This is a genomic window from Thalassospira australica (assembly GCF_044790785.1).
Lineage (GTDB): Bacteria > Pseudomonadota > Alphaproteobacteria > Rhodospirillales > Thalassospiraceae > Thalassospira > Thalassospira australica_A.
In genome coordinates, this window is record NZ_CP085258.1 from 3,135,001 (window position 1) to 3,250,343 (window position 115,343).

The following is a 115,343-nucleotide window of genomic DNA, read 5'->3' on the forward strand; positions in this document are numbered from 1 at the left end:
CCGCATCTTCACTTCGAAATCCTGAAAAACAACGCCCAGGTCAACCCGATCAAGGTCAAGATGCCAAGCGGCAAGACCCTGAAGGGTGACGAACTCAAGACCTTCCTGGCGAAGGCAGAGGGGCTCCGCGGGCAATATGCCGAACTTTCGATGCATAACCGCAAGGTCGCCAGCGCCGAATAAACAGCACATCCTGAAAACCTAGCAAGCCCGCCATTTGGCGGGCTTTATGCTTTTGGTGCCTGCTCTCCCCTCAGCATTTTACCCAGTTCAAGAATAAGACCGTCATAGAAATCACGAGCAACCCCGGATAGCGGCCGCACATTGGAGGTAATGATTTCCAGCGGTTCCATAATGCGGGGACGAAACGGCAGCAACCGGATATTGGGAAAATTGAAGGCATCGCTGAAATAGCGGCAATTCAGGGCATCGACCAAGGTTAACCCCATACCGAGATTTACAAACGACATGGCATGAACCGTCGTATGGACCTCGATGATACGGTTAAACGCGATCCCGGCATCGTCATAAGCCCTGCGCAATTCCCGTGTGGTGGCATTTTCTGAATCAAGCGTGATCCAGGTGGATGTTCCGGCATCTGCCAATGTCACTTCATCAAGCTGTGCGGCTGGGTGATCAAGTGGGACAGCACAGAAGCAGGGCAAATCCATTGAGAACGACTCATGGCTAAGCGAGCTTTCCGATTTATCCACCAGCCCGATCTGATACTGCCCGGACGCCACCCCCTGTCTGATCACGGAACAACCGGCATGATGGAGACTGACCTGAACACCGGGATTCTTTTTCATGTAATCGGCAATCAGTTCCGGCAGGAAGCGATAGGCAGGACCAAAGATTGAACAGATCCGCAGGCGCCCGCCCTTATTATTGCGCGCCGCTTTCAGACTGTCTTCAAGATGACTGAGCCCCTGCAGGATTGAATAAACTTCATCATGCAGAAAGTGCGCTTCATCGGTAGGCAGGAGTTTACCGTTATGCCGGACGAACAACTTGTATCCGATTTCTGCCTCGAAATTCGCCAGCATCTTGCTGGCGGCGGGCTGGCTGACGAAGCTGCGTTCGGCCGCGCGGGTGATGCTGCCGGTGACAAAAACCTCGTGAAATATCCGTAACCGCTTGATATTCATCATTCATAACTCAAAGTTATGTAACCATTAAAAACATTCAATACCATTATTATTATTCTTATCCTAGGATCACGATGATTTTTGCGCGGGGGGCCGGAAATCGCGTCTGATGCAGCGGCATCACAGACTGCGATACGGAAAACCGGTTTGCAGAAACAGCATCAACGAGAACCTTAATCAGGGAAGCATAATGAATAAATTTGCCTCGGCTCTGGCTGTCAGTGCAGCCATGATTTTCGTCCAGACCTCGGCCGCCCAGGCTGAAGAAGGCACCTCGACACTTCAGGCCGTCAAGGATCGCGGCAGTGTCAGCTGTGTGATCGGGAACTCCTTCCCCGGCTTTTACAGCCTGAACAAGGAAGGCGAATGGCAGGGCATGGATATCGATATGTGCCGTGGCGTTGCCGCTGCCGTTTTCGGGGATGCAGGCAAGGTCAACTTCCTGCCGGTTCAGTGGGCACAAAGCTTTACCACCATCAAAAGCGGCAAGGGCGACATCCTTTCCAAAGGCATGACCTGGACGCTGTCACGCGATTCAAGTCAGGGGCTCGACTTCCTTGACACCTATTTCTATGACGGTCAGGGTTTCATGGTGCGCAAGGATCTGGGAGTTACGTCGGTCAAACAGCTTAAAGGGGCGACGGTCTGCGTTCTGACCGGCACCTCAAGCGAATTGAACCTTGCCGATTACAGCCGGACACATGGTCTGGACCTGAAAACGGTTGTTTTCGATGATTCGTCCGTGCGCAACACCGCGTTCTTTAACGATAACTGCGATGCGCTGACCAATGACAAGTCCGGCCTTGCCGCACAACGGTCGGCGGCACCGAACCCGGCCGATTATGTTGTTCTGCCCGAAACCATTTCCAAGGAAGCCCTTTCATTTGCCGTCAAACAGAATGACAGCGAATGGGCCAATGTCGTGAAATGGACCTTCCAGGCGATGGTTGCCGCCGAGGAATACGGCATCACCTCGGAAAATGTTGACGACATGCGCGCCAATTCGGAAAGCCCGATCATCCGTCGTATTCTGGGCGTTGAGGGCGATCTGAATGCCGGTCTTGGCTTGCCGCAGGACTGGGCCTATCAGGTCATCAAGAATGTCGGCAATTACGGCGAAATCTATGAACGCAATGTCGGCCCCGACAGCATTCTTGGTCTGGACCGCGAAGGCACGCTCAATGCACTTTGGCAGGATGGCGGCCTGATGTATGCCAAGTCATTCCGTTAATTCCGTACGTTCAGGCAGGCTGGTAATCCAGCCTGCCCGAGTGCCCCACATTACCACGGTTACCCCGGTATGAACTTTATTTCGCCATCGCGTCCAAAACCCGGCATTGCGAACAGTATTTTCTCCTGCCTGAACAAGGATTCAACACGTGGCGTGGTCATTCAGGCCGCAACGCTCGGCCTTGTGCTGGCAACTCTTTTGTATTTGTTTTCAAATTCTGCACAGAACCTTGATCAGCTGGGTCTGAGTTTCGGGTTTGACTTTCTGCAAACGACCGCTGGCTTTGACATTAGCTGGAGCCTGATCGCCTATGACCCGGGCATGAGCTATTGGCGGGTCTTTCTGGTCGGGATCGTCAACACCCTGTTCCTGTCATTCTGCGTCATTGTCTTTGGCACCCTTATCGGCACCATTGTTGGCATTCTGCGCCTGTCCCCTAACCCGCTGGTGTCGCAACTGGCGCGATGCTATGTCGAGGTGGTTCGCAATGTCCCGCTGCTGATCCAGATCATTTTCTGGTTTACCACCGTCTTTTCCGCCCTGCCCCCACCGCGCAGCGGCTACGGATTTGCCGGGCTGGTCTTTTTGAACAATCGCGGCTTTTACATGCCGTCCGCCGTCACCGATATGTCCGGCTGGCTGATTGCCGCAGGAAGCCTGCTCTTGCTTGGCACTCTCTGCTTCCTGCTGCGTGGCATCCGTCGCCAGCAACGCCATTCCGGATCGGTCAGTCGTGGCTACCGGATTGCCTTTGCCCTCTGGGGGCTTGTGCTCTGCGCCCTGGCCCTGCTGGTTGGCAGTTCGTTGCACTGGTCCGTTCCCACCTTGCAGGGCTTCAATATCGAGGGCGGCATGTTTTTGCCCTCGGCATTTGGCGCGGCCTTTATCGCGATGTCTGTTTACCGGTCCGCCGCCATTGCCGAAACCGTGCGTGCGGGCATGGAATCCATCAGCAAGGGACAACATGAAGCCGCCGCAACCATCGGCTTTTCACGGTTTCAGACGCTTCGCCTGATCCTGATTCCACAGGCCGTTCGCGCCATTATTCCGCCGCTTGCCAATTCCTGGCTGGTCGCGACCAAGGATTCGTCGCTTGCCGTTGCCATCGGCTTTCCCGAACTGGTGTCGGTCTTTATGCAAACATCGGTCAACCAGACCGGGCGCGCGATCGAAATCATTGCGATGGTGATGGGCTTTTACGTCGTGGTCAGTCTGATCATTTCGTATCTGCTCAACAAATATAACGCCCATGTGCAATTAAAGGCGAGGTAAGCAATGTCTGAACAGAACCTCAAACATTTCGTTCCCGCCCCGCCCCGCCTTCCGGCCACGAACGAACAAAGCCTGCTACGCCGCATTCAAAAGCAATGCTTTGGCAGCATCGGCAACAGCCTGCTGACCATTTCTGTTCTGGTGCTGATCTATTACGTCGCAAAGGCGTTTCTTGACTGGGCCGTTTTCAATGCGGTCTGGAATGCGGCCACCCGGCGCGAATGCATGGATATCAGCCCGGACGGTGCCTGCTGGGCCGGGGTGATCGACTGGTTTAACGGCCTGATTTACGGGCGGTATCCAAACGAAGAACAATGGCGCGTCAATAGCGGTGTCGTCATGGCGCTGTTATGGCTTCTGCCCCTGATGACCCGGCGCATCGCCTATCGCAATGCCATCCTGATCAGCTGGATCACCCTGTATCCGTTTCTCGGGGCCTATATGTTTCTTGGCGGCACCTTCGGACAGGATGTCGGCATCATCCACATGGTCTTTACCTCGCTGGCGGCGGGCTATTTCGTCCTGCTTTATCTGAACTGGATGCTGTGTGCAGCAGCAAAGCCCGCCCTGCCGGAAATGGTTGCGCCTCTGGCATCCCGGCTGTTTCGGCGCGGGCAACATATGGCCGCCTTCCTGCTGGTCTGGGCCGTTCTGTCGATCCTGTGCGGCATCGCCCTGGCACAGTTGCACCTTGAACCGGTTCCGGTGGATCGTTGGGGGGGATTGTTCCTCACACTGATCATTGCGTCCTTTGCAATTACCATGTCCATTCCGGTCGGCATTCTGCTGGCACTTGGACGGCGTTCGAAACTGCCGGTCATTCACTGGCTGTCGATGATGCTGATCGAACTGGTGCGCGCGGTGCCGCTGATTACCGTTCTGTTCATGGCCGTCACCCTGTTGCCGATCTTTTTGCCAAGCGGTGCCGAGCCCGACAAACTCTCGCAGGTGCTGTTTGCGGTCTGCCTGTTTGCCGGGGCCTATATGGCCGAAAATATCCGCGGCGGCCTGCAAGCCATTCCCGACGGCCAATATGAAGCCGCCCAGACACTGGGGCTTGGCTATTGGCTGACGATGGGTCTGATCATTCTGCCACAGGCCATGCGACTGATGATCCCCAACATCATGACATCCTTTATCAGCATGCTCAAAGACACCACCCTGGTGTCAATTATCGGCCTGTTCGACATCATGCTGATGGCGCGCAATATCGCCAACGACAAGAACTGGATCGGCCTTCATACAGAGCCGCTCGCCCTGATTTCGATCCTGTTCTTTGTGATGTGCTACGGCATGTCGCAATACAGCCTGAACCTTGAAAAACGACTGAAAGCGCATCGCTCATGACTCTGTCTGATCCGCAGGCACCGGCAGGAAAATTGTCCCGCCCGGCCATTGAAATCGATAAGCTGAACAAATGGTTCGGGTCCTATCACGCATTGCGTGATGTTTCCTTGACCATTGGCGAACAGGAAATCATGGTGGTGTGCGGCCCCTCCGGCTCTGGCAAGTCCACTTTGATCCGCTGCCTCAATCATCTTGAGGAATATCAGGAAGGCCGGATTTGCGTCTTTGGGCAGGAACTTGCCCGTGACCAGAAAAGCGACCGGTTCATTCATCAGACGATGGGCATGGTCTTCCAGAACTTTAACCTGTTTCCCCATCTGACGGTTTTGCAGAACTGCACGCTTGGTCTGACATGGTTGCGCAAGAAAACCGAAAGTGAAGCCCGCGATATCGCCATGGGATTGCTTGAACGTGTGGGGATTGCCCAACTTGCGGATCGTTTCCCCGGTCAGCTTTCCGGTGGCCAGCAACAGCGCGTGGCAATTTCGCGCTCCCTCGCGATGGACCCCAAAATCATGCTGTTTGATGAACCGACATCCGCCCTGGACCCGGAAATGGTCAAGGAGGTGCTTGATGTGATGGTCAAACTGGCGGAAACCGGCATGACGATGGTGTGTGTCACCCACGAAATGCAATTCGCCCGTCAGGTCGCCGATCGCGTGGTGTTCATGCAGGACGGCGAAATTGTCGAAGTTGGCCCTCCTGAACAGGTCCTCTTGCATCCGCAATGGGATCGCACGCGGGAGTTCCTCGATCACATTCTTTAGGTCCTGATCCCCTAATCCCCGATACACGCCCTGAAACGGAACGCATCGAGATGTTGGCAAAACATTCATCGAACTATATCCACGCGCCTTATTGGCACGCGACCATCACGCCCGAAAGATCTGAAACATCGCTCAACCGTCGCGATCTTCCCGACCGTGCCGATACTGTCATTGTCGGCGGGGGCTATACCGGCATCTCGGCGGCCATCACCCTGGCCCGCGCAGGGCAGAAGGTGATGGTTCTCGAAGCTGGCGCGTTCGGCAACGGTGCCAGCAGCCGCAATGGCGGGATGCTGGGACCAAGCTTCAGCAAACTGGGCCAAAACGGCCTTGAACGCCAATACGGCCGCGAACAGGTTCACACAACAATCCGCGAAAGCCTGGCCGCCTTCAACTGGCTGGTCGATTTCATCCGCACCGAACAGATCGACTGCGACCTTCAGATATGCGGGCGTTTTCGCGGGGCCAGTCACCCCGGTCACTATGCCGGTCTGATTGAACAGGCCAGCGAAATCGCCAAGATTGTCGACTTCCCCGCCATCGAAATCAGCCGCGCCCGACAGGACGAGGAAGTCGGATCGAACGCCTATTACGGCGGCGTGGTTTATCCGACCGATGGCGCGGTCCATCCGGCCAAGCTTTTTCACGGTCTCTGCGCCATTGCAAAACGCGACGGGGCACTGCTGCGCGATCACAGTCCCGTACGTCAGGTGACCAAAAACAACAGCCAGTTCATCGTCAGCATCGATGACAAAAAAATCACCGCCGATCATGTCATTATCGCAACCAACGGCTATACCGGCGGGCCGTTTGGTAAATTCAAACGCCGCCTGATTCCGATCCGATCCGCGATGATCGCAACCGAAGAATTGCCGGAATCCGTCATCCGGTCGGTATCCCCCAAACTACGCTGTCACGGCAGCACCGAACGCCTGTCGGTCTATTACCGCCCCTCTCCCGATGGCAAACGCATCCTGTTTGGCGGGCGGTCGCTTGGTTATGGTGATTGCCCGCAGATATATCACAAATACCTGCAAAACTTCATGACGCGCCTGTTCCCGCAGCTCTCAAATGCAAAGCTTGATTACGTCTGGTCGGGCAAAATCGCCTACACCTTCGATCATGTTCCCCATATCGGGGTAATGGATGGCATGCATTATGCCATGGGCTATTGCGGATCAGGTGTGGGACGGGCGAATTACTTTGGACGCAAGATTGCGCAAAAAGTGCTTGATCAGGCCGAAGGCTACACAATCTTTGAAGAATTCCCCTTCAAAACCCGCCCGTTTTATACCGGCCATCCGTGGTTTCTGCCCGCGATCATGAAATGGCACAGTCTGGCGGACCGACTGGGACTTTGATCCATCCCTTCGGCTCTTTCCCTCACGCTGCGTCGCGTTCAAACTGCAATTTGGCAAGACGGCTGTATAGCGGGCTCGATTCCAGAAGTTCCTGATGGGTGCCAATCGCAATCAGCCTGCCGTCATCAATCACCGCAATCCGGTCCGCATGCAGAACCGTCGCCAGTCGATGGGCAATCACAAGGGTGGTACGGCTTGCCATAATGGTTTCAAGCGCCTTTTGCACCACCTGTTCGCTTTCGGCATCCAGCGCACTGGTCGCCTCGTCCAGCAGCAGGACCGACGGATTGCGCAGGATCGCACGTGCAATCGCAATGCGCTGGCGCTGCCCGCCCGAAAGGCGAACACCCTTTTCGCCAAGGAAACTGTCAAAACCGTCCGGCAACCGGTCAAGGAATTCGGTGGCATGGGCCGCATCGGCAGCCGCACGGACATCCTCATCGGACGCATCCGGGCGGCCATAGCGGATGTTTTCCCACGCATTGGCGGCAAAAATCACCGGGTCCTGCGCCACAAGGCCAATCCGTTCGCGCACCGCAACCGGGTCTGCAGTGCGGATATCGACGTCATCGACCTTGATCACGCCGCTTGCCGGGTCATAGAATCGCAGCAAAAGCTGAAATACCGTTGTTTTGCCCGCACCCGACGGGCCGACAAGCGCCACGGTTTCCCCCGGTTTGACCTGCAACGAAAACCCGGTCAGTGCCGAGCGGTCCGGTCGGGCCGGGTAATGGAATGTCACATCCTCGAAACTGACATGGCCCAGATGCTTTTGCGGCATCTGCACCGGGTTTGCCGGGGCGGCAATCGCCGGTTCGGTTTCAAGCAGCCCCATCAGGCGTTCGGCCGCACCCGCCGCACGTTGCAAATCGCCGATCACCTCGCTGATCGCCCCGACCGAACCGGCAACCACAATCGCATAGAACACAAACGCCGAAAGGTCCCCGGCCGAAATCGTACCATCCAGCACGTCATGCCCGCCGATCCAAAGGATCGTGCCCACCGCGCCAAACACCATGACGATGACAACCGCAGTCAGAAGCGCACGCGCCGCAATGCGCGAAATCGCGGTTTTGAAGGCCCCCTCGACAAAGCCGTCAAACTTGTCGCTTTCGATCTTTTCGTGGGTATAGGCCTGCACGGTGCGAAGCGCATTGAGCGATTCCTCGGAAAAGGCGCTGACATCGGCGATGCGGTCCTGTGCCTCCCGCGACAGGCGGCGCACCCGACGCCCATATCCGATGATCGGCACAACCACCAACGGCACGACCAGCAAAACAAGCGCCGTCAGCTTCGGGCTGGTAATCGCCAGCATGGTCAGGCCACCGACAAACATCAGGATATTGCGCAGCGCAATCGAAACACTTGATCCGATCACCACCTGCAAAAGCGTCGTATCCGTCGTCAGCCGCGAAAGAACTTCACCGGTACGGGTCACTTCAAAGAAACCGGGATCAAGCCGGATGATGTGGGCATAAACCGCCGAGCGGATATCGGCCACCACACGTTCGCCGATCCACGATACCAGAAAGAACCGGGCATAACTTGCCCCGGCCATCAGAAGCGTCACCGCAAACAGGACGAAAAGCGCCTGATCAAGCAAATCCGCATTGCCATCGGCAAACCCCTGATCGACAAGCATGCGAAGTCCGCTGCCAAGCGCCAGCACCGTGCCCGACGCAATGACCAGCGCCACCATCGCACCGGCAACCTGCAACCGATAAGGCAGGACAAAGGGGATAATGGCACGAAGAGCGGAGAAATTACGGCTGGAGTCCCTGTCCGCAAGACGGGGTGAAGTACGAGGATTTAATGCCACAGCAGCCTTCCGGTTTACGCTTTTCCCGCCATTCCCGTGATCGTATCAGTCCAGATCAAGACGCCGCCCGGTCTTGACCGCAAGATCGGCCGCAAGCTGATCGGTCAGCGTGGTCGAGCCGCGGGTCGACGTCCAGCTTTCATTGTCTTCGTCAAAGTCGTAATGGCTCGCCCCGCTGACCGGCGAAGACATCCATATCTGGCGGTTCGGGCCATGCTTGTTGATGATGAACTGCTCGCCCGAGTCGAGTTCAATCGTCAGAATTCCCGACTGCAGATCGACATCGATATCATCGCCCATCTCGTCATCAATGTGATCCGAAAGGGTTTCGATGGTGCCATCAGCAAGCTGATGGAAGCGGGTTTCATCAAGGGCCACGATCAACACTCCGTCTGTCAAAAGGGGCAAAACGCCCCCTGGCAAGGCGACAATTCCATATGCTGGCGCACCATACTATATAAAGAGTCTGGTGCAAGCCTGCATCATGCAGCAATGATTGATTAATGCCCGATATGGTGTGCGATTTCACTGTGAAACAGCAGCGAAAATACCCGTCACAACCGTTAATCCGGATTTATCCGATAATTCCCGGTTACAGGGGTTGCGTCGGTCGATTTTTTACCTTATACACCGCGCTTCAAATTCCGGAGTGATAGGCGATGAAAAAAGACATCCATCCCGATTACCATGAAATCACCGTTCAGATGACGGACGGCAGCAGCTTCACCACCAAATCGACCTGGGGCAATCCGGGCGACGTTCTGAAGCTTGACATCGATCCGAAAAGCCATCCGGCTTGGACCGGTGTTCATCGTCTGCTCGACAGCGGCGGTCAGCTCGCGAAGTTCAAAAAACGCTTCGCCGGTTTCAATATCGGTAATAACTAAGCAAATTTCGCCTTTTTGGCGATCTGTGGGATCAGCGCCCGTTAGCATCATTAAGATGCTGCGGGCGTTTTTCTTTTGTGGCGTGGTACGGCCAAATGCCCCCGTCCGGAATGCACTGTCTCCTCTCTGCAACCCAGCTATACGAGGGGATTAGCCATATTTAATGGTCATTCGGACATTTTCTTGCCATAATCTTCAACTGGCGCTATATCGCGCTGCGGAAACGGGGATGGGGTCCCCTATTGTCAGGAAGACTGGGCTTATTTGAATGAACCAGGTGATCGCGCGCACCCAGGTCAGTTATGAGGTCTATGTAAAAGACCGTTCAGGGCGTTGGCAAATCCACGCCCATTATACCGGTGCGCAAAAAAAGCAGGCCGAAGAAGAAGCGCGTTCGCTTGAAAAAATGTCGCATGTTTCTGCCGCCAAGGTCATTCGCGAAGTCTATAATCACGAAAGCAATTCCGCAGACGAATATGTCGTCTATGAAACGCGGCAAAGCGGCCCGAAGGAAAAACCCCAGACAGCCCCCGCCAAACCATCCGCCAGAGCCGCCGCCCCGGCCCGCACACCAGCAGCCACGACCAGCGGACCGGAACCGGTTCCGGCCACGGATCCCAAACCGGTCGCGGCAAAGTCAAAACCGGTCGCCCGTGAAGAAGACCCCGGTCTGGTTGCCGTTGCCCTGAAACTCATGATCGCCTTTTGCATTGCGATTGCAATTGGCCTTGCCGCAATGCTTGCCGCATCGCACGGGCTGGAATATCTGCCCGGAATGGGGATGTCGATCAGCCAGGGCTTTTATGACAAGGCCAATTTCATATCCTTTATCGTCGGTTTTCTTGCCAGTGCGACACCGATGCTGATGAGCATCACCCGCAAATTCAAAGGCAAGGCGCGATCGGCCCCCGCACAACGATCCTACCCCCGGCAGGCCGCCGCACCCGCCCGCAGGTCCGCTGCGGCCAACGGGCATACCCCGTCGTCTGACAGTCTGGCCCGGATGGCCGCCGAGGCCGCAAATTCATCAGACGATGATAAAACCCCCGACAGCACGGCAGAAGATGCCCGCGAGACAGACGCGGCAAGCACCGACACCGGCAATAAAGACGACGGAATTCCGGATCGCCCGCTGCCGGAGACTCCGGCACTTCAGGCCACACGACAGGTTATGAAATCCTTCATCGCCGGCTCGATGGAAGCGATCAAGCGCACCGTGCCGAACATGGATGCCTATCACAAATTTGGCGTCAATCTGTATGTGGCGGGCGCGTGCGACGCCTGCAGCGAGAAAAATGCCCTTGATGACCATCAGGGACGCAGCATTTTAAAAGATTGCATTTCCGCCCTGGGCGCGACCGGCACCATGGCCGACACATTCTGCAAGAATGTCGGCAATTATATTCTGGAGCCGAAATACAAGGATATGTATGGCGCGGGCTGGAATTCGATGGACGCCTACATGAAGGACGAGCGCAGCATCACCACATCGGTGTCCCGGGCGATTGCTGCCTGGACCGAAAAACCAAGCGGTGCGTCCCCCGCAGGTGCTGGTAAAAAGCTGCATGCCCTTATGTTTACCGATATCGTCAATTCGACCCAGATGACACAACAAATGGGCGATGTCGGCGCACAGCAGATGGTGCATATCCATAACCAGATCGTGCGCACCGCCCTGATCAATAATTACGGCAAGGAAGTAAAGCATATGGGGGACGGCATCATGGCCGTGTTCCCGTCTTCTGCAAGCGCTGTCGAAGCTGCCATCGAGATACAGCGCAACATGGCCCAGCATAACGGCCGCGACGAAATGAAGTTCCAGATTCGCATCGGCATCAATGCGGGCGAAGCAATTACCGAGGAAAACGACCTGTTTGGCAGCGTCGTGCAACTTGCGGCACGGGTCTGTGCGCAGGCTGGCGGGGACGAGATTCTGGTATCGCAGAATGTCAGGGATACCTATGCCGGCAGCCGGGCCGCGTTCACATCCAAAGGCACACGCCAGATGAAAGGCTTTGCCGAACCGATCGAGGTCTTCGCCGCAACCTCGCGCGCCTGACCACCCCCTGAACGGCTGAATTTATTTCCCAGGCAACATTCCGGGTAATCCGCGCAAGCATCGCGACGCCCCTCAGGCAGAGCAACTGGCCGCGACCTGAAGCTCCATACGCGCGGTCCGCATATAAAGCGAATAGGCTCTTTCCATAAGATCGCGCAGCGCCGGTGGAAAGCCGGTATCCTCGTCGCAGTCATCCCGGGCGCAAATCTGCAAATCGACCATCAGATCATCGATATCAACCGCGTCTTCCCAGCCGATCTCACCTTCCTCCACCGCACGCACCGCCAGCAACCATGCCATCGCACGGATCAGGCGGCTGGTCATGCGCATTTCCTCCACAAACTGGTTCATTTTGACACTGCTGTGGATATTGCGGCGTGTTGCAATACGATTTGCCGAAAGGTAATTTCGCGCCTCCACCAACAGGGTGAAAGCCTCATCATAGGTTCGCGAAAACGGAACGATCGCGAAGTTGCCTTGATAGGGTTGCCCGATCGCGGTCGGGTGATCCTTGTCTGCCATCCGGATTATATTGGGAAACCGGACCGCAGCTTCAAGCATCGGGGAAAATTTGGGCAAAATTTGACCCGAAATAGAAAGACCGCCCCAAAGGGCGGCCTTGCCTCAACCTGCTAAACTTGCCGGACTTTTATTATTTTTGATCTTGTTTGTGGCCGAACTCTAGCCAGCGGTTGGCAAGGGGTCAAGGTATTAAATGGCAGAAATGTGACAGTACGTATTAATACGTACCGGAATACGTATAAACAATACGTAGAACGCCAAATCCGTCTGACAACCAGGCCTTGCAATCGGGGATACATAAAAAGAACCGCCCTGAAACGGGGCGGTTCAGTTTAACAGGGAGGCATCGAAACATCACGTTCGACAAGGGGTCAACAAGTGACCCACTCATCCACATATAAGACGGGAAGTTTAATTTTCAATTAACCCAGAGTTTAAAAACCCATCCTTACGTTTAGCATTCCCGCATATAAGTCACGACTTGAAAAGGGCCTCTGCCCCGGCACGAACACCATTGCGATGTTCCATTGCCGCCTCGACACGCGCTATTTCCTGCATCAGCGCCGTTCGATAATCGACAAGGCTTTCAACAGACATCCCGTCAAGGCTGCGCGGCAGGCCGAACATGGCGGCTACGGCTTTCTGCAGGTCTTCCTCTTCCACGGTTATCCTCCTTTGACATTTTGCCCCTGGCGTTTTTGCCGTTATTACATAGGGATCGAATTTATCATTCGCTATGGAGTTTTGTCATGACCTTGCCAGACCTTGCCCCAAGCCTTGCCAAAGACATGCAGGCAATCGAAATCCGCATCGACGGCGATAACCGGTATCTTGCCGCTGGCAAAGTCGCGATGCCGGAAATCGCAAAGGGCGAGGTGCTGGTCCGCATTCATGCCGCCGGGGTCAACCGCCCCGACCTGATGCAGGTGGCCGGCATGTATCCCCCGCCCCCCGGCGCGTCGGAAATTCCCGGGCTGGAGCTTTCAGGTGAAATTGTTGCCACCGCCCCCGATGTAACGGCATGGAAAACTGGCGACCGGGTTTGCGCACTGGTAACCGGGGGCGGCTATGCCCAATATGCATCTGTGCCCGCCGCGCAATGCCTGCCGGTCCCGGCTGGCCTTTCCATGACAGAAGCCGCAAGCCTGCCCGAAACCTTTTTCACCGTCTGGCACAATGTTTTCGACAAGGCCGGGCTGAAATCCGGCGAAACCTTCCTTGTCCATGGCGGCACATCGGGGATCGGCACCACCGCGATCCAGCTTGCCAGGGCTTTTGGTGCCCGCGTGATCGCCACCGCAGGCACCGATGAAAAATGCCAGGCCTGCCGCGATCTTGGCGCCGACATCGCCATTAATTACAAAACGCAGGATTTCGTCGAACAGGTAAAATCCGCAACCGATGGCAAGGGGGCGGACGTCATCCTCGATATGGTGGCGGGCGATTATGTCACCCGCAATTTCAGGGCGGCTACGATGGAAGGCCGTATCCTGATCATTGCCTTCCTGAACGGACCAAAGGCCGAAACCAACTTTACCCCGCTTTTGTTAAAGCGCCTGACCCTGATGGGATCGACATTGCGTGCCCAGCCGGTCACCAGCAAGGGCGCGATTGCAAAAAAGCTGCATCAACAGGTCTGGCCCCTGATTGAAACCGGCAAAATCAAACCGGTGATATTCAAAACCCTGCCGCTCAAAGATGCCCAGGCAGCACACGACATTTTGCGGGGTGGCGCACATGTTGGAAAAGTGGTACTGGAAGTGCCTTGATCGTTTACGGATCCGGGTTGAAGGCATATCGATCACCATCGGCTTCACCCTTTCCCGGCAACAGGCCTTCGATTGCGGGTCGAAAAGAAATATTCTTTTCGATAACCTGCAACAGATTGTTGCTTTTAACCGCACATTGATCGAAAAGAGCGCTGTGGCGGTTCCAGTGACGCGCGGCACCCACTTTGGGTTGCCTTTGCTGCGTTGCCGGAACACCAAAACAGATTATATTCTGGGGCAGATATTCCCGCGTATTTGGGGTTCATCCCATCGCCGGTCTCCAGAAAGAAAGAGTAAACAGGAGGAATTATGGCTCAGCCCCTCATGCCCAAAGCAACGGCCGTATGGCTTATCGACAATACCGGCTTGTCGTTCCGGCAGATTGCTGCCTTTACCGAACTGCACGAACTGGAAATCCAGGCTATCGCCGATGGCGATGTCAATCAGGGGATTGTCGGCCTTGATCCGGTTGCCAACGGGCAGTTGACTAAAGACGAAATCGCGCGCTGCGAAGCCGATCCGCGTGCCTTGCTGAAGATGGCGAAATCAGACCTGCCGCGTCCGCGCGCGCAGTCCAAGGGTGCCCGTTATACCCCGGTTTCCAAACGTCAGGATCGCCCGAACGCGATTGCATGGCTTCTGAAACACCACCCGGAACTTTCCGATGCGCAGGTGTGCAAACTGATCGGCACCACCAAGGACACGATTGGCAAAATCCGTGATCGCACGCACTGGAACTCGGCCAATCTGACGCCGCGCAACCCGGTGACGATGGGTCTTTGCACCGAACTTGACCTTGAAAAACAGGTTGTCGTCGCGCGCAGCAAAAACCCGGAAAAGGTCGTCAGGAATGTCGAGCCCGATCCGCTGCCCGAAGAATTGCAGATCAATCCGGAACCGGATTATCCCGGCAAAAAGGATGATCGCAAGAAAGACGAACCCAAAACATCCGATTACATGGAAGCAGCAGAAAACCTGTTCCGCTCCTGATCGATGCAAAGGCCGCCCACCGGGGCGGCCTTTTCTCTTTGGTGAGCATCCCAAAAGCGAATATGTTTTGTTTCATATGAATGCCGTGAAACGGTAATATTCCTGAAATGAGCGCGGCATAACATTCATTCAAACAAAAATCGCAAACCAACCGCCAAAGAAACACGTCCCATGCAAAAACGCCCGACTGAACGCCAGGCCAGTATCGTCGAACTTGTCCGTGCCGACGGCTTCAAGACCATTGAACAGCTTGCCGAACGTTTTCAGGTCACCCCGCAAACCATCCGCCGCGATGTAAACGCCCTTTGCGACGAAGGATTGCTGCGCCGTCGTCATGGCGGGGTTGAACCGGCACTGGAACATGAAAACATTGCCTATCGGGCGCGCAAGGTTCTGCATGTGAATGAAAAACGCAAAATCGCGGCCCTTGTCGCGCGCGCCATTCCCGACGGGGCCTCGCTGTTCTTTTCAATCGGCACGACACCGGAACTGGTCGCAAGTGCGCTTTTGCAGCATCGCGGTTTGCGGATTTTCACCAACAACCTCAATGTCGCCTATGTCGCCGCCACCAATGACAGCTTTGACGTCACCCTGATTGGCGGGCGGTTGCGCAATCGGGATCGCGATGTTCTGGGGCCGGAGGTCGAGGCCTTCTTTAACAGCTACAAGGTCGATTACGGCATTTTCGGCGTTGGCGGCATTGATGCCGATGGCAGTTTGCTGGACTTTGACGAACAGGAAGTCCGTGCGCGTTCCGCCATTCTGACCAATTCGCGCCAGACCTATCTGGTGGCCGATCATACCAAGTTTGGTCGTAACGCCGTGGTACGTGGCGGCTCCGTCACACAGGTCACCGCCTTCTTCACCGATTGCGCACCGCCCGATGCCATCGTCCAGATGATCGAAAAAAACGGGGTTGCCCTGCATATCCCCGAACCGAATGCCGAATTCCCGACCTTCTACGTCCCCGAAGAAGACTAAGCTCCGGTCCAGTCGCGGGCCGCCGCAATCAATCCGTTGCGGACTTCGCGCAATCCGCTGCCCATCACCTTGTCGCGCCGGACAACAAGGGCAAGGCTCCGCGCAAGGTCCGGGGCAAGCTTGCGGGTTTTGATCGGGAACTGTGTCCGGCCCAGTCGCGCACCCATGGCAGGCAAAATCGTTGCCCCCAACCCGGCACCGACCAGTTCCTTGATCGCCTCGACACTGCCCAGTTCCATGATGGAATGCCCGGTGACACCTGCGGCACGCAGCCAGTCATCGACAATGGTGCGCGTCTGGCCACCGCGTTCATACAGAACCAATGGAATATCTGCCAGATCAGCCGGCCGGACCAGATCGGGCACATCCATCCCGTCGGGAAAGATCGCGACAAACGGATCGGTCAGAACCGGCACGATATCAAGACTGCGCCCGCTGGCGGGTAATGTCACCAGCCCGATATCAAGGCTGTTTTCCTCAATCGATTTCAAAACATCACTGGTATTGCCGGTCCGAACGATGATCTCCAGCTTCGGAAAACGCCGCTGCAACTGTTCCAGAACCTTTGGCAGGAAATAGATACACGCCGTCGCACCGGTCCCGATGCGCACCTGCCCGACCGTGCCACTGGCAAATCCCGCCACCGCATCCAGGGCGTTTTGAACCGAGGCATCGATCTCCCCCACCCGGTCCAGCAATGCCTGCCCGGCCGGTGTTGGCATCGCACGTTTGCCGACCCGTTCAATCAGACGCACGCCAAGCCTGTCTTCCAACTGGCGGATCTGCTGGCTGATCGCAGGCTGGCTTAAATTCTGGCGCGCGGCGGCGGCTGAAAAACTGCCAAGTTCGATCACATCGGCAAAGGCATGCATCTGATCAAGGTTAAGGCCACGCATATAAAACTATTCCTTATGATCTGCATAAGAATACAAATCTTATCTTATTTCATACGACCGGCTAATGTCACGCCATACCGTCAATTTCTGATATGGAATCCCGATCAATGTCGACCGATACACTGCCCGCCACCGCAAAAACGTCCGATCTCGTCATACGCGATGCCGATCATTCCGACATTGCCGCGATCACCGCGATTTACCGCCACCATGTCCTGACCGGCACCGCCTCGTTCGAAGAAATCCCGCCGTCCGAGACCGAAATCACCAATCGCTTTGATGCCATTCGTGGCAATGGCCTGCCCTATCTGGTCGCCCTGCAAGGGAATGGGGTTGTCGGCTATTGCTATGCCAGTCTCTATCGTCCGCGTTCGGCCTATCGCCACACCGTCGAAAATTCGATCTATGTCGCGCCGGACTGTGCCGGGCGCGGGATCGGTGCAGCCCTGATGGCAACCCTTCTGGAACGCTGCGAAGCTGGCCCGTGGCGACAGATGGTTGCGGTCATCGGCGATAGCGATAACCGTGCATCGATTGCCCTGCATCGCAAATTCGGGTTCGAAGCAACCGGCACCTTCCGCGATGTCGGCTACAAGTTTGGCAAATGGCTGGACTCGGTCCTGATGCAACGCCCGCTTGGCTCTGACAAACCGGTCATCCCCGGCCCGATGGATAAATGATCTCCCGCGCACTTGTCATAAAGCTGGGGCTGGGGCAGTTGATCAGTTGGGGGACGGCCTATTATCTGATTGGCAATTTCGGAACCCTGATCGCCCGGCATCACGGCTGGTCCGACAGCGTGGTTTATGCGGGCTTCTCGCTAAGCCTTCTGACCATGGCGGTCATATCCCCCTTTTGCGGCAGGATGATCGACCGTCACGGCGGGCGGATCATCATGACACTGGGGTCATGCCTGAACGCCCTTGGCTGTCTGATCCTTGCATTCGCCGATCATCAAATCCTGCATTTCATCGGCTGGGTCGTTCTTGGACTTGCCATGCGTGCCACCCTTTATGATGCGGCCTTTGCAACCCTCGCCCGGATTGGCGGGCGCGATGCCAGACGGGCGATGGGGCAGATCACGCTTTTTGGCGGCTTGGCATCAACCGTCTTCTGGCCGCTCGGGCATTTGATCCAGTCTGAATTCGGCATTTCAATCGCCCTTGTCGCCTATGCCGGTTTTGCCTTGCTGACCGTCCCGATGTATGCCGCCATTCCCGATGCCCGACATGGCGAAGCTTTGCGAAACAGCACCAGACCAACCGATGATGCCGATAAGGAAAATGATCAGGGACTGCCTACGCATCAACGCCTGTGCGGGTTTCTTTATGCCGTGATCGTCACCCTGCTCAATGTCGTGAATGCCGCGATGTCGGCCCACATGATCGCCATCCTGATCGGACTTGGCTTAACCACCGCCGCCGCGATCCATGCCGCATCCCTGCGCGGTATCGGCCAATCCGCGGCCCGCGCCGCCGAAATCCTGTTTGGCAAACGCATCCCCCCGGCAAGTCTGACATTGTTTGCCACGGCCGTTTTGCCGCTCTGCTTCGTCCTTGCCTTCTGGGGAGATCAGTTTGCGATTGCCGCCATGACCTTCACCCTGCTTTACGGGGCGGCAAACGGCGTCCTGACAATCACACGCGGAACCCTTCCCCTGATGATCTTTGGCAATGCCCGATACGGTCATCAGGTCGGACGATTGCTGGTGCCGGGTTTCATCCTTTCGGCCCTTGCGCCCAGCCTTTACGAACGCGCCATCACACACTGGGGCCCTACCGGCGCACTCTGGCTTTCCATCGGCCTTCTGGCCTGTGCCTTTGCTGCGGCCATGTGGCTTTACCTGCTCTTGCGACCGCAAAGCTCCGAAACACACCCGGCCCCCATCGCCTGATCCCGGCATTCCTCATCAAAGCCACCCCTGCTACACGGACCGGGCTTGACGGACGTGATGCAGGCCGGGCAACGGACAAAACCCCTGCCCGGCCTTCGCATGGTCTGACGGTCTGGCAGTCTTGCGGCCTGACGGTTTCGCGGCTTGGGCATCTGGCATCGGACGGAGCTGTCGCCCCTGGCAATCTGATCCAGTCGCAATTCGGCCGTGCCACAACCATCGCCATTGCCATCGCCCCCCTGCCGGATTTGCCTCTTTCGCCTTCCCGACACTTCGGGCACCTCCCCATGCCCGAAGGACACACTTCTCCCGTCATGATTAACAACCGTTTTTCGCAAATGCCCCTCTCAGGGCTTATCTGGCGTCACCGCCCGGACGCACGTCCCCCGTCATGATTTTTCCACCCGCCATCGATGTCCCTTTGGCGACGTCGCCATCGCCCTTTCGGCCTGTCATATCGCTGCCCTGTTGTCGCTGCTGGCATCATCCTTCTCCTCTCTTTCCGGCCCGAAACGCAAAAAACCCGCAAAAGCGAATCACGCTTTGCGGGTTTTCGATCCGGGCCCATTTATCCCGTTGATTTTGTCTTTATGACACAAATAAAAGAACAAATCAAGAACATTTTTCCGAAAAATCAAAAAAACTTCCGGGGAAAATTCACTTTCCAGAAAATGATATATTTTTCAATATTTTAGGAAGACCGCCCTTACACCGCTGCCACTGGCAAGACTGCGCAGTCAATCCTGTCCCCGGCCCGAATAAAAGCCGCCCGCAGGATAAATCCGGCTGGCGGTCAAGTTGTCCCGTGCTTGTCCGGGCATTGGGAGTTTTCATCCCGTCAGATCACGCCGATTTGGCGTAACCGATATCTTTCAGGGCTTCGGCAATTTCCGGCAAAATGCCCGGATCATCAATGGTTGCCGGGGTGTTGTAGGTCTCGCCATCCGCGATGGAGCGCATGGTCTTGCGAAGGATCTTGCCCGACCGGGTTTTGGGCAGACGATCCACAATGGTTGCCTGTTTAAAGGCCGCAACCGGCCCGATCTGATCGCGGACCATGGCAACCACTTCCTTGATGATCGCCTCGTGCGGGCGGTCCACCCCGGATTTCAGAACCACAAAGCCCAGCGGCAACTGCCCCTTAAGGTCATCATGCACCCCGATCACCGCACATTCGGCAACATCGGGATGCCCCGAAAGGACTTCTTCCATCGCCCCGGTCGACAGCCGATGCCCCGCGACATTGATGATGTCATCCGTCCGCGACATGACATAGACATAGCCATCTTCATCAATGAAACCGGCATCCCCCGTCGCGTAATAGCCCGGAAATTCTTCAAGATAGGCCGACTTGAACCGGTCATCATTCTGCCAAAGGGTCGGCAACGTCCCCGGCGGCAACGGCAGCTTTGCCACCAGCGCGCCGATCTTGCCGCGTTCCAGTGGCTTGCCGCCCTCATCCACCACCTGCACGTCCCAGCCACAGGCCGCGACCGTCGGCGATCCATATTTGATCGGCAGCATTTCAATGCCGCGCGGATTGGCACAGATCGGCCAGCCGGTTTCGGTCTGCCACCAATGGTCAATCACCGGCACGCCAAGGCTGTCTTCGGCCCAGTGCAATGTATCGGGGTCTGACCGCTCCCCGGCAAGATAAAGCGCCTTCAGGCATGAAAGATCATAATTGGCCATCAACGCGGCCTTGGGATCATCACGCTTGATCGCACGGAATGCGGTGGGCGCGGTAAACAGGACCTTGACGCGATGTTGCGATATCACCCGCCAGAATGCCCCGGCATCGGGCGTGCCCACCGGCTTGCCTTCATACATCACCGTCGTGCATCCGGCCAGAAGCGGCGCATAAACGATATAGGAATGCCCGACGACCCAGCCAACATCGGATGCCGCCCAATACACATCACCGGCCTCGACATCATAGATGTTTTTCATCGACCAGTGCAGGGCGACCATATGCCCGCCATTGTCGCGCACGACTCCTTTGGGCTGGCCGGTAGTGCCCGATGTGTAAAGCACATAAAGCGGATCAGTCGCCGCCACCGGCACGCAATCGGCAGGGGCGGCCTTGGCACTTTCCGCCATCCAGTCAAAATCACGCCCCTCGATCAGGGGGGCTGAACATTGCGCCCGCTGGAACACCAAAACGCTTTCGACCTTGTGCTTCGCCTGATCAATCGCCCGATCCAGAAGCGGCTTGTATTCGATCACCCGCGATCCTTCAATGCCGCAACTGGCACTCAGGATCAGTTTCGGTTTTGCATCATTGATCCGGGTCGCAAGCTCGTTGGATGCAAACCCGCCAAACACGACGGAATGGATCGCGCCAATGCGCGCACAGGCCAGCATCGCCATCGCCGCCTGCGGGATCATCGGCATATAGATGATCACCCGGTCGCCCTTGGTGACACCCTTGGCATGCAGGGCCCCGGCAAGGCGGGCAACGTCATCACGCAGCCGGTTATAGGTGAATGTTTCGACCGTATCTGTGACCGGGCTGTCATAGATCAGGGCTGCCTGCGCGCCCCGGCCATTTTCGATATGACGGTCCAAAGCATTAAAGCAGGTATTGGTCTGCCCGCCGGTGAACCAGCGGTAAAATGGCGGGTTGCTGTCATCAAGCACCCGGTCCCATTTTTTAAACCAGGTCAGATTTTCCGCAGCCTCCGCCCAGAAACCTTCCCTGTCTGTGATCGACCGATCATAGATTTCCCGATAGCGACCCGTCATGTGTGAAACTTCCTCCCGCGTGTCCGGATCTTTGCCCGGATATTCGCTTTGGCTTGTGTACTGCGTTATCGCGACATCATCATCCGCAACCGTTGTGACATCGCCTGTCCGATCTGTATCAAGGGCCGGACCAAAGGCCGGACCTTAATTCGGCATCATAATACCGATTTAAATTTCCAATGCCCCTTAGACATTGGTAGAGGGCGGAAAACCGGGATTTTTGCGGATTGAAATCAATCCAGAAAACATCTTCCCGCGTATGCTGTCTTATACAGATCGGGACGCAGATGCATGCTTACAAGAATGCCGCCTCTCGTTGTGGGCGACAATCGGAGGCGGCAAAAAATGAAGGGACTGATCCTGTCGTCAGGAGATGCATTTTTCAGGAAATCGGCACAGCCTTACCATCACGCTGTACGGATTTTGCCAGCATCCTCTTGACGGCTAATGGGTTATTCGACTTATCTCGTCCTTGATTTCGAGCTTGCGGCGTTTAATGTCTGCGACACGGGAATTGTCTGGCGCCGGGCGGCGCTGCTCGTAGTGGAGTTCCTGCTCAAGTGCAGCATGTTTGGCAGTGAGAGCTTCGACATGGGATTGAACACTCATTCGCCTACTCCTCAATTCTGACATTGCCCACACATTGATGGTAGTAATTCTGTAATATGATTTCCAGTCTTTCGAAGACGCAATCGTTCAAATAGTGACCCGGATAACACATAAAATGTCTCAAAAGGATCGACTTATCATTGGCATAACCGGCGCGTCCGGGGTGATTTACGGCATCCGTTTTTTACAGCTGCTGAAAAACTCGCCAATCGAGACTCACCTGATCCTTTCGAGGGCGGCAGAGCGCACAATCGCCTATGAAACCGATTTTAAAATCCGCGATATCAAGGAGATGGCGGACGTCATCCATGACAATGCGGATATCGGCGCATCGATTGCGTCAGGATCCTTTCGCACCCGCGGCATGATCATCGCCCCTTGCTCCATGAAGTCCCTGGCCGAGGTCGCAAGCGGAGTCGCAGACAATCTGATCGCGCGTGCCGCCGATGTGATGTTAAAGGAACGCCGTCGGCTGGTTCTGATGGCGCGTGAAACGCCCCTGCATGCCGGCCACATCCGCAATATGGCACTGGCCACCGAAAACGGCGCCATCGTCGCCCCGCCGGTCCCGGCCTTCTATGCGCGCCCGCAATCGCTTGATGAAATGGTCACCCAAAGCTGCGGCCGCATCCTTGATCTGTTTGATATCGACCTGCCGGAAACCGCACGCTGGGGCGATACGGATGCCGAAAACCACATTCCGGTCACCGGCAAACCGCGCAAGACGGATTAAGCTATCAAGCCGCCCTATTGCGCCTTCGGGCTTAACATCATGCAGGCGCAAATCTGTTCCAGCGCAGCATCGCATTCAGGCTGGCTCATCTTAAAGCGGGTCGGCGACAGATAGGCCCGCGCAGGTGCCATCGGATCACCCGCCGGGACGGTTTCAACCGCTTCGCATAATATTTCCTGTTCAATGCGTTCAGCGGTCAGCTCGTCATTCTTGACCTTGCCACGCAGCTTTTGCGCACTGTTCCAATCGGCATTGCGCAAAAAGCGGCGGGTATTGCGCAACGGCACGATCACCTGCTCGCGCCAGTCCCGCACGGCATTTTCAAGCGCGGATATGCTGTGCGGTGCCAGCCCCTTCTGGCCAAGATAGAACATGAACAAAAGCATGTTCACATCCAGATCGCAGCGTTCCTGTAATTCAAGACAAAGCGGCGCAACGCCGTCCCGTCCATACATCTCGACCGTAAAGGTCCAGACTTCCTCTGCGTTCATATCCAACCTGTCAGTTTTTATCTAATTGCGGCCTGTTGATCAGACCGTTTTTGCCGTGCGAGCCGTTTTGGGCGGGTGCCCGATATAGGCACCAAGTCCCTTTGCGGTCGATACCATGGTTCCCTTGGTATCGACAAGCCGCGGGCCGACAATCACATCGGCCATGGCGACATCGATCACTTTACGCTTTGACCAGGCCACAACCCGGTCAAAACTTTTCTGTGCAATCAGATCGACCGCATGAACCCCGAATGCCGATGCAATCACCCGGTCACGCGGCGACGGTATCCCGCCGCGCTGCACATGGCCCAGCACGGTCACACGGGTTTCCCAGCCGGTCCGCGTGCCCAGTTCATCGGCCAGCCAGTGACCGATCCCGCCATAGCGTATTTTCTGGCCGTCATCACCCTGTGTCACGGCGGCCCCGTCATCACGTTTGACCGCCTCGGCAACGATCACCAGCGCATGATTGCGTCCGCGCTTGCGAATGTTCAGACAGTGCTCGGTCAGGGCATCAAGATCGTAATCCATTTCCGGGATCAGGATCGCATCCGCCCCGCCCGCAACCCCTGCAAACAGCGCGATATGCCCGGCATCACGCCCCATGACTTCAAGGATCATGATCCGGTCATGCGATGCGGCCGTCGGCTGCAACCGGTCAAGTGCCTCGACCGCAACATTGACCGCCGTGGTAAAGCCCACGGAATATTCCGTCAGGGCCAGATCGTTATCGATGGTTTTGGGAATCCCCACCAGATTGATGCCCCCCAATTCGGCCAACCGGTGCAGTATCGCCATACTGCCATCCCCGCCAACCCCGATCAGCGCATCCAGGCCAAGCTTGTGATATCCGGCAATCACCTCGGCCGAACGGTCGGCAAAACTGCCATCGGGCATCGGATAATGGAACGGATCGCCCTTGTTGACGGTGCCGAGAATCGTGCCGCCCAAACGCAGCATCCCGTCATTATTGACATGGTCATTCAGGTCAATCGCCTGCGGCGGGTCCTGCATCAGGCCATGCGTCCCCTGCCGGATGCCAACCACGTCCCAGCCATACCCAAGCACAGCCCGGCGCACAACCGCCAGAATAACCGCATTCAGGCCCGCACAATCGCCACCACTGGTCAGAATTCCGATCCGCATCCGTATCCTCCGTCCTGTCCTACAAATCATATGGGTTGCCAACCCGAATTCTGATAGTATTACAGGCTCTTCGCGTCGCTAACCAAGCTGGATCAAAAATGGACGAAATCAATCAGATCGCGATTGAAAAAAGACTGCTGTTTCTGCGCGAGGAACATCGTGATCTCGATATCGCAATCGAACAACTGGCCCACGGGGTCCATCACGATCAATTGCGTCTGGGGCGCATGAAAAAGCGCAAGCTGGCTCTCAAGGACGAGATTCTCTATCTCGAGTCGCAGCTCGTCCCCGATATTATTGCCTGAAAAACAATCTGCTGGTTTGTGACGGACACCCGTTGCGGGCAGAATGTTGCGCGGCGCTATCAAAGACCGGTCGGAATACGTTGCAACTGTGCCGATTTCATTTCTTTTTCGGCGCGCAGGGCATAATCGACAGACACCAGCGCATCCTCCGCGGTATCGCCGGATTTGGCAATATAGATGCCAAACACCGGGATAATCGTGATGTATTTCCCGTTCCAGAAATAGGGATGCTTCTTCATGCGTCGGCTGATCGCATCCGCACGCTGCCACGCATCCTGTTCATCCATATTGTAAAGCAGAGCGATAAAATCGTTGCAGCCAAGATAGCCGACCTGATGCGGCGGCATGATGAATTCGGTGATGGTCCGATAGAGGAAGGTAAATATCCCCTCCTTGCAGCCATGACCGTAGCGTTGCAGCACATCGTCAAGATTGGAAAGCTCACATAACAAAAGTGTCCGCGTTGTCCGGTCCGAGCCAACCAGCGCCATCTCGTTTTCGACAATCTGCATGAAACTGGTCCGGCTCAGCGCACCGGTAAACGGATCGCGCCCTTCGAACCGAGCCAGTTCAATCTGGTGACGCCGCAGTTCGGCAAGGTTTTCAGTCAGACCGTTAACACGCAGCATCAGCCGCGCAATCGCCTGCTCGACGGCTGGTGTTATCTGCGCGTCGGGAATGCCAAGAACATCGGCGATGTCGTGAATATTGGCCGGAACAGGGGGTTCCGCGCTCAGGATATCGCGATTGACGATATCAACCTGATGCTGGTCGGGATCAGACGCACCTTTTTTGCGCACCGGCCTGCCATAGGTGTACGCGGCATAAGGATTGGATGGATACCGTCCATCGCCCGCCCCCATCGATGATGGTGTCGCGGAACCGGGTCTCGTGACTTTCATGTCTGCCCTCTCTTGCGCTACCTGCACAGAGATAAAATTGATGTGATCAACTATAAACCCAAAATACTTATACTTCACTTAAATTATCAACTGTAAACAAGGATAATATACCTACCCTTATGGCTACCCATCTGCGGTAGCCAAAGCCTTGCAAAATTATCCCTGAAACTGTGCCATATCCGGCAACCGGCAGGCTTGCATGATCCCCCTTCCTGCCTATAATGCGGGCCTTCTGATAACGCCCGAAAACGGAGCCGCCAGCATGAGCGATCAACGCCCGGTCATCGGCATTATCATGGGAAGCCAGTCCGACTGGGAAACCATGAAAAATGCGGCAGATGTCCTCGATGCGCTGCAAGTCCCCTATGAGACCAAAATCGTCTCGGCCCATCGCACGCCGGATCGCCTGTATGACTATGCCAAATCCGCAAAGTCACGTGGCCTCAAAGTCATTATTGCCGGTGCCGGTGGGGCGGCCCACCTTCCGGGTATGGCTGCGGCCATGACACCGCTTCCGGTTCTGGGTGTTCCGGTACAAAGCCGCACGCTTAAGGGGCTTGATAGCCTTCTGTCGATTGTACAAATGCCGGGCGGCGTTCCGGTCGGCACACTTGCCATCGGTTCCGCCGGAGCAAAGAATGCCGGCCTGATGGCCGCCGGAATCATGGCACTGATGGATGACGCGCTGGCCGGTCGTCTTGATGACTGGCGCGCACAGCAGACCGACGCGGTTGCCGATGAACCGGTAGATCCCGCACCGTAAGCTTTCAACGCGCCCGAACGGGCGCGTTTTTCTTTGGCATCATCTTGATCACGATGCCTGCCCCGACCGGGGAATGTGAAGGAATTCGAGGAATAAATGACGCAGGATTTCGCGACACGCATCATCGCACCGGGCAGCACAATCGGCATCATGGGCAATGGCCAGCTTGGCCGGATGGCCGCCCTTTGTGCGGCTGAACTTGGCTATAAGGTCCATGTTTTCGGCCCCGGCACTGACAGCCCGACCGAACAGGTCTGTGCCAAGGCAACCGTTGCCGATTACACCGATCTGGATGCGCTTCGTACCTTTGCCGCCGATGTCGATGTCGTGACGTTTGAATTTGAAAATGTGCCCCATGACAGCGTGAAACTGCTATCCGAACTGGTGCCGGTCCGTCCGGGCTGGAAATGCCTGCATCTGTCGCAGAACCGCCTGCGTGAAAAGACCTTCTGCAACGAAAACGGTATCGGCACGGCACCTTTTGCCGCCGTCCGTTCACTTGCCGATCTTGAGGCCGCCGTTGCCAAGCTTGGCCGCCCCGCCGTGCTTAAAACCACCGAAATGGGGTATGATGGCAAGGGTCAGGTCAAAATCACGGACGAAACCGGCCTTGCCGATGCATGGGCGGAAATGAATGATGCCGAGGCCATCCTTGAAGGCTTCATCTCGTTCCAGCGCGAAATCTCCGTCATTGTCGCGCGCGGGGTCAAGGGCGACACCGCCTGCTTCTGCCCGGTCGAAAATGTCCATACCAATCACATTCTGGATGTCACCATCGCCCCGGCGAAGATTCCCGCCGATCTTGCCAAAAAGGCCGAAGACATTGCCACCCGCCTGGTCACCGCGATGGAATTTGTCGGCTTGCTGGCGGTCGAGATGTTTGTGACCACCGATGGCGACATTCTGGTCAATGAAGTCGCCCCGCGGCCGCATAATTCCGGCCACTGGACGATTGATGCCTGCATCACCAGTCAGTTCGAGCAGTTCATCCGTGCCGTGTGCGGCCTGCCTTTGGGCAATCCGGCGCATCATTCAAATGCCCGGATGAAGAACCTTCTGGGCCACGATATCGATAGCTGGCAGGCAATTTTGGCCGAGCCCGATGCAAAACTACATCTTTATGGCAAGGCCGAAGCCAAACCGGGCCGCAAGATGGGCCATATCACCTGGGTCTTGCCCAAAGAAGACTGATTTCATCCCGCATACGATTTGCATTAATGCCCCGAACCATAACGGTTTCGGGGTATTCTTTGTTAGATCACAGGCACATCGCCCAGCAGGCAGTTTCTTCCTGCCAAACTGGCATTGCGCTTGCTCTTATCCCGGCAGGAAATTCTTTTCGGGTAATAAGCGTGATGAAAAAACTTCTTCTCATCCTTGCCATCGCCACCGGCCTTGCATCGGCGCAAGCGTCCAACAATGCCGCCAGCGCCGCACCGGGGGCTGCGGGTTTCCCGGACGTGTTGCAGGGCGATCAGCTTCGGTTTGGCAATATGGTCGTCGAACTGTTTGGCATTCGCGCACCGCGACCGGGCATGATCTGCCGGGCGGGCAGCGTTGAATTCCAATGCGGTGCGGCTGCCGCACAGGCACTTGACCGTATCATTGAAAATTATGCCGTCGCCTGCCAGCAGGTTTCGGTTTCCCAGCTATTCCCGATGCTGACCGAATGCCGCATGGGCCAGACCGACATCAACCGTCTGCTGCTGCGCGCGGGCTGGGCGATTGTCGATATGAATAGCTGCGATGGTAATCCAAACTGCCTGACCTATCTGGCCGATCAGGCCCAAGCCAGGGAAAACCGCAAAGGCATGTGGATGGGCGATCTGCCACATGAACTTGTGGCTCTTGCGGCCAAGCCCGAACCGATCGATACCGACCTGCCCGGCGAAGAAACCGATATTGCCAGTAATGATGGCGCACCGTTCAACATCAACCTTGCCGCAGAACTGGAACAGGCCAACAAGCCCGACAAGACGCTGCTGAGTTTCCTGATGCGCTGATCCGCGCCCACACGAATTTCCCCGAACGCAAAACGCCGCCCAGCATCGGGCGGCGTTTTGTCTGAGGAATAGAAACCCATTTTATTCTATGCGCTGAACTGACGGCGGACCCGACCGGGGGTCGGCATGCATTTGGCCAGTTTCGCGCCCATCCTGAAGGGAGTCGCGGCAAATTTTCCGGCCTTTTTGACCGCGCCCGTAATCTTCGGGATCTGCATGACATTGCCGATCCGGCGATCCAGAAAGGCCCAGCTGTCGGCATGGCCTTCGGATGTATCATCAAGCCAGTAGGCAAGGGTTGAACCATAGACCCCCGCAAGCAACATCCGCTTGGTATACCAATTGTGATCAGTCGATGTATCACCGGCCGCGATCCACATCTTGTCCACCGTGCCATGCGTCAGCTTAAGGCTAAGCGGTACGTTTTGCGGCAATGTCAGATAGGAAAGGGCGGCCCGCACCGTATCCTTCTCATGCTCCACCAGCGACAGTCGGGTTTTGACCGCGGTGGCAATCCGTTCGCGGATTTTCATCGATGGCAGATCAAGCTTGTCGAGTTCCTCGACCATTTTGCGATCCGTCATCTCGACATAGGTAATGATGGCCTGACGAATGCCCCCGGGCAAAAGACGGTCCACCTCGCCCGGTGCAAGTTCAAGATCCTCGGCACCCGCGCGAAGGGCGGCCATGCTCCAGCCGTCAAACGGGATATGTTCAAGTGCCGCCGCAACCAGCGCCTCGCGCTGCGTACGCAGGCGGTTCATGCTTTCGGAAACGGTCATTTCAGGCCTCCTTGCTTTCGTCATTGGCAGCATCATCGGAACTGTCCTCAGATGATGCCCCCTGTCTGAGGGGCGTCTCGGGCGGGTTGTCGCGCAATTCCTCGACAAAACCCAGCAACGTCATATCTTCCATACGTTCGGGATACATTACCCCGATCAGATGGTCATATTCATGCTGAACCACGCGGGCATGGAAACCGCCGGCAATGCGTTCGACTTCTTCGCCATATTCATTTAACCCGCGATAACGGATTTTGTTCCAGCGCGGCACGACGCCCTGCAACCCCGGAATCGAAAGGCATCCTTCCCAGCCATCGACGATTTCATCGCCAATCGCCTCGATTTCCGGGTTGATCAGGACATTAAGCGGAATTTCCACATCGTCGGGATCATCGCTTTTACGAAAGGCCGGGACATAAAAAACCATGATCGCCTTTGACTGAAACACCTGCGGCGCCGCAAGGCCAACGCCTCCGGCATCCTTCATGGTTTCCTTCATATCCGCGATCAAACGCTGGATTTCGGGATCAAGCGGGTTTTCGACCCGTTCCGCGACCTTGCGCAGAACCGGGTGGCCCATCCGGGCAATTTTCAGGATCGACATGGCTCTATATCCAACCAAAACGCCCCGGCTGTAAAGCCCCCACGCGTGACCTGTCGCCTAATGGGCCGACAAAACCAGCGTCTGGACCGGCCAGATCAGCGCCTGAATACGCAGCAACAATGCATGCACAATCCCGACCGTCTGCACCATATGCAGGAACAACCATTCGCCCGCGCCGATTTCCGGGTTTTCGAGTTGATCATGGGTATTGGTATAGGCGTTGGCGACACACTGGCTACCCCGTGGCACATCCTTGATCTGCTCGGGATAAAGCGGGATCATTTTGGCAAGGAATGTGCCCGGTGTGGCCCGTTCAGAGATATCAAGCAACCTGTCTGTCGGGCGGAACTGACCCGCGGCGATCACCGGTTGCACGCTGGTCACCACCATCGGGATGACTTCAAACGGCAGCGACGCACAAGACATTTCCGCAAGAACTCCGGCTTTGACAACCTGGGCGGAAACCTGCTGGAAACCGGCCTGGAAAACGACCTCGTCGGGCTGGTCAGGTATAAGGATACCGGCCGGACGCAGCAACGGATTGACGATATCACCGATCTGCAATGCAAATTGCTGTATCACGCCATCAACACCCGCCCGGACAACGGTTTTGCCAAGGGCAATCTCGGCCGAACGCAGGGATGCTTCCGCACTGGCAAGCTGGGCTGGCAAAAGGGTTTCCATTCTGGTTTCGACGGCATTGACATTGGCCTTGGCCGCATTGACCGATCCCTGACGCGTCGTCAGTGCAACTTCAAGCCGTTCGACCTCTCGCCGGGAAACCGCATTGGTACCGCGTGACAAAAGATCAGCCTTGACCGCCAATTCCTCGCGCACCTGTTCATAGGCACCTTGCGCTTCTTCAAGATTACCGTTCGCCACCGCAAGATCAGCCTGTGTCACCGCCATCTGCGCGCGGATTTCCTGCACCTGCTGCTGGGCGATTTCAACCGCTTCGGTTTCCGTGCGATCATCAAGGCGGAATAACGGCTCACCCGATTTTACCTGATCATCGTTATCGACATAAATCTCGACCACCCGGCCATTCTTCTCCGGCAAGATGGTCAGGGTACGATAAAACGACGCAACGTTATGACTTGACGGGTGGTAATAAAAAATCAGCGTGATCAATGAAATCGTCAGGATCGCACACCCGACAATCCCGTATCGCAGCTCATACCAGACAGAAAACAGGGTGATTTCCTTGCCGATACGCTTGCCCTGCGCATATCGGCGTACAAGGTAATCCGGCAGGATGGTAAAAATGGAACATAGCATAAGTTCAAACATCTTTACGGTCCTCCTGCTCTGTCACGCTGGGGATACCGGTCGCGACATCGCCATCAGCAACATGTTCTGATTTGACCGAGTCGCTCATTGCCCCCTTCTGCCTTGCCATTGCCTTCACAGCATCGGCAATCGCATTGATCGGGGTATAAAAATCAGGAACCTGAACCACGGCAATCACCAAGGCAGCCAGCCAGAACAGGTTGTTATGGGTAAACAGTGCCAGAAGGGTCAGGATACTGATAAGTTGTATCTGGGTGTGATTGGCGTGATGGGCCAACCTTTCGGGCAGGGCGTGCAGGCTCAGATAAAGGGCACCAAGACCAAACACAGCCAGAACCACAGACCAGACAACAATCGTGAACAATATATCTGACTGTCCGGGTCCGGTAATGAAGAACGGCGCATGCAAAATTGCCGCCTCCCGCAAACTGCTTTCCATTGCTCTACCCCGCCCTGCCTTGAAGGCTTTGAATTGTTCGTGTCCGGTCACTATACCCGCACAACAACCACCAGGGGTATATTTTTCAACAGGATGCCGTTACTTTTGGTATGCATGAATATGGTCAAATGACCCCGGCCATAACCGCCGGAATCACGTCGCGGGGGCAACTTCATCGACAAATGAACGCCATAGGCGAATTACCCCTTCCCTCTTTCCTTTTGCACTGCTTTGCACTATATAAAGCTCACGGTCATACAGGCCGTGCTACCAACCGGAGGGCATGCTGCCTTATCCGGGTGTTTTTGTTTTTTTGAAAGGAGCGTGGTTTCCGTGCAGGTAATCGTTCGCGACAACAATGTCGATCAGGCTCTGAAAGCGCTTAAGAAAAAGATGCAGCGCGAGGGCATTTTTCGTGAGATGAAACTCCGCCGCCACTTTGAAAAGCCGTCGGAGAAGAAAGCTCGCGAAGGGGCGGAAGCAGTCCGCCGTTCCCGCAAGCTGGAGCGCAAGCGCATCGAGCGCGAAGGCTTCTAGTCTTTTTCACTTTCGGGGTTCCTCGAACGTGACTGTACGATCGGTTTTAGCTTGCTAAGACCGGACCCGTGCGCCAAGCCCGCCTCGGAGCAATCCGGGCGGGTTTGGTTTTTCATGCCCCTTTTCCAAATCTCTCCCCGGATCGCATAGCTGTCATTCCCGCTAAGTTTTTTGCCTTGGCCTCAGATTGTTCTAAACCATTCCCTGACAGGTTTTGCCTGCCATGCGCGGCATATGTTTGCGCCACCACCAACCAGTCAATCGGGGAGACATGACTGTGAACACACAAACCGATACCGACAACGCCCCCGCCGGATCTGATTTCAATGGATATTATCGACTGACCCGCGTTTTGCCTGTCATCGCCGTGATGGCCGGGATCTATGGCATTGCCGCACTGGTCGATTATCATATCAATGCTGTTTTACTGACCATCGTTGTCATGATTGCGCTGTGTCTTTTGCGCGTTCCGGTGCCGATTGCGCTGATTTCCGCGGCCTTGCTGGGTGCGTTGCACGCAGGAATGGATACAACCACCGCCATCGGTGCACTTAATGACAACCTTCTGGTCGGCGCGCAGGTCGGCATGACCTATGTGATGATCGGTGCCTTTGCGGTTGCGATTGCGCGTTCGGGCATTCTTGATCTGTTTGCCCAAAAGATCGCCGCCCGCATCGGAAGCGACGCCCAAAGCACTTCAAAGGGCCTTAAATGGTTCCTGTTTGCGATCTTTATTTTCTGCTCGTTGATTTCGCAGAATCTGGTGCCGGTTCATATCGCCTTTATCCCGGTGATGATCCCGCCACTTCTGGCGGTATTCAACCGCCTGCGGATTGACCGCCGGGCCATTGCCTGCATCCTCGCCTGCTCGATCAGCTTTTCCTATCTGCTGCTGCCGACCGGCTTTGGCGCGATTTACCTCAATGAAATCCTGATGGCCAATGTCAACGAAGTTGGCGCTGCATATGACCTTTCCATGACGGCCGATATGGCGCCCAAGGCCATGTTCCTGCCGGTTATGGGGATTGTTGCCGGGATGCTGGTTGCGGTCTTCATCACCTATCGCAAACCGCGCGATTATGTGACCGATCCATCTGCCGAGCGCCATATCAACCCGGCCAAGCCCGTGTCGATCAATCCGCTTCAACTGCTGGCAACCATTGCGGCCCTTGCCGTTGCGCTGATCTGCCAGTTGCAGTTTGACAGCCTTCTGGTCGGGGCGATGATCGGCTTTGTCATTCTGGCGGCGGCGGGCATTTTCCGCTGGCGGGTACAGGATGATGTCTTCACCGAAGGCATGCGGATGATGGCCCAGATTGCCGTGATCATCACCATCGCATCGGGCTTTGCCGGGGTGCTTGATGCCACCGGCGAAATTGCCCCGCTGGTGCAGGCCAGTGCCGAACTGATCGGCGATAACAAGGCACTTGGCGCGCTGATCATGCTTCTGGTCGGCCTGTTCATCACAATCGGCTTTGGCGACAGCTTCGCCAGCGTGCCGATCCTGGCTCCGATCTATATCCCGCTGGCGCTGACCCTTGGTTTCTCACCGATGGCAACCATTGCGCTTCTGGGAGCATCGGCTGCCCTTGGCGATGCCGGATCACCGGCATCCACCATCACGCTTGGCGCGACATCGGGCCTTAATGCCGACGGGCAGCACGACCATGTAAAGGATTCCGTGATCCCGACCTTCATCCACGCCAATTTTGGCATGGTCGTGTTTGCGTGGATTGCGGCGATGGTCCTTTGATCAATCCCGCACAATAAACCACACGATCAGACAACAAACCCGTCCGATATTCGTCGGACGGGTTTTGTCTTGCCGAATAGAACCCGGGTATCATTTCGACCCGAACAGCCAATCAAACACCCCATCAACAGCCCCCTTATTGGTCGCATCCGGCGGTGTCGCATCTTCGCGCACCAAAAGCCCGAACTGGCTTCTGTAAACCGTATAGGTATTGGTGACCGCAATATCGGTAAAAGTCGAACTGCCATATTCCGCATCAATCAGGAAATTCCAGTCCGCCACCAGCTTGCCGATATCAATCCCCTTGGTCGCGCCAAGGTCATAGGCCATATGCGGGCGGGTGTTCTGATCTTCGATATCTCGGTATCGACCTTCCAGCCGCGCCAGCTTGTAACGGGAATCCACGCCAAGAATATTGGCCCACGGCTTGATCTTCACAAATTCCGCATCAATCCGCCACTGATCGCCGTAAATCACGTATTTGCCGGGGATGTCGTTGCCCGGTAATGTCAGATAAGCGTTGTATTCCTGATCCCCGACTTCCTCGAACGTAATTCGCGCCACCGGCTCCTCGGCGGTCAGCCGGAAATAGGTGATGAAAATACCCGAAACCGACGCCACCAGCGTCAGCGACAAAAGCACAATCGTAAAAAGGGATACTTTCAGAAGTCGGAACATCAATTCTCTCGATTTGAAGGCGGAGTACAATTCTCAAGCATTTTCCTGAGAAAGTCTGAACTCTTCACGTGTAATTTGATAATATCTACAACGCTCCTGACGATCTCGAGCAGAACTATATGCCATCCTTTCTCCGAAAGGCTTCATCCCCCATGAAGTCATAGCACCAAAGGATGCCTCATTGGCAAGCTGGGCACCGGCTTCAATAGAATCAAAGCCAAACAGATCAAATCCAGCCTGCAAAATGGCGAGCTTGATTTCGCTTAAATACCCGCGTCGCTGTGCCGGTATCCCTATCCAATATCCAAGCATTCCCCTATGCGGGTTATCCTGATAGCGATATAATGAGACCCAGCCAACAAAACGATCTGTCTCACGTTCGATGATCGCCAATGGCAATGCGCCTCCTGCCTCCGCCGCTCTCCTACTTCTTGTGATGCGTTCTCGTGCCATTTCAACAGTGAATGGAACCTTCCAAGAGGCCAGCCAACATGCGATTTCAGGCACCATCAAGCTCGCGATGACTTCCGCATCCCGGTCTTCAACACACCGAAGATACAGTCGTTCGGTTTGCGCACTGAAATTGATTAAGCTGCTCATAAACTTTTTACCCAAGCAAAATCGGGCGAAGCCGGACCACCAAGTGGACAAAACACCGTATCTCGAAGACACTTTAGCCGACGATGAACCTTTAGAAAAAGAAAAGGGCGACCAAATGACCGCCCCTCTCCCGTTTCAATAGTGAAACCAAATCAGCTATCCAGGTGCATCACAATCTCTTCGCACATCTTCTTGGCATCACCGAACAGCATCATCGTATTGTCCTTGAAGAACAGCTCGTTCTGGATACCGGCGTAACCTGCGGACATTGAACGCTTGATGAACAGAACGGTTTTGGCCTTTTCGACCTCAAGGATCGGCATGCCGAAGATCGGCGATGACGGGTCGGTTTTGGCCGCCGGGTTGGTGATGTCGTTGGCACCAATCACAAAGGCCACATCCGCCGTGCCGAAATCGCGGTTGATTTCTTCCATTTCAAGCACGTCGTCATAGGGGACATTCGCCTCGGCCAGAAGCACGTTCATGTGGCCAGGCATACGCCCCGCCACCGGATGGATGGCATAGCGGACATTAACGCCCTCGGCCTTGAGGATATCGCCCATTTCACGAAGGGCGTGCTGGGCCTGTGCGACCGCCATGCCGTAACCCGGCACGATGATCACGCTGGACGCGTTTTTCATGATGAAAGCCGCATCGTCGCTGGAGCCCGATTTGACCGAACGGTCGCCATCGGTTCCGACCGCCGGGCCGGCATCGCCTTCGGTCCCGAAGCCACCAAAGATGACGTTAAAGATCGACCGGTTCATGCCTTTGCACATGATATAGGACAGGATCGCCCCCGATGCGCCGACAAGTGCCCCGGTGATGATCAGGGCATTGTTCTGAAGCGTAAAGCCGATGCCGCATGCTGCCCACCCCGAATAGGAGTTCAGCATCGAAACAACAACCGGCATGTCCGCCCCGCCAATCGGAATGATCAGCGTCACGCCAAGCACCAGAGCAAGCACCACCAGAATCCAGAATGCCGTGTGGCTTTCGGTGGCCACAACAATAATACCAAACACCAGGATCGCGATGGCAATCGCAAGGTTGAGCATATGCTGCCCGGTAAAGCGTACCGGCGTACCCGATACAATCCCCTGCAACTTGCCAAAGGCAACAAGCGAGCCGGTGAAGGTAATGGCACCGATGGCAACGCCAAGGCCCATTTCAATCAGGCTGGCCGCCCCGATATTACCCGCAGTACCAAGTCCATAGGCACCCGGCGAATAAAGGGCAGCGGCGGCAACAAATACGGCTGCCAGCCCCACCAGCGAGTGGAAGGCGGCAACAAGTTGCGGCAATGCTGTCATCTTGATCTTGAGCGCGATGACCGTACCAATGGCCCCGCCGACCAGAATGCCAACAATAATGGTGGTATAAGACACGACTTCGGGTGATGCCAGCGTGGTCAGAATGGCAATCGCCATCCCCACCATGCCAAGGATATTCCCGTTACGTGCCGTTTCCGGTGAAGACAGACCGCGCAGCGACAGAATGAAGCAGACGGACGCCACCAGATACAGGAAAGCCGACAGGTTTTCCGACATTGTGTGTTCCCCCTACTTCTTTTTCTTGAACATGTGCAGCATGCGCTGTGCGACGATGAAACCGCCAAAGATGTTGACCGACGCCAGCACCACGGCAATGAAGCCCATCGCCTTGGACAGGTTCATATCAATCGGGCCGGCCGCCAGAAGCGCACCAACAATGATCACCGATGAAATGGCATTGGTCACCGCCATCAGCGGCGAATGAAGGGCCGGGGTGACTTTCCACACGACGTAATAGCCAACGAAGCAGGCCAGAACAAACACCGTCAGGCCAAGCACCGTCGGGCTGACACCGCTTGTATGGACAACCGTGGTTGCCGAACTGGCCATATCGCCCGCCTGATTTGCGAGGCTATCGGCAAGCTTTGCAGCCTTTTCGGCCAGACCAAGGGCCGCATCACGCAGCTCGTTTGCGTTCTCGGCGGCATTCTGGGCCGCATTTTGGGTTACGGATTGATCAGCCATTTGCGACCTCCTCACCACCGAATTTCGGATGAACAACCTTGCCATCGCGCGTCAGCATGGTTTCGGCAATAATCTGGTCTTCGGCATTGAAAGCCAGCGTGCCCTTTTCCTTGTCAACAGACAGCGTGATGAAATTCAACAGGTTCTTGGCATACATTGCCGTTGCATCGGTTGCGACGGAACTGGTGATGTTTTCCGGGCCAATGATTTTGACACCATTGGCGGTAATAACCATTTCACCAAGTTTCGCCCCGGCAACGTTGCCACCGCGTTCGGCAGCAAGATCAATGATGACCGATCCCGGCTTCATGCCCGCGACCATATCGGCGGTAACGATTTCCGGTGCCGGACGGCCCGGAATCAATGCCGTGGTGATGACGATATCGGTCTTTGCCAGAACTTCCTTAAGCTTGGCAGCCTGTTTGGCCTTGTATTCGTCCGACATTTCCTTGGCATAACCGCCTGCGGTTTCGCCGTCGGCATCATCGTCTTCGACCTCGATAAACGTCCCGCCAAGCGACTGAACTTGTTCCTTGACTGCCGGGCGCACATCAAACGCGGAAACCACCGCACCAAGGCGCTTGGCGGTCGCAATCGCCTGAAGCCCGGCAACACCGGCCCCGACGATAACAACACGTGCCGGCGGCAATGTCCCGGCGGCGGTCATCATCATCGGATAAATCCGGCCGAATTCATGGGCGGCATCAAGCACGGCACGATACCCGGCCAGGTTGGATTGCGACGACAGCACATCCATCGACTGGGCACGTGAAATGCGCGGCATCAGTTCCATCGCAAAGGACGAAACCCCCGCCGCCGCCATTTTTTCAACAAGATCCTTGCGATCATAAGGATCAAGCAAGGCAATGACAGCTGCACCCTTTTTATAGGCAGCCAGCTCGTCGGTTTTGCCATCAACAACCGGTGGGCGCACCTTCAGGATCACGTCCGCATCCTTGACGGTGGTTTTCATCGTTTTGACAATGGTCGCACCGGCATCGGCAAAGCGATCATCCGGTATGGCGGCGCTAATTCCGGCACCAGCTTCGATTGCAACGTCAAACCCAAGACCAATCAGTTTCTTGACGGTGTCTGGCGTAACGGCAACGCGCTTTTCCCCGGGCCATATTTCCTTTGGAACGGCCAGTTTCATCGCGTTCAACCTCCTTCCCTACAATTATGAATAAGCACGGCATTTTTTGTTTTTATAAAACGCGGTCCGCGTCCGGTGCCTGCGCATCAGACTGGCCACGATTACCCTTGCCCGGCAAGAAAAAAGGCGGTTCTTCCGCTTTAACAGAAGAAACCGCCCGCTTTCCCACCACGCATTCCGAGGCAAAAGCCTTGGTGACAAGTCAGGTCCCACCCGCCATTGGTGCTCAGGACAAACAATCAATGACGCCCTGCCTTGTCTGCGTTGGGTGCAAGATGCGATTTCTTCCGGCCTGCGACAACATCAAAACCCTATAAAAAATCAATTTAACTTAATTTTGGTTCATATTTTACTAGATCATATATGTGCGAATTTCCGCACATATTATTTCCACCCTGTAACAGGTCCTTATCCTGAACAGATAAATTAATCCGTTGAATTACAGCAGTTTCCCCTATTTTCAGCCATCGTTGAAAGTGAATATTAATTGACAAACACACCCTCAGGCTTTCACCAAACTTGCCCGGATGCAAGCAGAGAAAGGAAAAACTTTTCTGAATTCCCAGGGGTTCAAATCAGGAGATTTTGCATAAAGCCGATGAAAAATGCTCGCACAAAGGCAATTTGATCAGCCTTGATCAAACATATCAGGCGCATTCCTCGTCGATTCTGTGCGATCAGATGCGTAAAATTAAATTCGAAAACAGGGAAACCGGATCAGTTTTCGGGGCGATCCAGCCCGACCTCGTCAAGGGCGGCTTGCTGATTGCGGGTCAGGGCATCAAGATTGAAGTCGCCGACCAGATCGTTGAATATCTGATACCAGTTCAGATGCGCATCAAGACGCAGGAACACCGCGCCAAGCCCAACGGCGGCCCGATCCACCAGAACAAATTCACGCGGCGGCTTGACCCCGCCGACGCGGCGCAATTCCCGATGCACCCTTCCCGCAACTTCGGCGCCATAGGCCACCGAATTGGTTTCATCCATCCGGCGTTCACGATCATCAAGGATCGGGCCATACACAAAACCGGCCCAGATATTGAGCACATCAATCAGCTCTCGCGACGGATTCTCAAATCCCCAGCTTTGATAGGCATGAACCGCCCTTTCCTCGTCCTTGTCCCGCAGCGCCTCATAAAGCGTGATCACCGCATTGACGAACTCGGGCTGGAAAATACGGATGCAGCCGAAATCAAGCAGATTGACCGACAGATCATCGCGCAGTGAATAGTTCCCCAGATGCGGATCGCCATGGATCACGCCATAACGATAAAATGGCACATACCAGGCGCGAAACATATTCAGGGCAACCTGATTGCGCGCTTCCTGTGATGGACCGCCATCAAGGAATTTCTGGAATTTCTGCCCGGTCTGCCATGTCATGGTCAGAAGCCGCTTGGTCGTAAGGTCCAGAACCGGTTCGGGCACATGCACGCAATCCTCCGTCGTCAGCATGTGGCGATACAGCTGCATGTTGCGGGCTTCGCGCTCGTAATCAAGTTCCTCGCGCAGGCGTGCCGTCAGTTCCAGCTGGATGTTTTCGGCATCAATCGCACTGTCATACCGGCGATAAATCGCAAAAGCGGCGCGAAGCTGTTTAAGGTCGGCCTCGACCGTTGCCGACATATCGGGATATTGCAGCTTGCAGGCGACCTCGCGGCCATCGTCAAGTGTCGCACGATGAACCTGACCGAGTGACGCAGCGGCAACCGCGTCATGGCTGAAATCCCCAAACCTTTCCTGCCATCCCGCCCCCAGTTCGGTGCGCATCCGGCGTTTGACAAACAACCACCCCATACTTGGCGCATCGGCCTGAAGCGTCGCCAGCGCCTGGGTATATTCCTTGGGCAGGGCATCGGGGATGGTCGACAGGATTTGCGCGACCTTCATCAACGGGCCTTTAAGCCCGCCCAACGCAGATGTCAGTTCGGCAGCATATTTCGCATGATCAATATCGCCGCCGAACATTTTTCCCGTGGCAAGGCGCGCGGCCAGCTTCCCGGCCGACGCCCCGACCTTCGCATAACGACGAACCCGCCCGCCGAACCGATTGCTCTCGTTAGGGGCGGTAAAATCTTCGTCGTTATCGTTCATATCAGGAAAGTTCCTCCAACTCGTCGATCATGCGTTTGATCATGTTAAGGCCGCGCTGCCAGAATGCCGGATCGGAGGCATCCAGACCGAACGGTGCCAGCAATTCCTGATGGCGTTTGGTGCCACCGGCTTTCAGCATCTCGAAATATTTCTGCTGGAAGCCGTCTTCGGCATTTTCATAAACGTCATACAGCGAATTCACGAGGCAATCGCCAAACGCATAGGCGTAAACATAGAACGGCGAATGGATGAAATGCGGGATATAGGACCAGTAATATTTGTACTCGTCCTCGTACCGGATTGCGTCACCCAGGCTTTCATGTTGTACGGCAAGCCAGATCTCGCAGATCTCATCGACCGTCAACTCCCCTTCGCGGCGCTTGGTATGAACGCGTTTCTCAAATTCAAAGAACGCGATCTGGCGCACGACGGTGTTGAGCATATCCTCGACCTTGCCGGCCAGCATGATACGCTTCATCTTCGGATCTGTTTCCGCCCGCAGCATCGACTGGAAGGTCAGCATTTCACCGAAAACAGACGCGGTTTCCGCAAGTGTCAGCGGCGTATCGGACAGGAAATAGCCCTGCTCCCCGGCAAGAACCTGATGAACCCCGTGGCCAAGTTCATGCGCCAGCGTCATCACATCGCGCGTTTTGCCGTGATAGTTCAGCAGAAGGTACGGGTGGGCTGACGGTACGGTCGGATGGGCAAAGGCCCCCGATGATTTACCGGGGCGCGGCGGCACATCAATCCACGGATTATCAAAGAATTTCTGACCGACTTCGGCAAGCTCGGGTGAAAATTCGCCATATGCTTTAAGAACCGTTTTGCGTGCGGTATCCCAATCGATATGGCGATCATCATCATCGGGAAGTGGCGCGTTACGATCCCAGTAATCAAGCTGATCAACGCCAAACCATTTGGCTTTGAGCCGGTAATAACGATGCGACAGATCGGCATGGCTGCTGGCAACCGCAGAATTAAGTGCTTCGACCACATCGTCTTCAACCTGGTTGGACAGGTTGCGCGCCGATACGGGGGTTGCGAATTTACGCAACCGGTCGTCAATTTCCTTGTCCTTGGCCAGCGTATTGGTGATATGGGCCAGAAGCTTTATATTTTTGCCCAGCACATCGCCAATCGACTTTGCCGCTGCCTTGCGTTCCGCCACCTTGGTCGAGGACAGCATATTGGCGACATCCGACATGGTCAGTTCTTCGCCATTCATCGGGAAACGCAGATCAGCCATCGTCTGATCGAACAGACGCACCCATGCACTTGAACCGGCAACACGGCGTTCATGCAGAACCTGCTCGACCTCGTCCGAAAGTTGATGCGGACGGAAAGCACGGTTTTCATCAAGCCACGGGCGATAGCGGCGAAGGGCGGCACTTTCGTTATATTTTGTCGAAAGCACGTCTTCCTCGATCCGGTTGATTTCAAGCCCGAAGAACAGCGACAGGCTTGAAATGCTGGTCATTTCTTCCTGAACGGACTGATAGAACTGGCCAATCGCGGCGTCCGAGCTATCGCCCGCATAAAGCAACTGTGCAAACGATCCGATCCGGCCACAAATTTCGCTGACGGCTTCGTATTCGGCAATTGCGGCAGCAAGTTCATCGCCCGAAAGACCGGCAAGTTTGCCCTGATAGGTTTTCTGGAAGGCGTCTGAGCGGGATTTGGCATTATCAAGATCGCGCCGGATGGCCGGGTCTTTGGGATCGTTATAGAGATCGGTCAGATCCCAGGTCGGCAAATTCTTGTCGATCGCGTTCATTTGTCCTCCAGACAGTCGATTATGCAATCGGACCTTGTCAGTCCGAAACATCCATGCCCCGATATATGATGACCGGGCAGGCTGCGCCAGTGCCGATCACGGCTTTGTATTTCATCTCTCATAAATCAGGGCGAATTTCCCGATGAACATAGCGTTTTGCAACCGGCTTGTGAAATCGCTAACATCAATGGATATCAACGAATTTTTCCAATGATGTGAAGTCGGACGCATTTGAGGGAACCAAACATCATTTTCCGGCTGCGTAACGAAGCAATCCCTGCTAACAAAAGCGATCAGGTTAAAACCTGAACGGTGGCACAAAGATCAGCGTATGAAGACAAGAGAACCGATAACAGGGCAAGGAAGCGTCATGACGAATTTGCAGGATTATGCCGATTGGCAGAACTTGCCGTCGATGTTTTTCAAACAGGCTGAAAAATACGGGGATGCACCGTTCTTGTGGACCAAGGATGGTGAGACGGACGAATTTGTCCCGACCAGCTGGAATGACGCAGCCGATCAGGTGCGCGCATTGGCGCGTTCGTTATATAAAACCGGCGTTCGCCCCGGTGACAGGGTTTTGCTAGTATCGGAAAACCGCACCGAATGGGGCATTGCCGATCTGGCGATCATGTGTGTTGGCGCGCTTACCGTTCCCGCCTATACCACCAATACCGAACGCGACCATCTGCACGCGATCGAGGATAGCGGTGCGGGCATTGCCATTATCTCGACCAAAAAACTCGCCCAGCCGTTCCTGCATGCCGCCCTTGATAGCGGGCGCTGCCGCCATGCGATCATGATGGAAGACTGGGGCCAAAGCTTTGTTGGCGATATCACCATCACCCGTTGGGAAGATATGATTTCGCAGGGGCGCGGACTAACCGATGATATTGATGCATGGGTTGCCAATATTGAACGCGATCAGCTTGCCTGCCTGATATATACATCGGGCACCGGTGGCGCGCCCAAGGGCGTTATGCTTAGCCACGGGGCGATTTTGTCAAACTGCATGGGGGCGTTCGACATCATCGAAACGCTGGGCATCGAGGAAGAAGTCTTTTTGTCCTTTCTGCCCTTGTCCCATTCCTATGAACATACGGCGGGCCTTTACTTCCCGATGAGCATCGGTGCGCAGGTTTATTACGCCGAAAGCCTTGATAAACTTGCCGCAAACCTTGCCGAGGTCCGTCCGACCATCATGACGGCTGTACCGCGCCTTTACGAAATGCTCTATCAACGCATGAGCCGCATGGTCGAAAAAGAAGGCGGCTTCAAACAGAAATTGTTTAACCTGACACTCAAGCTTGGTCGCAAAACTTACGAAAAAGAACCCCTCAGCCTGATCGAAAAAATCCAGAACTTCGTCTGCGAAATTCTTCTGCGCCGCAAATTGCGTCAGCGTTTCGGCGGCCGGATCAAGGCCATGGTATCGGGTGGCGGTCCGCTTAACTACGAACTTGGCGTTCTGTTTGTTTCGTGTGGCATTCGTATCCTTCAGGGATATGGCCAAACCGAATTTGCCCCGGTCGTGTCGTGCAACCGTGCCGAAAACAACAAATTGCGTACTGTTGGCCCACCGATGGTCGGGGCCGAGGCGAAAATCGCCGATGACGGCGAAATCCTGCTGCGCGGCGAAAGCATGATGAAGGGGTACTGGAACCTGCCCGAAGTCACCGCAACCACTATCATTGATGGCTGGCTGCATACCGGTGATATCGGCAAGTTTGACGAGGAAGGCAGCCTTGTCATCACGGACCGCAAAAAGGATATCATCGTCAATTCCGGTGGCGACAATATCTCGCCCCAGCGGATCGAGGGCCTTCTGACGCTGGAAACCGAAATTTCCCAGGCTATGGTTTACGGCGACGACAAACCCTATCTGGTTGCCGTGCTGTGGCCGGACGAAGATTTCATGCGCGAATTCGCCAAGGAAAACGGGATCGAAAACAATATCGATGCCCTTGGCGAGAACGAGGAATTCCGCAAGAAAATCCGGGCTGCTGTCGATCACGTCAACGGGCGCTTGTCAACGATTGAAAAGGTCCGAAGCTTTACCTTCGCCGAAAGCCCCTTCTCGATTGACAATGAAATGCTGACTCCCTCAATGAAAATCCGCCGCCACAAGATCCGCGCAGCCTATGTCGCAGCCCTTGACGCCCTTTATCAGCGCAAACGCGGCGGACAGTAATCCGGACCGATGACAAATCATTCGGGGAACAAACCAGACCTGACCCTGATCCGGGGCCTTCCCGGATCAGGCAAATCGACCCTTGCTGGAATGATTTGCGAAAAAACCGGCGCAATCCATCTGGAAGCTGATCAGTTCATGGTCGACCGTTACGGGAATTACCGGTTTGATGGCCGCAAACTGCGTGACGTGCACGCGCGCTGCGAAGTCGAATGCAACGGGCATCTGTCGGTCGGGCAAAGTGTTGTTGTTTCCAACACATTCAGCGAAATCTGGGAAATGCAGGCCTATCTCGACATGGCGGAACGCCACCATGCCGCATTGCAGATCATTGAATGCCATGGACGATTTGGCAATGTCCACGGCGTCCCCGATGATAAAATCAATGCCATGCGCAAACGCTGGCAACAGCTTCCCGAACGTTATAGCTAAGCCGTTCAGTTCACGGTCGAAAAGACCTTTTTCAGGACATCGGTGGTCCAGCGCGCCGGATCGTTCCGAATATCGGCTTCCTGTTTTGCGATGTAATAAAACAGGCCATCCATCGCCTTGTTGGTGGCGTGATCGGAAAGCGATGCCTTGATATCGGGCACCATCGGCAATGTATCGTACTGCCCCATCATCTGATCATATAATTGCAACGCGCCGGTTTCGGCCAATGCGTCGCCAATCACCGGTCTTAATCTGTTTTCGATGTCCCCGCCCGATACACGGCGCAGATATTTTGTCGCGGCATCTTCCGGCCCGTCCAGGATGCCTTTGGCGTCTTCAAGCGTCATCCGGCTGACAGCATCAACCAGAATTTCGCCAGCATCCTGCATGGTTTGTTCCGCCGCACGGTTCATTCGCAATTCGATTTCCTCGCCATAACTGCCAAGCCCGGCGGCACTTAACAATGATTGCGCATGTTTCACACTATCGGGCAGCGGAATATGCGCCACCGGATCGGCATTGAAACCGTCGGTCACGCCAAGATCGGTGGTGACAACCTCGACACCTTTATCAAGCGCCTGACGCAGGGCATCGGAAACCGTTTCATCAGAAAGCCCGGCCATCGACGCCGAACTGCCGCCCGATCCGCTGCCTGTCGAGTTCCTTGTCACGCTGCCAAGTGCTTCCTTGGCCTTGTCAAAAAAGGATTGCGCGGATGCATCGACCGATATTCCGGCCATCAGGGCCAGAAACGACGCAGACATAATCAGGCGGGTAAAGGTTTTGGATTTGGGTGGCAGTGACGGCATCGATGTCCCCTTGGCTTTGGTATTTTCATCATCCTGCAGGCAGATCATGGCCTTGAAAAGACAAAACCCCGATCAGGGACCGGGGTTTTGCAAGATTTCAAATCTGCGATGATCAGTCGACCAGTTCGACCTTCTTTCCGTTCAGAAGTAACTGACCGCCTTCAGCAGAAACCGGGATGGTATCGCCATCCTTGATCCCGCCTTCAAGTATCTGCATCGCCAGCGGGTTTTGAAGATACCGTTGAACCACCCGTTTAAGCGGGCGCGCACCATAGACCGGGTCATACCCCTTATCGGCAAGCCAGCTTTTGGCGAACTCGTCGAGCTGCAGGGTGATCTTGCGATCAAACAGCAGCTTTTCAAGTCGACCCAACTGGATATCGACAATCGTATCCATCTGGGCACGTTTCAGACGATGGAACAGAAGAACTTCGTCCAGCCGGTTCAGGAACTCCGGACGGAACGATGCCCGCACGACTTCCATCACCTGGCTGCGCAATTCGCTGCTGTCATGACCTTCTTCCTGACTGGCCAGAATGTCGGCCCCCAGGTTCGAGGTCAGGATGATCAGCGTATTGCGGAAGTCGACTGTGCGTCCCTGCCCATCGGTCAAACGACCTTCATCCAGAACCTGCAACAGAACGTTGAACACATCGGGGTGGGCTTTTTCGACCTCGTCAAACAGCACCACCTGATACGGACGACGCCGTACTGCCTCGGTCAACGATCCGCCTTCCTCGTACCCGACATAGCCCGGAGGCGCACCGATCAAACGGGCTACCGCATGCTTTTCCATGAATTCCGACATATCGATGCGGACCATGGCCTGTTCATCGTCAAACAGGAACTGCGCAAGCGCCTTGGTCAGTTCCGTTTTACCAACCCCCGTCGGGCCAAGGAACAGGAACGATCCCATCGGCCGGTTCGGGTCCTGCAACCCGGCACGGGCACGTCGTACCGCGTTCGAGATCGACCGAACAGCTTCATCCTGACCGACAACGCGTTTGCGCAGGATATCTTCCATCCCAAGCAACTTTTCACGTTCGCCTTCCAGCATCTTGTCAACCGGGATACCCGTCCAGCGCGACACGACCGAAGCAATGTGCTTTTCAGTCACGGCTTCTTCTTTCATGCCGTCGGCCTGATCGTCTTCAGCCTTTTCAAGCAACCGTTCCAATGCCGGGATTTCTTCGTATTGAAGCTGTCCCGCACGGTCGAGCCGCCCGTCACGCATCGCGCGTTCAAGTTCGCCGCGTGCCTGATCAAGCTGTTCCTTGATATGGGTCGATGCCGCCAGTTCCTTTTTCTGGGCTTCCCATTTCGCGGTCAGTTCCGCCGATTTTCCTTCAAGTTCGGCCAGTTCCTTGTCAAGACGGCCAAGGCGATCTTTCGATGCCCGGTCTTCTTCTTTCTTCAAGGCTTCTCGCTCGATCTTCAGCTGGATGATGCGGCGATCAAGTTCGTCGATTTCCTCGGGCTTTGAGTCAAGTTCCATTCGAAGGCGCGAAGCCGACTCATCCATAAGGTCAATCGCCTTATCAGGCAGGAAACGATCCGTGATGTACCGGTTCGAAAGCGTTGCCGCCGCAACCAGCGCATTATCGGCAATTCGCACACCGTGATGGAGTTCGTATTTTTCCTTGATGCCGCGCAGAATGGAAACCGTATCGGAAACGCTGGGTTCTGAGACAAAGACCGGCTGGAAACGACGGGCAAGCGCCGCGTCTTTTTCAATATGCTGCCGGTATTCGTCCAAGGTCGTTGCCCCGACGCAGTGAAGCTCGCCGCGCGCCAGTGCCGGTTTCAGAAGGTTCGACGCATCCATCGACCCCTCGGCCTTTCCGGCCCCGACCAGCGTGTGCAATTCGTCAATGAACAGAACAATCTGTCCTGCTTCGGCCTCGATCTCGGACATCACCGCTTTCAGGCGTTCCTCAAATTCGCCGCGGAACTTGGCACCGGCAATCAGCGCCCCAAGATCAAGCGACAGAAGTTTCTTGTCCTTAAGCGTTTCGGGCACGTCACCCTTGACGATGCGCAATGCCAGACCTTCGGCAATCGCGGTTTTACCAACGCCGGGTTCGCCAATCAGAACCGGGTTGTTTTTGGTCCGGCGCGACAGGACCTGTATGGCGCGGCGAATTTCCTCGTCGCGACCAATCACCGGGTCAAGCTTGCCTTCACGTGCTGCAGCCGTCAGATCACGCGCATATTTCTTAAGCGCATCATACTGGCTTTCCGCACCGGCACTATCGGCAGTACGGCCTTTACGGACGTCATTGATAGCACCATTAAGCGCCTGCGCGGTAACGCCCGCATCGGCCAGGACCTTGCCCGCAACCGATTTTGGATCAAGTGCAATGGTCAAAAGCAGCCGTTCAGCAGTGACATAGCTGTCACCCGCCTTCTTGGCGACTTCCTGTGCCTGATCAATCAACCGGGCAAAGTCGGACGACAGATAAATCTGGCCATTGCCGCCCGATACCTTGGGCAGTTTCGCCAATTCCTGTGCACAGCGATCCTGTGCCATTTTGGGCTTTCCGCCCGCTGCCTTGATAAGATTGGCTGCCAGACCTTCTTCGTCGTCAAGCAGCACTTTCAGAAGATGGATCGGCACAAATTGCTGATGGTTTTCACGCAGCGCCAATGATTGCGCGGCCTGAAGGAACCCTTTGGACCGGTCCGTAAACTTTTCGAATTCCATGCCTGTCACTCCTTGAGCCAACAGTATCGTAACATGCGGACCTTCTTGGAAGCATCCGCGACCTTAAGTGGTTTTGTCCGCAATAGAAATTATCAATCTTTCCATTGTTGACGTCTTTGATATGTCTCAGTTCCCGGCCATCGCAAGACGATACCCCTACAAAAGTTGCAAGAATTAATTGTGCGCCGCACCACCATTTTCTGGCATCATTCAAGATTGCGACGAAAAGCATTGTCATTCCTGTCAAACCTGTTGCCCGGCGCGGTACAGGAAATCTTGCCCTTGGGAATACAAGGCATTAACGTCGCCACTTGTTTTATTTTGGCCTTCTTATCGGCCCGACCCGTTTGCCGATACGTAATTGCGCCCCACAGGATCGAATGCCATGACTGTCCAGCTTGAAGCCATCAAACGTTATCCCGTCAAAGGGCTACGCGGCATCGAAATGCCCAAGGCCGAAATCACCGCGCAGAAGATGCTGCAAGATGATCGCCGTTTCATCATCGCAACCCAGTCTTCGGTCGGACAGGACGGTGTGCATGAATGGGCGCGCAAAAGCAATTTCCTGCAACTGGTTAACACGCCCAAGCTGGCCGAACTTGGCATCGAATATGACGATGCAACCACGACGTTGGCAATCCTTCGCAATGGTCGCGTGATCTGCAAAGGCAATCTTGAAGACAAGATGGGCCGCACCGTGGTCGAGGATTTCCTGAAGGCGTTTCTCAAAAACGATATCGCCGGAACACCCAAAATCTATTCGGTGCCCGATGTCAGCTTCGGCGACATGAAGGAACCCTATATCTCGGTGCTTAACCTGGCTTCGATCCGCGATTTCGCCGACCGCGTTGTTCAGAAAGAAGTCGACCCGATGCGGTTCCGCGGCAATCTGCTGATTGACGGGCTTGAACCATGGGCTGAACTGAAATGGGAAGAAGGTCAGATCATTCAGATTAACGGTGTTGATTTCCGCGTCATTCATCCGATCACGCGCTGCAAGGCAACCAGCATCAATCCCGGCACGGCGGAGTCTGACATCAATGTGCCGCTGCTGCTGCGCAAGGGCCTGAACCATCTTTATATGGGGGTCTATGTCGAGGCAGTCGGGTCAGGCACGATCCAGCCCGGCGACGAAATCACCGTTACCCAAGGTTGATGGCTGACGTCTGAAAGACAGCAAGCATTCCCCGACCACCGCTAGCTGAAGGTCGGGGCATGGACGGCCATTCCCTGAAACATGTCATCGTGATACCAGTCGATCCGGTATGCCCGGATCGGCGGAACACCCTTGCGAAACAGGATTTGCTCCTCGTCCGGAAAACGTGCGACCTCGGTTGACCGCAAGATTGCCTGATTATCCTGCGGACGCAGATGCACCGGCCTGTCACCACTGACACCGCCGCCGGTATCGTCAAACCGCGACATCGCGGTTAAACCCGCAACCCAATCAAGATTGAATGCGCCGTCCTGGCTAAGCACGGAAATCGCATCGGCCCGCCCCACAACATTTTCCCAGTTCAGGCAAACATCCATAAGGCCGCTGACCCCGGAAAAGCACGGCCAGATAATCATACCATCGCCAAGCCCGCCGCCCAGAAGCCGTTCAAACAGGGGCATACGTCCGACGGCTTCAATCCCGTCAAGCAGCACCAGAAATTCCGCGTCCCCGCTTTTCCATTCCCGGCGCGCAATCAATTGCATCATTGCACCAATTATCACCCGGCTGAATGCTGTCTGGGGATCGGGCGTTTCGCCGCCCATCTGTCCGATTATGAAAATCGATACCGGACGACCGATCAGATCATCGACGCCAAACGTGCTGTTGTTGATCATGCGGGCAATCGAAGGATTGTCAAAATCGGCGGTCGCCATGCGGCACGCTTCGATAATTGCCATGCGCTGATTTTCTGTCATGTCAAGGATCGTCAGGGCAATATCGGAAATCCTGCCATCGGCAGACTCGACCCCCATCAGTTCCTCAAGGATTTTATAGAACCGGTGTGATGGCATAACCAGATTGCGCCGAACCTCGACAAGGCTCCTGTTTTCCTTAAGGCTTTTTTGCATCGTATAAACGATGAAGCCCTGCAAAAGGGTGCGGGCTGCGCGTGTTTCCTGTTCATCAAGCTCCTGAACAAAAGCCGGGGCAAGCAAAGTATCAGCAATCAGCCCCGCATCCGCGATCAATCCCTCGCCCTGCTGGCGCATGAAGTCACAGGGGTTGAAATGATCACTTTCCGCGCCTGCCTGGCCATGCGGATCAAGCAGAATGACCCGTTGCCCCATCTTTTTGCGGCGATCCTGAACGGCACGGTAAATGCTGCCATAACGCTCATAAACAAACAGGCCACCGGTATGCAGCAGGGCATTGGGTTCCGCCGAGGCTCGATAATATTCTTCGGGCTTGCTCGCAAATGTGATCACCCGGCGCAGCCCTGTCGCCCCGATCACACGCTTTTCCGGTCCCCAACGCCCCAAAACGATCGACGGTTTGGGATCCAGCAATTTACGCCCGTCAAGATCCTCCACCTTGGCCCACTGGCCTTCGGCCTTCATTCTTGCCGCCTGCATCGGTGAAACGGATTGTTTTTTCTTGGATGGCGCAGATTGCATGCGATTAAGCATGATTACAATCAGCGGCAAAAACATCGGGATGATGAAACAGACCGCCCCCAGCAAAGCCAGTTCATAATCACCATTGAAAACCCCAAGCGCCACGACCATCCCGCCGAGCGCCCATAACAGCACCATGATGACCCGGAACAACCCAGTTCCCATCATCTCCCCCCAAATATGTTTGCCCGTCTTGAAGCGAAGCGACCCCGTTGCATGTGAATGCCTTTCGTTCCGCCAGCAGGCCCTGCTGCCATCAAGTGATAGCAGCTAAAATCGGCAGTTGCACCATATTACCTATTTATGGATTCAGGGTTTCACATCAAGAAGTCCAATTGACAGAATGCCGAATAATCAGGCGGCAAAACAGCAATCCAGAAACAACAAACCCCGCAGGATTTCTCCGACGGGGTCTGTTGTAATCGATAGAAGGCCGGTAATCAGGCGGAAACCGGTTCCGCAGATTTATCTTCGCTTGTGCCTTCTTCACCGTCTTCATCGCGCCCGGCAGCACGGCTGCGGCCACGGCGCGCTGTCGGATGCCGGCCACGTGTGCGGCTGGTTCCCGCAGCACTTTTGCGCGGTTTCTTTTCTTCACCATCTGCCGAAGTATCGGCATCGGCATTGTCGGCTGGCGCAATATCCAAAGACGGCTGTTCACTGTCCTCGGCAGCCGCCCTGGCCGGACGACCACGCACTGGCGCGGCACGACGGGCACGCGGAGTGCGTTTTACCGGAGCAGTATCGCCATCGTTGTTATCCGGAACAGATGCAGAAGCAGCAGCTTCGTTGACATCGGCAGAATTGCTACCGGCATCATCTGCATGATTGTTCGACGAAGCAGCAACATCATCCTGATTTACAGCATTGTCGTTGCCATTGTCGCCATTCTGGTTTTCGCCGCGCTCGTCACGGTTCGGACGATTATTGCCCCGGTCATTCCGATCGTTGCGGTCATTACGCTGCGGGCGCGGGGCATTGCTGTCACCACGCTCTTCGCGACGCTGGTTTTCCCAGTCAATAGCTGCCTGAAGAATACGATGATAATGTTCCGCATGCTGGTAATAGTTTTCAGCCAGAACCGGATCGTCAGTGCAATCCTTGGCCAGCGAAACATATTTTTCGTAAACTTGCTGGGCGTTTCCACGAACGCGCCCGTCCGGACCGTTACTGTCAAAAGTCTGAAATTTTGGATTTACAGGACGTTTATTCGGCTGCGGACGTCCGCGCGGACGCTTGTTATTGCTATTGTTGTTGTTGTTATTTCTCATATCAACATGTCTTTGGTGTTGAAGGACAAATCCGGATTCATCAAGGAATCCCGGAACCACTCCGTCTGAAAAACATATTTCCCGCTAAACAGTACCGATCAAACGGCACTACGACAAACCCACCGTATACCTTAAAGGAGCGGAGATTTATTACTGTTTACAGGGGAACACGGCGCTTTCAAAGCGCGTCGGGCACCCGGCCCGTAAGAACCAACCTATATGGCTTGTCGCCTTATTCCAACTGTTTTTTTCAATGCGTGCGTTTTTTTTGCAATGGCATTGCCGATTGATCAGATCACACAACGCCCGACCGAGCAGCGGGTCTTTTTCGCGGCAACGCAACGTACAATCCCACCAAGATCCTCTCGATATTCAATACCGACAAATCCGGCCTCGACCAGAAGGCGGGAAACGTCTTTTTCCTGCCCTTGCCCGATTTCAAAAATCACAAACCCGGCCGGTTTGACGAGGGAAAATGCCACCTGTGACAAAATCCGATACGCACCCAGCCCGTCCCCCTCATCGGTCAGGGCCAGACGCGGATCATACTGTCGCACTTCGGGCGAAAGCTTTTCCATGTCGGCCTGCGTGATATAGGGCGGGTTCGACACTATCAGGTCAAACCCGGCCTTGCGCTCCGCATCCGTAATCGCGCTGTCCCAGTCCGACACACGAAATTCAACCTGATCGGCAAGACCAAGGCGATTGGCATTCTCACGCGCACAGGTCACGGCACCTTCGCTGATATCGATGCCAAGCCCGCTTGCCTTTTGCAGATCGCCAATGATCGACAGCAAAAGGCACCCGGTGCCTGTCCCGAAATCAAGAACCGTCGGTGCATTGGCATCTTCAAGCCAGTCCAGCGCCAGTTCGACAATCGTTTCGCTGTCGGGGCGGGGATCAAGCGTTTCGGGCGAAAGCCTGAAACTGTGACGCCAGAAATCCCGCTGCCCCAGAATACGCGATACCGGTTCATGTTTCAGACGGCGCGCGACCATACTGCGGAATGTTTTGGCCTTGTCCATCGTAACCGTATCTTCGGGCCATGCGGCGATACGGCTGCCATCAACACCGGCGGCATCGGACAAAAGAATACGGGCATCCATTCGCGCATTTTCAATACCGGCATCACGCAATGCGGCAACGGCCTCGGTCATCAGGGTACCAAGGGTTACCGAATTGTCTGTCGTGGTGGCATCGTCTGCCGTCATCAGATCAATTCTCGATCTCGGCCAGTTTCTGTGCCTGATCTTCGGCAATCAGGGCATCAATCATTTCATCAACAGATGGCCCGCCGGTGATGAAATCGTCCAGACGATAAAGGGTCAGGTTGATGCGGTGATCCGATACACGTCCCTGCGGGAAGTTATAGGTGCGGATACGTTCAGAACGATCCCCGGAACCGACCTGCGATTTGCGGTCGGCTGCACGCGCGCTGTCCTTGCTTTCGCGTTCCTGATCATACAGGCGCGACAGCAGCATCTTCATCGCCTTTTCCTTGTTCTTATGCTGCGATTTTGCTTCCTGGCTGGCGGCAACCACACCGGTTGGAATGTGGGTGATACGCACCGCACTGTCCGTGGTGTTAACGTGCTGGCCACCCGCCCCTTGCGAACGGTAGGTATCGATCCGTAAATCTTTCGGATCAATATGGATGTCAACTTCCTCGGCTTCGGGCAGAACGGCGACGGTTGCCGCCGAAGTATGAATACGCCCGCCGCCTTCGGTCACCGGCACACGCTGGACCCGGTGGACGCCGCTTTCGAATTTCAGGCGCGCAAACACACCGGCCCCCGAGACGTTGACGATGACTTCCTTATATCCGCCAAGATCATTTTCATTGGCGTCCATCTGTTCGAATTTCCAGCCGCGGTTTTCCGCATAACGCTGATACATGCGATACAGATCGGCGGCAAACAGGGCTGCTTCCTCGCCGCCGGTCCCGGCACGAATTTCAAGAATGGCATTCTTTTCGTCGGCATCATCCTTGGGCAGAAGCATCAGCTTCACTTCATGCTCTGCCTTGGGCAGCTCATCAAGAATTTCGTATTTCTCGGCTTCGGCCATTTCGCGCATGTCGCGATCAGACCCCGCATCGTCAAGAATTTCCTGCGCGCCTTCCAGATCGGTGCGAAGCTTTTTGACTTTCTCGACCGCGTCGACAATCGGGGACAGTTCGGCATATTCACGCGACAATTTGGCGAACGAGTCGCCATCCGTCGCCCCCCCCGACAGCAGGGATTTGAGCTCGTCGAACCGGCGTACAACGCCATCAAGTTTACCGGGGTCCAGACTCACTCTTTTTCCTCCTTCGGGGGTTCATCATTCTGTTCGGCTTTGGTGCCATGCGGTTCGGACTGCAACGCGAACAAGCGCGTCAAAAGCTTTTGCGCCTTCATCCATTCGACAGTTCCCGCACCATCCGTGGTCGCCGCAAGGTCTTTAAGCGCTTGGGTGGGCGCATGCAACAACCGATTGATCAAAAGCCGGGTTGCCTTTTCTGCATCGCCGTGGCTTTCGCGCAGCGCATCATCGCGCACCGTTTCGAAATGCGCCCTTAAATCCGCCATGGCCGGGATCGCCGCGCGTTCGGCCCGGACACGGACAAAATGTTCAACCTCTTCCTCGATCAGGGCCCAGGCTTCATCTGCTTTTTCTTCGCGCCCGCCACGTCCTTCGGCAGCAATCTTTTCAAGATCGTCCAGCCGGTAGAAAAAAACTTCGTCAATTTCATCGACCTGCGGATCAATATCGCCAGGAACGGCTGTATCGATCATCAGGACAGGACGATACCGCCTGCGCTTTACCGCCGCCAATGCACGCGCCTTGTCGATGATGTAACGCCGCGATCCACCCGCTGTCAGGACCATGTCTGCCTCGGCCAGCAGACGATCAAGATCGTCGAGTTCCGCCCAGTGGCAATCAAGCCTGCGCGCCACAAGACGCGCTCGCGCGGTCAACCGGTCGGTCACAAGCACCCGACCCATACCGCGTTCGGCAAGGGATGCAGCGATCAATTCGCCCATATCCCCGGCACCAGCCAAAAGCAATGTGCAATTGGCGATATCACCATGCAGGTCGCGCGCCACCGATTGTGCCGCCGCCGCAATTGATACCGCTCCCTGACCGATCCCGGTCCGGTTACGGACCTTTTTGGAAATCGCATAGGCAGTCTGATAAACCAGTTCCAGTTCACGCCCGACAAGCTTGTGCTTGCGTGAAATGCGATGTGCGTCCTTGACCTGACCGAATACTTCCGGCTCACCAATCACCAGACTGTCAAGCGAGGCCGCAACCGCAAAAACATGACGCAAGGCATCGCGTCCCGACCGGATATAAAGCTCGCTTGCCAGCTTGTCGCGATCAATATCCGCCCAAAGCGCCAAAAGATCGATCAACCGTTCCCTGCCGCGTTCGGCTTCGGACGCCAGCAAATGGATTTCGGTGCGATTGCAGGTCGAAACCACGATCGCCTGCCCGAGACGCGCCTGCAAAATCGCCGACAGGAACTGCGGCAGGCGGGCTTCGTCGATGAACAGACGGTCGCGCGTATCCTCGCTGGAGCGCCGATGATTGGTCCCGATCACCATCAGGCGATCCAGTGGCCAATCTCCGGCTTCTTCACGCGCGAATGCGTCTGTCACCCTGCACTTACCTTTTGCCGATTACGCCTGCAAGCTGATCAAGCGCGATTTCCTGCTGTTCGCCACTGTCAAGATCACGCAGCTGGGCGATGCCCTTGGCCAGTTCGTCATCACCAAGAATAACCGCGAGACGGGCATTTGCCTTGTCCGCGCGCTTCAGACGTTTTTTCATGTTCCCGGCATAGCCGAGCTCGACTGCAATGCCGGTTTCACGCAATGTCTGCGCCAGCGTGCGGCATCGTGCCTCGGCCGCATCTCCCATCGGGATCAATGCAACCGGACGCGGCCCGGCCGGGGCTTCACCCACCATCAAGGCCAGCCGCTCAACACCTGCGGCCCAGCCAACACCAGCCGTCTGCGGGCCACCCATGGTCGAAATCAGACCATCATAACGGCCACCGGCCATCACGGTTCCCTGGGCACCAAGGGTATTGGTCGTGAATTCGAAACAGGTATGGCAATAATAATCCAGCCCCCGCACCAGACGCGGGTTCAGCTCATAACCGATCCCGATATCGCCAAGCCCACCAGTCAGCGACTTGAAAAATTCCTGACTGTGTTCGTTCAGATATTCGGCGAATAACGGCGCATTGGCGACCAATTCCCGGTCGCCTTCGTCCTTGGAATCAAGGATACGCAGCGGATTCTTTTCAAGACGCGCCCGGCTGTCTTCCGACAACCTGTCAAAATGCCCCTTGAAATAGTCGACCAGAACGTCGCGATATACCGCCCGGCTTTCCGGGTCGCCAAGGGTGTTGAGCTCCAGCCTGATGCTGTCCCAAAGACCAAGGCTTTTAAGGATATGCGCCCCATAGGCGATCATTTCGATATCGCCCGCGACCTGCTCAACTCCCAGAAGTTCCGCACCAATCTGGTGGAACTGGCGCTGGCGGCCTTTCTGCGGACGTTCGTAACGGAACATCGGCCCATAGTAGGAAACCTTGACCGGTGACATCTGCTGCATCCCGTTCGAGATATAGGCGCGCGCAATACCGGCCGTCCCTTCGGGGCGCAGCGTAATCTGTTCGCCACCGCGATCCTCGAACGTATACATTTCCTTGGTCACGACATCGGACGTATCGCCAAGGGTCCGTGCAAAGACATCGGTAAATTCGAAGATCGGCGTGGTCATACGATGGTAACCATACAACTCGCCGATGTCGCGCGCGACCTGCGCGATATGATCCTGCAGACGGTTCTGTTCAGGCAGAAGGTCATGCGTGCCACGGACGGGTTGAAGCGATGCCACTTTGGGTCTCCGATCTAACTTGAATTCCAGATATTTGCGTCAAGGATATCGGCGCAAATTCATGTGAACATGAAAATAGCTTTCCGCCCGGACGGCGGAAAGCCAAAATTCGTCAATTCTGCTACGCTATTCTGCCGCGGCCAGCTTTGCGGCTTCTTCGGCTTCGATCTTGGCCGCACGTTCCTCGACCAGTTCGACGATATGGTCGACCATTTTTTCGGTGCTGATATTGTGATCGGGGCGACCGGAAATATACATTTTGTGATTGCCACCACCACCACCGGTCAGACCGATATCGGTTTCACGCGCTTCGCCCGGGCCATTGACGATGCAGCCAATGATCGACAGCGAAATCGGGGTCGAAATATGCGCCAGCCGCTTTTCAAGCTCCGCCACAGTATCAACCACGTTAAAGCCCTGACGTGCACAGGACGGACAGGAAATGATCTGCACACCGCGCGTCCGAAGGCCAAGCGATTTCAGAATGTCATACCCGACATGGATTTCCTCGACCGGATCGGCTGACAGCGACACGCGCAACGTATCGCCAATACCGGCCCAAAGAAGGTTGCCCATGCCAATCGCCGATTTCACCGTACCACCGCGAAGACCGCCGGCCTCGGTAATGCCCAGATGCAGCGGATAGTCGCATGCCTCGGCCAAACCGTAATAGGCCGCAACGGCAAGGAACACATCGGACGCCTTTACCGAAATCTTGAATTCATAAAAATCCTGATCTTCAAGGATTTTGGCATGGTTCAACGCGCTTTCGACCATCGCTTCCGGACAGGGTTCGCCGTAACGTTCCAGCAATTCCTTTTCGAGCGACCCGGCATTAACGCCAATACGCATCGAACATCCGTGATCTTTTGCTGCCTTGACGACTTCGCGCACACGTTCGGTTGAACCGATATTGCCCGGATTGATCCGAAGACACGCAGCACCGGCTTCGGCCGCCTCGATCGCACGTTTGTAATGGAAATGAATATCGGCAACGATCGGGACATGCACCTGCTTGATGATGTCTTTCAGGGCCGCAGTCGATTCCCGATCCGGGCAGGAAACGCGAACGATATCGGCACCCGCTTCTTCAAGGCGCAGAATCTGATCCACAGTCGCCGCCACATCGGTGGTCAGGGTGTTGGTCATCGACTGCACCGAGATCGGCGCATCTCCGCCAACTTCCACATTACCAACGCGGATCTTGCGGCTTTTGCGGCGTTCAATATCTCGATAAGGGCGGACGCTCATTTCCGGTTCCAAGCAAATCTGTGTCTCTAGGGCGACTATATAGCTTATCAGGCGCCGATTAGAAACCGTTGCCTTACGGTTTTTCTGTCAGATTTTGCAAAGCTGTCATAAAAAAAGCGGCCATATCAGGCCGCTTTTTAAAAATCCGGGGTGCTATCAACGCAAAGATGGCACCCGGCCTTACTGTGCTGTCGCCGGTGCTGCACCTTCAAGAGCCTCGACATCAAGCGAAAAGTCCGAAATCACCGCACCATAATCGCCCACCGGCAAGGCTTCCTTGCCATCGACGCTATAGGTCAGTGCGCCTGCATTGCCGACTTCAAGCATCAACCCGTCCTTGTTCGGAACACGATAGGTATCGCCCGCACTCAGCATCCGGGTCAGCAAGACATTGCCATCGCCTTCGCGAATACGCACCCAACTGGTTTCAACGGCTTCGATGGTGACACGGCTGTCAACATTGACAGCCCCGAACACACGTCCACCACCGACTTCCTCGACATTCGGCGCTGCCGGAACAGCGGCAGATTCTGCTGCCGGTTCTGCTGGCGCAGGTGTCGATGTCGGTGTCTCTGCGGTTTCAGCAACTTCAGGTGCAACAGACGGGGTTTCCGCCGGTGCTGATAGTTCTGCCGGTGTTTCGGCAACTTCTTCCGGAGCCGTGTTGTCGTTGACCGGCGCCGTTTCAGTAGTCTCGGCAGGTGTCTGATCGGCAATTACCGGCGCAGTTGTTTCTGCCGGAGTTTCTGCCACCTCCGCAGGCGCTTCGACCGGCGCAGATTCTGACTTGCCGACTTCTGCCGCACGGGCATCCGCCGCGTTTTCAAGATTGCGTTCCGGTACTGTCGGCTCACCCTCTGAAGTGTAGCTCGCCAGACGCTCGGGCAATGGATCGACCAGGTCGGCAATGGTTTTACCCTGGCTCGACAAATAGTACCATCCGCCATAGGCACCAATACCAAGCAATGCTGCAATCAGAAGAACAGCACCGCCGGGAACACGGCTTTCCTGAACGGGTTTCGGGAAACTAAGTTCGGATCGGGCTGCGGGCGCATTGTTTTCCGCACGGAAGCGCCGCACGATTTCTGCCCCGTCCAGTCCGAGATGTTCGGCATAGGCTTTGACAAAGCCCATGCCATACGGGCCACCAGGCAACAACGTATAGTCGCTGTTCTCGATCGCCTCGATGTAAATCTTGCGGATACGCAACAACCGGCAAACATCTTCCACGCTTTGACCAAGATTGTTCCTGGTATGGCGCAAAAGGCGTCCTACTTCGGTCTGTTCTGACGAATAACCGGTATCTGCTTCCATTTTAATGTCATTTGACGGCCCATTTCCAGGCAACGGCCTGAAACGCAAGCGCCCCCCGGATTGCTCGTCCAAATGATCTTCCTTTCGCTTTCCGATCGCCAACTCCGCACCCCCACGTTACGATCTAGCAATAAAAATAGCAGAATCCCCACCAAAAGCGATTGTTTTTAAAGTTTTACACCGTGATCTATTGCGAAAGCCTTAAGACGCGATCGCAATGACTTGGTTGAACTTCCCATCACCGACAGGACATACCCTTCAACGCTTCTCATATTCAGGCTCCGGACCATTTCCTTAACAGGACCAATAGAAGCCGGTGCCATCGACAAGCGGCGAATACCCAATCCGATCAGGGCCATCGCTTCAAGTGGTCGCCCGGCCATCTCGCCACAGATGGTCAGGCGGACATTCCGTTCGTCACACAATGTGACAAGCTGCCGCATAAAGGCGAACACGCTTGGCGAAAGCGTATCATAACGCCCCTCAAGCCGCGGATTTCCGCGGTCGGCAGCGAACATAAACTGCAGCAGGTCATTGGTTCCGACCGAAAGAAAGTCGACGCGATCCAAAAGTGCCGGCGCCTGCCATATCAGTGCCGGAACCTCCAACATCGCCCCAACCTCGACCCGGTTCGGTACATAGCCGCGCTGCGCCTCGCGTTTTAACTGCTGATCCAGAAGCCCCTTTGCCTGATCGAACTCTGCGACTTCGGCAATCATCGGGAACATCACAAAAAGGTCCCGTTCGTGGGCCGCCCGGATCAGTGCGCGCAATTGATGGACAAGCACCGCAGGTCGATCCAGCGTAATACGGATCGAGCGCCAGCCCATTGCCGGGTTCTCCTCTGTCATATCCTCCCAATAGGGCAACAATTTGTCACCACCAACATCAAGAGTACGAAATACGACAGGACGCCCCTCTGCCTGCTCGAATATTCTGGTGTAAAGACGGGTCTGGTCGACAATATCGGGCATGGCCGATCTGACCATGAACGGAATTTCCGTCCGATACAGGCCGATCCCGTCCGCGCCGCTTTCGATCACGTGGGGCACATCGATCAGAAGTCCCGCATTTACATTCAACGAAATATCGATCTCGTCGCATGTCCGGGCCGGCATATCGCGCATCTGCGCATAAAGCGCCTTGCGTTCCGCCCGTGCTTTCAGCGCACCGTCAATAACCGAACGGACATCTTCACTTGGCCGGACAAACAGCTGCGCATTGTCGGCATCGACAATCAGCGGGTCGCCGGTCTCGACCTTGTCAAGCACCCCCTTGACCCCGCCCAGCACCGGAATATCAAGTGCGCGGGCGACAATTGCCACATGTGATGTATGCGACCCTTCTTCAAGAGCAAGCCCACGCAGGCGCGTATGGTCGTAATCCAGAAGTTCGGCCGGGCCAATATTGCGCGCCACCAGAATGATCTCGTCGGGCAACTCTCCAAAGGCCGGGGACTGATATTGCCCCGAAAGGTGCTGCAACAGACGGTTTGCCAGATCTTCAAGATCGTGAAGACGTTCACGCAAATACGGATCGCTGACCTGCGCCATACGGGCACGGGTATCGTCATGCACCTTCTGCACCGCGGCTTCGGCTGTCAGGCCTGTATGGACCGCCTCGGTAATGCGGTTAAGCCAGCCGGTATCCTGCGCGATCATCTTATAGGCTTCGAGGATATCGCCCGGATCGTCATCGCCGCCATTGCTGTCCATTCCCGCAACAGCTTCAAGCATCTTGTCAAGATGGTCCTGAAGCCCGCGCATGGCATCGCGAAGACGGGTCAGTTCCTCGTCCGGGTCGTCCGACACCATCCGGTCAATCACGATGCGCGGTTCATGAAGAACCGCAATACCCTTGCCAATCCCCGGTGCCAGACGCGCCCCGCCAAGACGTAGCGGCAAAAGCGCGATCCCGTCGGTCGGGATCAGTTCATCGCGGCTGACCAACTCGCCACCGGCGACCATTTCGGCCAGCACCATGGCGACGTTTTCAAGCGCTTCCTGCTCGTCTTCGGAATACAGGCGTTCGGTCCGGTTCTGGACGGCAAGAACGCCGATGATACGGCCTCCGCGCAGGATCGGCACACCGATCATGGAATGATAGATTTCCTCGCCGGTTTCCGGGCGATAGGCAAAGTTCGGATGACCCTGCGCATCTTTAAGGTTAAGCGGGCGGGCATGTGCCGCCACATAACCGACAATCCCCTCGCCCACCCGAAGCCGGGTCATATGAACCGCCGCCGGGGCCAAGCCGCAGGTCGCGAAAAGTTCCAGCACCTCGCCGGCCCGCATCACATAGACCGAACACACCTCTGCCACCATATCGGCCGCGATGATGGTTACGATCTGCCCCAGGCGTTCTTCTGCCGTCCCCGGACCAGCCATGACGTCGCGGACGCGCTTTAAAAGGCGTCGCGGACCAGTGACTGCGGCGGACGGCATGCTCATCGGGTCTAATTGTCTCTTCGTACGAGGGACTGAACGGCCTGTTCGACCAGCTCTTCAAGAATTTCGGCTACCGGTTGTTCTTTCTTTACCATACCAACCGACTGTCCTGCCATAACCGATCCGCTTTCAACGTCACCATCAATAACGGCCCGGCGAAGCGCCCCCGCCCAGAAATGTTCGATCTCAAGCTGGGCTTCACCCTGATCGACTTCACCGGCACGGAATTTGGCAATTACCTTGCGCTGGGTATCAAGGAATTCGTCGGTCCCTTTGTTGGCAAGGGCACGTACCGGAATAACCGGGAACCGTTCGTCAAGCTGAACCGTGGTGACCGCATCGCGTGCGCTTGCCCGGATAAAGGCCTTCTTGAAGTCGGGATGGGCAATGCATTCGTTGGCACAAACCAGACGCGTCCCGATCTGAACTCCGGCGGCCCCCTGTTCGAGCAACCCGGTAATTGCCTCACCGCGACCGATACCACCCGCGCAGAAAATTGGCACATCCTTGATTTCCGGCAGGATTTCCTGAGCCAGAACCGTCAGGGAAACCGGGCCGATATGGCCGCCTGCTTCGCTGCCTTCAATCACCAGTGCATCCGCACCGGACCGTACCAGCTTCTTGGCCAGAACCAGCGCCGGAGCAAAACAGACTACCCTGGAAAATTCCTTGGCTTTCTTGATTGATGCCGAGGATGGCAAACCACCGGCCAGAACCACGTGGCCCACCTCGTGCTCGCGGCAAACCTCGATAAGGTCATCAAGCATCGGATGCATGGTAATCAGGTTCACGCCGAACGGCTTATTGGTCAGCGCCTTGGTCCCGGCGATTTCGGCCGACAGCAAATCCGGGGTCATTGACCCGCAGGCAATTACGCCAAAGCCACCGGCATTTGAAACCGCCGCCACAAGGTGGCGTTCGGAAACCCAGGACATTGCACCCGCCATAATGGCGTAATCCGTTCCCAGAAATTCCTTGCCCGCCGCCCACAATTTTTCAAGACGGGCGCGTGCCGCATCGAATTTCGGATCGCTCATATTATCAGTACCCCAAAGCAGAAATGCAGGGAACCGGGGTTCCCTGCCATTTCATCATAAAGGCCGAAACCGATAGTTCCAGCTAGTATGTAATAATTGACGCAATTTAACAGTGACTTAATCACACACAACGAAGTCACATTATTAAATTACTCGGCATCAAGACCGTATGCGGTATGAAGCGCACGAACTGCCAATTCAGTATATTCTTCGGCAATCAGAACGCTGACCTTGATTTCCGAGGTCGAAATGACCTGGATGTTGATACCTTTTTCCGCAAGCGTTTCGAACATCTTGCGCGCAACGCCAACGTGCGAACGCATGCCCACACCGATGATCGACACTTTGGTCACATCGGATGTGCTCAGCAGTTCCTTGTAACCGATCTTCGCCGAATTGCTTTCAATCACCGACAGCGCCCGTTTGAATTCGCCGCGCGGTACGGTAAAGGTCATGTCCGTGCTTTTGCCGTCTTCGGAAACGTTCTGCACGATCATGTCGACATTGATATTGGCCTCGGCCAGCGGGCCGAAGATAGAAGCAGCGATTCCCGGTTTGTCGGCGACTTTCACCAAGGTGATCTTGGCTTCGTCCCGGCTATAGGCAATCCCGCTGACGACTTCCTGTTCCACGATTTCGTCCTCGTCTACAACAAGTGTTCCTTCCGCATCACTAAAGGAGGAGCGGACCTGTACCCGGACGCGATGGTTCATGGCCATCTCGACAGAACGGGTCTGAAGGACCTTCGCACCAAGCGATGCCAGTTCCAGCATTTCTTCGTAGGTAATCTTTTCGATCTTGCGCGCCTTGGGCACGATCCGCGGGTCGGTCGTGTAAACCCCGTCCACATCGGTATAGATATCGCAACGATCCGCCTTCAGGGCCGCGGCAAGTGCCACCGCCGAAGTATCGGAACCGCCACGACCCAGCGTGGTAATGCGATTATCCGGGGCAATCCCCTGGAAACCGGCGACACAGACAACCTCGCCGCTATTCATGCGCTTGTCGAGCTCGGTGGTCTCGATTTCCTTGATACGTGCCTTGGCATGCGCCCCGTCGGTCTTGATCGGAATCTGCCAGCCAAGCCACGAACGCGCCGGCACATCCATGCTTTGCAGTGCCATGGCCATCAGACCCACGGTAACCTGTTCGCCTGACGATACGATCACGTCATATTCACGCGCGTCATACATCGGCGAAATTTCATCAGCCCAGCCAACCAGTTCGTTGGTCTTGCCAGACATGGCCGAAACAACAACCGCGACCTGATTTCCGGCATCGACCTCGGCTTTGACCCGACGGGCGACGTTCTTGATCTTTTCGACATCGGCGACCGATGTGCCGCCAAATTTCATGACAATACGGGCCATGAAGTATCCCCGCTAAGCTCGCCATCCATCGACGTTCCGAAAATGATGGCATGTGATCCGGCCCTCGATCCATTGGCGCAGGCCAGCGATGCGGCGCGCCGTCTGATCCGGGCGGCGTTATCAATACTGCCTTACTCTTTCGGAAACAAGCATCAACGCAGGGGAAAATTGCGTCGTTTCATTTTTCAATCCCCTAAAATGTCTCTAGCTCAAGCCTGCAGGCAAAAATCGTGAAATATCCTGCTATTCCTTACCCAAAAAACCCTGACAGCGCATGCGATTGGTGCAGGGCACATTTCGATTTCAGTCATAACCGGGGAAGTCCTCCTTTGTATACGGTTCCCCGGCAAACTATTGCCTTGCCGGGCATGCCCGCGTAAACAAGGCAAAGTAAAATCACTGTCATGCCTTCGGAGCCGTCCATGTCGCACGCATCCGCCAACAACAGCCGCACCGCAAATGCCGAGGAAATTTCACGTTTTTCCGCAATGGCAGAAAAATGGTGGGACCCGAACGGCGCGATGAAACCGCTGCATAAGTTCAATCCGATCCGCCTGCAGCTTTTGCGCGACAATATCGCCGCCCATCTGGGTCGCGATGCCAACCAGCTTGATGTGCTGAAAGATGTCGATATCATCGATATCGGCTGTGGCGCGGGCCTTCTGTCCGAACCGCTGGCGCGCATGGGTGCCAAAATGACCTCAATTGATGCCGCCGAAAACAATATCGAGGTTGCAAAAGTTCATGCTGCCCAATCAGGGCTTGCCATCGATTATCGCAATGCCACACCGGAAATGCTGGTCGACGAAGGCAAGCAGTTCGATATCGTGCTGAATATGGAAGTCATCGAGCATGTCGACGATCCGCAATTCTTCATGCAGGCCTGTGCAGCATTGCTGAAACCGGGCGGGCTGATGTTTGTCGCCACCCTGAATCGCACCCTCAAATCGCTCGCGCTGGCGAAATTTGGTGCGGAATACATTTTGCGCTGGTTGCCTGCCGGGACGCATGACTGGCGCAAATTTGTCAAACCGTCGGAAATGTCAGGTTTGCTGCGCGGTGCCGGTCTCGACCTCGTCGATATTACCGGGGTTGCATATAATCCGATCACCGACAAATGGTCGGCCGCGCCGCGCGATCTTGACATCAATTACATGGTAATCGCGCAAAAGCCTTCTGACGAGTGATCGCATATTGCCCTCAAGACGACGGCTGATGCACCACGACACGATTGCGCCCTGCGGCCTTGGCAGCATACATCGCCTTGTCGGCATCACGCATCAACCGGTCCAGCGAAACGGGTTCATTCAGGGGATGATGAACCACTCCGATACTGACTGTGGTATAAATACTGCCGGTCTCGCTTTCGGCGACGGCGGTTTTCTCTATCGCCATGCGAATGCGCTGTGCAAGCGCAAGGGCATCGGCCGGCGCAACTCCGGGCAACAATAACCCGAATTCTTCGCCGCCGATCCGCGCAATCAGATCGTTCCCCCTCAGATTCCGCCGGATGATCTTTGCAACCTCGATCAACACCTGGTCGCCTGCCGCATGACCGTAGGTATCGTTGATATGCTTAAAATGATCAACATCAAGCCCCATGATCGTCAGGCGCCCCTTCTCGCCCGACAGTCGCGACAACAACTCTCCGCCACACTTCATAAAAGCACCGCGCGACAGTAATCCGGTCAGAAAATCATGGTTCACCGCATGATCCAGGCGATCAACCAGCGCACTGCGCGCCGTATCGATACTGGCAACAGTAAGCGGCCCCAATGACAGCAACGCGATACCAAGGCGGATCGACATGACAGCATAATACGGATCATCACCGGCAGGTAAATTCGTCAGAAAATCAAGCTCCAGAACCACCATCAACCAGTGCGACACCAGCAGGATGAAAAGCGTCGTGATCTGTAACCGGTAAACCAGTGCACACCATAACAGGGCTGGCACTGGAAACACAATTGATCCCGGTCCGCCGACAAGCTTCACAAGCACCAGACTGCCCAGGACGGAGATGGCTGGCGCACACTGTTTCAGGGTTCTGGCATTCATGACAAAATGCCGGAAAAAGCCGCTGACCATCGCAGAAAAATCAGACCATCGTGCAACCGTCAGGGCGAATGGCAGAATGACGACATAGTTGGCAAATTCGGTGCTAAACCAGAACAGGAAAGCTGTTATCGGGTCGTTATTGAAGATCAGCATCGCAATAAATATCCCGACCACCGCAGCGGCAAATGCCGCCCCGGCACCAATCAGGCAAAGATATTGAACCGATTGTGTACGGCGAAGATTACGATCCTCGACAGATAGCCTGCGCAGTAAAATAACCCCGACGGCAACACCCGACAGATTGGCCCCGGTTAACCAGGTCGCAGTATAGATATCGCTTCCGGTCATAAGGTCGGCGGCCATATAGCCGCCAAAGGCCGCTACCCAGCCAAGGGGCGTATTCATTGCCTGCCCACGGACAAAAGCCGCGGTCAAAAGGGCATTGGCAGGCCACAGAACAGCAAGCATCCCGTCCGGACGCGTCAGAATTCCGAATAACGAAGCGGCAAAAACAATCCCCGCAACGCAAACGGCACCAACGCCATATGATATAATACCCGCTGATACACGAGAAGCCGCCGCCATCTCCTAAACCCCAAGAAAGTCAAAAGTCACACCCGACACCTATCCAATGATATAATCACTGACATACCCCTGATATTCCATGATCAGCTTCATTTTTTGTCAGAATTATCTCATAAAGCATTTTAGAATGCGCAAAAACACTCCCTTTGGATAGGCCTTTTAAAGGTGGCAATGTCATTCCGTATTTCAATCAGGCCATGCATCAAATTTTGTGCAGACATATCAGACTGACACAAAAACACCGGCAGAAATTCTGCCGGTGTTTTAACTGAAATCGCTTTGCACCAATCAGATCAGACTATGACGGACCTTTGCCGATACCCATTCACTGAGCATCACGGTTGCAAGGATGACGATAAAGATCGTTGTCACCTGCCCCCAGGCCAACACATTGATCGATGCCTGAAGTTTCAGACCGAGCCCGCCCGCTCCGACCAGCCCAAGAACGGTCGATTCCCGGATATTGATATCCCACCGAAACACCGAGATTCCGGCAAACGCCGGAAGGATTTGCGGTACGATGCCGTAATCAAGCCACTGCAAAGCCGATGCGCCGGTGGCGTTAATAGCCTCGACCTGTGTTTCGTCGATTTCCTCTATGGCCTCGTACAATAGTTTGGCGACAAAACCGATTGAACGTAGCGCAATCGCAATAATCCCGGCAAAAACACCCGGCCCGATTACCGCCACCAGCAACAGTCCCCAGATCAGGGCATTGATCGAACGTGACGATACGATAATAAACAGGGCAACAGGACGCACAAACCTTACGCTTGGCGTGGTATTGCGCGCGGCCAGAAACGCCACAGGCACGGCAAGGATAATAGATATCAATGTACCCAGCGTCGCAATATTGAGGGTATCCCAAAGCGGGCCCCACAATTCGTTCACATAACCCCATTTCGGCGGGAACATCCGTGATGTGATGTCGGCGGCCTGACGCGGCGCGTCATAGACAAAAAACCAGATCGTGTCCTGTGTCATGACCTGCCAGCAGAAAATGAATAACGCCACGAGAGCGAGCCACCCGACCCACATCAGCAATCGCGCCTTCGGGGTGCGGTGCGCCCAGACCGGCACACCGGTTTCGGTTTTGCTTATCGGCATGTCACTGCACCCATTTCCGCACATAGCCCGAACTGTATTCCGCCACCATCACAATCAGAATGACGATAATCAAAATCGCGCCTGCGGTATCATATTCATAACGGTCAATCGCGGTATTCAGCGTCGCCCCGATCCCGCCCGCACCGACAATGCCGATAACGGCGGATTCACGGAAATTGATATCAAGACGATACAGGCTGAGCCCGATCAGGCGCGGCATCACCTGAGGCTGGATCGCGTAATTGACGATCTGCCACCACCCCCCACCGGTTGCACGCACGGCTTCGGCCTGGGATTCATCGATATCCTCGATATCTTCGGCCAGAAGTTTCGACAAAAAGCCGATGGTCGCAAAGCTCAGCGTCAGAAACCCGGCAAATGGGCCGAAACCGAACATTGCAACAAACAGGATCGCAATGATGATTTCCTGAAAACTGCGCGACAGGGCAATAATTCCACGGCAAACGGCATAAACCGGTGCCGGGGCAATGTTGCGTGCGGCCCCGATACCGATGGGGACTGAAATCAGGATACCCACAACGGTCGATGTTACCGTCATGGTCAGGCTTTCCTGCATACCCTGAACGATATCACCCCAGCGCGAGGCAAAATCGGGTACCAGAAAACCTTCAACAAAACGCCAGCCGCGATCAAGCCCTTCCCATACACGCTCCCAGTTCACCGGAACGCTCGAAACCGCCAGCACCAGATAAACCAGTGCCCCAATATAAAGTCCCCAGCGCGTTTTCGGGTCTGTGATAAACGGCTTTTTGCGCCAGCGGCGCGATGGTCCGACAGATACGCTTTCGGCCATCACACCAGCTCCGCCTTCCGTTCAATACCGGTCACAGGCGAAGATGCATCTTCTTCCTCGTCCTGATCGCCGCGCATGGTGGTCCAGTCTTCTTCACCATAAATCCGGGTCAGGACGTCTTCGGTCAGTTGGGACGGCGTACCATCAAACACGACCTCACCCGCCTGCAGACCGATGATGCGATCAACAAACGCCTGCGCCAGCGGCACATCGTGAATATTGATGATTGCAGGCAGATTGCGCTCCGAACAGATTTCCGTAATCAGACGCATGATCTGTCGCGATGTTTTCGGATCAAGGCTTGCGGTCGGCTCGTCAATCAGCAGCAGTTCCGGGTCCTGTTCAAGCGCACGTGCAATACCCACGCGCTGTCGCTGCCCACCCGAAAGGGCGTCTGCCCGTTTGTCAGCATGGTCCGAAAGCCCTACGCGTTCAAGCAAGGCAAATGCCTTGTCCACATCTCCTTGCGGGAAACGGCGGGTAAAACTTTGCCAGAACGACACATAACCAAGCCGTCCCGACAGAACGTTTTCCATGACGCTTAGCCGTTCGACCAGTGCATATTCCTGAAAAATCATGCCGATGCGACGACGTGCCCGTTTCAAATCGCCCCGGCCAAGCTTTGTGACATTCAGATCGTTCAAAAAAACATTACCGTCGGTCGGTTCGACCAGACGGTTGATACAGCGGATCAGGGTTGATTTCCCTGCGCCGGACGGGCCAATCAGCCCGACAACTTCGCCAGCGGGCACGGAAAACGAGACGCTCTTGAGCGCCTCGTCCCCGGTCCGATAACGCTTCCGCAGATTGTCAACGCGGAGCATACGTTACCTCACAGTCTTTTAATCAAAGCGCCATTACTGGCAGTCATAGGAAACGCCGTTGGCATCGTCGATCTTGCGGATGACGTCCCAATGTTCCTTGAAGGTGATCGGGATGAATTTGGCTTCGCCGGATTTGGAAAACTCTTCCTGAAGCGCAGAACCGTCCCAATCAAAGGTAAAGAACGCTTCCTTGATTTTTTCCTGCAATTCCGGTTTCAGGTTATAGACAAGGCCATAACCTGTGGTCGGGAAAGTCTGGGATTTATAGATTGAGCTAACCTGATCGGCCTTCACAACATCGCGCTGGATCATGCGGGCCATGACCGAGTTTGCAATGGCGGCAGCCGGATAGTCCTTGTTGGCAACACCAAGGATGGAATTGTCATGCTTGCCCGAGAAAACGGCTTCGAAATCGTTGCCCGCTTTCATGTTGAACTCGCTTGCCAGCAGGGCCGAAGGCGCCTTGAAGCCGGAGTTGGAGGTTTCGGAAGTAAAGGCCATTTTTTGCCCTTTGATGTCCTCGACCTTTTCGATCCCCGAACCCGGATAGGTGATGATTTCCATCTCATACCCGAAACTGTCGTCTGCACGCGCCATCATGGCAAAAGATTTGAAACCGGCGCATGCAACCGCAATCGGATTGGAACCGGTGTTGAAACCCGCGACATGCAAACGGCCAGCCCGCATCGCTTCAAGCTGGGCGGCATTCGACTGAACCGGGAAGAACTGCACCTTTTTGCCGGTGACTTCTTCCATATGTTTCAGGAAACCATCCCAAACCTTGGCATAAACCGCCGGGTCTTCGACCGGAGTATAGGCGAAAATAAGGGTATCGGGATCGACCTGCTGGGCCGGATCGGTTGGCGTATCCGCAGTCAGGTCGCCATCAGTGTCGGTAAAACGGGAGTCAAGTTTGAAGGCCGCATGCGCACTGGTAGATGCCAGAAGCATAAGTGTCGTCACAGCCACAGCTTTGCCAAGCCATTTGATCGCCATCGGTTTTCTCCACACGAAAAAATGCACCGCAACCATTGCTTTGCGGTTTCCCCAAATTCATTGCGTGTGGACGGTAACAATCATGCGCAAGACAATCCCGTGAAGGTTTGATGAAAAACCCCTGATGTACCGACATTTGAAAGCAAAAAAAGGCGCTATGAACCCGATATTACAGAATAGATCAACACAGTGAAAAAGATCACACCTGCGAATGAATATTCAGCGCTAGTTCTTTTTACTCTCGTCAAGCCAAGGCAACGCATGAACATCGATGCCTTCATCAATCAGTTCGGCGGTTTCTTTAAGCGATGCCTCGCCATAAATGCCACGCTTTTCGGTTTCACCGTAATGGATTTTGCGGGCTTCCTCGGCGAACCTGGTGCCAACATGCTCGCAGTTTGCCTCGACCTGTTTGCGGATTTCGGCCATTGCTGTCCGGGTTGCTTCGGCCAAGGCGACCTGGCGGGTCTTTTCGGCGGCTTCCTCTTTCTGGCGCGACGTCCGAAGACGCGGTGCCATCAACGCCTTTCCGACATTGGCTGTCCCACAAAACGGGCATGACAATTCACCGCTGGCAGCCTGGGTGTCATATGTGGCACCGTCTTTGAACCAGCCTTCAAATTCGTGATCATGTTCGCATTTAAGCTGAAAGAGGATCATGGTGTTGTTTTGTTCAAGCAAACCGTAACAATTGCAAGGTGTTTTGATATCAACGATATAGCGACACCTTGCCCAAAACGCCAGTTTCGGGCGGCTCCTTCAATAACCAAGATTTATGAAAATGTCATCATTAATGCCATCCGGTTGGATCACCCGTCATTGCCCAGCCTGCCCCGCGACCGGTGGAACTGCACTTGATCTTGCCTGTGGCAAGGGTCGTCACAGCTTCTGGCTGGCGGATCGGGGATGGCAGGTCACTGCCCTTGATCGTGATCTGTCGGATACTGAAACCGAACAAAATACCGGAATTGACTGGATCGAAGCTGATCTTGAAGCCGGCCACTGGCCGCTTGGGGACCGGCAGTTTGATCTGGTGGTCGTTGTCAATTATCTGCACCGTCCGCTGTTTGAATGTCTTCGCGATGCGATCAAACCCGGCGGCACCCTGCTTTATGAAACCTTCATGGCCGGGAACGAGGCGTTTGGTCGCCCACGAAATCCGGCCTTTCTGTTGTCGCCAGATGAATTGCCGGCCATGTTTCCCGACTGGAAAATCAACGCGTTTGAACAGGGACCGCAATACAGGGTTGATGTGGATACCCCCTTTGCCGTCAAGCAGTTCATCGCAGCCTGCAAACCAGTCGCGGAGCATGATGAAATAATTATGTAACACACTGGGATATCAACAAAAATAAACACAAATGTCACAATTCAAACTACTGGCTTCTGGCATCTTCCATAACGCTATTTTTAGCATTTGGCAGAGAGAGAAAACCATGAACGAACAATTTGAAATCGTCGAGGATCGCGACGACATTCCGTCGAACCCGACAAACAATCCCCGCATTACCGACCTGATCAATGCCCGCCTTACGCGCCGCGGCTTTTTCAAGGGCCTGATGGCAACTTCCGCTGTTGCCGGTGCCGGAATTGCAACGTCGGGAATGGCACGCGCCCAGGATGCCTCCACCCTGACCTTCAAATCTATTCCGCAAAAAATCACCGAAACCCACGCAGTAGCAGAAGGATACGACGCTGATATCCTGATCCGCTGGGGTGACAAGGTCGTGGCCGATGCACCGGCTTTCGTCCCAGGTCAGGTCGATGCAACTGCCCAGAACAAACAGTTCGGCTATAACTGCGACTATGTCGGTTATATGCCGCTTCCGGTCGGATCGGATAATTCCGAACGCGGCCTTCTGTGTGTCAGCCATGAATACACCAATGCCGAAATGATGTGGCCGGGTCTTAAGGATGCCATGGGCGCATCGCAGGCACAGGCGCTGCATGAAATTGCCGCCCACGGCCATTCCATCGTCGAAATCAAAAAGACCAATGGCAAATGGCAGGTCATTGACGGGTCAAACTATGCACGCCGCATTTCCGCCCTTGATACCGAAATGGCCATCACCGGCCCGGCAGCAGGACATAATCGCCTGAAAACCAGCACCGATCAGACCGGCACCCGCGTCATCGGCACCCTGAACAACTGTGCAGGCGGCAAAACCCCGTGGGGCACCATCCTGATCGCCGAAGAAAACTTCAACGGCTATTTCGGGGGCGATATCGCCAAAACCGCCGAAGAACGCAACTACAAGCGCCTCGGTATCTCACCGGACAGCTGGTATTCGTGGGTCAAATATTTCGACCGTTTCAACGTCGAAAAAGAACCGAACGAGCCGAACAAATTCGGCTGGATGGTCGAAATTGATCCCTACGATCCGGCATCAATGCCCAAAAAGCGCACCGCCCTTGGCCGCTTCAAGCACGAAGGCGCAACCGTTATCGTCAACAAGGATAACTCGGTTGTTGCCTATTCCGGTGACGACCAGCGTTTCGACTATCTCTATAAATTTGTTGCGGCGAACAAATACAATCCGAATGATCGTGCCGCAAACATGGACCTGCTTGACGAAGGCACGCTGTACGTTGCCCGGTTCAACGATGACGGCACCCTCGACTGGATGCCGATTATCTTTGGCGAGGGCCCGCTGACCGCCGAAAACGACTTCAACAGTCAGGCGGATGTCCTGATCGAAACCCGCCGCGCGGCCGACCTTCTGGGCGCAACCCAGATGGACCGTCCGGAAGACGTCGAACCGAACCCGGTCAACGGCAAGGTTTACGTCATGCTGACCAATAACAGCAAACGCAAGGAACCCAACGCCGCCAACCCGCGCGCAGCGAACCCGCATGGTCACGTTCTTGAACTGACCCCTCCGGGTGGCATGGGCAAGGATGCGGATCACACCGCCGACCGCTTCACCTGGGATATCATGATTGCCGCCGGCAATCCTGCCAACCCGGATGACAAGGCGGTTTACCACCCGGCAGCCGAAGCCTGGGTATCCTGCCCGGACAATATGGCAATCGACCATCGTGGTCGTTTGTGGATTTCGTCTGACGGGGCGCAGGGTTCCGACATTCCCGATGGCATGTGGGCAACCGATGTTGACGGGCCGGGTCGTGCATTGACCAAGTTCTTCTTTGCCTGCCCGGTTGGCGGGGAAATGTGCGGTCCGGAATTCACCCCGGATGGGAAAACCCTGTTCCTGGCCGTGCAGCACCCGGCAGACGGATCGACCTATGACGCGCCAAGCACCCGCTGGCCGGATTTTGCCGATGGCATTCCCCCGCGCCCGTCGGTCGTTGCCGTCACCAAACAGGACGGCGGCGAAATCGCCAGCTGATCGCGACCAAGCCCAAATATCAATGCAAAACCGGCCCCTTCATCTGGGGCCGGTTTTCATTTCACGACCACGCCACCTTACCTGACCGGCGCGGTGCCCTCATAGGTGCCGTTATTATCCGCAATCGCCATCCAGCTTTTATCGGACGCCCCCTTTGCCTCAAGTGACGTCCAGTTGCCTTCGGACTTGTCGATATTGCCATCAATATCGCTGTTCCAGAAACCAACCACCGTCGGCGTGATATTCAGATAAAGCGCCCCGTCAACAATCCGCCACAGGTTCGGGTTGGCCGGAACCTTGCCGCCCTGTGCGACGCCATAGGCACAATGCCCGTCATATTTCGGCGCATATTTTTCCGGATTGGCGGTGAACATGTCGCGATGCTCCTCGGATGCAAATGCCCATGTCGCACCATTATAATCAGCCGTAATATCGGCACGGCCCGGTACTGCACGCGGCTGTGCCCCCCCCGGTTCCGACTGCTTCAGATCGAAATAGGCCACCGGATCATACCCGCTGATCGCAAAGCCCGTTTCATCGACATATTGCTCTCCGGCCAAAGCCGCCCCCGACGCCGCAATCATCAACGAAGAAACCAGTAAAATCTGCTTGAACATCACCTTATAAAACTCCGTTTGCTGTCTCGATGACCCAAGACTGCAAAAAGCGATGCCAAAGGTAAAATGACGTTGCGACACTGTTTCGTGAAACCGCGTGACCAAGAAGTTCAGAGCCAATATTGGCCGGACACTTTCCTCTTGACCTCAACTTAACTTAAGGAATTAGACAGGATGTAATTGCAGTTAAGGAAAAAAGGAGAACACCATGAGCACCGCATTTCTGGAACATGTGAATTTCACCGTCTCTGATCCGGCCAAAACCGCTGCACAATTATGTGACTGGTTTGGCTGGCATGTGCGCTGGAACGGACCATCAAAGGATAACGGCGTCACCTATCACGTCGGCAACGAGACAAGCTATGTCGCCATCTATTCCGGCGGAGCCCCAGTAAATTCCGATGAAAATTCCTATCGCACGCTTGGCGGATTGAACCATATCGGTATCGTGGTGAACGACCTTGACGTCACTGAAAAGAAAATCCTCGCGAGCGGCTATCAAACCCACAATCACGCCGATTACGAGCCCGGTCGCCGATTCTATTTCAACGATGAAAACGGCATCGAGTTCGAGGTGGTCAGCTATAGCTGACCACCTGTGAAATGCTGCTTAAATCAGCACGGCTTGTAAGCCCGGTCATTCCGAAGCGACGGCACCATCCGTCTTATGTCTTCCACCCGGTCCAGATCGATCTCGGCGGTGATAAAACCGGGATCGGTCCCCGCATCGGCAAGAACCTCTCCCCACGGATCGACAATCAGGGAATGGCCAAATGTCTGCCGGTTGCCCGGATGATCGCCACACTGTGCTGCCGCAATCACATAACAGCCGTTTTCAATCGCGCGTGACCGCAAAAGATTGTGCCAGTGCGCCTGCCCGGTTGTGCGCGTAAAAGCCGCCGGGATCGACAGGATTTTCGCCCCCGCCTTGGCATAATCGCGGAAGAGCTGCGGGAATCGCACGTCATAGCAAATCGCAATACCGATATCCCCGATATCGGTTTTGGCAAGTCGTGCCTGATCGCCGGGGCGGAATGTTTTGCTTTCGCGGTAACTTTCCCCACCCGCCAGATCAACATCAAACATATGAATCTTGTCATAGGACGTGATCACCGCCCCGTCCGGACCAATCACAAAACACCGGTTCGCCACCCGGTCTTCGCCCGGCACCTTCACATGCAATGACCCGACAATCAGGGTCGATTTCAATTCTTCTGCCAGATCGCAGAAAAAAGCCAATGCCGGGTGATCGGCCTCGTCAAATGCCGCCGTCCGGACCTTTTCCCCGCCAAATGACATCATCGAAACATTTTCCGGAAACGCAATCAGCGTCGCCCCCGCCGCATGGGCATCACGCGCATAGGTCGCCGCACGCGCAAGGTTGTCGCTCATATTGTCACGCGCATTTACCTGGACACAGGCAGCAATGAAACGGGCCATGACATCGTCTCCTTATCGTTGTTCTGCGATGATCATGGAACGCCGTCACAGCGCCGACAATACACAATTGGGCTATCGCCCCACCAAAACAGTGTTTTCCTCTGAACCCACAACCATAGAGTCATTTTTTACAGATTTGATCTTCCATTGGTTAAGATTAGTGTATACAGTATTCTGAATGTAAAGAAGGATTGAAGATGGAACCGCTTTCCGGTCGCAAAAGCCTGACTGATGAAGTGCATGATCGTTTGGTCGATGCCTTGTGTTCCGGTGCTCTCCCTCCCGGGACGCCCTTGCGTCAGGAAGCCTTGGCCGAGGAACTCAATGTCTCGCGGCAACCGGTGTTGCAAGCTCTCGGGTTGTTGCGACGTGATGGACTGGTCGTACCGATGGGGCGGCGCGGATACCGCGTTGCCCCGGTCGATGCCAAACTGGTCGTGCACGTTTACGACTTGCGCGAGGCGTTTGACGGGCTTGCTGCCCGGCTTGCGTCCACATCCCCGGAAGACGAACGGAAATCGGCCCTGCGGGCTGCCATGGAACAGGGAAACCAGGCCTTGGGCAACAACACCACCGCAGACCTTGTTGCAGCCGACGTCGCGTTTCATCAAACGATCTATCGCCTCTCAGGCAACCCCCTGTTGCCCGAGGCATCAACCGCAATCTGGTTGCAGGTCCGGCGTGTCATGCATGCCGATCTGCAAACAGGATCCGGTCCCGACCCCGTCTGGACCGAACATCAGGCCATCGCCGACGCCATCTGCGCCGGCGATGGAGCGGCCGCACAGCAATTGGCAATTGCGCACACACGCAATGCGGCAAACCGCCTGATTACGCATATGAAGGATACCGCAAAGACTGTCACATAATCCGCCTTGGAAAGGCACAGGTCGCATAACAAAAAACAAAAACATGCGACACGGAGGTAAACGTCATGAAACTCAACGAAACCGAACTTGCCAAATTTCGCGAACAGGGCTTTGTCTTTCTGCCGGAACTTTTCTCGCGCGAAGAAGCCGCCCTTCTGCTGTCCGAAGCCCGCAAGATTTATGCGTCCGACCGCGAAGAAGTCTGGCGCGAAACATCCGGTGTTGCCCGCACGGCCTTCGCCGCCCACACTTATAATGAAGCCCACCGCCGCCTTGGCGCCCATCCCCGTCTGATCGAACCTGTTGAGCAGTTCCTCGACGAACAGGTTTACATGCACCAGTACAAGATCAACGCCAAGGCCGCCTTTGATGGCGCCGTCTGGCAATGGCATCAGGATTATGGCACATGGCAGCGTGACGACGAAATGCCCGAACCGCGCGCCTTTAACATCGCCCTGTTCCTCGAAGACGTTACCCCGGCCAACGGCCCGCTATTGTTCATCCCCAAAAGCCACAAGGCAGGCGTGCTCAAGGCCGGCCACGATCTTGAAACCACCTCCTATCCGCTTTGGACGCTTGATCGTGAAACCGTGACAAAGCTTGCTGCCGAAGGCGGCTGCGAAGCCCCGATTGGGCCTGCCGGTTCGGTTGTAATGTTCCACGGCAATCTGGTCCATGCCAGCCCGCCCAATATCAGCCCGTTTGACCGCACCATTGTCTATCTTAGCCTGTGCGCGGTTTCGAACCATATCCGGGCATTTAATCGTAAACCGTGGATCGCGCATCGCGACTTTACCCCGATTAAGCCGCTGGCCGATGATTGCCTTGACGAACTGGTCGCCAAACAGTCAACCGCCAAAAGTTCCGCGGCCTGATCGCCCGGCGACGGAGAATTTCATATGAATCTTGATGCAAAGCTGCGCAAACGTGCTGCGGATGGTAATCCCGTTCGCGTCGGCATTATCGGCGCGGGCAAATTCGGCTCGATGTTTTTAAGCCAGGCCGGACATCATCCGGGCTATCACGTTCTGGGGGTGGCCGATCTCAGTGCCGCGCGGGCCAAAGAGGCCCTTGACCGTGTTGGCTGGCCAAAGGAACGCTATCAGGCAACCGATCCGGACAATGCCCTTAAAAACGGAACCACCTGGATCACCGAGGATGCCGACGCCCTGATAGAAGCCAACGGCCTCGAAGTCATCATCGATGCCACCGGCAGCCCCGCAGCCGGTATCCGTTATGGCCTGAAGGCTATCGAACAGGGTCGCCACCTTGTCATGGTCAATGTCGAGGCCGACGTTCTTGCCGGGCCATTATTGGCCCGCAAGGCCGAACAGGCAGGTCTTGTTTATTCCATGGCCTATGGGGATCAGCCGGCCCTGATTTCGGAAATGGTCGATTGGGCACGTGCGGTCGGCCTTGATGTCATCTGTGCGGGCAAGGGCACCAAATATCTGCCCGCCTATCACCATGTCACGCCTGATGATGTCTGGACCCATTATGGCCTGACACCGCAACAGGCCAAGGCAGGCGGCATGAACCCGCAGATTTTCAACAGCTTCCTTGACGGCACCAAATCCGCCATCGAAATGGCCGCTGTTGCCAATGCCTGTGATCTGGTGCCACAGGATGTAGGCCTTCGTTTCCCGGCCTGCGGGGTCGATGATCTGCCGCGTTTGCTCTCGCCAAAGGAAACCGGCGGATTGCTGGATCGCAAAGGCACGGTCGAGGTGGTTTCAAGCCTTGAACGCGACACCCGACCGGTCTTTCGCGATCTGCGCTGGGGTGTTTATGTTACCTTCGAAGCCCCCAGCGACTATGTCAAACGCTGCTTCTCGGAATATGGTCTTCTGACCGACCCGACCGGGCAATATTCCGCAATGTATAAACCCTATCACCTGATCGGTCTGGAACTGGGTATTTCCGTCGCCTCTGCCGCCCTGCGTCACGAGGCTACCGGCGCGCCGCGCGCATGGTCTGGCGATGCGGTTGCCTTTGCCAAACGCGACCTTCGCATCGGTGAAAAGCTTGACGGCGAAGGCGGTTACACGGTCTATGGCAAACTGATGCCCGCCCGCATGTCAAAAGCCAACAACGCCCTTCCCATAGGCCTCGCCCACCACCTGACACTCAAAAACAAAATCGCCGCCGATCAGGTCGTGACATGGGACGATGTCGATTTTGACCTCAGCGATCCCGCCATCCGGTTCCGCAAGGAAATGGAAGATACCTTTGGCTGATCGGCGATGCCCGTTTTCGGCAGCGGGTGTACCATGATGTTTAAAGTGGCGGCACCCGCATCCGGAACTTGCGAACATGCTCGATCAATGCGCGAAGCTTTGGCGTAACTGACCTGCGCCCCGGAAAGTAAAGATAAAACCCAGCAAAGGGCGCGAGCCAATCATCAAGAACAGTTACAAGTTCACCGCGCCGGATATAGGGCGCAAAGGTTTCCTCGATCCCGAATGTGATACCGCCATCCGCAAGGGCAGTGCGAATCATTAAAAGCATGTCATTTGTCGTAACCTGCGGCTCCACCGCCACATCGAACTCCTGCCCGTCACGTTCGAATTCCCATCGATAGGGCGCGGTTTCAGGTGATGGGCGCCAACCGATACAGCGGTGCCCTGCCAAGTCGCGCGGATGCTGCGGAATGCCATGCCGTTCAAGATAACCCGGCGTTGCTACTGCGACCTGCCGCTGCTCCCCGGTAAGCGGTACCGCGACCATATCCTGCTCAATCACCTCGCCAAGGCGCACACCCGCATCGAAACCCGCGGCAACAATATCGAACTCCTCGTCCGTTACTGTCACATCAAGCGTAATTCCCGGATAGGCAATGGCAAATTCGGCAACAAGTGGCCCTGACAGAAACCGCTCGGCAATAGATGTAACCGCAACCCGCAAAAGCCCGTGCGGCATTCCTGATGCATTCCGTGCGGTTTCCAGCGCCGCTCCAATTTCCAGAAGCGGCGAATGAACCGTTTCCAGAAACCGCTCACCCTCTTCGGTAAGTCGCACGCTACGCGTCGTTCGCTGAAACAGCGGTTGCCCGATGGTTTCTTCAAGCCGCCGGATCCCCTGACTGACAGCAGAACGTGTTACGCCCAGCCTGTCGGCTGCCGCACGAAAATTTCCGGTATCCGCAACCGCGGCAAACATCGTCAGAAGATTAAGGTCCATACTGATTGGTAAATGATACTAACCAGTTTGTCGAGTAATTGGCGGATTATTCTGAACAAAGATAGTGAGTACCGTTAGCGGGCAAAAGACGTGGTGGCACTTGATCGCAGTCCACCCGCAGCACCAATCGAAAAAAGCAGGAGCTCACTATGAACCCCCGCGTACTCGTTTTCTCACTTTTATGTTCCGTCATCAGTACCGCGGCCTTCGGTCAATCTGAAACGGCACAATCCTGCCCGGCAGACGGGCAAAACGGCCCTTCAATACTCCATGAAACATGGATTTTGGATGGTTGGGAACGTGCCCCGGGTGATCCGGCTTTTGTCTTTGCCGAAAAACTCGCCCGTTATTACGACCTCGAAGGTCCCGGCGTTTTTTATGACGACCTTGCGCCGGACGGCAAGACCGCCCGACGTGCAATCGACTACGGCGCAATGTGGGAAGGGCCATTTAACAACATGCGCTCGGCCCGCCACGCAATATCGGACGGCCCGGATGCCATCATTGGCAACAGCGTTGCTTCAACGACACTTGAATTTGTCGCCCGGCTCGAAGCACAGGATGGCACGATCACCGCGATCCGGGATCGTTCCCAACTCGGCTGGCAATGCGATGGCAATCGCTGGGTCATCCGTCATGAGCATAACTCGGCCCGGATCGTCACCGAGGCTGAAATTGCCCCCTATTTTCAACAGACAGAGGAACAATCTGGCATGAGCGAAATACAGCCCTCACCCTATGTCGGCATGTGGGTTACCTCGGACAATCATGTCCGGCAGGAACTGAAGCCTGACGGGCGGTACGCAGAAGCACGTGGCAACCGCGAAAATGCTTATACCGGTCGTTACGAGATAGACGGCAACCGTATCGAATACTGGGATGATTCCGGCTTCACAGCCGACGGCGAATTTATCGATGGCATTCTACATCACGGCGGCATGATCATGCGCCGACAGGAGGACAACCAATGAAACCTAAATCCGTTTTGACCCGATATATACCGTCCCCGGTCCGGATTGGTACTGGCATTTTCATGATCGTTTTACCGATCCTTTTCACCAGTCCGGCATCGGCATCGCAAACAGCAACACCAAACGCAGCCACCCTTGAACAGCAGGCAAACAACCGGGATATTGTTCGCCGTGCCTTCGACGCATGGGTGGCAGGTGAAAGCGTGTTCGGGCAAATTCTTGCCGATGATGTTGTCTGGACGATCCACGGCTCCGACCCTGTTGCTGGCACTTACACCAACCGCCAGGATTTTGTGGAACAAGCCGCAACGCCACTTGTCAGTCGACTTGTTACACCGATCAAGCCTGTTGTGCATGCGATCTGGGCTGACAACGATATGGTGATTATACGCTTCGACGGTAGCGCCACCACCACCACCGGAACGTCCTATGAGAACCAATTTGTTTGGATCTTCAAAATGCAGGACGGTCTGGTTATCGAGGCCGAGGCTTTTCTTGATCTCGCAGCCTATCGCGAGGTCGTCGACAACAATCCGGTGAAAACCGAATAAAACTGCCCAAAGTAGTTCAGGGCCGCAAAACGCTTGAAACGGCACCCGATATCAAAAAATAAACGGGTGGCAACGATTGCTGTCACCCGTTTTGGAAATCCCGAACTTATGCCGACAGCTTGCTGTCCAGACCGCCCTTGGCATTCAGCGCCATCAGTTCGTCGCAGCCGCCGATATGTTCGTCATTGATGAAAATCTGCGGCACGGTATGTTTGCCATTGGCGCGATCCATCATTTCCTTTTTGCGACGCGGTTCCATCATCACGTCGATCAATTCGTACTTGGCACCCTTTTCTTCCAGAAGCTTGCGGGCACGCTTGCAATAGGGGCACCATTCGGTGGCATAAACTTCGACTTTTGCCATCTGGTCATGTTCCTTTTTTATCGGGTCGCAACCGGCGCAATGGCACGTATTTTCACAGCCTTGCACCAGAATATGACCGGTCATCCGTCCTGTATGGCCGTTCTATAACAGATATTTTGCAACCCGTCATCGCACCACCCGTGCAACCGTGATCAGGCGCACTTGCATGGCTCCGGCGCGCTTTAAAATCCGCGCGCACGCATTGGCCGTCGCCCCGGTCGTCAGTACATCGTCAATCAAAACCACCCGCGCACCGGCAAGCCCGATCCGCTGTGCGATCCTGTCATCCACGCCGAACGCACCGCCAACCTCGCGCTTACGCGACGATGCTCCCAACCCGCCCAGACTGCGCGTTTTTCGCAACCGTCGAAGCACCGTGCCATGCCACGCAATACCGGTCTGCCGCGACAGGCTATCCGCCAGCAACCCCGACTGGTTATAACGCCGCATCAAAAGCCGGGACCGATGCAGCGGTACGGGAACAATAATATCCGTATCGCCCCAGAAATCACGCCCGGCCTGCAACAGCCAGCGACTTAAAAGCGGTGTCAGATCGGTGCGATCCCCGTGCTTGAACCGCAAAAGATAATCGCGGCTGCCATCGTCATAAACCAGTGCCGCCCTTGCGGCATCAAATGCCGGATTTTTGCGAAGGCATTCACCGCACAGCGTGCCATCGCCCACGTCATCATCATTGGCAAGTTCGAACGGATACCCGCAACACGCACAAAGCGGATCGGCAATAAACCGAAGCCGGGTCCAGCAATCGGCACAAACTGCATGCACCGTATCGGTAATAGTCCCGCATCCGCCACAACGCGGCGGCAAAACGGTGCGCAAACCGATCTGCATGACATTGCCGACAATACGGCCAATCCGTGCCGGTAAAATCCCCAAGCCCTGTCCTCTGCCTGACGTCATATCCCCGATAACGCGACGCCCGATCCTATCACGCGCGATGATTGAAAAGTCCATCTAATTGATGCGTTTATCCGCCCGAAGATGCTCCACCGCCAGATCGATAAAGGCCCGGACCTTGGCCGGGGCATGACGGCCCTCGGGATGGACGATATGAATGGGGATCGCTTCAGGCTCATACTCACGCAGAACCACCTCAAGCGACCTGTCCTCGATAAAGGGTGCCGCCTGATAGGACAGCATTCGAACCAGTCCCCATCCGTCAATCGCCGCATTACGCGCGGCTTCAATCGAATTGGTTTGCAGTCGCGCATTTACCGAAAGACGGACGTTCTGATCACCGCCAAACTGCCAGTCCAGTGGTGCCGATGATCCGGTTGATGCAATAACCCTGTGCATCCCGATATCTGCGGGTACCTGCGGCCTGCCATGGCGATCAAAATAGTCGGGGGATCCGCAAATGATACGCCTTACCGTCCCGACCTTGATCGCGCTCATGGATGTATCGGCCATATGCCCGATCCGAATGGCAAGATCGATGCCTTCCTCGACAATATTGACGATGCGATCAAACAACAGGACCCGACCGCGCATCTCTGGATACAGATCAAGAAACTCGGTCATTACCGGAAACACATACATCTGCCCGAACAGTACCGGGGCCGTGATGGTCAATGTGCCACTGGGTCGGGCATAGGCACCGCCTGCGGCGGCTTCGGCTTCTTCCAGGTCGCCAAGCAACCGTTTGCAATCGTCATAGTATTGTGCCCCGGGTTCTGTCAGGGTCACCGACCTTGTTGTCCGGGTCAGAAGCCGTGCGCCGGTGATATCCTCAAGGAAGGCCACCGCACGTGTAACCGCAGGCGGGCTTGATCCCAATTCCCGTGCCGCAGCGGCAAAGCCTTGCGCTTCGACAACGCGCACAAAAATCCTCATCGCCTGAAATCGGTCCATGGTGTTTTTCCCGCTCCACCAACACATAATTCCACTTTATGGAATAATGAATTCCCCGAAAACCATATTCCACAATTCGACAGAAACAATCACAGTAGGTGGCATCTCATCAACCTCGTATTCGACGAAGGAATTGGAACAATGAAGCTGCATTATTTCCCTCTTTCGGGCCATGCCCATCGCGCCCATCTGTTTCTAAGCCTTTTGGGCGTTGACCATGATGTCATCACGGTCGATCTGCCCAATGGCGCGCATAAATCGCCTGAATTCCTCAAACTGAATCCGTTTGGTCAGGTACCGGTTCTCGAAGACGGCGACGTCGTGATTGCCGATTCCATCGCCATCATGACTTATATTGCCAAGAAACGCGGCGCGACCGACTGGCTGCCCGAAGATGCCGAAAGTGCCGCCAAGGTTCAGAAATGGCTTTCGGTCGCGGCGGGGCAAATTGCCTATGGCGTCTGTGCTGCCCGTCTGCTCACGGTGTTTAACGTACCGTTCAATGCCGACGAAGTCATTGCACGCGCCCATGCCATTCTGACCCAGATTGACGACGCGCTTTCGGGCAAGGACTGGATCGAGCTGGGCCGGCCAACCATCGCCGATGTCGCGCTTTACAGCTATATCGCCAATGCGCCCGAAGGCAATGTTGACCTTGCTGCCTATGGCAATGTGCGCGCCTGGCTGAAACGGGTCGAAGCACTGCCCGGTTTCGTGCCGTTTGAACAGACTGTCGCTGGCCTGCGCAAGTCGGTCTGACAGGTCGGCCGGTCTTTCGCCTTGTCCAGACTCCCCTATCACCCCGCCCGACCGGCCCTTCCCCGACTTCCCTTGTGTCGCAAAGGAAACTGCCATGAACACGCGCACTGCATCCCCTGTTTCATCTGCTCCGGTGCAATTCACCCCGTCCGGCACGGACACCGGCAGTCCGTGGCACGAAGGTGAAATTCACATGCAGAAACTGGTCGGGGTCGATGCCCGCATGGCCGAGGTCGGCAAACGTGTCCTGCGCGACCACCTGATCGACCAGCATCGCCAGTTTTACCCCCAACTGCCCTTTGCCGTATTTGGTGCAGTTGATAACAACGGCGATGTTTGGGCAACCCTTCGCGCCAATCACCCCGGCTTCCTGCATGCCCCCGATCCCTATCAGCTTGCCGTCGACATCCCGCGCGATCCGACGGACCCGGCCGATGCCGGGATGGATGATGGCAAGGCGATTGGCATGATCGGGATCGAACTGCACACAAGACGCCGCAACCGCCTGAATGGCACCATCGCGCGCTCATCTGATGATGGTTTCGCGATACGGGTCGGGCATAGCTATGGCAACTGTCCACAATATATTCATCTGCGCGATTTCGAATTCACCCGAGATCCACTGGTCCCGGTTTCGCCAGAAATCAAATTATATGAGGATTTGGAAAACGGACTGGATGATCAGGCGCGCGCAATGATTGCCGCTGCCGATACTTTCTTTGTCGCGACCTTCGTTGATAGGCCAGGTGAGAGCCGCGAGGTCGATGTTTCGCATCGTGGCGGCAAGCCCGGATTTGTCCGTATTGATGACGATGGCAGCCTGACCATTCCCGATTTTGCCGGAAACCTGTTTTTCAATACGCTGGGAAATATCCTCGTCAATCCCAAGGCAGGCCTTGTTTTTACCGATTTTGCCACGGGCGATATCCTGCAAATCACGGGCGATGCCGACGTCATCATCGACGGGCCGGAAATTGCGGCCTTTCAGGGGGCGGAACGTTTATGGCGGGTTTTCCCGCGCAGGATCGTCTTGCGCAAAGCCACCCTTCCGATCCGCTGGCGCGATCAAACCGATGGTGCATCGCCCAACAGCCTTCTGACCGGCGACTGGGAAACGGCGGAGCGCAAGATCGCGTCGATGAAAAACGCGATTATTTGGAAAAATTTCAAAATCGCGCGGATTGTGAAAGAAAACAGAATAATCAAATCTTTCCATCTCGAACCGCTCGACGGGACTGGAACCGTGCCTTACAAGGCCGGACAGCATCTGCCGATCCGGGTTACTGTGCCCGGCCATGACAAACCGCTGATCCGCACCTACACGCTTTCAAGCGGCCCATCGGATAATCGCTATCGCATCAGTGTGAAGCGCGAAGGCGCGGTTTCAAGCCACTTGCACGACCATCTTGCCGAGGGCGATGTGATCGAGGCCCGTGCGCCTGCAGGCGATTTTTCGATTGATGCCCATGTCAAGCGCCCGGCAGTTCTGATCGCGGGTGGCATAGGCATTACACCAATGATTTCGATGTTGCGCCATATCGTCTATGAGGGACTTCGCACCCGCGGTTTCCGGCCCACATGGCTGTTTTATGCCGCACGCACCCTTGAAGACCGGGCGTTTGATGACGAGCTGGTCGAACTGGTCAAAGCAGCCCAAGGCAGCATTCGCCTTGTCCGCGTGCTTGCCGATCCGACCGACGCCGAACCGCGCAAGGATTACGAGGCATCCGGGCATATCGATATGAATTTGCTGCGTTCCCTGCTGCCGTTTGACGATTTCGATTTTTATCTGTGCGGCCCGCCACCTTTCATGCAGGCGATATATGACGGTCTGCGCGGGCTTAACATCACCGATACCCGCATCCATGCCGAGGCATTCGGCCCCGCATCCCTGCAACGAAGCCACGACAGCCAGCCCGATCTGCCGGAACTGGCACCGGCAAGCAGCAAGGACACAAAAGTTGATTTTTCAAGCTCGGGCCAAAGCACAATCTGGAAGCCGGGTGATGGCAAAACCTTGCTGGAACTGGCCGAAGATGCCGGATTGGCACCAGAGGCAAGCTGCCGGGGTGGGAATTGCGGCACCTGCCGGACCAAAATCCTGCGAGGAAACGTGACCTATAAAACCCGGCCATCGGCCAAAACCGCCCCCAACGAGGCATTGATCTGCTGTGCCGTGCCTGCGGCTGCGGACGATGCCAGCGATGATCGGCTTGTTCTGGCGCTTTGATCCGGTCTTGGATTGCATGGGCGGGCGCGACGTTCTATCTAGGTCGTAACTTTTAAAACGACTTTTGACGGAGCTTCCCGCCCCATGGCCGATCCGATCACCGTTTTTGATCGCCACATCCTGAAACTGCGTCGCGACCGCGCGGCAAAGCGCGCCAGCGAGTTCAATTTCCTGTTCGCCGAAACCGCCGAACGCCTCGCCGACCGGCTTGACGACACCACACGCAAATTCCCGCTGGCGGTTGATCTTGGCTGTCATAATGGCGAGCTTGGCCAGATCATCGGCGCGCGCGGCGGGATTGAAACCCTGCATCAATGCGACATTTCATATGGCTATGCGCAGTCGGCCAGAATGCGCAATGACCGTACAACATTCGTTGCCGACGAGGAATTCCTGCCGTTTAGCGCTGGATCGCTTGACCTGATCCTTTCGAACCTGTCGCTGCATTGGGTCAATGACCTGCCCGGCATGCTGCTACAGGCACGGCGTGCACTTAAACCCGATGGCCTGTTTCTGGCCTGTATGCTGGGCGGTGATACGCTGCGCGACCTGCGCGAGGCACTGATGACCGCCGAGGCCGAGGAAGAAGGCGGTGTATCCCCCCGCGTTTCACCCTTTGTCGATGTTCGCGATGCCGGATCGCTGTTACAGCGCAGCGGCTTTGCCCTACCGGTGGTCGATAGCGACGATATCACCATCAATTACCCCGATGCGCTGAAGCTGATGCGCGATCTTTCGGGGATGGGCGAAAGCAACCTTGTTGCCATCCGGTCCAAGAAATTTACCAAACGCAGCACTTTGGCCCGTGCGGCAGCGATTTATCACGAACGTCACGGCCGCCCTGATGGGCGTGTTCATGCCAAATTTCAGGTGATTTACCTGACCGCATGGGCCCCTGACGAAAGCCAGCCAAAGCCGCTGCGTCGCGGCACAGGGCAGGTCAGCCTTGTCGATTTTCTGGGAGACCTCCCGGACAAACCCGATCCGGCGAAAAACAATTAGTCATACTTTTTGATTTAACCGATCAAAAGCAAACAGTTACCGGAATTTGACATGCTCCTTCCCTCTCCCCTGATCCGGGGCAAGCTGATCAAACGTTACAAACGTTTTCTTGCCGATGTCGAACTTGATAACGGGGTTGTCATTACCGCCCATTGCGCCAATCCGGGCGGGATGATCGGGCTAAAGGATCCGGGGATTGATGTCTGGCTGTCGCAATCGGACAATCCGAAACGCAAACTGAAATACAGCTGGGAACTGTGCCGGGTTGGCGGTGCGATGGTTGGCATTAATACAGCCCATCCCAACGCGATTGTCGAAGAAGCGATACGGGCGGGCAAGGTGCCGGAACTGGCCGGCTATGAAACACTGAAACGCGAAGTCAAATATGGCAAAAATTCCCGCATCGATATTCTGCTATCCGATCCGGTCAAAGGGCTTTGCTATGTCGAGGTCAAGAACGTCCATCTGAAACGTGATGACACCGTGCCGGGGCTAGCCGAATTTCCCGATGCAGTGACTGCGCGCGGGGCAAAGCATCTGGACGAAATGGCAGACATGGTCGCAGACGGGCACCGTGCCGTGATGTTCTATCTGATCCAGCGCGATGACTGCGACCGGTTTGCCCTGGCATCCGATATCGATCCGTACTATGCCGCACGTTTTGCTGCTGCCACCAGCGCCGGGGTCGAAGCACTGGCCTATGACTGCGTCATTGATGTCGAAACCGTATCAGTAACAGTCAACAGAGCGCTTCCGATCCGCAATATCAGCGCAAAGTGACGGCATCCTTGCCAATTTCGCCCTGTCCGATTATGTCATTGAACTATGTTGCGACACAGCGACCATTGAATGTTACTGCCGAACCAAGGAGATTTCGGGTGGCGAACGGAAAAGTAAAACTGCACGGACCCGAAGCGTTCGAAGGGATGCGCGCCGCCGGACGTCTGGCTGCGGAAGTGCTCGATTACATTACACCTTTCGTTGTTCCGGGCGAAACGACCGGCAGGCTGGATCAATTGTGCGATGAATATATTCGCGATCATAATGCAGTTTCGGCCTGCCTTGGATATCGCGGCTTTCCGAAATCCATCTGCACCTCGATCAATCATGTTGTCTGTCACGGAATCCCCGGCGACAAGAAGCTGATGAATGGCGACATCATGAATATCGATGTTACCGTCATTCTTGATGGCTGGTATGGCGATACATCGCGCATGTATATTGCAGGCACGCCCAAGGTAATGGCGCAGCGCCTTGTCGATGTGACATACGAGGCATTATGGCGCGGGATCAATGCGGTCAAGCCGGGGGCGACCCTTGGCGATATCGGCCATGCGATCCAGAGCTATGCCGAAAGCGAACGTTTTTCGGTTGTACGCGATTTCTGCGGTCACGGCCTTGGTCAGGTGTTCCACGATGCGCCCAATATCCTGCATTACGGCAGCCCGGGCGAAGGACTGGTTCTGGAACCCGGCATGATCTTCACCATCGAGCCGATGATCAATCAGGGTACCTATACCTGCAAAATCCTGCCTGATGGCTGGACAGCGGTGACGCGGGACCGCAAACTGTCGGCACAGTTTGAACATTCACTTGGCGTCACCGATGACGGGTTTGAAATCTTTACCCGTTCGCCCGCCGGGCTGGAAAAGCCACCATACGATATCAGTGCCGCCGCCGAATAAGGCCGCAAACAGACAGGGGGAAGCGGATTTGAGCGAAACAGAAGATCGCAAGGCTGCTTCCCGTCCTGACGCGCCGATTGATACGCAAATAGATGACGGCACGCGCGTCTTTTTCGATCAGACGCGCGATGCGGTTCCGGTCGGACAAAGTGCCAGTTTCCAGCCATCGCCGAGCGACGCGAAACCGCCCAAACCCCATTATCACGGCCATCGCCAACGGCTGCGCGAACGGTTCCTGAAAGGCGGGGCCAATGCACTTGCTGATTATGAGTTGCTTGAACTTTTGCTGTGCATGGCGATGCCGCGCGGCGATGTCAAACCGCTGGCAAAATCGCTGATTGCGCAGTTTGGCAGCTTTGCCAATGTTCTTGCCGCACGGCCCGAAGATTTGCAAAAGGCCAAGGGCCTTGGCGATGCCGGAATTGCCGCGATCAAGGTGGCAGAGGCAAGTGCGCAATATCTGGCCCGTGAACGTGCGATGGAATTGCCGGTGATCGCCAGTTGGGAACAGCTGATCGATTACTGCCGGGTGCGTCTGGGCCATCGCAAGACCGAAGAACTGCATCTGCTGTTTCTGGATCGCAAGAACCGGCTGATTGCCGACGAATGCCATCAAACAGGCACGGTCGATCACACCCCGGTTTACCCGCGCGAAGTGATCAAGCGCGCCCTTGAATTGCACGCCAGCGCAATCATTCTGGTGCATAACCATCCCAGCGGCGATGCCACCCCATCACGCGGCGATATCGACATGACACGCAAAATTGCCGAAGCCGCAAAGGCGATGGAAATCACCATCCACGACCACATCATCATCAGTCAGACCGGGTATAATTCGTTTAAAACCCTTGGTCTGATCTAATCATCTGCTCCCGGATTATCGCCATGCCCCATATCGGACTGGTTTCACTTGTCGTCGCAGATTACGACGAGGCCATTGATTTCTATGTCAACAAGGTCGGGTTCGAACTAATCGAGGATACCGACATGGGCAACGGCAAACGCTGGGTCATTGTCGGTCCGAAGGGTGCGCGTGAAAGCCGTCTTTTGCTGGCAAAGGCATCGGGGGAAACACAAACCGCTGCCATCGGCAATCAGACCGGCGGGCGGGTCGGATTTTTCCTGAATACCGATGATTTTGCCCGCGACCATGCTCTGATGAAAAAGGCCGAGGTCCAGTTTCTTGAAGAACCGCGATACGAGCCATATGGCACCGTTGCCGTCTTTGCGGACCTTTATGGCAACAAGTGGGATTTGCTGGAACTCAAAGCCCCCTGACGACCACGATCAAAGGGCGGCATAGCCATAAAAGCACCGCATACCGGCAGAAACAGCCAGAAATCCGCTGCAAATACCGATGATCAGCACGGCCACAAGCGTCATGCCCAGACAAAAACGGCTAAACCAGACCATGATCCTCCATGGGGTTTCATTTCGGCAGAAAACAAAGGGCGGGTCGGCCCACTGGAAATCACCGACCCGCCAGAAACCGGCCGCCTGGGTTGAGGGTGGGCAGGAGACCGGCGCCTGAACATAAAGGTTAGAAGTTGTAGACCAGCCCGATGCCGATGCTGTAGACATAGTCATCTTCTATCAGCGGACTGTCGGTATAGCTGTCAGGCAGCAATTCCACCCCACCGTTTCCAAGCAGCACGATACTCTCGGTAATCGGATAGGTTACAGAGACATCAAGATGCGGGATGAAGGCAGCATCCGCGTCATAGGCGTTGCGGTCACTTCTGACTTCGGTGCCGCTGACACCGACATGGTAGTTTGCCAGTTTCTCGCTTTGCCAGCGTACCCCGCCCCCCCAGTCGAATGTTACATTCTGCAAATCCATCGGGATGGTATAGGTGAGGTCAAGTTCATGACCGTCATGGGCGTCATTCAGATCGGTCAGGTAATAGGCCCCGACCTCCCCCCGCCACAGGCGGCTAGTGAAACCGATCCCGGCTTCATAGGCCATGTCGCGTTCATTCATACCCCGCAGATAGTCACTATCGCCATTTTCAAACGGCTTCATGCGAAGTGCACCAAGCACGTCAAGACTGGCAAACTCGTTTTGCCATGCGGTGACAGATATCCCGTCGGTCCCGATATGCAGCCGATCCGCATCATAGGCCAGAAGCGGCAAAGGATCTAAATCGACGCTGTCCGCACCGCGATAAGGATTGCTTTCAACTTGGCCATATGCCCCGAACTGCCACACCCCGCCAAGCCAGGGATCAGCGGCTTCATCCTGTTTGGGATTGACCTCTTCGCGCAGAATGTCCCTTGTGCCCTGCTGTGCATTGGCTGAAGTACTGATGACAAGCAGAAGCGCACTTGCACATAATCCGGTCCCCAACAGGATCAAACCGTTCCCGACCAGATTTGAAACTCTATAAAAACTCATTTGTCCGATCACCCTTGTATCAGTTTTGGTGACCCGACAATGCCGATCCGCCCCCGGTCTGGCGTCCGGCTCTGTATCTTCGAACCTGATCAATGGCATCAAAAGGTACGAATGCGCATTCGCACTACTTAAGATGCTGTATTTAAAAGATTCTTATGCCGATATGCACTGGGTGTTTTACCGGTGATTTTCTTAAAGGCAAGATTGAAAGTTGATTTGGAATTGAACCCGACACTGATTGCGATATCGAGGATAGTGCGATCCGGCTCTTCGATCAGAAGGCGGGATGCCTCGTTTGTCCGAACCTGATTGACAAAATCAAAGAAGCTTTTGCCGAGATGCTGGTTCAAGACAAAGGAGAGATGATTGGGTGTCGCCCCAACCGCATTGGCAAGTTTTGGCATGGTCAGAAGCGGATCAAACATCAGTTCACGTGCGGCAACGACGCTTTCTAGTTTTGTCTGTATTCGATTGATATCATCCATATCCAGAATTTGACGCGCCATGCTGGATTGAACGGCCACGACCACACCTTCATCTCGCATTTCCGGCTCCCCCCGTCCGCCCTGTTCGGATTGAACAAACAATGCCGGGTTCACGGCTATAACGTGACAAATCCGGAAGAACACCAGAACGAAGGCTGCCTTAACGCCGAGTTGTAACCATTCACTGCGCGAAACGATGGTATCGAAAAGATTGATCAGTGTAAAAAGGGTGAAAATCACACTCAACCCGACAAGCAGTTCCAGCACCCAACGCTTGAGTCCTTTCCGATCTACTTCAAGCTGCCGACTAGCATCCTGTAGATACCGAACCGCAACATGCCAAATCCAGAACATATAACTTGCAAACTGAAGACAGAATGTCGTTATCAGTATAATCAGCAGTACATTGAAAACCTCACCCTGCCGGAAATCCAGATCGACATTGATTTCCTCGATGGTCACCCCTGACAAAGGAGTATCAGGACTGAGCAAGTACACCAAAAAGACCATCATTATCGACACAGGAAGCATAACCGTAAAATGCCATGCGGGCCTGTCAGAAGGTTTCCCCGATATTTCCAAAAAATAAAGATAGATGGCCGGGATGGAGGCAAAATAGAAAGGGGTAAAGACGGGGGCCAGATACAGATTTACAAGCGGACTGACCATCGTATCGATAATGTCATCCGCAAAGCTCATTCCCATAGCCACAGCAAATGTCATCAGCCAACGATTTGCCCGAAAGGCGCGCTTTCCCTCGCCCTGCAAAAGGACAATCAGGAAAATGGCTTGAACTGCGCCAAGTGTAGCAATCAGCAACAGCAACAAATCAATTGTTTCAAACATTCATGTATCCGTCGTTTGCAACGACAAAGGTTACAACAGAGATATCATGCCCAGACTGCCTCGCTGAAAGGCAGGAAGCGTTACTATTGTGCGGTGTTACGCTGCGACAGGGTTTCCGAACGGTAAACGCTTGGCGTTTTGCCGGTGATTTTTTTGAAGGCGAGATTGAAGGTGGATTTGGAATTAAACCCGACACTGATCGCGATATCGAGGATGGTGCGATCCGGCTCTTCGATCAGAAGGCGGGAGGCCTCGCTTGTGCGTACTTCGTTGACGAAATCAAAGAAGCTTTTGCCAAGATGCTGGTTCAGGACATAGGAAAGCTGGTTGGGTGTCACGCCGACCGCATTGGCAAGTTTCGGCATGGTCAGCAGCGGATCAAGCATCATCTCGCGATCTGCGACAATCCTCTCAAGGCGGGTGCAAATGCGTTTTATATCGGAAACGTCAACAATTGCACGCGACATCGGAGCCTCTTGGTCATCAGCCCCTTGCGCAGGAACATGACGCACGGATAGCTCGTCAAAAACGCCGCCTTCGCTTTCCGGCTGCACAAAGAGCGCAGGGTTCTGCGCAATCACCTGGCACATCCGGAAGAAGACAAGCACAAACCCCACCTTGACACCAAGCGACAACCATTCTGCCCGCGACACAAACAGATCGAACAGATTGGTCAGGGTAAAGACGGTAAACAACACGGTCATGCCGACAAGAAGCTCCGTCACCCACCGGCGCAACCGTTCGCTATCGGCCTGAAGCTGCCAGTCGGCCCGTTGCAGGTAACACCGCGCACGTCGCCAGATGCCCGTCATATAAACGGCAAACAGCACACAAAACAGGATCACGATGGCCAGCAACACCATATCCGCAAGCCCCCTTGCCGAGAAGTCGATCTGCAAACCGACATCACGAATCTTCTCCCCATCGCTAATCATGCGCGCACTTTTCAGGTAAACCATAAGCCCTATGGCAGCAGCCACCGGCAACAGCACCAGAAAATGCCGGTATGGTCGCGGAGCCGGATCGCCGGAAATCTCCCGGAAATACAGATAGATCGACGGGATCAAGGCAAAAAAGAATGGCGCAAAAACCGGTACAAGATACAGTTTCGTCAGCGAGCTGATCATCGGATCGAACGTATCATCGATAAAACTCATGCCGACAGAAAATCCGAACATCATCAGCCATCGATTGGCCGTGAATGCTCGTTTTCCCTCATCCATCAGCAGGACGATCAGGAAAATCGCCTGTACAGCTCCAAGAACTGAAACGACCAGAAAAAGAATATCGAGTGTTTCAAACATTCATGCGTCCGTGTTTCAAGACGATACAGGCTACGGGGAGGAAATAACTGACAGGGTTGCAGAATGCCTAGCCCGGCGTTGCCAATTTAACAACGGAAATTTGTGTGGCACTGAAATGGCATGTCGCCGGGAGACATCCGATACAACATGCCTGCCGCAAGCGACGAACCCCGCCAAAACAGAAAACATCTGACCGCCATTTTCGCGTCAAGATACTGTTTTTGGGCTATTTTGATGGAAAAATACGCAATCCTCGCTATCGCCCGATTCGTAATCAGTAATTTCCGCTGCCAACCCTTTGAATGTGAACTATTTCACATTTCATGCATGTAATGTTCAGCCTGTGACACGATGCATGACGTTACGTATAAAGCGGCTTTGCTGGCCCTGGCCAAAGCCTCTGACTCCCAAATAATAGATGGAAATTTTCATATTTGACGCAAAATTCCATCACATAATTACCAACTTCACGCAAATAACCACCATTTGTTACGGATTTATGGAATAGAGACTTGCAGATCACGCATGTCAGTCTCAGTATTTTTGCGTACGTACTTTCAGGGAGTACGTCGCCAACAAAGCAAAATGATGAGGGAGACATTACAGATGTCACAACACGCGACGACCGCAAATGGTCTCGTGAAGGGATTGCTGAATTCCTCGCGGGCGTTTGTGCTGGGAACGGCATTGCTTGCCGGCTCCATGACCATGCTGTCCACCGCCCACGCACAGGCCGAAAAAGTTCTGCGGGTCGGCAATGACGGCGAACCGCAATCGATGGACCCGCATTATATCTCGACCGTCCAGACCAGCCGTATTTCCGATGATATGTTCCTAGGACTTCTGACCTATGGGCCGGATGGTGAACCGGTGCCGGGCGCGGCTGAAAGCTGGACCGTTTCCGACGACGGCATGACCTATACCTTTAAAATCCGCGATCATAACTGGTCGGATGGTGTGCCGGTAACTGCCGGTGATTTTGTCGCGGGCTGGAACCGCCTGCTGGCACCAGAAACCGGGGCTGAATATGCATCCCTGCTTTACATCATCGAAGGTGCCGAAGACGTCAATACCGGCAAGGAAGGCGCGAAGCTCGCTGCCACCGCACTGGATGACAAAACCCTGCAGGTCAAACTGACCGCGCCGGCCCCCTATTTCACGGCTCAGCTGACCCACCAGACGGCTTTTCCGATCCCGCAGCATGTCGTGTCAAAATTCGACCGTGACTGGGTAAAGCCAGAAAATATCGTCGTTAACGGCCCGTACAAACTCGATGAATGGGTGCCTAACGTTCACACCAGACTGGTCAAGAACGACAGCTTCTATGACGCCGACAATGTCGCGATCGACGAAGTCGTTTATTACAATTATGAAGACCTGACAGCGATGCAGAACCGTTTCCGTGCGGGCGAGCTTGATGTCGCCCGCATGATTGCATCCGAACAAATCTCCTGGTTGCGCGACAATCTGGCCGACAGCCTGCGCATCGCCCCCTATGCCGGGATTTATTATGTTGCCGTTCGCACCGACAAGGAACCGTTTGGGGATGTGCGTATCCGCAAGGCGCTGTCTATGGCAATCAACCGCGAAGCCATCACCGATTCCGTGCTTAAAACCGGTGAAATCCCGGCCTATTCCTTTGTTCCGCCCGGAACCGGCAATTACGGCGAACCGTCCTATATCGGCTGGAGAGACACGCCATATAACGAACGCCTTGAACAGGCCAAGGCTCTTCTGGCCGAAGCCGGATACGGCCCGGACAATCCGCTGAAATTTACCCTGCGTTACAATACCCAGGAAAATAACAAGCGCTTTGCCATTGCCGCACAGAATATGTGGAAACAGATCGGGGTCGAAGCCGACCTGTTTAATGCCGAAGGCAAAATCCACTTTGCCGATCTGAAAGTTGGCAACTTCGAACTGGCACGTGCAGGCTGGATCGCCGATTACAACGATGCACAAAACTTCCTGTTCCTGCTTGAAAAACGGACCGGCCCGCTGAACTATTCCCAGTTCGACAATGCCGATTTCAATGCGCTGATGCTTGATGCGGAACAAACTTCCGATCTTGAAAAGCGCGCCACCATCATGCAGCAGGCCGAAGCGATTGCGATGGAGGAACAACCCGTCATCCCGATCTATTACTATGTGTCCAAACAGCTGGTTTCCCCCAAGATTGACGGCTGGATCGATAACGCGCCGGACCGTCACCTGACGCGCTGGCTTGATATCGAGGAATAATAAAGATCGATGCCCGCAGCAGGTCACTTGCGACCTGCTGCGGACGCATTTGGGGACAAAACAATGATTTCATACGCATTCCGGCGTTTGATGATCGCGATACCGACTTTGTTTATCGTGATCACCGTCGCTTTTTTCATGATGCGCGCCGCACCGGGCGGCCCGTTCGATCAGGAACGAACCCTGCCCCCGGAAATCGAAAAAAACATCAAGGCCGCCTATGACCTTGATAAACCGCTAATCGTTCAATACGGCCTGTATATTGCCAAAATCGTGCAAGGCGACTTTGGCCCGTCGATCAAAATTCGCGATTTTTCCGTCGCCGAGCTGATCATGGCCGGGGCCCCTGCCTCAATGCAGCTTGGCCTGTCGGCGATCTTTCTGGCGCTGATCTTCGGGGTCGGGTTGGGCACCTATGCGGCCCTTCGACAAAACAGCGCGGTTGATTTCGCCGTGATGGGCATTGCCATGGTTGGCATTGCCATTCCGAACTTCGTCATGGCCCCGCTTCTGTCGCTGGTGTTTGGCCTGTATCTGTCGATCCTGCCGACTGCGGGATGGGGCGATGGTGGACTTGAATACAAGATATTGCCAATCATCGCCCTTGCCCTGCCGCAGGTCGCCTATATCGCGCGCCTGACGCGCGGATCGATGGTCGAAGTCCTGCATTCCAATTATATCCGTACCGCGCGCGCCAAGGGATTGCGCGAAAAGCTTGTCGTGAACCGGCATGCGATCAAGGGCGCGCTTTTGCCGGTTGTGTCCTATCTGGGCCCGGCGACGGCAGCGGTGATGACCGGCTCTGTGGTCATCGAAACCATCTTTGGCGTGCCCGGTATCGGGACCTATTTCGTCAAGGCAGCGCTGAACCGCGACTACCCGCTCGTGATGGGGGTGGTGATTGTCTATGCAGTGATGATCATCCTTCTGAATTTCCTGGTCGATATGGTTTATGGCCTGCTCGATCCCAAGCTGAAGTCACGCTCATGATAAACAAGGATCAAAAAACAGCGATGCTTCAGGCGGCAGGCGCCGCCGGGGAAATCGAGGGCCGCAGCCTGTGGCGCGACGCCCGAATTCGCCTGTTTCGCAACAAGGCCGCCGTCGGGTCGATGATCATTCTGGCCATTATCACCCTGATGGCGATTTTCGCACCGCTGCTAAGCCCGTTTGCCTATGACCAGATCGACTGGGGCTATATTCAGGAAGGCCCGAACTGGGAAAACGGCCATATCCTTGGGACGGATGGTAATGGCCGCGATATTTTCATTCGTATTCTTTACGGTGCGCGCGTGTCGCTTGCGGTTGGTTTACTGGCAACGGCGGTGTCGCTTGTGATCGGGGTGACCTATGGTGCGGTTGCCGGCTATTTCGGGGGCCGGATCGACAACATCATGATGCGGTTTGTCGATGTGCTTTATTCCCTGCCCTTCATGTTCTTTGTGATCATGCTGATGGTGGTGTTTGGCCGGAATATTTTCCTGATTTTCGTGGCTCTTGGCGCGGTTGAATGGCTGACTATGGCGCGGATTGTGCGCGGACAAACGCTTTCGATCCGACGGCGCGAATTTATCGAAGCCGCCCATGCCACCGGTGTTTCGAACTTCAAGATCATTTTCCGCCATGTGATCCCCAACGTTCTGGGGCCCGTCATCGTTTACATGACCCTGACCATTCCGCAGGTGATCCTGACCGAGAGCTTCCTGTCGTTCCTGGGCCTTGGCGTTCAGGAGCCGCTGACAAGCTGGGGCGTTCTGATTTCCGAAGGGGCGAAAGTGATCGAAGCGGCGACCTGGATGCTGATTTATCCGGCGATCTTCCTGGCACTGACGCTGTTCTGTTTCAACTTCATTGGCGATGGCCTGCGCGACGCCCTTGACCCGAAAGACAGATAGGCACATGACAAATCATATTCTGACCGTTGAAAACCTGCGTGCCCGCTTCCAGACCCCGGATGGCGAGGTCGAGGCCGTCAATGACATCAACTTCCATATCAATCCGGGCGAAACGCTTGGCGTTGTAGGGGAATCCGGATCGGGCAAAACCCAGATTTTCCTTGCCGTGATGGGGCTTCTTGCCAAAAACGGCAAGGCCTCGGGTACGGTGCGCTACAAGGATAAGGATATCCTCAATATCCCGTCTCGCCAGCTTAACAAAATCCGTGGTGTGACGATGTCGATGATCTTCCAGGATCCGATGACGTCGCTTAACCCGTTCCTCAAAATCTCCCGACAGATGACCGAGGTGCTGGTAGAACATCGCGGTATGTCCGAGGGCAATGCGCTTAAACGCGCGATTAACATGCTTGACCGTGTCGGCATTCCGGGTGCGGCCCAGCGCGTGCATATGTATCCGCATGAATTTTCCGGCGGCATGCGTCAGCGCGTGATGATCGCCATGGCGTTGCTATGTGATCCCGAAGTCCTGATTGCCGATGAACCGACCACCGCCCTTGATGTAACGGTACAGGCACAGATTCTTGATCTGCTGCGCGATCTTAAAAAGGATTTCAACACCGCGATTGTCATGATCACCCATGATCTTGGCGTGGTTGCAGGCCTGTGTGACCGGGTGATGGTGATGTATGGCGGGCGGATCGTTGAAACCGGGTCGGTGCGTGACATTTTCTATGACAGCCATCATCCCTATACCGAGGGGCTTTTGAAATCGATGCCGCGCATCGATACGGCAAGCGAGGAAAACCTGTTTGCTATCCCCGGACAGCCGCCTAACCTGCAAAACCTGCCTAAGGGCTGCGCTTATCAGGAACGCTGCGCCTATGTCATGGATCGTTGCGGCGTCTCGCAACCGGGACTGTTCGGCTTTGATGATGGTCGTGCCAGTGCCTGCTTCCGGGAGGACGGCCAATGAATGCGATCCGTAAAAAGAAAAACGTGCCGATCCTGTCGGTTCGTGACCTTAAGGTCCACTTTTCCCTGCCAGGCAAGGGATTGTTTGGGGCAGAACGCCAGCTTAAGGCCGTCGACGGGATCGATTTCGATCTGTATCCCGGCGAAACGCTTGGCATTGTGGGCGAGTCCGGTTGCGGCAAATCGACCCTTGGCCGTGCGATCCTGCAACTGATCCCACCGACCGACGGACAGGTCGTGTGGCTGGGACGCGATATTGTCTGGGCACCGCACCGCGAAATGCAGCCGCTACGCCGGGACCTGCAGATCATTTTCCAGGACCCGCTGGCAAGCCTTAACCCGCGCATGACGATTGGCGAGATCATCGCCGAACCGCTTGTGACCCATAAGTCGGAACTGGGCAAAGATGAAATCAGGGCGCGCGTCAAACGCATGATGGCACGCGTCGGGCTTTTGCCACAGATGATCAACCGCTATCCGCACGAATTTTCGGGCGGTCAGTGCCAACGTATCGGCATTGCGCGCGCGATGATCCTCGAACCGAAACTGATCATCTGCGACGAACCGGTTTCGGCCCTTGATGTCTCGATCCAAGCGCAGATTGTCAACTTGTTGCAAGAATTGCAGCGCGAATTCGACCTGTCGATGATTTTCATCAGCCACGATCTTTCGATCGTGCGTCATATCTGTCACCGCATATTGGTGCTGTATCTGGGCAACCTTATGGAGCTGGCCGACCGCGACAGTATCTATGTCGCCCCCAAACACCCCTATACCAAGGCGCTGATTTCCGCGGTTCCGATCCCGGACCCCGAGATTGAACGCGCCAAGGAACGCATCGTGCTGACCGGCGATCTGCCCAGCCCGATCAACCCGCCATCGGGTTGCGTGTTCCGCACCAGATGTCCGTTTGCCAAAGATGTCTGTGCCACCGATATCCCGACCGTTGACACCGTCAACGATCACCATCAGGTAGCCTGCCATTTCCACGAACGGATGTAGGAGGGCAACCTCCCTTTGCACCACCCGACTTGACCGGGCCGTCTTGCCACGGCCCGTTTTTTCTATTTGGCATCATGGAAGATGATACCAAGCGTATGCCGCGAACCCGCACGCAAGCGCGAAACGCCGTGGCGCATATTCACCCGGTATGTACCGCGCGTTCCCGCAACTGGGCGATGATGAACCGGGAAAATCACGGCGTCACCTTGTGTCAGCGGCACGACCTCGGCACGGGACTGCATGCGCGGACGCTGTTCGGTCAGAACAAATTCGCCGCCTTCGAAATCTGTTTTCGGGTCGCTTAGAAGGATCGCGACCTGCAACGGAAATACGCAATCGCCGTAAACATCCTGATGCAGGCAATTGTAATCCCCCGCCCCATAACGCAGCAAAAGCGGCGTCGGGCGGGTCTGCCCTGCTTCATGGCATTGGACTACAAACCGAGTATGATCGCCGGGAAAATGCTGATCCAGCCCCATCGCCCGGTTCCACCGGTTGGCGATTTCAGCCAATGGCGGATAAAGCGATTGCCGAAGGCTCGCAATCATATCGGGCAAGGGATAGGCGAAATATTTGTATTCGCCGCGCCCGAAACCATGTCGGGCCATATGGATGTGGCTGCGAAATGTGTCCGGCTCGTCATAACGGTCAATCAATGCCCGGCAGGTATCCGAATCAATCAGGTTTTCAAGGATTGCACAGCCGTGCGCATCAAGCTCGCGGGCATGCTTTTCCCAATCAAGCGATGTGATCCCGTCACGGGTCATCTTGTTCATTCCCCAGCCTCCCCGCTTTCAAGGTCGAGCAGGGTTTGCTTGCGCTCCACGCCCCAACGATATCCGGAAAGATCACCATCCTTGCGCACCACCCGGTGGCAGGGAATGGCAACTGCAATGCTGTTGGCACCACAGGCCTGTGCAACAGCACGGGTTGCACGCGGCGATCCTATCTTTTCGGCGATTTCGGCATAGCTTGCCTTTGTCCCGGCCGGAATTTCCGAAAGCGCCTGCCAGACGCGTTGCTGAAAAGCCGTGCCACGGATATCAAGCGGCAGATCATGGCCAAGCTGCGGGGCTTCGACCAGACCGATGATCTGTGCCATCCAGCCCTCGAACGCCGGGTCGCCACCAATCAGGTCCGCCTTGGGAAAGGCGTCCTCTAACTGGCGCACCAGCGCATCGGGATCATCGCCCAGAAGGATCGTGCAAATTCCCTTGGCACTTGCCGCACCAAGGATCGCGCCAAGTGTACATTGCGCCACCGCAAACCGGATTTTTTCGCCCTTGCCGCCCGCACGATAGCTGCTTGGCGTCATGCCCAGCATCTTGTGCGAGCGTTCATAAAACCGGCTGTTGGAATTGTAACCCGCGTCATAGATCGCCTCGGTCACGGTGTTGCTGCTGCGCAATTCCTCACGCACGCGCCCGGCCCGGTGGGCGCTGGCATAGGCCTTTGGCGTCACCCCGGTTACCGATTTAAACACCCGATGAAAGTGAAAGCGGCTCATCCCAACCTGTGCGGCCAGATCATCAAGGCTTGGCATTTCTTCGGCATTGCGAATGGTTTCGCATGCCTTTGCCACCGCATCGGCATTGCGTTCGGCAATTGATGCCGTATTCGGGCGGCACCGTTTGCACGGGCGAAACCCGGCCTGTTCGGCATCGTCGCAACTGGCATGAAACGCGACATTTTCCCGGCGCGCCAGACGCGCACCGCAGGACGGGCGGCAATAAACCCCGGTGGTCGCCACCGAATAATAAAACTGCCCGTCTGCTTTGCCATCTCGTTTTGCCACGGCCTGCCATTTGTCTTCGTCACTGATCCAGCGGATCGCCTTGTTCAATCTCGTCTCCGTCAGCATGGGATGGCTCCTTTATCAGAATACAGGGATGCCAAATGCATCCGTTTGACCGTCATTCTGATCGTCCATTCCGTTGGCCGCACTCCGTTCCTTGCTTTCGAATTCGTGGCCGTCACATTTACAAATTCAATGCCAATAACCGGAGTGATCAGTTCCCGTTCGCGACCTAGCGTCACGGTATTCGGCCTTGCTGGCCATCCTATCATGACACAGGAGACGACAACATGTTCACACTGGACGGTAAAACCGCAATCATCACCGGGGCCAGTTCCGGCATCGGTCGCGCCGTGGCCGAACTTTTTGCCAAACAGGGCGCACAACTTGTCCTTAATGCGCGACGCGCCGATCTGCTTGACGATCTGGCGGCCGATATTCGAGATGCCGGCGGCATGGCGGTTGCGGTTCCCGGCAACCTCACGGACGAGGCAATTTCAAAACACTTGGTCGAGGCAGCCCTTGATCATTTTGGCAAACTTGATATCGCGGTCAATAATGCCGGAATGGTCGGGGAATCGGTTTCAATCCCCGATATGGCAACCGAAAACTGGCATGAAATGATCGAAACCAACCTCACATCAGCGTTTTTCGGGGCGAAATATCAATTGCCCGCGATGCTTGCCAATGGTTCGGGATCAATGATTCTGACATCCAGTTTTGTCGGTCATACAGTCGGGATGCCCGGCATGGGGGCCTATGCCGCCAGCAAGGCAGGCATGATCGGATTGATGAAATCACTGGCGGCCGAATACGGGCCAAAGGGCATTCGGGTCAATGCGCTGCTGCCCGGCGGGACCGATACCCCGGCCAGCATCACCAACAAACCCGGTGCCGGGCCGGAGGTCGAACAGTTCGTCAACAGCCTGCATGCATTAAAACGCATGGCAAAACCGTCCGAAATGGCGCAGGCCGCCCTGTTTCTGGCGTCCGACGCGGCAAGCTTTGTGACCGGGGTGCCGCTCCTTGCCGATGGCGGGGTTTCGATCAACCGAACCTGATCAAAGGCGGGCCGGGTGCAATGCGTCCGGTCCCTTAATTACTTGCTTAGAAACTGCGTAATATCGACTTCATCGCACTGGCCGGGTTGCAGATACTTGCACCCGTATTCGATATAAACACCGGAGGATAACAGCAGCTCGAACAAGTCATTATCGATCTGCCCCTTGTCGCGCATGTCGGCCAGAATGACGACGCATTCCGATAACATCTTGGGCCGTTTATAAGGACGATCCACCGCAGTAAGGGCCTCGAATATATCGGCGATCACCATCACCTTTTCGAGAATACCCATATCCTCGCCCAGCATCCCTTTGGGATAGCCCGAGCCATCCATCTTTTCGTGATGGTTGCCCGCAATTGCCGGAATGCGTTGTAATTCCTTGGGATAGGGCAATTGCGCCAGCATTTCCTGCGTCACCACCACATGATCGTTGATGATTTTGCGTTCCTCGGATGTCAGGGTCCCGCGCGATACTGAAAGGTTATAAAGCTCGCCCCGGTTAAAGCCCAGATAGATATGATCCGCCCGGTCATCGAGAAGCTTTTCAACACCGGGCTGACTGAATTTAGAACGATCATCATCGCTCAGCCGCTGATTTTCCGCCCATGAAAGCCCGATGGTGCGATCAAAATGGCGCACCCATTCCTGGGCCCCTATTTCATGCAGGGCAAAGACCGCATCGGTATCAAGTTCGTCATCACCGATATTGCTGTGCGCAACCATTGAAAACTGGCTTTCAAGTTCGGTAATCCGTGCCTTGAAATCGGCATCGCAACGTTGGGCATCCTCGCCCGCGAGCTTGCGTTTGAGCATCTCGATTTCCGCATCCCGCCTGAGGACCTCGAACCGGGTGCGGATTTCGTGAATGCGGTTATGGATGGTTTCAAGTTTGGTCGCCTTTTCGACCACATGATCCGGCGTTGTGATCTTGCCGCAATCATGAAGCCACGCCGCAAGGTCCAACTCGTACCATTCCATATCGGTCAGATAGAAGTTTGAAAACGTGCCCTGCCTTTCATCAACCGCCGCCTTGGCCAGCATGCGGGCAATGATCGGAACCTTTTCGCAATGATGGGCAGTATGGGGAGATTTGGCGTCAATCGCCTGCCCAAGCACACGCACGAAACTTTCCATCAGATCGCGCTGCGCCATCAAAAGCCGACTGTTTTCAAGTGCGACCGCCGCCTGGCTTGCCAGCGCATTGATGATCGGTTCGATCAGCGGATCAAAGGCAACCACATTGCCCGCATCGTCGCGCGCATTGATCAACTGCAGCACGCCGATCACGGTACCGCGCGTGTTTTTCAACGGCACCGTCAGGAACGATTTCGACCGGTAACCGGTTTTGGCATCAAAGGCACGCGTGCCGGAAAAATCGAACCCGTCGGCGAAATAGGCATCTTCGATATTGATCGATTCACCACTTAACGCGACATAGGTGGCGATGTTTTTGTGATTGGGGTTGCCATCCGGATCATAAAGCGGCAGGGGTGGAAACGGTTTCTCGTTTTCGCGGCCTGATATGAAGAACGTATCAAGCGTATCGTTCATCAGAATACGAAACTGAAGTTCCGTTTCATCCTTGTTAACCAGATATAACGACCCGCCATCGGCATTGGTAAACTGCCGGGCTGCCATCAGGATTTTCTGATGAAGCTCTTCGCGGCCCTGTTCAGCCGACAGGGCAATGCCAAGATCCACCAGCTGCGCAAGATAACGCGCATCGGTGTCGGCGCCTCGGGCTGTGCGGGTCGGAGGATTTTTCAAATCATCCCCGATGCGGGTCATAAATACGTGCCATTATCTGTGTCCACTCGCCATCAGAACGGTTTGCCGTCCTTGTTCTGGAATGTTCGTTTTACGGACTATATCCATTAGGAGATTGAGATAATCTTAGCAGATGGCAAGTTCCACGCAGGTAAAAAAGCGATAACAAACCTGTCATGCCCGATGCAGGGTTGCCAATCGCGGCGATTTGGACTATCCGACCCGTTGAAAGCGTGCCGGAACCAGCATCGCACTTCGCTGATCACGCAATCTGGTCATGACCCGGCACCCAACCATCCTGCCCGGAGGCGACTGCATGATCCCCCGTTATTCCCGTCCGCAGATGACATCAATCTGGGAACCGGCGAACAAATTCCGTATCTGGTTTGAAATCGAGGCACACGCTGCCGACAAACTGGCCGAGCTGGGCGTCATTCCAGCCGCCTCTGCCAAACTGGTCTGGGAAAAAGGTAACAAGCCCTATACCCAAGACCGTATTGACCGCATCGATGCTGTCGAAGCCGAAGTCAAACACGACGTCATCGCCTTCCTGACGGAACTGGCAGAACAGGTCGGCGACGAAGCCCGCTTCGTTCATCAGGGCATGACCAGCTCCGACGTTCTTGATACCTGCTTTAACGTGCAGCTCGTTCAGGCAACCGACATCCTGCTTGAGGACATGGACAAGCTGCTGGCCGCGCTTAAAAAGCGCGCCTATGAAACCAAGGACATCGCCTGCATGGGCCGTTCGCACGGCATCCATGCGGAGCCTGTGACCTTTGGACTGAAACTGGCCACCTTCTATGCCGAGTTCAAACGCAACCGCGACCGTCTGGTCGTCGCGCGCGAAGAAATCGCGACCTGCGCGATTTCCGGTGCGGTTGGCACATTTGCCAATATCGACCCGCAGGTCGAAGAACATGTTGCCGCCAAGCTTGGCCTGAAACCGGAACCGGTTTCAACCCAGGTGATCCCGCGCGACCGTCATGCCGCCTATTTCGCCGCCCTTGGCGTTATCGCCTCCTCGATCGAGCATCTGGCAACCGAAATCCGCCACCTGCAGCGCACCGAAGTTCGTGAAGTCGAGGAATTCTTCTCGAAGGGGCAGAAGGGTTCATCGGCAATGCCGCACAAACGCAACCCGGTTCTGACCGAAAACCTGACCGGCCTTGCACGTCTTGTCCGTTCGATGGCGATTCCGGCGATGGAAAACGTTGCCCTTTGGCATGAACGCGATATTTCGCATTCATCGGTCGAACGCAATATCGGCCCGGATGCGACCGTAACGCTCGATTTCGCCCTGATGCGTCTGACCAATGTGGTTGAAAACCTTGTCGTTTATCCGGAACGGATGGACGAAATACTTAACCAGATGGGTGGTCTGGTCTTCTCGCAGCGTGTGCTGCTGACCCTGACGCAGCATGGTGTTTCTCGCGAGGATTCGTACCGCATTGTTCAGCGCAACGCGATGAAGGTCTGGAACCGCGAAGGCGATCTGCTGTCGCTTCTGAAGACCGACGCAGACGTTACCGCGAAAATCCCGATGGAAACGCTCGAAAGCCTGTTTGACCTTGGGTACCACACCAAGCATGTCGACACGATTTTCGCCCGCGTGTTTGCCGACTGACGGCAACGCCACATCAAAATCAAAGCCCCGGGCAGTTCAAACTGGCCGGGGCTTTCTTCGTTTACGGGCTTTGCAACAGCGTCAATTCCCGTGCCTCGCTTAAAAGCCAATCGCGAAACAGCTTCACCTGCCCGCGCAGTTCCCGGTTTTTTGGATGCACCAGATAGTATCCTGATGGAACGACCAGAACCTGTTCGGGGAACAGATGGATGAGCTTGCCTTCCATCACGTCTTCTTCGGCAAGCAGTGGATTGGCCATCACCACCCCCTGCCCGTGGATTGCGGCTTCGATCGCCATGGATGTCTGATCGATTTCAATGCGCTTGATTGCGGCAATCTCGCTTGGGTTCATCCTGGCAAACTGGCCAAGCCATTCTTCCCACCAGTCATGCAGAATGTCGTTTAACAAAGTCGCACGCGCCAAATCGGCTGGATGCTCAAATCCCATCCGGTCGCGATAGGCAGGAGAACAGAATGCCGCCGCCTGCCCGCGATAGATCAGAACGGATTCGAGTTTGTCGTCATTCCCGTCAAAATACCGCACGGCGATGTCGACCGGATCGCGATCAAAATCCGTAAATTGCACCGACGACCCGACATGAAGTGACGTTGAAGGATAATCAATCAGGAACCGCGCCATACGTTTGGAAAACCATTTCGCGGCAAAGCTTGGCGGCATGACCACACGCACGGTATGTTCGCGCTGCCCGCGCAAATGCTGACTGGCGTCGATGATCTGCTGCAAGGCGGGCGATATGCGCGCGGCATAATCAAGCCCGTCGGCGGTTGGCTTGACCTGCCGGACCGAGCGGGTAAACAGCTCCACACCCAGCCATTCTTCAAGTTTTCTGATCTGCTGTCCGACGGCACCGGGCGTCACGTTCAGCTCTTCTGCCGCACGAGAAAAACTATTCAATCGAATGGATGCCTCGAATGCACGCAATGAATTGAGAGGCGGATATGAACTCATGATGCAGATTTTCTATTCCATGATCCAGATAACATGATTTGTACGCCATTTGGTCCGGACCTACAATCACGACATGATCCCCACGAAAGTTCCGGCCATGAAGAACAACGCCTATATCGTCTTTGGCTTTCTTGCCCTGTGCTGGGGCATGACCTTTTTGTTCAACAAAACGGCAAGCAGCCTGATCTCGCCGACGCAGGTGGTAACGGTGCGGGTCATCATGGGCTTTCTGCCGGTTCTGGCATTTGCGATGGCGCGCAAGGTGCTGCATTGGCAACATCTGCGCCATATGCATCATTTCATCGTCATGTCGCTCCTCGCGGCCACCGTCTATTACCTTGCCTTCGCCAAGGGCATTTCGCTTCTGCCATCCAGCGTTGCCGGGATGCTAAGCGGTGTGATCCCGATGTTTTCCTTTATCGCTGCGGCCATTTTCCTGCGCAGCGAACCGGTCAATATCCGATCCATCATCGGATTGCTATTTGGTTTCGCGGGTGTCCTGATCATTGCCAAACCTTGGGAATCCGGTGCGTCCGGTATTGATCTGATGGGGGTTCTTTATGTCGCCATCGGGTCGGGTTGTGTCGGACTTTCATTTGTTTATGTCCGCAAATTCCTGAGCCCGCTTGGTATTTCGCCAATTGCGCTTTGCACTTATCAGCTTGGCATTTCGGCGGTAACGCTTCTGCTGATTTGCGATTTTTCCGGTATGGATGCGATCTTCACCAACTGGAAAATCGCCACCGGGCTTTTCATCGGCCTTGGCATGTTCGGCACCGGCATTGCCTATATGTGCTATTACTTCCTGATCGGGAAACTGGGCGCGGTCAAAACCGCCGGGGTCACCTATATCCCGCCGGTCATTGGCCTTCTGACCGGAAGCCTGATTCTGGGTGAACCGGTTTCCGCAACCGATATCATGGCAACCGCCATGATCCTTTCGGGTGTTTTCATCATCCAGTCGGGACGCACCCCACCCTCAGATACGGCTCCAACGTCACCGAATGTCCGGGCACACAACCTGCCCGAACATGCCTGAGACTCTTCGTCTTGGGGACTGCACCCCCGCGTTGTTTCCGGGGGTGCTTTTTTATCGGGTTATTTTTCCGATGCAGCTTTGACAAATGCTGTGATCAGCGGGTGGTTTTCACCGCGCAGGGCGGATCGTTCGGGCTGAAAGGCTGTGCCGATAAAGAAACGATGATTGTGCAATTCCACCGCACGCGGATCGCCATCTGCATCCCAGGCACTAATCTGTAATGCCTGCCCGTCAAGCAACCCGGCATAATCGCGGTTAAAACCGTAACTGCACCGATAGGTTTCAATCAGGTGATCCGAACCGCAATAATCGCGGATCAGACTGCCCCCGGCCAAATCAATCGCGCCATCCTGATCAATCAATGCGCAGTTTAGCGGCGCGATCAGCGGCAATTCCGCATTCGGATCAATTTCGGCATTCGCGGCATTGGCAAGACCCAGAACACTGCGCGCATATTCCAGAACCGCATGCTGATATCCGCCGCACGTGCCCAGAAAGGCAATATCGTTTTCACGCGCAAAGCGGATGGCGGCAAGGGCACCTTCAAGACTTTCATACGGACTGGCCGGCACACACCACATCCCGTCATAGCCAGACAGTATCCGCCCCGCACCATCATCAAAACGCGGCGTTGCGATCCAGTCATATTCAGCGGAAATACCGATTTTGGCAGCCGCGATTTCAATGGCCTTGGGAATAGCCTGATGGGCGGTAACAGCCGGGTTGAAATCCCCGACAAGGGCAATACGCACGGTCATGATAACTTCCTCGTTTCAGGTGACATTACGAGGGGAGCAGCCAAAACCGCCAAAGAAAAACGGCCCGTGAAATCACGAGCCGGGCTTCAGGCACGAAATAGCGCTGCCTTTGACGAGCATACTACAAGGTTCCGGCGCGCGCCATATCTTCCAGTGCGATTTTGACTGCCTGTGCGCGGTTCGACACATGCAGTTTCCTGTATATGTTTTTCAGGTGATATTTCACCGTGATCTCGCGCAGATCAAGGTGACGCGCAATATCCTTGTTCGGGCGTCCTTCGGCCAGAAGGGCCAGAACTTCGCGTTCACGCGGGGTCAGGCGGGCAAAATCGCCGTCACTGCCAAAACCACCCGCCATGCGCGGTTCGCTATCGTTGCTGCCGCCAAACCCGTCACCCAGATCGCTCAGGATCGAGGATGGCAGATATTTCTCGCCCGCCAGAACAAGCTGGATAGCATTGGCAAGTGTCTGCCCGCGCAATGTTTTGGGAATAAACCCGTGCGCCCCGTTTTCAATCGCATGCCGGACATCCTCGCTGCGATAGGCCCCCGAAAGCACCACAACCGACGTTGTCTTGGCGGCTTTTTCAAGAGTCCGTTTAAGCCCCTCGAGCCCGTTCATACCGGGCATTCGCAAATCCAGAAGCACCAGATCGAAATCGTTTTGTGCGTCGATATGCTCAAGTGCCGGATCAAGTGCCCCGGCCTCGACCACTTCACAATCGTCAAAATATTGCTGGAATAGCAGTGATAACGCCTCACGAACCAGATCGTGATCGTCCGCCAACAGGATACGCAAAACCTTTGCCCTTCTCTAATTGCCCCACAACCCTGCCCTAAAATTTACAGGCAAAACAACGCGTGGCTGCATCCAGAAATCTTTCATGATCCGAAAACAGAATACGAAACCGGCTAATGGTTTGCAAATCCGAACTTTTTCTTATTTGCGTAAAGCAACTATTCCTCGAGCAACTCTGAACGTGCGATTGGTCGCAATTCTTCGAGTTTGCGATTCACCTCGGTAACGGTCATGTCGACATTATGCCGACCGAAATCCGCCAGAAGTACGGAAATAATGCCGTTTTCCTGCGGATTGGCAACAACATCACCAACAACTTTCGAAGCATAGGCACGACTTTCCGCTTCGGTCATACCCATTTTGTCGCCGGCCCAAACGGCAAGCATCTTATAAAGATGGGCCTCGATCCGGAAATTCTGTTCAAGATCAAAGCTGTATTTCGCCTCAAAACCGCGTTCGCGTTCGGTCAAGTTCGTCATGTGCGCACTCCTCCATCTAATTTGTTATTTGGCGGGACGTTTCCCCTCGTCCTTTATTTATGGACTGTATCACGCCCTGTCACCGGCTTGCTCCGATACTTTTGAATTTGACAAATGCCTATCCATGTCGCTTTGATCTGGGTCATGTGTACAGTCATAATACTTCGCCGACCCGACCATGAATGGCCGGTGATTATCGGCGCAAATCGCGACGAAATGAACAACCGCCCGTGGAAGGCCCCTGCCCGCCATTGGGAAGATCGCCCCGATGTCATCGCCGGAATCGATGAAACCGCGGGCGGCACCTGGCTTGGTATTAACGAGGACGGGGTTGTTGCCGCCGTGCTGAACCGTTTCGGAACCCTTGGCCCGGCAACGGACAAACGGTCGCGTGGTGAATTGCCGCTCGAAGCGCTTGATCATGCCGACGCCATCGATGCCGCCCAAGCACTTGCCGAGCTTGATGGCGATGCCTATCGCCCCTTTAATATGGTGATTGCCGATAATCGGGATGCCTATTGGCTGGCCAATCGCGGGGATGGCAAGATCGAAATCACCGACATTCCCGAAGGATTGTCGATGATCACCGCCCATGACCTGAATGACAAAACCAATAGAGAACGCACCAAACGCAACCTGCCGCGTTTTCTAAGCGCGCCGCCGCCCAACCCCGAAGCCGACGACTGGTTTGCCTGGCAGGCACTTCTGGCCGATACCGGCCTGATGGAACCCGACCCGGACCATCACGATATCCGGGCCGATGCGATGCTCGTGCGCAGCAATATCGGGTTCGAAACCATCTGTTCCTCCCTGATCGGGCTTCCGGCCATTCCGACTCAGAAAAACGAACTGCCGCGCCGCCCGGTCTGGCTTTTTGCCAACGGCCAGCCCGACAGCGTCCCCTTCCTCCCGGTCGAGATTTAGGCACCCCTCCGGTTTTACATCCGTAACGCCCGGTTTTCGGGCGGCTTTTATGCGGCGGCCTTCCGCAGCTCGGACGGTTGCAAATTCCTATTATCAAGTCTGCGTAAATAGACCTACACGGCAATTGAGTTTCTGCGTCAGCACTGCTATACGAAGGGCGCGTTTTTCAGGGTGCTCGGGGACATTCCCCCGCAAGCAAAGATGTGAAAGATCCCGCCAATGTCCAGAAAGCAGCCCATCTACGAGGGTAAAGCCAAGGTTTTGTACGAAGGTACCGAACCCGGAACCATCATCCAGTATTTCAAGGACGATGCCACGGCATTCAACGCACAGAAGCGCGGCACCATTGCCGGCAAGGGCGTCCTGAACAACATGATCACCGAATTCGTCATGACCCGTCTGGCGGAAATCGGCATCCCGACGCATTTCATTCGTCGCATCAACATGCGCGAACAGCTTTGCAAGAAATGCGAAATCGTTCCCATCGAAGTCGTGGTGCGCAACATCGTTGCCGGTTCGATGGCAAAACGTCTTGGCCTTGAAGAAGGCGAAAGTTTGCCGCGCCCGATTGTCGAATTTTATTACAAGGACGATGCGCTGGGCGACCCGCTGGTTTCTGACGAGCATATCCTTGCCCTTGGCTGGGCAAGTGCCGAAGAGCTCGAGGAGATCGTCGGCATGACGCTGCGCGTCAATGATTACCTGTGCGGCCTGATGCGCGGCATCGGGATCAAGCTGGTCGATTTCAAGCTTGAATTCGGCCGCGTCTGGGAAGGCGATTTCATGCATCTGGTTCTGGCCGACGAATTCAGCCCGGACAATTGCCGCCTGTGGGACGCCGTCACCAACGAAAAGATGGACAAGGACCGGTTCCGCCGCGATCTCGGCGGGGTCGAGGAAGCCTATCAGGAAGTGGCGCGCCGTCTTGGTGTCCTGCCTGAGTCCGCGGATATAGAATCGCTGAACAAAGACAAATAAAGCCAAAGGCCGCGCTTGCGCGGCCTTTTCTTATCGACTTCTCATCGATGCCGGAACCCTTGGAACCGGTACATTATTGTTTGCAAACAAGTATCGCCGTATGGCGAGTGCGCACTCAAAGGAGCTTCTCGTGAAAGCACGTGTCCATGTCACCCTGAAGAACGGTGTTCTTGACCCGCAGGGTAAAGCCGTTCACCACGCCCTGCAGGGTCTTGGTTTTGCCGGTGTCAATGATGTCCGCCAGGGCAAGTTCATCGAACTCGAACTGGATGGCAGCGACGTCGAAAAGGCACGCGCCGAGGTCAGGGAAATGTGCGAGAAGCTTCTCGCCAATACCGTGATCGAAGATTACAGCATCGAGCTGGCCTAACTGCCCGGGCGGGGCTTTGCCGTTGCAGGGCCTTTGTCTGTCGCGATCAAGTAACGGATATTAATCGAGAGACGGTATTTCATGAAATCCGCTGTCATCCTCTTTCCCGGCATCAACCGGGAGAATGACGCCATTGCAGCCCTTGAACAGGCCACTGGCACCAAACCGACCGTGGTTTGGCATGGCGAAACCGAACTGCCAAAGACCGACATCATCATGGTCCCGGGTGGTTTTTCCTATGGCGACTATCTGCGTTGTGGTGCCATGGCTGCCAAATCCCCGATCATGCGTGCTGTTGCCGAACGCGCCAAGGCCGGTGTGACCATCCTTGGCGTTTGTAACGGTTTCCAGATTCTGACAGAAGCAGGCCTGTTGCCCGGTGCGCTGATGCGCAATGCCAGCCTGAAATTCATCTGCAAGAACACGCATCTGAAAATCGAGAACACCAACACACGCTTTACCAACCAGTATAAAACCGGCGGCGTTGTCGATTATCCGGTGGCCCATCATGACGGCAACTTCTTTGCCGATCGCGAAACGCTTGACCGCCTTGAAGGCGAAGGTCGCGTTGTTCTGCGCTATTGTGATGCCAATGGCATCGTCGATCCGGCAACCAACCTGAACGGGTCGCAGCGCAATATTGCCGGTATCATCAACGAGGCGGGCAATGTCCTTGGCATGATGCCCCACCCGGAAAATGCGATTGATCCGCTCCATGGTGGCACCGATGGCCGCAATCTGTTCAAAAGCTTGGTGGAGGCAGCATCGTGAGTGCTAACGATTTCAACACCCCGATCACGCCGGAACTGGTCAAGGAACACGGGCTGAACGAGGAAGAGTACAAACTCGTCCTCGAAATCATGGGCCGCGAGCCCAACATCAACGAACTTGGCATTTTCTCGGTCATGTGGTCAGAGCATTGCTCCTACAAATCATCGAAAAAATGGCTCAAAACCCTTCCGACCAAGGCAGACTGGGTCATTCAGGGGCCGGGTGAAAATGCCGGTGTCATCGACATTGGCGATGGTCAGGCTGCCGTCTTTAAGATGGAAAGCCACAACCACCCGTCCTTTATCGAACCCTATCAGGGGGCGGCAACTGGGGTTGGCGGCATCATGCGTGACGTCTTCACCATGGGTGCCCGTCCCGTTGCAAACCTCAATGCGCTTCGCTTTGGCGAGCCCGATCACCCGAAAACCCGCCACCTGCTGAGCGGTGTGGTTGAAGGTATTGGCGGTTACGGTAACTGCATGGGTGTCCCAACCATCGGTGGGGAAACCAATTTCCACGCATCGTATAACGGCAACATTCTGGTTAATGCGATGACCGTAGGTCTGGCCGATACCGACAATATTTTCTATTCGGCGGCGGCGGGTATCGGAAACCCGGTTGTCTATGTCGGTTCGAAAACCGGTCGCGACGGTATCCATGGCGCGACCATGGCCTCGGCCGAGTTCGATGACGACAGTGATGAAAAGCGTCCTACCGTTCAGGTCGGCGATCCGTTCACCGAAAAGCTTCTGCTGGAAGCCTGCCTTGAACTGATGGCAACCGACATGATCGTCGCCATTCAGGATATGGGTGCGGCCGGTCTGACCTCGTCCTCGTTCGAAATGGCGTCCAAGGGCGGCGTTGGTGTCGAACTGTGGCTTGATAA

General features: G+C 55.2%; 110 protein-coding genes (2 of these 110 only partly in view). 52 read left to right on the forward strand and 58 right to left on the reverse strand.

What is annotated here, in order from left to right:
• Window positions 1–183: the 3' end of a peptidoglycan DD-metalloendopeptidase family protein gene (locus LG297_RS14700; RefSeq protein WP_244205030.1), read on the forward strand. It extends 1,128 nt beyond the left edge of the window; only the last 183 of its 1,311 coding nucleotides appear in the window; the start codon falls outside the window, past its left edge; its stop codon occupies window positions 181–183.
• A 44-nt stretch (window positions 184–227) separates the two neighbouring features.
• Here LG297_RS14700 and LG297_RS14705 read toward each other — a convergent pair whose 3' ends face one another.
• Window positions 228–1,151: a LysR family transcriptional regulator gene (locus LG297_RS14705; protein ID WP_404421509.1), complete on the reverse strand. Its 924-nt coding sequence runs from the start codon at window positions 1,149–1,151 to the stop codon at window positions 228–230.
• 187 nt (window positions 1,152–1,338) lie between these two features.
• Here LG297_RS14705 and LG297_RS14710 point away from each other — a divergent pair, with 187 nt between their 5' ends.
• The 5 genes from LG297_RS14710 (at window position 1,339) to LG297_RS14730 (ending at window position 7,126) form a co-directional block, all read left to right on the forward strand.
• Window positions 1,339–2,379 carry an amino acid ABC transporter substrate-binding protein gene (locus LG297_RS14710; RefSeq protein ID WP_404421511.1) on the forward strand — a complete coding sequence of 347 codons (1,041 nt, stop codon included), beginning with the start codon at window positions 1,339–1,341 and terminating at the stop codon, window positions 2,377–2,379.
• A 69-nt stretch (window positions 2,380–2,448) separates the two neighbouring features.
• Window positions 2,449–3,651: an amino acid ABC transporter permease gene (locus LG297_RS14715; protein ID WP_404421513.1), complete on the forward strand. Its 1,203-nt coding sequence runs from the start codon at window positions 2,449–2,451 to the stop codon at window positions 3,649–3,651.
• Between the two features lie 3 nt (window positions 3,652–3,654).
• Window positions 3,655–4,998, forward strand: coding sequence for an amino acid ABC transporter permease (locus tag LG297_RS14720; protein ID WP_404421515.1), 1,344 nt, complete (start codon window positions 3,655–3,657; stop codon window positions 4,996–4,998).
• Window positions 4,995–5,765: an amino acid ABC transporter ATP-binding protein gene (locus LG297_RS14725; protein WP_404421517.1), complete on the forward strand. Its 771-nt coding sequence runs from the start codon at window positions 4,995–4,997 to the stop codon at window positions 5,763–5,765. The genes LG297_RS14720 and LG297_RS14725 overlap by 4 nt, the downstream gene beginning before the upstream one ends.
• 50 nt (window positions 5,766–5,815) lie before the next feature.
• Window positions 5,816–7,126: an NAD(P)/FAD-dependent oxidoreductase gene (locus LG297_RS14730; protein ID WP_404421519.1), complete on the forward strand. Its 1,311-nt coding sequence runs from the start codon at window positions 5,816–5,818 to the stop codon at window positions 7,124–7,126.
• Between the two features lie 22 nt (window positions 7,127–7,148).
• Here the strand turns inward: LG297_RS14730 and LG297_RS14735 are convergent, their stop codons facing one another.
• Together LG297_RS14735 and cyaY are read right to left on the reverse strand one after the other, a co-directional pair.
• A complete protein-coding gene (locus LG297_RS14735; protein ID WP_404421521.1) occupies window positions 7,149–8,945 on the reverse strand; it encodes an ABC transporter transmembrane domain-containing protein in 1,797 nt (598 codons plus the stop codon).
• Window positions 8,946–8,990: 45 nt separating this feature from the next.
• Window positions 8,991–9,323 carry an iron donor protein CyaY gene (gene cyaY / locus LG297_RS14740; RefSeq protein WP_404421523.1) on the reverse strand — a complete coding sequence of 111 codons (333 nt, stop codon included), beginning with the start codon at window positions 9,321–9,323 and terminating at the stop codon, window positions 8,991–8,993.
• A 281-nt stretch (window positions 9,324–9,604) separates the two neighbouring features.
• Here cyaY and rpmE point away from each other — a divergent pair, with 281 nt between their 5' ends.
• A complete protein-coding gene (gene rpmE, locus LG297_RS14745; RefSeq protein ID WP_007092400.1) occupies window positions 9,605–9,832 on the forward strand; it encodes a 50S ribosomal protein L31 in 228 nt (75 codons plus the stop codon).
• Window positions 9,833–10,100: 268 nt separating this feature from the next.
• A complete protein-coding gene (locus LG297_RS14750; protein ID WP_404421525.1) occupies window positions 10,101–11,891 on the forward strand; it encodes an adenylate/guanylate cyclase domain-containing protein in 1,791 nt (596 codons plus the stop codon).
• A 72-nt stretch (window positions 11,892–11,963) separates the two neighbouring features.
• Here the strand turns inward: LG297_RS14750 and LG297_RS14755 are convergent, their stop codons facing one another.
• Window positions 11,964–12,470, reverse strand: a complete 507-nt coding sequence (locus LG297_RS14755) for a DUF1465 family protein (protein ID WP_404421527.1) — start codon at window positions 12,468–12,470, stop codon at window positions 11,964–11,966.
• A gap of 417 nt (window positions 12,471–12,887) precedes the next feature.
• Window positions 12,888–13,076 (reverse strand): DUF1192 family protein, encoded by a 189-nt coding sequence (locus LG297_RS14760; RefSeq protein ID WP_404421529.1) that lies wholly within the window; start codon window positions 13,074–13,076, stop codon window positions 12,888–12,890.
• An 86-nt stretch (window positions 13,077–13,162) separates the two neighbouring features.
• Here LG297_RS14760 and LG297_RS14765 point away from each other — a divergent pair, with 86 nt between their 5' ends.
• From LG297_RS14765 to LG297_RS14775, 3 genes are all read left to right on the forward strand, one after another.
• Complete coding sequence (locus LG297_RS14765) at window positions 13,163–14,182, forward strand: NAD(P)H-quinone oxidoreductase (RefSeq protein ID WP_404421531.1); 1,020 nt, start codon at window positions 13,163–13,165, stop codon at window positions 14,180–14,182.
• Window positions 14,183–14,491: 309 nt separating this feature from the next.
• Entirely contained in the window at window positions 14,492–15,172 is a 681-nt protein-coding gene (locus LG297_RS14770; RefSeq protein ID WP_404421533.1) for a DUF1013 domain-containing protein, read from the forward strand.
• Between the two features lie 171 nt (window positions 15,173–15,343).
• Complete coding sequence (locus LG297_RS14775) at window positions 15,344–16,153, forward strand: DeoR/GlpR family DNA-binding transcription regulator (protein WP_063093118.1); 810 nt, start codon at window positions 15,344–15,346, stop codon at window positions 16,151–16,153.
• Here the strand turns inward: LG297_RS14775 and LG297_RS14780 are convergent.
• On the reverse strand, window positions 16,150–17,049 hold the full coding sequence (locus LG297_RS14780) for a LysR family transcriptional regulator (protein ID WP_404421536.1): 900 nt from the start codon (window positions 17,047–17,049) through the stop codon (window positions 16,150–16,152). The two genes, LG297_RS14775 and LG297_RS14780, sit on opposite strands and share 4 nt — an antisense overlap.
• A gap of 107 nt (window positions 17,050–17,156) precedes the next feature.
• On the opposite strand from LG297_RS14780, the gene LG297_RS14785 reads away from it, so the two are divergent.
• Window positions 17,157–17,729 carry a GNAT family N-acetyltransferase gene (locus LG297_RS14785; RefSeq protein WP_404421538.1) on the forward strand — a complete coding sequence of 191 codons (573 nt, stop codon included), beginning with the start codon at window positions 17,157–17,159 and terminating at the stop codon, window positions 17,727–17,729.
• Window positions 17,726–18,943 (forward strand): MFS transporter, encoded by a 1,218-nt coding sequence (locus LG297_RS14790; RefSeq protein WP_404421540.1) that lies wholly within the window; start codon window positions 17,726–17,728, stop codon window positions 18,941–18,943. Before LG297_RS14785 ends, LG297_RS14790 begins: the two co-directional genes overlap by 4 nt.
• An 843-nt stretch (window positions 18,944–19,786) precedes the next feature.
• On the opposite strand, the gene LG297_RS14795 is transcribed toward LG297_RS14790, so the two are convergent.
• Together LG297_RS14795 and LG297_RS14800 are read right to left on the reverse strand one after the other, a co-directional pair.
• Window positions 19,787–21,757 carry a propionyl-CoA synthetase gene (locus LG297_RS14795; RefSeq protein WP_404426956.1) on the reverse strand — a complete coding sequence of 657 codons (1,971 nt, stop codon included), beginning with the start codon at window positions 21,755–21,757 and terminating at the stop codon, window positions 19,787–19,789.
• Between the two features lie 375 nt (window positions 21,758–22,132).
• Entirely contained in the window at window positions 22,133–22,297 is a 165-nt protein-coding gene (locus LG297_RS14800; protein WP_007091085.1) for a YdcH family protein, read from the reverse strand.
• Window positions 22,298–22,412: 115 nt separating this feature from the next.
• On the opposite strand from LG297_RS14800, the gene LG297_RS14805 reads away from it, so the two are divergent.
• Window positions 22,413–23,030, forward strand: a complete 618-nt coding sequence (locus LG297_RS14805; protein ID WP_404421543.1) for a UbiX family flavin prenyltransferase — start codon at window positions 22,413–22,415, stop codon at window positions 23,028–23,030.
• A 14-nt stretch (window positions 23,031–23,044) separates the two neighbouring features.
• On the opposite strand, the gene LG297_RS14810 is transcribed toward LG297_RS14805, so the two are convergent.
• Together LG297_RS14810 and LG297_RS14815 are read right to left on the reverse strand one after the other, a co-directional pair.
• Complete coding sequence (locus tag LG297_RS14810) at window positions 23,045–23,521, reverse strand: TIGR02444 family protein (protein ID WP_404421545.1); 477 nt, start codon at window positions 23,519–23,521, stop codon at window positions 23,045–23,047.
• A 39-nt stretch (window positions 23,522–23,560) separates the two neighbouring features.
• Window positions 23,561–24,667, reverse strand: a complete 1,107-nt coding sequence (locus LG297_RS14815; protein ID WP_404421547.1) for an ATP-dependent 6-phosphofructokinase — start codon at window positions 24,665–24,667, stop codon at window positions 23,561–23,563.
• A 98-nt stretch (window positions 24,668–24,765) separates the two neighbouring features.
• On the opposite strand from LG297_RS14815, the gene LG297_RS14820 reads away from it, so the two are divergent.
• A complete protein-coding gene (locus LG297_RS14820; protein ID WP_404421549.1) occupies window positions 24,766–24,972 on the forward strand; it encodes a YdcH family protein in 207 nt (68 codons plus the stop codon).
• A 59-nt stretch (window positions 24,973–25,031) separates the two neighbouring features.
• Here LG297_RS14820 and LG297_RS14825 read toward each other — a convergent pair whose 3' ends face one another.
• Window positions 25,032–25,874: a GGDEF domain-containing protein gene (locus tag LG297_RS14825; protein WP_404421551.1), complete on the reverse strand. Its 843-nt coding sequence runs from the start codon at window positions 25,872–25,874 to the stop codon at window positions 25,032–25,034.
• A gap of 262 nt (window positions 25,875–26,136) precedes the next feature.
• Here LG297_RS14825 and purE point away from each other — a divergent pair, with 262 nt between their 5' ends.
• The 3 genes from purE to LG297_RS14840 all read left to right on the forward strand — a co-directional run bounded on the left by purE (window position 26,137) and on the right by LG297_RS14840 (window position 28,640).
• On the forward strand, window positions 26,137–26,637 hold the full coding sequence (gene purE, locus LG297_RS14830) for a 5-(carboxyamino)imidazole ribonucleotide mutase (RefSeq protein ID WP_404421553.1): 501 nt from the start codon (window positions 26,137–26,139) through the stop codon (window positions 26,635–26,637).
• 96 nt (window positions 26,638–26,733) lie between these two features.
• A complete protein-coding gene (locus LG297_RS14835; protein WP_404421555.1) occupies window positions 26,734–27,828 on the forward strand; it encodes a 5-(carboxyamino)imidazole ribonucleotide synthase in 1,095 nt (364 codons plus the stop codon).
• Between the two features lie 164 nt (window positions 27,829–27,992).
• Window positions 27,993–28,640 carry a thermonuclease family protein gene (locus LG297_RS14840; RefSeq protein WP_404421557.1) on the forward strand — a complete coding sequence of 216 codons (648 nt, stop codon included), beginning with the start codon at window positions 27,993–27,995 and terminating at the stop codon, window positions 28,638–28,640.
• 86 nt (window positions 28,641–28,726) lie between these two features.
• Here LG297_RS14840 and LG297_RS14845 read toward each other — a convergent pair whose 3' ends face one another.
• The 4 genes from LG297_RS14845 to LG297_RS14860 are packed head-to-tail and all read right to left on the reverse strand — an operon-like array spanning window position 28,727 to window position 31,755.
• The gene (locus LG297_RS14845; protein WP_404421559.1) at window positions 28,727–29,422 is read right to left on the reverse strand and encodes a COQ9 family protein; all 696 of its coding nucleotides are present in this window, start codon (window positions 29,420–29,422) and stop codon (window positions 28,727–28,729) included.
• Window position 29,423: 1 nt separating this feature from the next.
• A complete protein-coding gene (gene def / locus LG297_RS14850) occupies window positions 29,424–30,026 on the reverse strand; it encodes a peptide deformylase (RefSeq protein WP_404421561.1) in 603 nt (200 codons plus the stop codon).
• Window positions 30,027–30,083: 57 nt separating this feature from the next.
• On the reverse strand, window positions 30,084–31,316 hold the full coding sequence (locus LG297_RS14855) for an HlyD family secretion protein (protein ID WP_404421563.1): 1,233 nt from the start codon (window positions 31,314–31,316) through the stop codon (window positions 30,084–30,086).
• Window positions 31,309–31,755, reverse strand: coding sequence for a hypothetical protein (locus LG297_RS14860; RefSeq protein ID WP_404421565.1), 447 nt, complete (start codon window positions 31,753–31,755; stop codon window positions 31,309–31,311). Before LG297_RS14860 ends, LG297_RS14855 begins: the two co-directional genes overlap by 8 nt.
• Window positions 31,756–32,088: 333 nt before the next feature.
• Between LG297_RS14860 and rpsU the strand changes: the two genes are divergently transcribed.
• Together rpsU and LG297_RS14870 are read left to right on the forward strand one after the other, a co-directional pair.
• Window positions 32,089–32,292: a 30S ribosomal protein S21 gene (gene rpsU / locus LG297_RS14865; RefSeq protein ID WP_007091098.1), complete on the forward strand. Its 204-nt coding sequence runs from the start codon at window positions 32,089–32,091 to the stop codon at window positions 32,290–32,292.
• Window positions 32,293–32,563: 271 nt separating this feature from the next.
• The gene (locus LG297_RS14870; protein WP_404421568.1) at window positions 32,564–34,045 is read left to right on the forward strand and encodes a Na+/H+ antiporter family protein; all 1,482 of its coding nucleotides are present in this window, start codon (window positions 32,564–32,566) and stop codon (window positions 34,043–34,045) included.
• Window positions 34,046–34,135: 90 nt separating this feature from the next.
• Here LG297_RS14870 and LG297_RS14875 read toward each other — a convergent pair whose 3' ends face one another.
• The 7 genes from LG297_RS14875 to LG297_RS14905 form a co-directional block, all read right to left on the reverse strand.
• Window positions 34,136–34,723: a hypothetical protein gene (locus tag LG297_RS14875; protein ID WP_404421570.1), complete on the reverse strand. Its 588-nt coding sequence runs from the start codon at window positions 34,721–34,723 to the stop codon at window positions 34,136–34,138.
• A gap of 33 nt (window positions 34,724–34,756) precedes the next feature.
• Window positions 34,757–35,323 (reverse strand): GNAT family N-acetyltransferase, encoded by a 567-nt coding sequence (locus LG297_RS14880; protein WP_404421572.1) that lies wholly within the window; start codon window positions 35,321–35,323, stop codon window positions 34,757–34,759.
• A gap of 152 nt (window positions 35,324–35,475) precedes the next feature.
• Entirely contained in the window at window positions 35,476–36,873 is a 1,398-nt protein-coding gene (locus LG297_RS14885) for an NAD(P)(+) transhydrogenase (Re/Si-specific) subunit beta (RefSeq protein WP_404421574.1), read from the reverse strand.
• A 12-nt stretch (window positions 36,874–36,885) separates the two neighbouring features.
• A complete protein-coding gene (locus LG297_RS14890) occupies window positions 36,886–37,341 on the reverse strand; it encodes an NAD(P) transhydrogenase subunit alpha (protein WP_114094843.1) in 456 nt (151 codons plus the stop codon).
• A complete protein-coding gene (locus tag LG297_RS14895; protein ID WP_404421576.1) occupies window positions 37,334–38,494 on the reverse strand; it encodes a Re/Si-specific NAD(P)(+) transhydrogenase subunit alpha in 1,161 nt (386 codons plus the stop codon). Before LG297_RS14895 ends, LG297_RS14890 begins: the two co-directional genes overlap by 8 nt.
• 717 nt (window positions 38,495–39,211) lie before the next feature.
• Window positions 39,212–40,591: an ABC1 kinase family protein gene (locus LG297_RS14900; RefSeq protein WP_404421578.1), complete on the reverse strand. Its 1,380-nt coding sequence runs from the start codon at window positions 40,589–40,591 to the stop codon at window positions 39,212–39,214.
• Window position 40,592: 1 nt separating this feature from the next.
• Window positions 40,593–42,368: a M3 family oligoendopeptidase gene (locus LG297_RS14905; protein WP_404421580.1), complete on the reverse strand. Its 1,776-nt coding sequence runs from the start codon at window positions 42,366–42,368 to the stop codon at window positions 40,593–40,595.
• 370 nt (window positions 42,369–42,738) lie between these two features.
• Here LG297_RS14905 and LG297_RS14910 point away from each other — a divergent pair, with 370 nt between their 5' ends.
• Both LG297_RS14910 and LG297_RS14915 read left to right on the forward strand, forming a co-directional pair.
• Window positions 42,739–44,559, forward strand: a complete 1,821-nt coding sequence (locus LG297_RS14910; protein WP_404421582.1) for an AMP-dependent synthetase/ligase — start codon at window positions 42,739–42,741, stop codon at window positions 44,557–44,559.
• A 9-nt stretch (window positions 44,560–44,568) separates the two neighbouring features.
• Window positions 44,569–44,991 carry an AAA family ATPase gene (locus LG297_RS14915; RefSeq protein WP_404421584.1) on the forward strand — a complete coding sequence of 141 codons (423 nt, stop codon included), beginning with the start codon at window positions 44,569–44,571 and terminating at the stop codon, window positions 44,989–44,991.
• A 5-nt stretch (window positions 44,992–44,996) separates the two neighbouring features.
• On the opposite strand, the gene LG297_RS14920 is transcribed toward LG297_RS14915, so the two are convergent.
• A complete protein-coding gene (locus tag LG297_RS14920; protein WP_404421586.1) occupies window positions 44,997–45,800 on the reverse strand; it encodes a DUF4197 domain-containing protein in 804 nt (267 codons plus the stop codon).
• Window positions 45,801–45,912: 112 nt separating this feature from the next.
• The gene (gene clpB, locus LG297_RS14925; RefSeq protein WP_404421588.1) at window positions 45,913–48,504 is read right to left on the reverse strand and encodes an ATP-dependent chaperone ClpB; all 2,592 of its coding nucleotides are present in this window, start codon (window positions 48,502–48,504) and stop codon (window positions 45,913–45,915) included.
• Between the two features lie 385 nt (window positions 48,505–48,889).
• Between clpB and LG297_RS14930 the strand changes: the two genes are divergently transcribed.
• A complete protein-coding gene (locus LG297_RS14930) occupies window positions 48,890–49,660 on the forward strand; it encodes an MOSC domain-containing protein (RefSeq protein ID WP_404421590.1) in 771 nt (256 codons plus the stop codon).
• A gap of 41 nt (window positions 49,661–49,701) precedes the next feature.
• Here LG297_RS14930 and LG297_RS14935 read toward each other — a convergent pair whose 3' ends face one another.
• The 11 genes from LG297_RS14935 to LG297_RS14985 all read right to left on the reverse strand — a co-directional run bounded on the left by LG297_RS14935 (window position 49,702) and on the right by LG297_RS14985 (window position 64,700).
• Entirely contained in the window at window positions 49,702–51,282 is a 1,581-nt protein-coding gene (locus LG297_RS14935; protein WP_404421592.1) for a type IV secretory system conjugative DNA transfer family protein, read from the reverse strand.
• 275 nt (window positions 51,283–51,557) lie between these two features.
• Window positions 51,558–52,388, reverse strand: a complete 831-nt coding sequence (locus LG297_RS14940; RefSeq protein WP_404421594.1) for a DUF4167 domain-containing protein — start codon at window positions 52,386–52,388, stop codon at window positions 51,558–51,560.
• A 290-nt stretch (window positions 52,389–52,678) separates the two neighbouring features.
• Window positions 52,679–53,599 (reverse strand): peptide chain release factor N(5)-glutamine methyltransferase, encoded by a 921-nt coding sequence (prmC, locus tag LG297_RS14945; RefSeq protein WP_404421596.1) that lies wholly within the window; start codon window positions 53,597–53,599, stop codon window positions 52,679–52,681.
• A gap of 4 nt (window positions 53,600–53,603) precedes the next feature.
• Window positions 53,604–54,686: a peptide chain release factor 1 gene (prfA, locus tag LG297_RS14950; protein ID WP_404421598.1), complete on the reverse strand. Its 1,083-nt coding sequence runs from the start codon at window positions 54,684–54,686 to the stop codon at window positions 53,604–53,606.
• A complete protein-coding gene (gene hemA, locus LG297_RS14955) occupies window positions 54,683–56,032 on the reverse strand; it encodes a glutamyl-tRNA reductase (protein WP_404421600.1) in 1,350 nt (449 codons plus the stop codon). Before hemA ends, prfA begins: the two co-directional genes overlap by 4 nt.
• A 7-nt stretch (window positions 56,033–56,039) precedes the next feature.
• Window positions 56,040–57,281 (reverse strand): histidine--tRNA ligase, encoded by a 1,242-nt coding sequence (gene hisS / locus LG297_RS14960; protein ID WP_404421602.1) that lies wholly within the window; start codon window positions 57,279–57,281, stop codon window positions 56,040–56,042.
• Window positions 57,282–57,407: 126 nt separating this feature from the next.
• Window positions 57,408–58,532 carry a flavodoxin-dependent (E)-4-hydroxy-3-methylbut-2-enyl-diphosphate synthase gene (gene ispG / locus LG297_RS14965; protein ID WP_062953387.1) on the reverse strand — a complete coding sequence of 375 codons (1,125 nt, stop codon included), beginning with the start codon at window positions 58,530–58,532 and terminating at the stop codon, window positions 57,408–57,410.
• 180 nt (window positions 58,533–58,712) lie between these two features.
• The gene (locus LG297_RS14970) at window positions 58,713–59,846 is read right to left on the reverse strand and encodes a RodZ domain-containing protein (RefSeq protein ID WP_404421604.1); all 1,134 of its coding nucleotides are present in this window, start codon (window positions 59,844–59,846) and stop codon (window positions 58,713–58,715) included.
• Window positions 59,847–60,013: 167 nt separating this feature from the next.
• Window positions 60,014–62,296: a phosphoenolpyruvate--protein phosphotransferase gene (ptsP, locus tag LG297_RS14975; protein ID WP_404421606.1), complete on the reverse strand. Its 2,283-nt coding sequence runs from the start codon at window positions 62,294–62,296 to the stop codon at window positions 60,014–60,016.
• A gap of 5 nt (window positions 62,297–62,301) precedes the next feature.
• Window positions 62,302–63,330, reverse strand: coding sequence for an NAD(P)H-dependent flavin oxidoreductase (locus tag LG297_RS14980; RefSeq protein WP_404421608.1), 1,029 nt, complete (start codon window positions 63,328–63,330; stop codon window positions 62,302–62,304).
• A 149-nt stretch (window positions 63,331–63,479) separates the two neighbouring features.
• On the reverse strand, window positions 63,480–64,700 hold the full coding sequence (locus LG297_RS14985; RefSeq protein WP_404421610.1) for an aspartate kinase: 1,221 nt from the start codon (window positions 64,698–64,700) through the stop codon (window positions 63,480–63,482).
• Between the two features lie 422 nt (window positions 64,701–65,122).
• On the opposite strand from LG297_RS14985, the gene ubiG reads away from it, so the two are divergent.
• Entirely contained in the window at window positions 65,123–65,887 is a 765-nt protein-coding gene (gene ubiG, locus LG297_RS14990) for a bifunctional 2-polyprenyl-6-hydroxyphenol methylase/3-demethylubiquinol 3-O-methyltransferase UbiG (RefSeq protein ID WP_404421612.1), read from the forward strand.
• A 13-nt stretch (window positions 65,888–65,900) separates the two neighbouring features.
• Here ubiG and LG297_RS14995 read toward each other — a convergent pair whose 3' ends face one another.
• The 6 genes from LG297_RS14995 to LG297_RS15020 all read right to left on the reverse strand — a co-directional run bounded on the left by LG297_RS14995 (window position 65,901) and on the right by LG297_RS15020 (window position 71,744).
• Complete coding sequence (locus LG297_RS14995) at window positions 65,901–67,343, reverse strand: diguanylate cyclase (protein WP_404421614.1); 1,443 nt, start codon at window positions 67,341–67,343, stop codon at window positions 65,901–65,903.
• 288 nt (window positions 67,344–67,631) lie between these two features.
• Window positions 67,632–68,450 (reverse strand): phosphonate ABC transporter, permease protein PhnE, encoded by an 819-nt coding sequence (gene phnE, locus LG297_RS15000; RefSeq protein ID WP_404421616.1) that lies wholly within the window; start codon window positions 68,448–68,450, stop codon window positions 67,632–67,634.
• Between the two features lies 1 nt (window position 68,451).
• Window positions 68,452–69,264: a phosphonate ABC transporter, permease protein PhnE gene (gene phnE / locus LG297_RS15005; protein ID WP_404421618.1), complete on the reverse strand. Its 813-nt coding sequence runs from the start codon at window positions 69,262–69,264 to the stop codon at window positions 68,452–68,454.
• Window positions 69,264–70,088, reverse strand: a complete 825-nt coding sequence (gene phnC / locus LG297_RS15010; protein ID WP_404421620.1) for a phosphonate ABC transporter ATP-binding protein — start codon at window positions 70,086–70,088, stop codon at window positions 69,264–69,266. Before phnC ends, phnE (LG297_RS15005) begins: the two co-directional genes overlap by 1 nt.
• A gap of 33 nt (window positions 70,089–70,121) precedes the next feature.
• Window positions 70,122–71,084 (reverse strand): phosphate/phosphite/phosphonate ABC transporter substrate-binding protein, encoded by a 963-nt coding sequence (phnD, locus tag LG297_RS15015; protein WP_404421622.1) that lies wholly within the window; start codon window positions 71,082–71,084, stop codon window positions 70,122–70,124.
• A 225-nt stretch (window positions 71,085–71,309) separates the two neighbouring features.
• On the reverse strand, window positions 71,310–71,744 hold the full coding sequence (locus tag LG297_RS15020; protein WP_404421624.1) for a DUF1178 family protein: 435 nt from the start codon (window positions 71,742–71,744) through the stop codon (window positions 71,310–71,312).
• Window positions 71,745–71,865: 121 nt separating this feature from the next.
• Here LG297_RS15020 and LG297_RS15025 point away from each other — a divergent pair, with 121 nt between their 5' ends.
• Both LG297_RS15025 and LG297_RS15030 read left to right on the forward strand, forming a co-directional pair.
• Window positions 71,866–72,414, forward strand: a complete 549-nt coding sequence (locus tag LG297_RS15025) for a class I SAM-dependent methyltransferase (RefSeq protein WP_404421626.1) — start codon at window positions 71,866–71,868, stop codon at window positions 72,412–72,414.
• Window positions 72,415–72,520: 106 nt separating this feature from the next.
• A complete protein-coding gene (locus LG297_RS15030; protein WP_404421628.1) occupies window positions 72,521–74,434 on the forward strand; it encodes a PhoX family protein in 1,914 nt (637 codons plus the stop codon).
• Window positions 74,435–74,511: 77 nt separating this feature from the next.
• On the opposite strand, the gene LG297_RS15035 is transcribed toward LG297_RS15030, so the two are convergent.
• On the reverse strand, window positions 74,512–75,051 hold the full coding sequence (locus tag LG297_RS15035) for a YHS domain-containing (seleno)protein (RefSeq protein ID WP_404421630.1): 540 nt from the start codon (window positions 75,049–75,051) through the stop codon (window positions 74,512–74,514).
• Window positions 75,052–75,259: 208 nt separating this feature from the next.
• On the opposite strand from LG297_RS15035, the gene LG297_RS15040 reads away from it, so the two are divergent.
• The gene (locus tag LG297_RS15040; protein WP_404421632.1) at window positions 75,260–75,643 is read left to right on the forward strand and encodes a VOC family protein; all 384 of its coding nucleotides are present in this window, start codon (window positions 75,260–75,262) and stop codon (window positions 75,641–75,643) included.
• Between the two features lie 23 nt (window positions 75,644–75,666).
• On the opposite strand, the gene LG297_RS15045 is transcribed toward LG297_RS15040, so the two are convergent.
• Complete coding sequence (locus LG297_RS15045; RefSeq protein ID WP_404421634.1) at window positions 75,667–76,491, reverse strand: carbon-nitrogen hydrolase family protein; 825 nt, start codon at window positions 76,489–76,491, stop codon at window positions 75,667–75,669.
• A gap of 197 nt (window positions 76,492–76,688) precedes the next feature.
• Here LG297_RS15045 and LG297_RS15050 point away from each other — a divergent pair, with 197 nt between their 5' ends.
• The 3 genes from LG297_RS15050 (at window position 76,689) to LG297_RS15060 (ending at window position 79,597) form a co-directional block, all read left to right on the forward strand.
• Window positions 76,689–77,360, forward strand: a complete 672-nt coding sequence (locus LG297_RS15050; RefSeq protein WP_404421636.1) for a GntR family transcriptional regulator — start codon at window positions 76,689–76,691, stop codon at window positions 77,358–77,360.
• A gap of 65 nt (window positions 77,361–77,425) precedes the next feature.
• On the forward strand, window positions 77,426–78,235 hold the full coding sequence (locus tag LG297_RS15055; protein ID WP_404421638.1) for a phytanoyl-CoA dioxygenase family protein: 810 nt from the start codon (window positions 77,426–77,428) through the stop codon (window positions 78,233–78,235).
• A gap of 24 nt (window positions 78,236–78,259) precedes the next feature.
• Window positions 78,260–79,597: an NAD(P)H-dependent oxidoreductase gene (locus LG297_RS15060; RefSeq protein ID WP_404421640.1), complete on the forward strand. Its 1,338-nt coding sequence runs from the start codon at window positions 78,260–78,262 to the stop codon at window positions 79,595–79,597.
• A 40-nt stretch (window positions 79,598–79,637) separates the two neighbouring features.
• Here the strand turns inward: LG297_RS15060 and LG297_RS15065 are convergent, their stop codons facing one another.
• On the reverse strand, window positions 79,638–80,540 hold the full coding sequence (locus LG297_RS15065) for a LysR family transcriptional regulator (protein ID WP_404421642.1): 903 nt from the start codon (window positions 80,538–80,540) through the stop codon (window positions 79,638–79,640).
• Window positions 80,541–80,824: 284 nt separating this feature from the next.
• On the opposite strand from LG297_RS15065, the gene LG297_RS15070 reads away from it, so the two are divergent.
• Together LG297_RS15070 and LG297_RS15075 are read left to right on the forward strand one after the other, a co-directional pair.
• Window positions 80,825–81,511 (forward strand): Atu4866 domain-containing protein, encoded by a 687-nt coding sequence (locus tag LG297_RS15070; RefSeq protein WP_404421644.1) that lies wholly within the window; start codon window positions 80,825–80,827, stop codon window positions 81,509–81,511.
• Window positions 81,508–82,062 (forward strand): nuclear transport factor 2 family protein, encoded by a 555-nt coding sequence (locus LG297_RS15075; protein ID WP_404421646.1) that lies wholly within the window; start codon window positions 81,508–81,510, stop codon window positions 82,060–82,062. Before LG297_RS15070 ends, LG297_RS15075 begins: the two co-directional genes overlap by 4 nt.
• A gap of 106 nt (window positions 82,063–82,168) precedes the next feature.
• On the opposite strand, the gene grxC is transcribed toward LG297_RS15075, so the two are convergent.
• The 3 genes from grxC to LG297_RS15090 all read right to left on the reverse strand — a co-directional run bounded on the left by grxC (window position 82,169) and on the right by LG297_RS15090 (window position 84,298).
• Window positions 82,169–82,426: a glutaredoxin 3 gene (grxC, locus tag LG297_RS15080; RefSeq protein WP_037991032.1), complete on the reverse strand. Its 258-nt coding sequence runs from the start codon at window positions 82,424–82,426 to the stop codon at window positions 82,169–82,171.
• A gap of 126 nt (window positions 82,427–82,552) precedes the next feature.
• Complete coding sequence (locus tag LG297_RS15085) at window positions 82,553–83,401, reverse strand: ComF family protein (protein WP_404421649.1); 849 nt, start codon at window positions 83,399–83,401, stop codon at window positions 82,553–82,555.
• Window positions 83,402–84,298 carry a LysR family transcriptional regulator gene (locus LG297_RS15090; protein WP_404421651.1) on the reverse strand — a complete coding sequence of 299 codons (897 nt, stop codon included), beginning with the start codon at window positions 84,296–84,298 and terminating at the stop codon, window positions 83,402–83,404.
• A 141-nt stretch (window positions 84,299–84,439) separates the two neighbouring features.
• On the opposite strand from LG297_RS15090, the gene LG297_RS15095 reads away from it, so the two are divergent.
• The 7 genes from LG297_RS15095 (at window position 84,440) to LG297_RS15125 (ending at window position 91,252) form a co-directional block, all read left to right on the forward strand.
• On the forward strand, window positions 84,440–85,057 hold the full coding sequence (locus LG297_RS15095; RefSeq protein WP_404421653.1) for a glutathione S-transferase family protein: 618 nt from the start codon (window positions 84,440–84,442) through the stop codon (window positions 85,055–85,057).
• Window positions 85,058–85,151: 94 nt separating this feature from the next.
• Complete coding sequence (locus tag LG297_RS15100; protein WP_404421655.1) at window positions 85,152–87,287, forward strand: pyridoxamine 5'-phosphate oxidase family protein; 2,136 nt, start codon at window positions 85,152–85,154, stop codon at window positions 87,285–87,287.
• 84 nt (window positions 87,288–87,371) lie between these two features.
• The gene (locus LG297_RS15105; protein WP_404421657.1) at window positions 87,372–88,289 is read left to right on the forward strand and encodes a methyltransferase domain-containing protein; all 918 of its coding nucleotides are present in this window, start codon (window positions 87,372–87,374) and stop codon (window positions 88,287–88,289) included.
• A gap of 51 nt (window positions 88,290–88,340) precedes the next feature.
• Entirely contained in the window at window positions 88,341–89,069 is a 729-nt protein-coding gene (gene sfsA, locus LG297_RS15110) for a DNA/RNA nuclease SfsA (RefSeq protein WP_404421659.1), read from the forward strand.
• 98 nt (window positions 89,070–89,167) lie between these two features.
• On the forward strand, window positions 89,168–89,974 hold the full coding sequence (gene map / locus LG297_RS15115; RefSeq protein WP_404421661.1) for a type I methionyl aminopeptidase: 807 nt from the start codon (window positions 89,168–89,170) through the stop codon (window positions 89,972–89,974).
• 28 nt (window positions 89,975–90,002) lie between these two features.
• Entirely contained in the window at window positions 90,003–90,836 is an 834-nt protein-coding gene (gene radC, locus LG297_RS15120; RefSeq protein ID WP_404421663.1) for a DNA repair protein RadC, read from the forward strand.
• Window positions 90,837–90,859: 23 nt separating this feature from the next.
• The gene (locus tag LG297_RS15125) at window positions 90,860–91,252 is read left to right on the forward strand and encodes a VOC family protein (RefSeq protein ID WP_404421665.1); all 393 of its coding nucleotides are present in this window, start codon (window positions 90,860–90,862) and stop codon (window positions 91,250–91,252) included.
• A 9-nt stretch (window positions 91,253–91,261) separates the two neighbouring features.
• Here the strand turns inward: LG297_RS15125 and LG297_RS15130 are convergent, their stop codons facing one another.
• The 4 genes from LG297_RS15130 to LG297_RS15145 form a co-directional block, all read right to left on the reverse strand.
• Window positions 91,262–91,387, reverse strand: coding sequence for a hypothetical protein (locus tag LG297_RS15130; protein WP_404421667.1), 126 nt, complete (start codon window positions 91,385–91,387; stop codon window positions 91,262–91,264).
• Between the two features lie 127 nt (window positions 91,388–91,514).
• Window positions 91,515–92,369, reverse strand: a complete 855-nt coding sequence (locus LG297_RS15135) for a MipA/OmpV family protein (RefSeq protein WP_404421669.1) — start codon at window positions 92,367–92,369, stop codon at window positions 91,515–91,517.
• A 128-nt stretch (window positions 92,370–92,497) separates the two neighbouring features.
• Window positions 92,498–93,700: a helix-turn-helix domain-containing protein gene (locus LG297_RS15140; RefSeq protein WP_404421671.1), complete on the reverse strand. Its 1,203-nt coding sequence runs from the start codon at window positions 93,698–93,700 to the stop codon at window positions 92,498–92,500.
• Window positions 93,701–93,783: 83 nt separating this feature from the next.
• Window positions 93,784–95,004 carry a helix-turn-helix domain-containing protein gene (locus tag LG297_RS15145; protein ID WP_404421673.1) on the reverse strand — a complete coding sequence of 407 codons (1,221 nt, stop codon included), beginning with the start codon at window positions 95,002–95,004 and terminating at the stop codon, window positions 93,784–93,786.
• Between the two features lie 606 nt (window positions 95,005–95,610).
• Between LG297_RS15145 and LG297_RS15150 the strand changes: the two genes are divergently transcribed.
• The 5 genes from LG297_RS15150 to LG297_RS15170 all read left to right on the forward strand — a co-directional run bounded on the left by LG297_RS15150 (window position 95,611) and on the right by LG297_RS15170 (window position 101,117).
• Window positions 95,611–97,245 (forward strand): peptide ABC transporter substrate-binding protein, encoded by a 1,635-nt coding sequence (locus tag LG297_RS15150; protein WP_404421675.1) that lies wholly within the window; start codon window positions 95,611–95,613, stop codon window positions 97,243–97,245.
• Window positions 97,246–97,308: 63 nt separating this feature from the next.
• On the forward strand, window positions 97,309–98,235 hold the full coding sequence (gene oppB / locus LG297_RS15155) for an oligopeptide ABC transporter permease OppB (protein ID WP_404421677.1): 927 nt from the start codon (window positions 97,309–97,311) through the stop codon (window positions 98,233–98,235).
• Window positions 98,236–98,258: 23 nt separating this feature from the next.
• Window positions 98,259–99,140 (forward strand): ABC transporter permease subunit, encoded by an 882-nt coding sequence (locus LG297_RS15160; RefSeq protein ID WP_404421679.1) that lies wholly within the window; start codon window positions 98,259–98,261, stop codon window positions 99,138–99,140.
• A 4-nt stretch (window positions 99,141–99,144) separates the two neighbouring features.
• The gene (locus tag LG297_RS15165; protein WP_404421681.1) at window positions 99,145–100,116 is read left to right on the forward strand and encodes an ABC transporter ATP-binding protein; all 972 of its coding nucleotides are present in this window, start codon (window positions 99,145–99,147) and stop codon (window positions 100,114–100,116) included.
• Window positions 100,113–101,117: an ABC transporter ATP-binding protein gene (locus LG297_RS15170; RefSeq protein ID WP_404421683.1), complete on the forward strand. Its 1,005-nt coding sequence runs from the start codon at window positions 100,113–100,115 to the stop codon at window positions 101,115–101,117. The genes LG297_RS15165 and LG297_RS15170 overlap by 4 nt, the downstream gene beginning before the upstream one ends.
• A gap of 62 nt (window positions 101,118–101,179) precedes the next feature.
• Here the strand turns inward: LG297_RS15170 and LG297_RS15175 are convergent, their stop codons facing one another.
• Window positions 101,180–101,893: a 2OG-Fe(II) oxygenase gene (locus tag LG297_RS15175; RefSeq protein WP_404421685.1), complete on the reverse strand. Its 714-nt coding sequence runs from the start codon at window positions 101,891–101,893 to the stop codon at window positions 101,180–101,182.
• Window positions 101,890–102,978, reverse strand: coding sequence for a bifunctional DNA-binding transcriptional regulator/O6-methylguanine-DNA methyltransferase Ada (gene ada / locus LG297_RS15180; protein ID WP_404421687.1), 1,089 nt, complete (start codon window positions 102,976–102,978; stop codon window positions 101,890–101,892). The genes LG297_RS15175 and ada overlap by 4 nt, the downstream gene beginning before the upstream one ends.
• 224 nt (window positions 102,979–103,202) lie before the next feature.
• On the opposite strand from ada, the gene LG297_RS15185 reads away from it, so the two are divergent.
• Window positions 103,203–103,973 (forward strand): SDR family oxidoreductase, encoded by a 771-nt coding sequence (locus LG297_RS15185; protein ID WP_404421689.1) that lies wholly within the window; start codon window positions 103,203–103,205, stop codon window positions 103,971–103,973.
• Window positions 103,974–104,011: 38 nt separating this feature from the next.
• On the opposite strand, the gene LG297_RS15190 is transcribed toward LG297_RS15185, so the two are convergent.
• On the reverse strand, window positions 104,012–105,763 hold the full coding sequence (locus tag LG297_RS15190; protein WP_404421691.1) for a GAF and HD-GYP domain-containing protein: 1,752 nt from the start codon (window positions 105,761–105,763) through the stop codon (window positions 104,012–104,014).
• A 295-nt stretch (window positions 105,764–106,058) separates the two neighbouring features.
• On the opposite strand from LG297_RS15190, the gene purB reads away from it, so the two are divergent.
• Window positions 106,059–107,369, forward strand: coding sequence for an adenylosuccinate lyase (gene purB / locus LG297_RS15195; RefSeq protein WP_404421693.1), 1,311 nt, complete (start codon window positions 106,059–106,061; stop codon window positions 107,367–107,369).
• 61 nt (window positions 107,370–107,430) lie between these two features.
• Here purB and LG297_RS15200 read toward each other — a convergent pair whose 3' ends face one another.
• Window positions 107,431–108,339 carry a LysR substrate-binding domain-containing protein gene (locus LG297_RS15200; protein WP_404421695.1) on the reverse strand — a complete coding sequence of 303 codons (909 nt, stop codon included), beginning with the start codon at window positions 108,337–108,339 and terminating at the stop codon, window positions 107,431–107,433.
• Window positions 108,340–108,436: 97 nt separating this feature from the next.
• On the opposite strand from LG297_RS15200, the gene LG297_RS15205 reads away from it, so the two are divergent.
• Window positions 108,437–109,378: a DMT family transporter gene (locus LG297_RS15205; RefSeq protein WP_404421697.1), complete on the forward strand. Its 942-nt coding sequence runs from the start codon at window positions 108,437–108,439 to the stop codon at window positions 109,376–109,378.
• Window positions 109,379–109,437: 59 nt separating this feature from the next.
• Here the strand turns inward: LG297_RS15205 and LG297_RS15210 are convergent, their stop codons facing one another.
• The 3 genes from LG297_RS15210 to LG297_RS15220 form a co-directional block, all read right to left on the reverse strand.
• A complete protein-coding gene (locus tag LG297_RS15210; protein WP_404421699.1) occupies window positions 109,438–110,136 on the reverse strand; it encodes a hypothetical protein in 699 nt (232 codons plus the stop codon).
• Window positions 110,137–110,257: 121 nt separating this feature from the next.
• Window positions 110,258–110,935, reverse strand: coding sequence for a response regulator (locus tag LG297_RS15215; RefSeq protein ID WP_404421701.1), 678 nt, complete (start codon window positions 110,933–110,935; stop codon window positions 110,258–110,260).
• 158 nt (window positions 110,936–111,093) lie between these two features.
• On the reverse strand, window positions 111,094–111,414 hold the full coding sequence (locus tag LG297_RS15220; protein ID WP_404421703.1) for a DUF1476 domain-containing protein: 321 nt from the start codon (window positions 111,412–111,414) through the stop codon (window positions 111,094–111,096).
• Between the two features lie 144 nt (window positions 111,415–111,558).
• Here LG297_RS15220 and LG297_RS15225 point away from each other — a divergent pair, with 144 nt between their 5' ends.
• From LG297_RS15225 to purL, 5 genes are all read left to right on the forward strand, one after another.
• A complete protein-coding gene (locus tag LG297_RS15225) occupies window positions 111,559–112,338 on the forward strand; it encodes an NRDE family protein (RefSeq protein WP_404421705.1) in 780 nt (259 codons plus the stop codon).
• A 219-nt stretch (window positions 112,339–112,557) separates the two neighbouring features.
• Window positions 112,558–113,316 (forward strand): phosphoribosylaminoimidazolesuccinocarboxamide synthase, encoded by a 759-nt coding sequence (purC, locus tag LG297_RS15230; RefSeq protein ID WP_404421707.1) that lies wholly within the window; start codon window positions 112,558–112,560, stop codon window positions 113,314–113,316.
• Between the two features lie 130 nt (window positions 113,317–113,446).
• On the forward strand, window positions 113,447–113,686 hold the full coding sequence (purS, locus tag LG297_RS15235) for a phosphoribosylformylglycinamidine synthase subunit PurS (RefSeq protein WP_063092657.1): 240 nt from the start codon (window positions 113,447–113,449) through the stop codon (window positions 113,684–113,686).
• Between the two features lie 81 nt (window positions 113,687–113,767).
• Window positions 113,768–114,457: a phosphoribosylformylglycinamidine synthase subunit PurQ gene (gene purQ, locus LG297_RS15240; protein WP_404421709.1), complete on the forward strand. Its 690-nt coding sequence runs from the start codon at window positions 113,768–113,770 to the stop codon at window positions 114,455–114,457.
• On the forward strand, window positions 114,454–115,343 hold the beginning of the coding sequence (gene purL / locus LG297_RS15245; protein ID WP_404421711.1) for a phosphoribosylformylglycinamidine synthase subunit PurL. The gene runs 1,321 nt beyond the window's last position; 890 of the gene's 2,211 nt are visible here — the first part of the coding sequence; it begins with the start codon at window positions 114,454–114,456; its stop codon lies beyond the right edge, outside the window. The genes purQ and purL overlap by 4 nt, the downstream gene beginning before the upstream one ends.

Coding starts and splice junctions, on each gene's coding strand:
- LG297_RS15225 (WP_404421705.1), top strand. CDS start 111,559: ATGTGTACAGTCATAATACTTCGCCGACCCGACCATGAATGGCCGGTG.
- LG297_RS15145 (WP_404421673.1), bottom strand. CDS start 95,004: ATGTTTGAAACACTCGATATTCTTTTTCTGGTCGTTTCAGTTCTTGGA.
- LG297_RS14770 (WP_404421533.1), top strand. CDS start 14,492: ATGGCTCAGCCCCTCATGCCCAAAGCAACGGCCGTATGGCTTATCGAC.
- LG297_RS14885 (WP_404421574.1), bottom strand. CDS start 36,873: ATGTCGGAAAACCTGTCGGCTTTCCTGTATCTGGTGGCGTCCGTCTGC.
- def (WP_404421561.1), bottom strand. CDS start 30,026: ATGTCGATCCTGAAAATTGCCCGGATGGGCCACCCGGTTCTGCGCAAG.
- LG297_RS15025 (WP_404421626.1), top strand. CDS start 71,866: ATGTCATCATTAATGCCATCCGGTTGGATCACCCGTCATTGCCCAGCC.
- phnD (WP_404421622.1), bottom strand. CDS start 71,084: ATGGCGATCAAATGGCTTGGCAAAGCTGTGGCTGTGACGACACTTATG.
- LG297_RS15060 (WP_404421640.1), top strand. CDS start 78,260: ATGAATCTTGATGCAAAGCTGCGCAAACGTGCTGCGGATGGTAATCCC.
- LG297_RS15075 (WP_404421646.1), top strand. CDS start 81,508: ATGAAACCTAAATCCGTTTTGACCCGATATATACCGTCCCCGGTCCGG.
- LG297_RS14835 (WP_404421555.1), top strand. CDS start 26,734: ATGACGCAGGATTTCGCGACACGCATCATCGCACCGGGCAGCACAATC.
- LG297_RS15190 (WP_404421691.1), bottom strand. CDS start 105,763: ATGACCCGCATCGGGGATGATTTGAAAAATCCTCCGACCCGCACAGCC.
- LG297_RS14875 (WP_404421570.1), bottom strand. CDS start 34,723: ATGTTCCGACTTCTGAAAGTATCCCTTTTTACGATTGTGCTTTTGTCG.
- LG297_RS14715 (WP_404421513.1), top strand. CDS start 2,449: ATGAACTTTATTTCGCCATCGCGTCCAAAACCCGGCATTGCGAACAGT.
- LG297_RS14935 (WP_404421592.1), bottom strand. CDS start 51,282: ATGGGAACTGGGTTGTTCCGGGTCATCATGGTGCTGTTATGGGCGCTC.
- LG297_RS14995 (WP_404421614.1), bottom strand. CDS start 67,343: ATGGCGGCGGCTTCTCGTGTATCAGCGGGTATTATATCATATGGCGTT.
- LG297_RS14730 (WP_404421519.1), top strand. CDS start 5,816: ATGTTGGCAAAACATTCATCGAACTATATCCACGCGCCTTATTGGCAC.
- LG297_RS15065 (WP_404421642.1), bottom strand. CDS start 80,540: ATGGACCTTAATCTTCTGACGATGTTTGCCGCGGTTGCGGATACCGGA.
- LG297_RS14785 (WP_404421538.1), top strand. CDS start 17,157: ATGTCGACCGATACACTGCCCGCCACCGCAAAAACGTCCGATCTCGTC.
- phnC (WP_404421620.1), bottom strand. CDS start 70,088: ATGCTCCGCGTTGACAATCTGCGGAAGCGTTATCGGACCGGGGACGAG.
- LG297_RS14910 (WP_404421582.1), top strand. CDS start 42,739: ATGACGAATTTGCAGGATTATGCCGATTGGCAGAACTTGCCGTCGATG.
- LG297_RS15105 (WP_404421657.1), top strand. CDS start 87,372: ATGGCCGATCCGATCACCGTTTTTGATCGCCACATCCTGAAACTGCGT.
- LG297_RS14895 (WP_404421576.1), bottom strand. CDS start 38,494: ATGAAACTGGCCGTTCCAAAGGAAATATGGCCCGGGGAAAAGCGCGTT.
- LG297_RS14870 (WP_404421568.1), top strand. CDS start 32,564: ATGACTGTGAACACACAAACCGATACCGACAACGCCCCCGCCGGATCT.
- LG297_RS15140 (WP_404421671.1), bottom strand. CDS start 93,700: ATGTTTGAAACAATTGATTTGTTGCTGTTGCTGATTGCTACACTTGGC.
- purB (WP_404421693.1), top strand. CDS start 106,059: ATGATCCCCCGTTATTCCCGTCCGCAGATGACATCAATCTGGGAACCG.
- sfsA (WP_404421659.1), top strand. CDS start 88,341: ATGCTCCTTCCCTCTCCCCTGATCCGGGGCAAGCTGATCAAACGTTAC.
- LG297_RS14900 (WP_404421578.1), bottom strand. CDS start 40,591: ATGAACGATAACGACGAAGATTTTACCGCCCCTAACGAGAGCAATCGG.
- grxC (WP_037991032.1), bottom strand. CDS start 82,426: ATGGCAAAAGTCGAAGTTTATGCCACCGAATGGTGCCCCTATTGCAAG.
- LG297_RS15170 (WP_404421683.1), top strand. CDS start 100,113: ATGAATGCGATCCGTAAAAAGAAAAACGTGCCGATCCTGTCGGTTCGT.
- LG297_RS14825 (WP_404421551.1), bottom strand. CDS start 25,874: ATGAAAGTCACGAGACCCGGTTCCGCGACACCATCATCGATGGGGGCG.
- phnE (WP_404421618.1), bottom strand. CDS start 69,264: ATGGCCGAAAGCGTATCTGTCGGACCATCGCGCCGCTGGCGCAAAAAG.
- phnE (WP_404421616.1), bottom strand. CDS start 68,450: ATGCCGATAAGCAAAACCGAAACCGGTGTGCCGGTCTGGGCGCACCGC.
- LG297_RS14915 (WP_404421584.1), top strand. CDS start 44,569: ATGACAAATCATTCGGGGAACAAACCAGACCTGACCCTGATCCGGGGC.
- LG297_RS14905 (WP_404421580.1), bottom strand. CDS start 42,368: ATGAACGCGATCGACAAGAATTTGCCGACCTGGGATCTGACCGATCTC.
- LG297_RS14705 (WP_404421509.1), bottom strand. CDS start 1,151: ATGATGAATATCAAGCGGTTACGGATATTTCACGAGGTTTTTGTCACC.
- rpmE (WP_007092400.1), top strand. CDS start 9,605: ATGAAAAAAGACATCCATCCCGATTACCATGAAATCACCGTTCAGATG.
- LG297_RS15055 (WP_404421638.1), top strand. CDS start 77,426: ATGAAACTCAACGAAACCGAACTTGCCAAATTTCGCGAACAGGGCTTT.
- LG297_RS15135 (WP_404421669.1), bottom strand. CDS start 92,369: ATGAGTTTTTATAGAGTTTCAAATCTGGTCGGGAACGGTTTGATCCTG.
- LG297_RS14855 (WP_404421563.1), bottom strand. CDS start 31,316: ATGTTTGAACTTATGCTATGTTCCATTTTTACCATCCTGCCGGATTAC.
- LG297_RS14820 (WP_404421549.1), top strand. CDS start 24,766: ATGGACGAAATCAATCAGATCGCGATTGAAAAAAGACTGCTGTTTCTG.
- LG297_RS14780 (WP_404421536.1), bottom strand. CDS start 17,049: ATGCGTGGCCTTAACCTTGATCAGATGCATGCCTTTGCCGATGTGATC.
- LG297_RS15185 (WP_404421689.1), top strand. CDS start 103,203: ATGTTCACACTGGACGGTAAAACCGCAATCATCACCGGGGCCAGTTCC.
- LG297_RS14775 (WP_063093118.1), top strand. CDS start 15,344: ATGCAAAAACGCCCGACTGAACGCCAGGCCAGTATCGTCGAACTTGTC.
- LG297_RS14790 (WP_404421540.1), top strand. CDS start 17,726: ATGATCTCCCGCGCACTTGTCATAAAGCTGGGGCTGGGGCAGTTGATC.
- LG297_RS14985 (WP_404421610.1), bottom strand. CDS start 64,700: ATGGCCCGTATTGTCATGAAATTTGGCGGCACATCGGTCGCCGATGTC.
- LG297_RS15130 (WP_404421667.1), bottom strand. CDS start 91,387: ATGGTCTGGTTTAGCCGTTTTTGTCTGGGCATGACGCTTGTGGCCGTG.
- LG297_RS15095 (WP_404421653.1), top strand. CDS start 84,440: ATGAAGCTGCATTATTTCCCTCTTTCGGGCCATGCCCATCGCGCCCAT.
- LG297_RS14720 (WP_404421515.1), top strand. CDS start 3,655: ATGTCTGAACAGAACCTCAAACATTTCGTTCCCGCCCCGCCCCGCCTT.
- LG297_RS15205 (WP_404421697.1), top strand. CDS start 108,437: ATGAAGAACAACGCCTATATCGTCTTTGGCTTTCTTGCCCTGTGCTGG.
- ispG (WP_062953387.1), bottom strand. CDS start 58,532: ATGAGCGTCCGCCCTTATCGAGATATTGAACGCCGCAAAAGCCGCAAG.
- LG297_RS14930 (WP_404421590.1), top strand. CDS start 48,890: ATGACTGTCCAGCTTGAAGCCATCAAACGTTATCCCGTCAAAGGGCTA.
- LG297_RS15030 (WP_404421628.1), top strand. CDS start 72,521: ATGAACGAACAATTTGAAATCGTCGAGGATCGCGACGACATTCCGTCG.
- LG297_RS15200 (WP_404421695.1), bottom strand. CDS start 108,339: ATGAGTTCATATCCGCCTCTCAATTCATTGCGTGCATTCGAGGCATCC.
- LG297_RS15220 (WP_404421703.1), bottom strand. CDS start 111,414: ATGACGAACTTGACCGAACGCGAACGCGGTTTTGAGGCGAAATACAGC.
- LG297_RS15045 (WP_404421634.1), bottom strand. CDS start 76,491: ATGGCCCGTTTCATTGCTGCCTGTGTCCAGGTAAATGCGCGTGACAAT.
- oppB (WP_404421677.1), top strand. CDS start 97,309: ATGATTTCATACGCATTCCGGCGTTTGATGATCGCGATACCGACTTTG.
- LG297_RS15160 (WP_404421679.1), top strand. CDS start 98,259: ATGCTTCAGGCGGCAGGCGCCGCCGGGGAAATCGAGGGCCGCAGCCTG.
- purQ (WP_404421709.1), top strand. CDS start 113,768: ATGAAATCCGCTGTCATCCTCTTTCCCGGCATCAACCGGGAGAATGAC.
- LG297_RS14815 (WP_404421547.1), bottom strand. CDS start 24,667: ATGCGGATCGGAATTCTGACCAGTGGTGGCGATTGTGCGGGCCTGAAT.
- ada (WP_404421687.1), bottom strand. CDS start 102,978: ATGCTGACGGAGACGAGATTGAACAAGGCGATCCGCTGGATCAGTGAC.
- LG297_RS15210 (WP_404421699.1), bottom strand. CDS start 110,136: ATGACCGTGCGTATTGCCCTTGTCGGGGATTTCAACCCGGCTGTTACC.
- LG297_RS15050 (WP_404421636.1), top strand. CDS start 76,689: ATGGAACCGCTTTCCGGTCGCAAAAGCCTGACTGATGAAGTGCATGAT.
- LG297_RS14805 (WP_404421543.1), top strand. CDS start 22,413: ATGTCTCAAAAGGATCGACTTATCATTGGCATAACCGGCGCGTCCGGG.
- LG297_RS15085 (WP_404421649.1), bottom strand. CDS start 83,401: ATGGACTTTTCAATCATCGCGCGTGATAGGATCGGGCGTCGCGTTATC.
- LG297_RS14980 (WP_404421608.1), bottom strand. CDS start 63,330: ATGAGCGATCCGAAATTCGATGCGGCACGCGCCCGTCTTGAAAAATTG.
- LG297_RS15150 (WP_404421675.1), top strand. CDS start 95,611: ATGTCACAACACGCGACGACCGCAAATGGTCTCGTGAAGGGATTGCTG.
- LG297_RS14765 (WP_404421531.1), top strand. CDS start 13,163: ATGACCTTGCCAGACCTTGCCCCAAGCCTTGCCAAAGACATGCAGGCA.
- LG297_RS15035 (WP_404421630.1), bottom strand. CDS start 75,051: ATGTTCAAGCAGATTTTACTGGTTTCTTCGTTGATGATTGCGGCGTCG.
- LG297_RS15090 (WP_404421651.1), bottom strand. CDS start 84,298: ATGGACCGATTTCAGGCGATGAGGATTTTTGTGCGCGTTGTCGAAGCG.
- purC (WP_404421707.1), top strand. CDS start 112,558: ATGTCCAGAAAGCAGCCCATCTACGAGGGTAAAGCCAAGGTTTTGTAC.
- LG297_RS15040 (WP_404421632.1), top strand. CDS start 75,260: ATGAGCACCGCATTTCTGGAACATGTGAATTTCACCGTCTCTGATCCG.
- purE (WP_404421553.1), top strand. CDS start 26,137: ATGAGCGATCAACGCCCGGTCATCGGCATTATCATGGGAAGCCAGTCC.
- LG297_RS14880 (WP_404421572.1), bottom strand. CDS start 35,323: ATGAGCAGCTTAATCAATTTCAGTGCGCAAACCGAACGACTGTATCTT.
- LG297_RS15100 (WP_404421655.1), top strand. CDS start 85,152: ATGAACACGCGCACTGCATCCCCTGTTTCATCTGCTCCGGTGCAATTC.
- LG297_RS14845 (WP_404421559.1), bottom strand. CDS start 29,422: ATGACCGTTTCCGAAAGCATGAACCGCCTGCGTACGCAGCGCGAGGCG.
- LG297_RS15165 (WP_404421681.1), top strand. CDS start 99,145: ATGACAAATCATATTCTGACCGTTGAAAACCTGCGTGCCCGCTTCCAG.
- LG297_RS14890 (WP_114094843.1), bottom strand. CDS start 37,341: ATGGCTGATCAATCCGTAACCCAAAATGCGGCCCAGAATGCCGCCGAG.
- LG297_RS14750 (WP_404421525.1), top strand. CDS start 10,101: ATGAACCAGGTGATCGCGCGCACCCAGGTCAGTTATGAGGTCTATGTA.
- LG297_RS14840 (WP_404421557.1), top strand. CDS start 27,993: ATGAAAAAACTTCTTCTCATCCTTGCCATCGCCACCGGCCTTGCATCG.
- LG297_RS15125 (WP_404421665.1), top strand. CDS start 90,860: ATGCCCCATATCGGACTGGTTTCACTTGTCGTCGCAGATTACGACGAG.
- ubiG (WP_404421612.1), top strand. CDS start 65,123: ATGTCGCACGCATCCGCCAACAACAGCCGCACCGCAAATGCCGAGGAA.
- LG297_RS14800 (WP_007091085.1), bottom strand. CDS start 22,297: ATGAGTGTTCAATCCCATGTCGAAGCTCTCACTGCCAAACATGCTGCA.
- prmC (WP_404421596.1), bottom strand. CDS start 53,599: ATGACGGCAGACGATGCCACCACGACAGACAATTCGGTAACCCTTGGT.
- LG297_RS14860 (WP_404421565.1), bottom strand. CDS start 31,755: ATGGAAAGCAGTTTGCGGGAGGCGGCAATTTTGCATGCGCCGTTCTTC.
- ptsP (WP_404421606.1), bottom strand. CDS start 62,296: ATGAGCATGCCGTCCGCCGCAGTCACTGGTCCGCGACGCCTTTTAAAG.
- LG297_RS14725 (WP_404421517.1), top strand. CDS start 4,995: ATGACTCTGTCTGATCCGCAGGCACCGGCAGGAAAATTGTCCCGCCCG.
- LG297_RS15020 (WP_404421624.1), bottom strand. CDS start 71,744: ATGATCCTCTTTCAGCTTAAATGCGAACATGATCACGAATTTGAAGGC.
- LG297_RS15175 (WP_404421685.1), bottom strand. CDS start 101,893: ATGAACAAGATGACCCGTGACGGGATCACATCGCTTGATTGGGAAAAG.
- LG297_RS14810 (WP_404421545.1), bottom strand. CDS start 23,521: ATGAACGCAGAGGAAGTCTGGACCTTTACGGTCGAGATGTATGGACGG.
- LG297_RS14920 (WP_404421586.1), bottom strand. CDS start 45,800: ATGCCGTCACTGCCACCCAAATCCAAAACCTTTACCCGCCTGATTATG.
- LG297_RS14710 (WP_404421511.1), top strand. CDS start 1,339: ATGAATAAATTTGCCTCGGCTCTGGCTGTCAGTGCAGCCATGATTTTC.
- clpB (WP_404421588.1), bottom strand. CDS start 48,504: ATGGAATTCGAAAAGTTTACGGACCGGTCCAAAGGGTTCCTTCAGGCC.
- LG297_RS14940 (WP_404421594.1), bottom strand. CDS start 52,388: ATGAGAAATAACAACAACAACAATAGCAATAACAAGCGTCCGCGCGGA.
- LG297_RS14970 (WP_404421604.1), bottom strand. CDS start 59,846: ATGGAAGCAGATACCGGTTATTCGTCAGAACAGACCGAAGTAGGACGC.